The organism is Deltaproteobacteria bacterium (assembly GCA_013151235.1).
Classification (GTDB): domain Bacteria; phylum CG2-30-53-67; class CG2-30-53-67; order CG2-30-53-67; family CG2-30-53-67; genus JAADIO01.
Map to the genome: position 1 here is coordinate 1 of JAADIO010000048.1, position 90771 is coordinate 90771.

Here is a 90771-nt window from a genome sequence, read left to right on the forward strand (position 1 = left end):
TCGGCGTTGTTCCCTATCGTCGGGGAGAGTTGGAGGAGGGGTGGAAGGTTTTTCAGAAACGGATGGGAATATCCCATTATATCGGCAGTCGTTATCTCTTCATACTCGCACCCAATAAGCAATCCGTCTATCCCGAATATCTTCCCTCCGGCATAGGGGAAAGGGGCGGGATCACCCGGGGAGACCAGCTATCGAAGATGCTCCGGAGAAACGGCGCTGCTGCATCATTCCTTGATCTGCGTCCTCTCCTGCGACAGGCGAAAAAGAAATATAGCCGCCTTTATCTCAAAACCGATACGCACTGGAACCAGCGGGGGGCCTTTCTTGCCTACCGTGCGGTAGTGGAAAAGCTGCAAGGGAATCATTCGGAACCGGTTTTACTCGACGAGAGTGCTTTAAGAATCCGGCGGGGACCCTCAAAACGGGGCGACCTAGCAGAGATGATGGGGGTAAAACCCTTTCTTCGGGAAGAGACACTCTTTCTCTCTGTGAAGTCCCCATCCGCCCGGCGGGACGATGATCTGGCAAACTTCCTGAAAAGATATGACAAGCGCTATTCCGTAAAGTATAAACGACCCATTGCAAACATAAACCCCGATGGGCATTTAAACGTGGTCCTCTTCCGCGACTCCTTCTCCTCCGATATGATTCCCTATTACGCAGAGAGTTTTCACCGGATGGTGATCTACTACGAACCGTTCAACACCCGCCTCCTCTACGAACTGGTGACACAGGGGAAATTTCATCCGGATCTGATTATCGAGGAACTGATTGAACGGAGTTTGTAAGGAGGGCGAGGAAAGTGGGGTCGGACCATGGGAACTGTTTGAGATCACATAGTTTTTGTTGAAATTCCGATCGGTTCTTAGTTTTAGGACGGCCATTTTGCCTATGAAATTGATGGGCCAAGGAAAGGCAGGATCGGTGGCGATGGCAAACAGACATTGAAAGAAAGGGCATCGACGCTCTTTTGTAATAAAAGCAATAAATAGCATCTGGATTTCCTCCAATTTTTTCGTGGTGATTATGGATCAAAAAGTATCGACTGTGGGTTTGGGTGATCCGGTTGGTTTTGCCGGAGACTCGGTCCGGATATTGTTGACGTAAGGTCTTTTTTTGCACCATCGTCCCGAAATCTTTCCCCAGAACGGGGAGCCGAGGGTGGTCCTCCAGGCTCCTAAAAGTTTTGAGCGTATGAGGAATGCCATGGGTATTTCTAAGCTGATTGCACAGGGTGAGAAGGATGTGAGAAATGGAAACACGTCATTGCAAAAAGAATAAAAAGAATCGTGGATGGAGAATATGAGGCAGGTCAAAGGCAGAAGCCAAAAGGCGATTGACCACCTGTCTGCCGCTCAACAGCGCAAGCATGGTGTACAGGCCGGTGGGGATCTACGGGGAATAATGAGGCATGACCTAACATCCCGGTTTTTCCGGGGGGGCGGAAGTTACGAATCGTTGATTCTTTAGGAATAGGTAAAGACCATGACGGAAAGTTATTCGGACGAGCAAGTCCGGGAATACCTGAAAAAAGTTGAAGCGGATATTGCGGGAGGGCGGATCGACTCCGAGACCTTCCGCAACGATTTTTCACTGCACCAGGCCGAGGTGCGGAAGTTCGATTTTGATATTGATGCGGAGGAGGTGCGTGTTGATTTCCTCTGCCGGGATTGGCTGAAGGCGAACTCAGGAACGGTCAATCCTTTCCTGCCGCACCGGATCGTTTTCCGGGATGTGGTGCAGATCTATTACCGGAACCGGGTGGAGCGGGATCGATTGCGGATTTTCGACCTGGCTCCTTTGTCTGTTTCGGAACGGCTCTTGGAAGCGAAGGACCTCTACCAGTACCGGGTCGATTCCGGGAAGAAGCCGATCGCCCTGGAAGTCGATATGCCCCTCGAGGATACGGAACTGGCGATCCTCTGCTCCGAATTCGATGTTTATGTGGGGGATTCCGTTGTAACGGTTATTCCCGGTTTCCCGGCCTGATTTTCCTCCCTCTCCCCCCCATCGGAAAAGTATGCTATGATAATCCCTGAGGTGTTCCTTGAAGCTCAAGTGTGATTTTCATCTTCATACCGGTTCCGATCCCTGTGACCGGATCTTTTATTCCGACCGGGAGATCATCGATCTTGCCTGCGGGAAGGGCTACGATGTTCTCTCCATCACGAATCACGGGGTGGTGACTTTCAGCGATGAACTCCGGGACTATGCCGGGGAGCGGGGGATTCTCCTGATCCCGGGGATGGAACTTCCGGTAGAGGAGAAGCATGTCCTTTTGATCAATGCGAGACCGGAGCATCAGTCGATCCGGACTTTCGGGGAGCTCCGGGAGGCGAAGGAATCGAGCTTTCTTATCATTGCTCCCCATCCGTTTTTCCCGAAATCTTCCTGTCTCAACGGCCGGTTCATGCGGAATCGGGATCTCTTCGATGCAGTGGAATACTCGCACTTCTATCACCCGCTACTCAATTTCAACCGGAAGGCGGAGCGGATCTGCCGGGACTACGGGGTTCCGATGATCGGCTCCTCCGATACCCATCTGCTCCGCCAGTTCGACAGTACCTCGACGATCGTCGAGGCCGAGAAGACGGTCTTGTCGATCGTTCAGGCCATCCGTGCCGGACGGACGGAGGTCGTCACGAAGCCGCTGTCCTTCTGGAAGATGTTCCGTATCTGGTATCACTTTGAACGGTTGAAGTGATCCCGGAAAGAATGGACCGGTTCGTCTGCATCATGGATCTTTGCTCCCTCCTTGCAGTGCAGATCCTTCATATTTCGTTTGACTTGTAAAAAAAATAAGTGATATATTTAATTTTTAACCAATATCAAAGGGTTAGGCAGCGTTTCAGGGAGGATTCATGACCGTTCAGCGTCTGCCGGACTGGGTGACCAACCGGGCCGGTACGAGTGAAGCCACGCATCAAGTCAAGCGGATCTTGCGAGCCAAAGGGTTGCATACGGTCTGTGAATCGGCGCTCTGCCCCAACCAGGGGGAGTGTTTCGCAAGGGAGACAGCGACCTTTATGATTTTAGGGGATCACTGTACACGGGACTGCGCTTTTTGTGCCGTCGGGCATGAGCGGCCGGGGACCCTCGATGCGGAAGAGCCGATGAAGATTGCTGCGGCGGTTCGTGAACTACACCTGAAACACGTTGTGATTACCTCGGTGACCCGGGATGACCTTTCCGACGGCGGGAGTCTGCACTTTTCTGAAACGGTCCGTGTCGTGAAAAGTGAGGTGCCGGGCGTCACGGTGGAGATCCTGACCCCCGATTTCGGGGGAGACCGGGAGGCGATCCGGGTGGCGGCCGTGTCCGGTGCGGATATCTACAACCATAATGTGGAGACGGTCCCGCGTCTCTATCCCGAGGTCCGTAGTCGTGCCGATTACCGCAGATCCCTGGATCTTCTTTTTTATGTCAAATGGTGTGCTACGGAGCTGCCGACCAAGTCGGGTTTCATGCTGGGGTTCGGGGAACAACCGGATGAGGTTATCTCAGTGATGCGGGACCTGCGGGATGTGGGATGCGAGATCCTGACCATAGGACAGTATCTGCGGCCCCGGAAAAAGAATGTTCCTGTGGTGGAGTATGTTCCGCAGGAACGGTTCGCCGAATATGAGCGGATCGGTTATGAACTTGGTTTCCAAGTTGTGATGTCGGGACCCCTGGTGCGGAGTTCTTTCCATGCCGACGAAGCGATGACCGTCCTCGGCAAGACCCCGCAACTCTTCAACAAAGGGCAGCACACGGAATAGAGGAGAAATCCCTTGGAATTTGTCTTTCGAAGAATTGATCGAATGCCTCCCTACGTTTTCGCCATTGTCAATGACCTGAAGATGAAGGCCCGTCGACGCGGAGAAGATGTGATTGACCTGGGGATGGGAAACCCTGATCAGGCGACCCCCCCCCATATTGTCGAGAAGCTGACGGAAGCCGCCCGGCAGGCGAAGAATCACCGCTATTCCGCCTCCCGGGGGATCCCCAAACTTCGTTCAGCCATTACGGACTGGTACAAGGAGAAGTATGACGTCGATCTCGATCCCGAAACGGAGGCCATTGCCACCATCGGGTCGAAGGAAGGGATCTCCCACCTTGCCCTTGCCCTGGTCGGTCCGGGGGATGCCGTGCTGGTGCCGAACCCGACCTATCCGATTCATGCCTACAGCGTGATTATCGCCAACGGCGATGTCCGCCATGTGCCCATGACCCTGGACGGTGACTTCTTTCTTGAATTGAGCGAGGCCTACAAGCAGACCTGGCCGCGGCCCAAGGTGATGATGCTGAATTTTCCCCACAATCCGACGACGCGGGTGGTGGAGCTTTCTTTTTTCGAGAAGGTGGTGGAGTTTGCCAAGGAAAATAATGTAATCGTCATCCATGACCTGGCCTATTCCGAACTGGTCTATGACGGTTACAAGGCGCCGAGCTTTCTGCAGGTGCCGGGGGCGAAAGATGTGGGGGTTGAGTTTACCAGTCTTTCAAAATCGTACAACATGCCGGGCTGGCGCGTCGGATTTGCCACGGGCAACCGGGAGATCATTGCCGCCCTGACCCGGATGAAGAGTTATCTCGACTACGGGATGTTTCAGCCGATCCAGATTGCGGCGATCATTGCCCTTAAAGGGCCCCAGGACTGCGTGAAGGAGATCGTTGAGATGTACCGATCCCGTCGGGACACCCTCTGTGAAGGGTTGACCCGGATCGGATGGGAGGTGGAAAAACCGAAGGCGACGATGTTCGTCTGGGCGCAGATTCCGGAGAAATACCGTGCCATGGGATCTCTGGAGTTCTCCAAGATGCTCATGGAAAAGGCCAGGGTGGCGGTCTCTCCGGGGATCGGTTTCGGGGAGTATGGCGACGAATTCGTCCGTTTTGCCCTGGTGGAGAATGAACACCGGACCCGTCAGGCGGTGCGGGGGATTCGAGCGATCTTTTGACAGGGTGCAATCCGTTTTCAATGGGACAACGCAAATGAAAAAGATTGCAATCGGGCTTTTCGGATTCGGGACCATCGGTACGGGGGTGGCACAGGTCCTCGAAGAGAATCGTGAGGTGATTTCGCGCCGTCTCGGCGCCGAACTCTTCCTGAAGAAGATTGTCGATCTTGATATTGAGACCGACCGGGGCATGACCCTGGACCGGAAGATTCTCTCCACAAACAGCGAAGAGATCCTAAACGATCCGGAAATATCCATCGTGATCGAGCTGATCGGGGGAACCGGGGCGGCAAAGAAGGTTGTGGAAGCGGCCCTTTCCGCCGGGAAGCATGTGGTGACGGCCAACAAGGCGCTACTGGCCATTCACGGGGAAGAACTCTGCAAAAAGGCGCGACAACAGGGCGTGAAAATCTGCTACGAGGCGAGCGTGGGAGGAGGGATCCCGATTCTTCGTACGTTAAAAGAGGGACTCCCGGCGAACCGGATCGAGTCGATCTACGGAATTGTGAACGGTACGGCAAACTATATCCTGACGAAGATGACCGAAGAAGGGGAAGCCTTCGACAAGGTCCTGAAGGAGGCGATGGACCGCGGCTATGCCGAGGCGGATCCGACCTACGATGTGGAAGGGATCGACTCGGCCCACAAACTGGCGATTCTGGCGTCCCTTGCCTTCGGGACACCCGTCCCCTTCGATCAGGTTTACACGGAAGGGATTTCACGGATTACTCCCCTCGATATTGAATATGCCAGGGGATTTGGATACAAGATCAAGCTGTTGGGAATTACCAAGGCCTCCGATAATTCCATCGAGGTCCGGGTTCATCCGACAATGATTCCCGAGAGTACCCTGCTGGCCCAGGTGAATGGTGTCCTCAATGCGATCTATGTGAATGGGAATGCCGTGGGGCCGACCCTCTACTACGGCAAGGGGGCCGGGGCACTGCCGACGGCGAGCGCCGTGGTGGGCGACCTGATGGAGATTGCCCGGGACCTTCTGTATGGCGGTGTCGAACGTGTTCCCCTGGAATCCTTTCCGGAGGAATATCGGAAACCTGTGGTTGTGCGGGCCATGAACGAAGTGAGGACGAGATATTTTCTCCGCTTCTCCACGGCGGACCGCCCCGGAGTGCTTTCGAAGATTTCCGGGATCCTGGCTGATTTCGGGATCAGTATCTCTTCGGTGATTCAGACGGGTCGTAAATCCGACGGGCCGGTCCCGATCGTCATGGTGACCCACATGGCCCGGGAACGGAATGTAAAGGAGGCCCTGGCCCGGATCGATGCCCTGGCGATGACGGAGGGGGAGACGGTGCTGATCCGGATTGAGGATCAAAATGGGGGAGAGGAATAGAAAAAAGGGGCAGGCACAAAGCAAAGTCAAAAACGCAAAGCATTCACCATAGAGACGATTAAGAATGAAAAAGCTGACTGCTGAAAGCTAAAATCATAAGGAGTGTAACGGTTGAAACGTTGGCGAGGAGTGATTGAAGAGTACCGTGAATTTTTGTCCGTGACGGATACGACCCCGGTGGTGACCCTGCTGGAAGGGGATACGCCGCTTATTCATGCGAAGCGGCTGGCCGAGGCAATCCATCCGGATCTTTCGATCTATCTGAAATACGATGGGGCGAATCCGACGGGGTCTTTCAAGGACCGGGGGATGACCATGGCGATCTCCAAGGCGGTGGAGGCCGGGGCGAAGGCCGTGATCTGTGCTTCCACAGGAAACACTTCCGCCGCTGCCGCGGCCTATGCGGCATGCTGCGGGATTCGGGCCTTTGTCCTGATCCCCGAGGGGAAGATCGCCCTGGGAAAACTCTCCCAGGCGATGATGCACGGGGCGAAGGTCCTCCAGATCCGGGGCAATTTTGATGAGGCACTGAACATCGTCCGGGAGGTCTCGGCACACTATCCGATCACCCTGGTGAACTCCATTAACCCTTACCGGATTGAGGGACAGACCACCGCCGCCTACGAGGTCTGCGACCAGCTGGGCGGTCCTCCTGATTATCATGCGCTTCCCGTGGGGAATGCCGGGAACATCACGGCCTACTGGAAGGGGTATCGCAACTATCGGGAGGCGGGGAGAATCGACCGGTTGCCGAGGATGATCGGTTTTCAGGCGGCAGGGGCGGCACCGATCGTCCTGGGCCACCCCGTGGAGCACCCGGAGACGGTGGCCACGGCGATCCGGATCGGGAATCCCGCTTCGTGGAAATTCGCCGAAGCGGCGGCGGTGGAGTCCGAGGGGAAGATCGACTGCGTGACGGATGAGGAGATCCTGAGTGCCTACCGGATGATCGCCTCCCTGGAAGGGATCTTCTGCGAACCGGCCTCGGCCGCCTCGGTGGCGGGTGTGATCAAGCGGAACAGGGAGGTCGGTTTTGAGAAAGGGAGTACCATTGTCTGTACCCTGACCGGCCACGGGCTCAAGGACCCCGATACGGCGATCTCCGTTTCGGAGAAGCCGGTTACCGTCCGGGCCGCAATTGATGAAGTGATCGAGGTGCTGGGATACTGATCGGGTGCTCCTCAGGATTCCGCTTGAGGACCCCGGAGGAAATGATGAAATATATTGTATTGTTAGGCGACGGGATGGCGGATCGGCCCCTGAAAGAATTCGGGGGGAAAACGCCTCTGCAGGTTGCCGAAACACCGAATATGGACCGTCTTGCCGCAGGCGGGGAGATGGGACTGGTACGGACCGTTCCGGATTCGTTTACGCCCGGAAGCGATGTGGCCAACCTTTCCGTACTCGGATATGATCCGGTACGTTACTTCTCCGGACGGGCTCCCCTCGAGGCGGCGAGCATGGGGGTGGAACTGGGGCCGGCGGATGTTGCCTTCCGGTGCAACCTGGTGACCCTGCAGGATGACAAAATGGCCGATTTCAGTGCCGGTCACATCAGCACCGGGGAGGCGGAAGGGTTGATCCGGGCGGTGGATGCCGAGCTTTCCGATGCGGAGATTTCGTTCTATCCCGGTGTCAGCTATCGTCATCTCATGGTCTGGCGAGGGGGGAAGACCGGGGCGGTCTGCACCCCGCCCCATGATATCAGCGGACAGCCGGTGCGGGAATATCTTCCGCGAGGGACCGGTTCGGAACGGCTGAACGATCTGATGCTTTGCTCCCGGAGTGTGCTGGCGGATCATCCCGTCAATCAGAACCGGGTCCTGCATGGGGATGCTCCCGCCAATTCGATCTGGCTCTGGGGGCAGGGGAATCGTCCCTCTTTGCCCACGTTTCAGGAAAAATACGGGGTGACGGGGGGGGTGATCTCTGCGGTGGACCTGATGAAGGGGATCGCGATCTATGCGGGGCTGAAAGCGGTCCATGTTCCCGGGGCCACCGGCTATTTTGACACCAATTTCCGGGGGAAGGCCCTGGCCGCGCTGGATCTGCTGGCCGAGGATGATTTTGTCTATCTCCATGTGGAAGCGGCTGACGAAGCCGGGCACATCGGGGATGCCGGGGAAAAGGTCCGGGCGATCGAAAACTTTGATCAACGGGTCGTCGGGGAACTTTTGCAGGGGTTGCCGAAACTCGGCGATTTCCGGATTCTGCTTCTGCCCGATCATCCGACGCCGATCGGAATCCGGACGCACAGCAGCGATCCGGCCCCCTTCGTTCTCTATGACAGCCGCAATATCCGGGAATCGGGTCGGCGCTATGATGAGGAGACCGCTGCAAAAGCCGGTCGGCTTGTGGATCCGGGCTATCAAATTATGGACCTTTTGATCAGGGAAGTGTAACGTGGGGTTGATCGTTCAGAAATACGGGGGTACTTCGGTCCGGGATGTCGACCGGATCCGCCATGTGGCCGGGAGAGTCGCCGGTGTCAAGAAGGCCGGCCATGATGTGATTGTCGTTGTTTCCGCGATGGCGGGAGAGACGAACAAGCTCGTGGGATGGGCCAATGAACTGACCGATCTTCCCGATGAACGGGAGTTTGATCTCCTCCTCTCCTCGGGGGAACGGATCACGAGCGCCCTTCTGGCGATTGCACTGCAAACGATCGGGTGTGCAGCAGAATCCTTTACGGGTCGTCAGGCGGGGATTATCACCGACTTCGCCCATGGGCGGGCGAGGATTTCCCGGATTACGGGGGAACGGATTCGGGCGGCCCTGGACAAAGGTAAGATTGCCGTGGTGGCGGGATTCCAGGGGATTGATGAGAAGTCCGATGTCTCCACCCTCGGCCGGGGAGGCTCCGATACCTCCGCCGTGGCTCTGGCTGCCGCCCTCGGCGCGGACCTTTGTGAGATCTATACCGATGTGGACGGGGTCTATACCACGGATCCCAATATTGTTTCCGAGGCACGAAAGCTGGATCGAATCTCCTATGATGAGATGCTGGAACTGGCCAGCCTCGGTGCCAGGGTTCTCCAGACGCGCTCGGTGGAATTGGCGAAGAAGTTCAACGTACCGGTCATGGTCCGTTCCAGTTTTAATGAACATGCGGGGACTCTGGTCTCCAAAGAGGAGAAAGAAATGGAAGATGTGGTCGTCTCCGGGATTGCCTTCAACAAGAACGAAGCCAAGGTCTCCGCCATCGGAATTCCCGACCGGCCCGGTGTGGCGATGCGGATCTTCCGGACCCTGTCCGCTGCAGGAATCCTTGTCGATATGATCGTTCAGAACATCGGCAGGGACGGGATGGCCGATCTGACCTTCACCGTCTCCAAGGAAGATCTTCCGAAGGCGCAGAAGATCATGGGGGAGTTGGAGAATGAACTGGGCATGGAGGAGATTCATGTCGATGACGATATTGTTAAGGTGGCCATTGTCGGGGTGGGGATGCGTTCCCATACGGGGGTGGCGGCGAAGATGTTTGAATGTCTGGCCGATGCCGGTGTGAATATCGAGATGATCAGTACCTCGGAGATCAAGGTCTCCTGTATTATCAATGCAAAATATTTTGAGCTGGCCGTCCGGGAGCTCCATAAAGCCTTCGGATTAGAGAAGGGGGAAATCCACCACGAACGGAAGCACCCCATCCAGCCCTGACCTTTTTCAATGCCTTCAAGGAATGATGGTGTCGTAAAAAGTCACGAAGCCCTTCGACAAGCTCAGGGCGAACGGTGTAAGTGATTGATATTCCGTTCGTGGTGAGCTTGTCGAACCATGAACGGAATCCGGAAAACGACTTTTTACGAGAGCATCAAGGAATGAACGGATGAATGCTGTGACCCTCTACGATACCACCCTCCGGGACGGGACCCAGGCGGAAGATGTCTCTCTTTCCGTGCATGACAAACTACGGATCACGGAACAGCTTGACGCCTTCGGGATCCACTATATCGAAGGAGGGTGGCCGGGCTCAAACCCGAAGGATATCGACTATTTCCGGGAGGTGCAGGGGCTTGATCTGAAACGATCCCGGATCGTCGCCTTCGGCAGCACGCGGCGGGGCGGCATTACCCCGGGTCGGGATACCAATCTCCGGGCGATCATGAAGTCGGGCGTGCAGGTGGCGACCATTTTCGGAAAGTCCTGGGACCTCCATGTGAAACATGCCCTCCATGTATCGCAGAAGGAAAACCTTGCCATGATCCGGGAGTCGGTGGCCTATCTGAAGAAACGCCTCGACGAGGTCATCTACGATGCCGAACATTTTTTCGACGGTTACAAGGCCAATCCGGACTATGCGCTGCAGACGCTGGAAGCGGCGGAAGCCGGCGGGGCGGACCGGATCATCCTCTGCGATACCAACGGCGGGGCTCTTCCCTTCGAGATCGGGGGGGTCATGGACCGGGTGCGGCAGCGTATTTCCACGCCTCTCGGTATCCATGCGCACAACGATGCGGAGATGGCCGTGGCCAACTCCATTATGGCCGTCCGGCACGGAGCCGTCCAGGTCCATGGGACCATCAACGGATACGGGGAACGGTGCGGGAATGCGAATCTCTGTTCCCTCATTCCGAACCTGGTGTTGAAACTGAAAGTCTCCTGTGTAACGAAGCAGGACCTGGCGAAACTTCGGGATCTTTCGCGTTACGTGGCGGAGATTGCCAACCTGCCGCACAGTAAACGCTTCCCCTATGTGGGGGATTCCGCCTTTGCACACAAAGCGGGTATCCATGTCAGCGCCGTCCGGAAGTTGGCCGAGACTTACGAACATGTGCATCCTGAATGGGTCGGGAACCACCGGCGGGTCCTGGTCTCCGACCTGTCCGGGAGGAGCAACATTCTCTACAAGGCCCGGAAGTACGGCATTGACGTGGAGGGGCGTTCCAAAGAGGTGAAAAGGATCGTCCGGCAGTTGAAGCAGTTGGAAAACGAAGGGTTCCAGTTTGAAGGGGCGGAAGGCTCCTTCGAGGTCCTGATGCGGAAGGCCCTCGGCAAGGGGAAACGCTATTTCGATCTTCTCGGCTTCCGGGTTATCAACGAAAAGCGGGGGGAGGCCCCGACCGATTGCGAAGCGACGATTATGATGCGGGGACCCGACGGCCGGGTGGTACATGAGGCCGCCGTGGGAAACGGTCCGGTCAATGCCCTCGATCAGGCCCTGCGGAAGGCGCTTTATGCATTCTACCCGGAATTGAAAGAGGTGCGTCTCTCCGACTACAAGGTCCGGGTTCTGACGGAGAAGAGCGGGACCTCCGCCAACGTTCGGGTTCTTACCGAATCCTGCGACGGGGCCGACTGCTGGGGAACCGTGGGGGTTTCCGAGAATGTCATTGAGGCATCGTGGCAGGCGCTGGTGGACAGCCTGGTGTATAAGCTGATGAAAGACAAGCGATGATCGAAGAAATCGGTGTTGTTGTCTCTGTGGAGGGGACGAAGGCGACGGTCCGTACGGAACGGAGTCATGCCTGTGAAGGGTGTGCGTCCGCCGGATTCTGTAACCTCTCCGAAGGAGAGGGGGCCGTTACGGTGGTGGCGAAAAATCCTCTCGAAGCTTCCGTGGGACAGACCGTCCGCGTGGCGATCCCGACGGAAAGCTTTCTTTCGGGCACCTTTTTCCTCTACCTGTTCCCCCTGATCGGGCTCTTCGCCGGAATGGCCGCAGGAATTTACTTCTCCGGGATCTTTTCCTTGAAAGCACGGGACCCGGCGGCGGCCTCCGGGGCACTCATCGGGCTTGTTCTCTTCTTTCTTCTTCAGCGACTCTTCAATCAGCGGATTTCCGGGAGTCCCCGTTTTCAGCCTGCCATTGTTGAAATTTTTTAGCCCGTCATTTGTCGGTTTTTGTTTTCGGATTTCTGATGTCCGGTTCCGAATCTCCGATTTCTAAAAGAAGTGCCTTGCCAGGTAGATGAGGAGGAGTCCTGCGCCGAGGGTCAGAAAACCGAAGGTGCGAATCGCGCTGTCCGGGAATTGCGGGAGGCGTGAGGCAAGATCTTTGACCTGCCGGGGGAATGTAAAGTAGGAGAGCCCTTCGATAATCATGGCAAGTCCGAGGGCGGAAAGAAAGAGTTCCATCTTAATCGGCGTATACCGTGACGATGAGGGAACCATTTGTAATACGGACATCCTTGATCGTCCGGACTTCCTTCTTGAAAGGGTTTAAATCCAGTGCATTGAGAAAGTTCGGAATGAGGCCCGGAGGGATATGCAATTTCCCCAGGATGACGCGCTCCAGGTCAAAGTAAACCCGGTCGGAACGAAGAGTCGGACGGGTGTAGATGCGAAAGGTAATGGTGATCTTCTCGAAGTTCCGCAAAAGCGAAAAAGGAAATGATCGGGCAAATGATTTGCCGGCAAAGGGACGGAAGAGGCCGGAAAAAATGATCCTGTTTTTTTGCAGGGTTCCCCGAATGGTTGTAACTTGTTCGTTTCTGAGCTTTTCCTGAAGCCAGGAGTTGATCTCCAACTGTGAAAAGGTGATGTCCCGAGTCTTCTGATAGTTGAAGGCCAGGGTTTCATCGATCAGCATCTTGGTGAATTTGGCCTGGCAGCTTTTTGCGGCTTCCGGTGAGGTTGGAGTGACTCGAATGGGAACCGTGGAAAAGACCTTCAGGGTGAGAAAGAGAACTCCGGCGATCAGACAGAAAAGAATGATGCCGACGAGGATGCCCGTGGGGGTTTTGTTTTTGCGAGCGACCATATTGTCCCGGATGCAAAAGTGACGGATTTATACCTGTCCCGTGATGTTTCATGACGCAACACAAGCCGTTGGATCTGTTGCCTCATTTGTCGCATAAGCTACAATAAGTGACGGACGAAAGTCAATCTCTTTCCTGTGAGCAAAGGTAGGCAGGGGGGGGTGGGATGGACAAGCTTCAAACCTGCTGTTCGGTGCCGGCCTTCCGGGAAAAAGTGATTTTCAACGGAACCGTTTCGGGGTATAGTAAAATGGTTTTCTGCGCGTATCCCCGAGGAGAAGGTGATGATTGCAAAATTTATTGAGGATGAGATCTGCTATACCGGCCGGGAATTGACCTCCCACTGGGCTTATCGCCGATTCGGCCTTTTGGGCGACAGTATCGTCGCCTTCCGTGGTCCCTGTGATCTTCCTGTAGAACGGATGGCCGACCTGGAGGATATCCTCTCCGATGCGCCGATCCACAGCACCCGGATGCTTCATTTCATTGTGGAACATTTCGGGATCTCCCTGGAAATCTCGATCCTGCGGCAGCGTCTGCTGATCTGTCTCATTGCGGAAGAACTGAACCGGGATGGTGCGGTAAGGGTGATCCGCAGGGGAGACGACCTTTATTCCGGGGAAGGAAAACTCTCCGTTTCTATTGCCGTACAGAGCCCCGTTTCCACGATGATCCATGCCGGTCTGAACGTGGTGACGGAAGGGACTCCCGTCAGGACCGCCGGTCTTTCGGAACTCGGTGTCGCTCCGGAAGGGTTGGCGGAAGAGATCCTTGTCCGTTACGGTGAGGAGATTGACGGGATTGCCCGTGCCCGGTGTAAGGTCAGGGGGGTTCCCTGATGGAGAGGGAGACCGTGTCGGTTATGGAGATCTTTACCTCCCTCCAGGGGGAAGGTCCGGAGTTGGGAGCTCGTCATCTCTTTGTCCGGTTTTACGGGTGTAACCGTAGATGTGTTTATTGCGACACGGAGGCGGCGCTGAAGCTTTCCGGTCCATGCCGAATCGAACAGACTCCGGGCCGGGGGGATTTTCGGGAGCGGCCCAATCCCCTGAACCTGGAGGAGGTCGCCCACCTGATCCTCTCCGGTTCGGTTCAGGCAGGGGGGATTGATGCACTGACGCTCACCGGTGGAGAGCCGTTGCTTTATGCCCCTTTTCTCCGGGAACTTCTCCCCCTGCTGGATCATCGTTTCCCCTGCCTGCTCGAAACCAACGGTCTTCTCTCTGATGCCCTGCAGTCGGTCCTTCCCTGGATCGATGTTGTTTCCATGGATGTGAAAATCCCTTCCGCCACCGGAGAGGCGGCCGACTGGGAGGGGCATCGACGTTTCCTTCAGACCGGGGGGGCGAAGATCGGTTATGTCAAGACGGTCCTCTCTCCGGACGTGAAAGAGGACGAACTCCACCTTCTGGCGGAACTGATCCGCTCCGGAGGCTGTCCACCCCTTGTCCTGCAGCCGGTGAGCGGCTCGGAGCGGGACCGTTCCTGGATTGAAAGGCTCTTTGATATACAGGCGGGTTTGCGGGAAGCGGGGATCGATTCAGTCCGCATCATTCCCCAGGTCCATAAGCTTCTTGGGGTGTTGTAGGGATGTCAAAGAAAGAAAAAGTTCTCGTCGCCATGAGCGGCGGTGTTGACAGTTCCGTGGCGGCGGCGCTCCTGAAAGATGCGGGGTACGATGTTGTGGGTGCAACCATGAAGATCTGGGATGAAGGAAGGGAGGGAACCTTCGAGAATCCCCGGATCTGCTGCTCCCTCACCGCCGTGGAGGACGCACTGGCCGTCTGCGAATGCCTCGGAATTCCTTATCATATCCTTGAGTTCCAGGACTTTTTTCGTAAAGAGATCGTCGAGAACTTTTGTGCCGAATACCGGGCCGGACGAACGCCGAATCCCTGTGTTCTCTGCAACACGCTCCTCAAGTTTCATCACTTTCTGAAAGAGGCCGAAAGATTAGGCTGTGACCGGATCGCCACGGGCCACTATGCACGGATCGAGCATGACCCCGGATCCGGTTTTTACCGCCTGAGGAAGGGGCTCGACCCCGGCAAGGACCAGTCCTATTTTCTCTACGGCGTGACTCAGGAGATTCTTGCACGTCTTCTCTTTCCGGTTGGCGACTACCGAAAGACCGGGATCCGGGAACTGGCCGAAAAGTTTTCTCTTCCCGTGGCTGAGAAGGCGGAGAGTCAGGAGATCTGCTTTATTCCGGATAACGACTACACAGCCTTCCTCCATCGCCGGGATCCCGACGCCTTCCGGGAAGGGGAGATCCGGGATCGGCAGGGAAGACTCCTCGGCCGTCACGGCGGATATATGAATTTTACCGTGGGACAGCGGCGGGGACTGGGAGTCGCCCATCCCGTTCCGCTCTATGTTGTGGCGATCCGTCCCGAAGAAAATCTCGTTGTCGCGGGGGAGAAGAAGGACCTCTTGTCCCTGGAAGCGAAGGTCGTCTCCATCAACTGGGTTTCCGGTTTTCCCCCGGATTCAACGGCCCGGCTGACGGCGAAAATCCGCTACCGCCATCAGGGGGCAAAGGCCCGGATCGAGATCTCCGGAAATTCCGCGGCGACGTGCCGGGTGGTCTTTGACACACCCCAGGAGGCGATTACCCCGGGTCAGTCGATGGTTTTTTACGACGACGATATTGTCCTGGGCGGCGGGATCATTGATGAAGTAACCTGAATCCGGAGGTTTGATGCTCTGCTGACCTTATATAACGCATTACCGCATTCTTTTCAACGTGAAGTCGATGGACGGCGGGGGTTGCCGTAACCGGGCCGGGAAAAAACTTGTTTTCCAAATTTAATTAGGATAATATATTCCCAATTTTCAGATCTCTTCTCAGAAGAACTCACGAACGGCGGCAACGGCTCACTATGACAAGTGGGGAGCAGTACATTCAGGACGGTTTGCGAATGGTGCCGGAGGATCTCTATTCCGGCAGGAAGCAGGAACTTCAGACCCTTCTGAAGATGCTGACCGGTCTTCCCCGGGTGCCGGTGCAGAGTGCCGCGATCCTTGGTCCCGGTCGGGTGGGGACGAGCGAATTTCTCAAACGTCTCTACCTCGAACTCTTTCGCTCCGGTGGCGATGTCATTCCCTTCTATTATCGGTTTGAACGGATCTTTCATGATCCGCTCCATTTTGTCCGGGATTATCTGGCCTGCCTGATCCGGCAGTATTCAGCTTTTCAGTGCAATGATCCGTCACTTTTCGTTTCCGGTTCCCCTTGTTTCTCCTCCGTTCAGAAACTGGCCTATGGGCAGTCTGACAAAACCCTCGACCGGTTTTTCGAGGCTCTCGACGAGGCTTTCGAGGCGGACGACCGGGAAGCATGTCTTAAGGCCGCGCTTTATGCACCGGCCGTTCTCGCCGAGGGTGCCGGGAAATATGCCGTGATGATGGTTGATCATTTTCATCTCGCACTCCGGATGTCCTGGTCTGCCTGTCCGTCTCTGATGGAGCTTTATCCTGCGGTGATGGAGGTCCGCCGGGCACCGCATCTGATCACCGGTCTCTCCGGTCTTTTGCAACGGGATTTTTTAGGGATGGAATCAACGGCCGGTCTGATCCGCCGGATTCAAATGGATGTTCTGGATGAGGAAAGTGCCCTTGCGGCCTTCCTGCATCTGGCGGAGCGTTATCAGGTCAAGGCCGATCCCGAAGCGGTTCGGTGTGAATTGGCCCGCTTTCACGGGGTTCCCTACTACATGGTTTGCCTGATCCGGCGGGCACGGCAGCAGGGCCTTGCCCTCACTTCCGCAGAGGTGATCGGCGATCTTTATTTCCGGGAGATTGCCGGGGGGGAGATTGCCGCGTATTTTGAAGCCATTCTCAACCGTTCTTTCCGTGACCCCTTTGCCAAACGGGATGCCGTGCGGATCATGAATCTGCCCCCTCTCGCCGGGGGGAGCGTGCTGCGGATCGAGGAGGTGGCCAAACGGGTTTCGCTCGACCTCCAGCGGGTACGGGAATTGACGGAATCCCTGATCCAGGGAGGGCTGCTGGAAGGGGATTACGGGATGGTTCATCTCACGGCCGACCCGGTTCTGGCCGATTTTCTGAAAGCGGCGCAGCGATCCTGGCTGACCCGGACCGGTGAAGAATCGATTCGAAGGGAAATCCTGAAGGAATCGCCCGATGTGCCTATTCTGACGGAGTTGCAGGGGAACGAGGAGCCTGGGGGTTCCGGAGTCAAACGGGAGAAGATCTCCTTCGGCCTGGTCCTCCCGATGGTCTCCGAGACGGAGTTGGTGGCGGCCCGTGCATTGGAGCAGGTGGCGGAGCGGGTCGATTTTCCCGACGAGGAGATCGGCAAAATCCGGATGGCCCTTATCGAAGCCTGTATCAACTCTTTCGAGCACAGCGGAAGTTCCGATGGAAAAATCTATATCACCTTTACCCTGGACCGCGAGAAGTTGACCATCGTGGTGGAAGACAAGGGGCGTTCCTTTGATCCGAAGCGGGTCCCGGCGCCGGAACGGGTAACGACCCGGAAGGCCCCTTCCCGAAGGGGGTGGGGGATTGAACTGATCAAGAACCTCATGGATCGGGTGGAGTTTGATGACGTGGCGGTGGGGACGCGACTTCGGATGATCAAGTACCTGCCGAGGGATGCCGGTTTAAAGGCGGAGGCGGGATAGGAAAGATCAATATTGTTATTCCTCCCTTTCGCAAAGGGGGGGGTGAAAAATTGATGATAGGGAGACGGGCATGGGAGGTGTGGAGGTTGCAGTCAAGTTCCGGGAGGATTGCGCGATCTTTTATCCCCACGGTTATATCAACAACCTGGGGGGGGAGAAGATTGAGCAGCGGTGTGCGGATGTCCTGCAGGATGGATACCGGAAGTTTGTCGTCAATTTTGAGAACTCGCCGATCATCAACAGTATCGGGATTTCTTTTTTGATCGGGATGATCGACCGGATTAACAAGTCCGAGGGTTCCGTCTGTTTTTCCAATCTGACCGGGAACAACTCCGAGGTCTTCGAATTTATGGGATTGACCCGCTTTGCCCCCATTTTTTCCAGCGAAGAAGAAGCGCTTCATTATACGCAGGAGCATCAGGGAGGATGATGGAGGAAATGATTACACCTCAGTCCCGGACGGAGATTCGGAAGATGCTCTATGCTTTCAGCTCGCTCAATGACCTCGGACAGGTCATTACGTCCAACGGGTCCTTTGATGATGTGACTCGCTCCGGTCTCTATCTGATTTTGGGGACCCTCTCGGCGGTGCGGGGGGCTGTCTTTCGCTATTCAACGGAAGAGGGGGGGTTGCGGCTTCTGGCCGCCAAAGGGGTGGAGGAATCGGTTTTCCCTTTGCTTCCGCTCTCGAAGGAAGAGGAGCGGTCTTTCCTGACGGTGCCCCATGTGGTGATGCTGAATCCCCCACCGGTTGAGCTGAACGGGTTCTTTGTCCGCCATGGAGAGCGGTGCCTGGAACTTCAGGCGGCGTTACTGGTTCCACTTCGGGTCGGAGAGGAACTGGTCGGGATTCTGACCCTGGGTGAACGATTCGGCGGCGGAGAGTACACCGGGGAGGACCTGCAGGTCCTGGCGATGATGGCCCAGCAGCTTTCCGTGACACTCCACAATCAGCGGCTCTTTTCGCTGTTGCAGAAAAAAGCGGAAGAGAACCGGGTTCTCTATGAAAATCTCCGGAAGATCTATCACGATACGATCCGGGCCTTTGCCGCCGCCATTGATGCCAAGGACGAGTATACCCGGGGGCATTCGGCCCGGGTGGCGGCCTATGCCGTTGCCCTCGGGGAAGAGCTGGGATTGCCCCCGAAGGTGATCGAAGGGCTGCGTCTGGCCGGCCTGCTCCATGATATCGGCAAGATTACCGTCGATAGTTCAATCATCCGAAAAAAGACGTGTCTCAGTGCGGAAGAGATGGTGGAGATGCACCGGCATCCGGCAGTCGGCTATGAGATCCTTTCGAAGATCCAGTTCCCCTGGGGGGACCTTTCGTCTCTGGCGCGGCATCATCATGAGAAGATCGACGGAAAAGGGTATCCCGATGGTTTGCGCGGCAAAGACATCGATCTGGATGTCCGGATCATTACCCTGGCCGACGCCTTTGATGCGATGACGACGGACCGGCCTTACCGGAAGCAGATCGGCCTGGCCGAGGCGTTGTGCGAGGTCAAACGTTGTATGGGGTCGCAGTTCGACGCCGATGTCGCCCGGGTTCTCTTCCGGGTCCTGGAAAAGGAGTTGATCGGGAGTGCCGATCCTCCCCGGATCCTGCCGCACTTGACCATGCAGTACGATGCTGCTCAGGTCTGCCGTATGATCCGGACCTTCTATCAGTAGAGAGACAACATTACTCTTTGATTGCAGAGGATTTAGAAATGCAAGCCGGTTCCCCAGCAGATCCGGTTCGACGGGGGGGCGGGTTTTTCCCGATGGATCGGCGGGAGGTTCTCCTTTGGTGTCTCTTTGCCGGGACCTTTTTTCTGCTCTCTCTCGGATTGATTCGTCTTCTCCTCGGGCCGTGGGCACTGACCGCCTCGGGAATGCTTACCCTCGGTGCGGTAGCGCTGCTGTTTGCCCTGAAGGCCTCCTTTGTACAGAGGCCGAGACGGGAGGGGCCGGGGATGATGCGCCGGTCGGACCGTCTCTCTCTGCTCGGGACCCTGACGGCGGGGTTGGCCCATGAGATCCGGAACCCTCTTGTATCCATCAAGACGTATTTCCAGCTCCTGCCGGAACGGTACGACGATCAGGATTTTCGTGACCGATTTCAGAAGGTCGCGTCCAAGGAGGTGGACCGGATCTCCCGTCTTGTGGAGGAACTCCTGGAATTTGCCCGCCCCTCGGACCCGAAGTTTCGTTCCGTCAATGTCCATGCGCTGCTCGACGAGGTCCTCACCCTGGTCGATGCCGGTGCCCGGAAACGGAAGATTGAACTTGTGCGGGATTATGGTGCCGTCCTGCCGGAAGAGTTTGTCTGCGACCCGGAACAGATCAAACAGGTCCTCTTGAATATTGCACGGAATGCCTTCGATGCCGTCAACGGCGACGGTCGGGTCATCTTCCGGACCCGCTCTTCCCGACCCGCTGATGAAAAGGGGGTTTTCATCATCGAGATTGAAGACAACGGAGTGGGGATTACCGAGGAGCAGCAGCGCCGGCTCTTTACCCCGTTTTTTACTACCAAGTCATCCGGGACGGGACTCGGGCTGGCCATCTCCCGCCGGATTGTTGAGGATCACCTGGGGACGCTTACCCTGGAAAGCCGCCCCAAGGTAGGAACCAAGTGCCGTCTTCAACTCCCCCGCAACCCCCAACTCCATGAACGAAGAAGGGAGAGGGTAATGATGGTCACCCCCGATCAAAAGGACCGGATCCATTGAGCGAAAACGTTCTGGTCCTGAGGGATGTCGGGTTTTCTTATCGGTTTGACCGTAAATCTTTTTCTCCTCCTGTTCTGAAACAGATCAACCTGACCGTACAGCGGGGCGAGGTCGTTGTCCTGGTCGGTCCCTCCGGGGCGGGCAAATCGTCTTTGCTGCGTCTTCTGAATCGTCTTGAAGATCCGGGGGAGGGAGAAATCCTCTTCGACGGGATTCCCCTGTGCGAGCGGTCTCCGCAGGAACTGCGGCGGAAGATCGCCTTGCTGTTGCAGGAGATTTTCCTGATCGAGGGCAGTATTCGGGACAATCTTCTCCTTCCTTTCGATGGGGAAGGAGGCATTCGGGATCGGCGGCGGGCGATGGAGGCCGCCCTCGATGCCGTGGGACTTCCCGGCGGCTTTCTCCGTCGATCCACTGGGGAATTGTCCGTGGGGGAACGACAACGGGTCGGCATTGCCCGCATCCTGATGACCTCCCCCCGGGTTATGCTGCTCGATGAACCGACTTCGGCCCTTGATCGGGAGAACCGGCGGGTGTTGGCGCAGACGATTCGCCGGATCAATCGCGATCGGTCGATGACCTTTGTCGTGGTGACCCATTCCCGGAGTTTTGCCGAGGAGCTTGCAGGACGGATCGTGCGCATCCGGAAGGGAGAGATCCTGTCCCCATGATGGATGAAGCGATTCTGAATATCGGTATCGGGCAACTGGCGTTGACCGTTCTTCTGATCCTGCTGGTAGTGGGGCTCTCCTTTTATGAAAAGCTCCGCCTGACAAAGGATTATCTCGTCGGTGTGGTTCGGACCGTGGTCCAGCTTTTTCTGGTGGGGTATATTCTCGATGCGCTCTTTGCCTTGAACCGATGGCCTCTGGTCCTGTGCGCCCTGGCCGTCATGGTTTCTGCGGCCTGCCAGGCCGGTGTGGGGAGGTTGAAATGGCGGCAGAGCCGCAGCCGGCTTTTCGCAGGGATGGGTTTTGCGCTGATCCTGGGGACCGGTGTGACCCTCTTTGTCGTCACCCGGATCGTCCTTCGCATCAATCCTTGGTACCATCCCCGGTACCTGATCCCCTTGGCGGGAATGATCATCGGCAACGCCATGAACGGGGCGACCCTCGGTGCCGAGCGCTTCCGGAGTGAATTGATCCTCCGGAAAAACGAGGTGGAGACGCTCCTTTGCCTCGGATTTGATGTGCGTCGAGCCTCCGAGAGTGCGCGAAAGAGTGCGATGTCGGCGGCCCTTCTCCCGATGCTGAACAGTATGATGGTGGTGGGACTCGTTTCGCTGCCGGGCATGATGACCGGGCAGATCCTTTCCGGAACCTCTCCGCTGATCGCGGTCCGTTACCAGATTGTTGTAATGATCATGATTTCTTCGGCGGTGGCTCTCAGTTCCTTTGTCATGGTTCGATTCCTGACACGGAGTTTTTTCACCGGGGCGGCACAGATCCGTTACGAGGCCTTGCATTGATTTACCGATTTGGGGTGTTGACTCCTTTGCCTGTTCCATAATAAAATATAACCATTCATCCTGTCGAAAACCGGAACATAAATTATAGATCATATTGAGGGGTACATGTCTGCCGTCAAACATTCCGTAAATTCGCATACGTTACTGGTCGTGGACGATGAAGCGGGGGTCCGTGAATCGGTCCGGATGATCTTTGCAAACGATTACAACGTCCTTTCCGCCGGGAACGGTGAGGAGGCTCTCCGCATCGTCCAGAGCGAGTTGCCCGATGTGATCCTTCTGGATGTCAAGATGCCCGGGATGAACGGAATGGAGACCCTCCGCAAGATCAAGGAATCGAGCCATCCCTCCCGGATTGTCATGATTACGGCCACCAAAACCATCAAGAACGCCGTGGAGGCGATGAAATTAGGCGCCGAGGATTATGTCACCAAGCCCTTTGATGTGGATGAGATCCGGTTGATTGTGAAGCGCTCCCTGGAGAATATCGACCTGATCAATGAGGTAAAAACCCTTCGTTCCGAGGTGAAACGGTCTTACAACTTCGACAATATTATCGGTCGGACCGAAAGCATGCAGAAGGTTTTCAAGACTATTCAGCAGATTGCCGACAAAAAATCGACCGTTGCGATCTACGGAGAAAGCGGCACCGGCAAGGAGCTGATCGCCCGGGCGATTCATTTCAACAGTTGGCGGAGGGAAAAGCCTTTCGTGGCCGTCAATATTGCGGCCGTCCCGGAGACCCTGATCGAAAACGAACTCTTCGGCCACGAGAAGGGGGCCTTTACCGATGCCAGAGAGCGGACCCTGGGGAAATTCGAGATGGCCGACGGGGGGACCCTCTTCCTTGATGAGATCGGGGAACTTCCGATGAGTGCACAGGTCAAGCTTCTGCGGGTCCTGCAGGAAAAAGAGTTTACCCGTCTCGGTTCCTCGGTGAGCGAAAAACTTGATGTCCGTTTTGTCGTCGCCACCAACCGGGACCTGGAAGAGGCGATGCGGTTGAAAGAATTCCGGGAGGACCTTTACTATCGGATCAATGTCGTCCCGATCCGGATCCCCCCGTTGCGCGAACGGAAGAACGATATTCACCTCCTGGTCAACCATTTGCTCGAGAAGATCTGTGCGGAGGCGTGTGAACCCCCCTTTCCCCGGGACGGGAGCAACCGGCGTGGTGGAGGCGACCGGCGGAGTTCACCGGCGGAGGCCCATCCGGTCAAACGGATTTCCAAAGAGGCGCTGGAACTTCTGATGGAGTACCGCTGGCCCGGCAATGTGCGGGAACTGGAGAATGTCATTGAACGGTGTGTGGCTTTCAGTAATGGAGATGTGATCCTGCCGGAGGACCTGCCCGAAAAGATCCGTGCACTGCAGATGGATGCGACCAGCCTGGATCATGGATTTATCGAAAAAGGGCAATCTCTTTCCGATACGGTGGAAGCGTTTGAAAAAAAGATGATTCAGAGTGCCTTGCAGCGGACCAGCGGTAACAAGACCAAGGCGGCGGAATCGCTGCGGATTACCCGGAAGATGCTGCGTTATAAGGTGGAAAAGTACGGGATTCAACCCTGAGGGCTTCCGTCCGAGATGCTCGTGGTCTGTCTGTGTGAAGCGCCGCAGGCGGAAGTTTCCGAAGTGTCGGAATGTTGACGGACGGGGGCGGCCGAGTGCTCAGAAAAGGCCCATTTCGCCCGGCATCAGGACGAAATGGGCCTAAAATTTTGTTGTTTTCTGCTGATTGTCCGGAATTTTCTAAGGAGCCCTTTGAAAATCTCTTTTTCTGCTGAAAAGTAAGAAAAGATTATTTCCCTTCAGGGCAGAAATTTTCTTTTTGTTTCAAGGAAGATAGAGATTGTTTCCCGGCCCGTCCGGGTTCCTGCAGGAAATCTTTCTTGCAGCAGTCCTACTTTCGTTGCAGTGAATGACGCACTTGTTTTTTGGATGGCATGTGACTTGCAAAAAGTGAGTTCTGCCTGCCGAAAAACTGTAAAGAATATGAAACCGAGGAGCATGTGAATGAGTGATCGAGGAATGGTTTTGATCGTGGATGATGAAATCGGTCCTGTGGAATCGATGCGGATGATCTTAAAACCCCACCATCATGTCGATACCGCCGGCAGTGGAGCGGAGGCGTTACGGATGTTGTCTCAAAAGCAGTATGATGTGGTCACCCTCGATTTGAACATGCCCGATATGCACGGCATTGATGTACTTAAAAAGATCAGGGAGGATCATGAAGAGGTTGAAGTAATTGTCGTCACCGGTTACGGGACCCTGACAACGGCACAGCAGGCACTCCGGTATAATGTTTTTGACTACATTACCAAGCCCTTTGACGTCTCGGACCTGATTCGTGTGGCGGATGCCGCAGTTCAAAAGAAGCGTCTTCGGCAAGAGAGTCACCGGGAGATTTCCGAATTTCAGTGCATGAGCCATTCGAGGGATGAACGACAGGCTCGGGAAGTAGCCATTGAAGTTCCCCTGCAGAATGCATGTTCTTATTACCATGATCTCAGCCTCATGGATTTTATCAAAGTCCTCTCCCGGATTCTGGAAGAGAAAAGTCCCAGTATGCATTATCATTCCGTTCGGGTGGATCGGTTTTCCCGGGTGATCGCGGAAGAGATCGGACTACCCCGGCAAGAGAGAGATTATCTGACCATTGCCGCTTTTCTCCATGATATCGGCAAGGTAGGAATCAACAACAGTACACTGAACAAGGCGGGGGCACTGAGCGCCCATGAATGGGAGGAGATGCGGGAACACCCTTCCCGCGGGGTGGAACTGGTCCGACCGCTCTGTCTGCCCGAGGAGGTCCTTTCCATCATTCTCCATCATCACGAATCCTACGACGGTAGTGGCTATCCCCACGGGCTGAAGGGAAATGAGATTCCTCTTTGTGCACGGATTATCGGGATCATCGACAGTTACGATGCCATGATCTCCAATCGTCCTTACCGAAAGGCCCGTCCTATGGGATGGGTCATCCGGGAGTTGCGGGACTGTGCCGGGACACAGTTTGACCCGGAGATCATCGATGTCTTCATCAACTGTTTGCAGTACCAGCAGGAGTTGCAGCCGGTTCAGGCCTGCCAACTTTCCCTTTGACAGAGAAAAAACTTTATGGTATCCAGGCTTCCTGTGCGAAAACGTTCTGCTTTGGCAGGTCAACGTTGCCTCGTGAGTACCGATCCCGAACATTCACAGGAAGGAAGGCAAGATGCCGATCTACGAATTTTATTGCTCCGAATGTCACCGAATCTATAATTTTCTCTCCCGCTCCGTTCAAATAAAAAAACGTCCCGATTGTCCGCAGTGCGGCAAAAAGGAGCTTGCAAAGCAGGTTTCCCTCTTCGCGATTTCCAGGGGACGGGAGGAGGGGGAGTCCGGGGAGCTTCCTGACATCGACGAGGCGAAGATGGCGAAGGTCATGGAGTCAATGGCCGGTGAAGTGGAAGGGATGGATGAGGAGGATCCCCGCCAGGCCGCGCAGCTCATGCGGAAGCTCTATGATGCAACAGGCCTGAATCTGGGGCCCGGCATGGAAGAGGCCATCCACCGGATGGAGGCGGGTGAGGATCCCGACCGGATCGAGGAAGAATTAGGGGACCTCCTCGAAAACGAAGATCCCTTTTCCGCCGGGACGAAGCAGGGGACGCTTAAGAACTTTTCCAGAAAGATCCTTCCCCCTTCCACCGATGACACCCTCTACGAGATGTAGTTATGCTCAACGATGGGGGGGGCTCTTCCGGAAGGCTTCTTCGATGACCTCTTTCGTCTTCTCCGTGGCCGGTTCCCCCGTTTTTGCATCGATCCTGCGAAAGACGATTCCTTTGGGCACCGGGAAGTAGGAAGGGGCATGATTTTTCAGCGCCCCCTGCAGCAGGGCGACGAAGATCGGTCCTGCCGCACGGGCGCCTGTTTCGCCCGGTCCGATCGACTGCCGGTCATCGTAGCCGACCCAAATCCCGGCGGCAAGTTCCGGGGTATACCCGATAAACCAGGCGTCACTGTAATTGTCGGTGGTTCCCGTTTTTACGGCGACCGGGCGGTTCAGGCTTCGGGCGATCCGTCCCGTGCCGGACTGGGTAACTCCCTCGAGGAGGTAGGTGATGAGAAAGGCGGTCTGCTCATCTACAGCGACGCTTTGTTCCGGCCGGTGTTCCTTCAGGAGGTGTCCTTCGCTGTCATAGATCCGGGTCAGGAAATGGGGACGGGAATAGATCCCCTCTGCGGCGAAGGTTGCGTAAGCACTGGTCAGCTCCATCAGAGACACCTCGGAGGTCCCGAGGGCAAGAGAGAGATAAGGTTTCAGGGGGCTTTCAATCCCCAGTTTGTGAGCCAGGTTGATGACCGGTGTGAACCCGATCTCCCGCAGGAGACGGACCGTGGGTACATTGAGGGAACGTTCGAGGGCATATCGCAGTGTCACCGGTCCATGAAAGACGTGCTCGAAGTTCTGCGGTGTCCAGCTCTTTCCCGTGTCGGCATCCGTACAGGTGATGGGGAGGTCCATCAGAAGATCCGAAAGCTTGTGACCCGATCGGAGGGCGGCGGCAAAGATCAGCGGTTTAAAGGCGGATCCGGGCTGCCGTTTCGCCTGTACCGCCCGGTTGAACTGACTGACGGCATAGGAGCGCCCCCCGACCATTGCCTCGATGGCGCCGGTTCGCGGGTTCAGTACGATCACCGCTCCCTGAAGCGGCTCAATTGCAGGGGGTGTCCGGCGGGCCTCGATCTTGTTCAATCCTTCCTGTAGTGCCTTCTGTGCGATCTTCTGGATCCGTACATTCAAGGTAGTGTGAAGGGTCAGGCCTCCCTCGTAGAGTTCCTTCCGGCCGAATCGCTCTGCTACCTTCCGGACAACGGACTCAACGAAGTAGGGTGCCCGGTTGCCGTAATCCCCGTTTCGACGATCGGGTATCGGTTCGGCCCGGGCCTGCTCCGCCTCCTTGCGTGTGATGTATCCTTCAACAACCATCCTTTCCAACACCAGGTTCCGCCGTCTGCGTGCTGCTTCCGGATGGGTCAGCGGGGAGTATCGCTCCGGAGATTTCGGGAGCCCCGCGAGCAGGGCTGCCTCCGCCAGGGAAATTTTCGAGATCTTTTTGCCGAAGTACTTTTCCGATGCCGTCTGGACCCCGTAGCAGCCGGATCCGAGATAGATCTGGTTGAGATAAAAGTTCAGGATCTGGTCTTTTGTGTAGTGCTGCTCGATCTGCAGGGTCAGGATGGCTTCCTTGATTTTGCGGATCAGTGTCCGTTTCGAAGAAAAGAAGAGGACCTTGCTCAACTGCTGCGTGATGGTACTTCCCCCTTCAATAATCCTGCCCGCAGCGATGTCCCGGATCAATGCACGGGCGACCCCCCGGAAGTCGATTCCATGGTGGAAATAAAACCGGCTGTCCTCCACGGCGATCACGGCCTGTCGGAGAAATTCCGGGATCCGGGCAAAGGGGACGACCTCCCGTTTTTCGAGAAACAGTTCTTCGATGACCGTGCCGTCGTCCGCGAGGATACGGGAGGCCTGGCTGGGCTGGAAGTTTTCCAACTGCGTGACGTCGGGCAGCCGGACCAGCCGGGAAAAGAGTCCGCCCGTAAAGATGCCGAGGAGGAGAATGCCGCCGAGGAGGAGAAAGTAGGTACGTAGTTTCATTCCGGGTCCCCGGCCGTCGGGAGGGTGAGCCAGAGGCCCCGTACGCGATCCCTTTGGTATTCCAGACCGACCCTGCCGCCCTGGACGCGGATCAGCTCCCGGGCGATCCGGGCGCTGAGGCTGCATCCTCCGGAGGTGGGAGGGTTCGTGGTCTCTGCGGGGAAGAGTTTTCGGAAGAAGTTGTCCAGGAGTTGTTCTTCCATGCCTGTGTGCCGGACAATCATGGAAATACGGACGAAATTCTCCTTTCCATGACAAGGTTCCGGCAGGGAATTTCCTTTCCGGTTGCTGCATTGTGCGTGCAAAAGAATCTCTCCTTCCGACAGGACGTGGGAGATCTTCCCAAGCAGTCGTGTCAGGATTTGTTGCAGGCGTTCGGCATCAGCATACAGAGGAGGAAGGGAGTCCGGGACCTCGCAGGTGATGATGCACCCTTTTCCTTTGTTTTCTTCGCCAAGTTTTTCGACGGTTTCCCGGAGTGCTTCCGCCGGTGAGAGGGCGGTCCGGTTTAACAAGAGTGTGCCCGATGAAATCATCTCCATCTCCAGGAGGTCATTGACCTGATCCGTCAGAGAACGGGCACTGTTGAGGATAATTCCCAGATCTTTTCGCTGCGGTTCCGTCAGTTCTCCCTCCATGCCGGAGAGGAGGATCTCGGTAAAACCGATAATGTTGTTTAAGGGACTGCGGAGATCATGGACGACGGAGTGGATGATTTCGGTCTGTTCCTTTTTCCGATGTATCTCTTTTTGATGTAAATGCTTCAGTTCTGCAAGGAGCCCGGCCTCTTTTTCCTGTTTCAGGAGCAGGCTGCTTTTGAGTTTTTTCCCGCGGATGAGGAGAATGAGGAGGGCTGAAAGCATGAGGAGGGAAAAAACGCACAGGAAAATGGTCAATGTGTTATTCATTGTTTTTGCCCGGGGGAACAGGGTGCGATTTCGTTGATCACAAGACAATTTAACATTATACCACAGGGCTTCGGGAGTGCGAGAGAGTATTCCCCCCTGTTTGACATAGCATAAAACCTATTATAAAATAAAGGAAAAATCAATTTTCCCGAGGATTTTGTGAACCGGTTCCGTATTGTCTCGAATTTTGTCCCCTGCGGGGACCAACCGGAAGCGATCCAGAAACTTTCCACCTGGATTCGTGAGGGGCGTCCCCATTCGGTATTGCTCGGAGTGACCGGCTCGGGGAAGACCTATACCCTGGCGAAGGTGATCGAAGAGGTCGGCAAAACGACCCTGTTGATCGCTCCGAACAAGACTCTGGCCGCCCAGCTCTACAACGAACTGAAATCCTTTTTTCCCGAAAATGCCGTTGAGTATTTCGTCAGTTATTACGATTACTATCAGCCGGAGGCCTATCTTCCTTCAACGGATACCTATATCGAGAAGGATTCCTCCATCAACGATGAGATCGACAAACTGCGTCATTCCGCCACCCGGTCTCTCCTTGAGAGAAACGACGTGATTATTGTTGCCTCCGTTTCGTGTATCTACGGTCTCGGGTCGCCCGAGGCCTACCATGGTATGTTGGTCTACCTGGAGGAGGGGTGCGAGACGGACCGTGACGTTTTGCTGAAGAAGCTGGTGGAAATCCAGTACCGGCGTAACGAAATTGATTTCAAGCGGGGGACCTTTCGGGTGCGGGGCGACGTGGTGGAGATCCTGCCGGTTTATTCCGATACGGCCATCCGGGTGGAATTTTTCGGGGACGTGGTGGAGGCGATATCCGAGGTCGATTCCCTAACGGGGAAGCGGCTTCGTTCGATTCCCAAGATCGCCCTCTATCCCGGGAGCCATTACGTGACTCCGAAGGAGCGGCTGGAAAAGGCCCGTGAGGCCATCCTGAAGGAATTGCGGGACCGGGTGACCGAATTGGAGCGGGAGAACAAGCTCGTGGAGGCCCAGCGGTTGGAGCAGCGGACACTCTTTGACTTGGAGATGATCCGCGAGGTCGGTTATTGCCAGGGGATCGAAAACTATTCCCGGCACCTCACGGGACGACTGCCGGGCCGGCCGCCGCCGACACTGATCGACTATCTTCCGAAGGATTCCCTTGTGATGATCGATGAGAGTCATGTGACGGTTCCACAGTTGAACGGGATGTACCGCGGCGACCGGTCCCGGAAGGAGACCCTGGTGAATTTCGGATTCCGTCTTCCCTCGGCGTTTGATAATCGTCCGCTCCGTTTTGAAGAGTTTGCCGAACTGGTCCCGCAGACGGTCTATGTCTCAGCGACGCCGGGCCCGTTCGAACTGGAAAAGGCCGGGGAGCGGGTGGCGGAACAGATCATTCGGCCCACCGGACTGCTCGACCCGGAGATCATTGTCCGGCCTGTGGAGGGGCAGGTGGATGATCTGCTCCATGAAATTCGTGTACGGATCAAACGGTACGAGCGGGTCCTGGTGACCACGTTGACCAAACGGATGGCAGAGGATCTGACCGATTATTATTCCGATCTCGGGGTCAGGGTCCGGTATCTCCATTCCGATGTGGAGACGTTGGAACGGATGGAGATTCTCCGGAGTCTCCGTAAAGGAGAGTTTGATGTTCTCGTCGGGATTAACCTGCTGCGAGAGGGGCTCGATCTTCCGGAGGTATCGCTGGTGGCCATCCTCGATGCGGACAAGGAAGGGTTTCTCCGTTCGGCGCGTTCCCTGATTCAGACGTCGGGGCGGGCGGCCCGAAATGCCGGGGGGCAGGTTCTCTTTTACGCTGACCGGGTTACCGATTCGATGGCCCGGGCGATTGGAGAGACGGAACGGCGGCGGAAGATTCAGCAGGATTACAATGAGAGGATGGGGATTACGCCGAAGACCATTGAAAAAGAGATCCCCGCAAGTCTCGTTGAAATGTGTGAGGCCGATTACGCAGGTGTCCCCCGGGTGGAGGAGGAGGGGGAAGAGTATCTGTCGGAAAAGGAACTGGCGGCAAAATTGGATATACTGGAAGAGGAGATGCTGAAGGCGGCCCGGGAGCTGGAGTTCGAACGGGCGGCGGAGTTACGGGATCAGCTGATTGCACTGAAGGACCGTCAGGTAGGGGTGAAGACGGCGGGCATTGGGAAATAGAAATTGGAAAGTGGAAGATAGAAATTCGGGAATTCGCAAATTGAAAACAGCGGAAAAGAAGACGACAGCCATGAAAGAGTCCATCCGGGAGACGGTGAAGGGCCTGCCTGCTTCGCCCGGTGTGTATATGATGAAGGACCGGGAAGGGAAGATCCTCTATGTGGGGAAGGCCAAGAATCTTCGAAACCGGGTCCGTTCCTATTTTGTGCCGAAGGCGCATCATACGGCGAAGACGGAGGTGATGCTTTCCAGGGTTTTCCAGGTCGATTTCATGGTCACGGCATCGGAGGTGGAGGCCTTCATCCTGGAGAGCAACCTGATCAAGAAGAATCGCCCCCGTTACAATATTCTTCTGAAGGACGACAAACATTATCCCTATCTCCGGCTGACCGTGCAGGAGGAATTCCCCCGCCTTGAGGTGGTCCGGAAAGTCGGGAAGGACGGGGCGCTTTATTTCGGTCCCTATGTTCCGGGAAGCCGTCTTCGCTCCACCCTCGATCTGATCGAACGGACCTTTCCCCTCCGAAAGTCAAAGCGGAAGATCGAAGGGACAGGGAATCGGCCTTGCCTCAATTACCAGATCGGTCGTTGTCTTGCGCCCTGTGCCGGGAAGATTTCAAAGACGGAGTATGGACGGATCGTGCAGGAGGTGACGCTCTTTCTCAAGGGAAGGAACCGGATACTCCTCCGGAAGCTTCGGAGCGGGATGGAGACGGCCGCCCGCGACCTGAAATTTGAAAAGGCGGCACGGCTCCGGGACCAGATCCGGAGGATCGAACGGGTGACGGAACGGCAGAAGATCATCTCCACCGCCCTGGAGGACAAGGATGTCCTGGGCGTGGCCCATGCAGGCAATACGGCTTGTGTGGAGATCCTCTTTGTCCGGGGCGGAAGACTTCTTGGAAAGAAGGAGTTCTTTTTCGAGCTTCCCGAAGACGACCCTTCCGGGGTGCTTCTGCATTCCTTCCTGTCCCTGTATTACGGAGAGGAGAGCCTGATCCCGCCACGGATCTTTGTGCCCGGCAAGGTTCCGGACGGGGAGACATTGGAATGGGCCTTGACCGCTCTGCGGGGGCGGCGGACACGGATCGTGACCCCGCACCGGGGGTTGAATCATCAGTTGATTCGTATGGCGAATGAAAATGCCGAACTTGCGCTTCAGGGATACCTGCGGGAGAAAGACCGGGACCGGATCCTCCTGAAAGACCTGCAAAAACGGGCGGATCTGCAGCGTTTCCCGCAACGGATCGAGGCCTTCGACATTTCCAATATCCAGGGAGAATTCCCCGTGGCGTCAATGGTGGTCTTTGAAAACGGACGTCCCCGTAACTCCCATTACCGCCACTTCCGGGTCCGATCGGTTGCGGGGGCGAATGACTACGCCATGATGGAAGAGGTCCTCATGCGCCGCTATCGTCCGGAACCGGAGGCGCCCCTCCCGATGCCGGACCTCATCATGGTCGACGGCGGCAAGGGGCAGCTCCATGTGCTGTGCCGTGTGTCGGAAGAGATCGGTTTTGCCTCCCGGACGGACCTGATGGCCCTGGCCAAGGCCCGGCCGGGGAGGGGAGACGACTCCGTGGATCGCATTCTGCGTCCCGGATGGAAAACGGAGATCCGGTTGAAACCGGACGATCCCGTGATCCATCTTCTGCAGCGGGTCCGGGATGAGTCTCATCGTTTTGCGATCAACTATTACCGGAAACTCCATACGAAAGATCTTCTCTCGACGCAGCTTCTTGAAATTCCGGGGGTGGGCCGCAAAAGGAGCCTTTCGCTCCTGAAGCATTTCGGGAGCCTCCGCCAGGTACGGGAAGCGAGTTTGGAGGAACTATTGTCTGCGCCCGCAATCAACCGGGAGGTGGCCCTGCGGATCTATCATTCATTTCATTCCAGGGGGAATGCTGCGCCATGAGTCGTGCCGGATTTTCCCATGAACCCGTGCTGCAAGGGGGGCTGCTTTTCCTGACGCTGCGTTTTGCCGTTTTTCTGCTGATCGCACTTTCTGTTTCCCTGCCCTTCTTTGCGGAACGGCCTTTGGTTCAGTGGGGGGTCCTGAGCTATTTTGCCTTCTCCGAAATCCTGCTGCTCCTCCGGTCCAACCGGTGGACGCGGCGGAAGATCGCCATCGGGATCTATTTCCTCGACGTCTATGCCGTGACCTCCCTCATCCTGACGCAGGGACTTTCGGTCGTCTGGTATCTGACGATTCCCGTCTTCATGCTGGGGGTCAACCTCCTTTACAAGGGGAGACGCTCCTGGCTGTTGATCTCCCTGATTCCCGCGGTACTGATCCTTCTGCAACTCTTCCGGCAGGGCGGTCTTACCACCGGGGTGATCTGGGAGTATGGTGGTGTGGTTTTCCTCTTTTTCGTTTTTGAAGGGACCGTGCATGCCCTGGTCGGCCGTCTGGAATACCTGAATGCCCTCTGCCGGGGACAGCAGAAGGTTGTGCGGTGTATCATCGATGACGATTCCTCCGTCTCGCTGAAGGAGGGAATGCAAAAAATCCTCGAAAAGGAGGTCCCCTTCGGAGTGGATCTGCAGGTTTTCCTCTTTCGGGATCCCGCAGGGGACCTGCGCGGGCTGGAACGGCGTCGGGAGGGAGAGGTCAGCGAGGTTTGGATCCATCATGCCGGTTTGCCCTATTGGTTGGAGAAGGTGCCGGTCCGGGGGCGTTACCTGGAAAAGCTTCAACGAGACGATCCCGGTGACGACTTCCGGAGTGCCCGGGATGTGCAAAGCCTCCTGATTCTTCCGATGCAGGTGGAAGCGAGGGAGGGGTTTCTCCTCTTCGGGCGGCGATCCCCCTCGGCCTTTTCAACGCTGGAACGGGAGAACCTGCTCCTCTATGGCGAAATGATCCGCCGGCGGCTGGTCCGGTCCGATGTGCAGAACATTCCGTCTTGTATGGATGGAGAGGGGCGTGAACCCCGATTTTCCGCCGCTTCTCCTCCGGGTGAAAAAGACGAAAGGGAAGAAGAACTACGGGAACGGCTTGCACGTCTGAAACAGGAGAACGCCCGGCTGCAATCAGTCATCGACAATGAACTTCATTCGGAGACGCTGGAACTCAAGAAGGCGGCACTGGCCGTTCTCTCCCGGGAATCGGAGCAGGATCGAAAGGTTCTGGAGAAACTTGCCTCGGCGGAACTGAGCCAGGCCGTCTCCCATCTCTTTGACATGCACCTTGTGCTTGACCTGATCCTTGAAGTGATCTGCAAAAAACTCAAGGTTGAGAATGCCTCCATCATGCTGTTACGTGAGGAGAGCCGCGATCTGATTATCTCCGCCCATCGGGGTTTGAAAGACGAAGTCGTCCGGGAGACCCGGCTGATGGTGGGGGAGGCGATTGCCGGCTACGTCGCGCAGAAGGGCGAACCGCTCCTGATCGAAGATGTCCGGAAGGATCCCCGCTTCGTTCCCTTCAGCCGGGAACGATACCGTTCCGGCACGTTGCTCAGTGTCCCGATCCTCGGCAAGGAAAAGGTTCTCGGTGTGATTAACCTTTCCGATCCGGCCCAGGACGGTCCCTTCCGGGAGCAGGACCTCGAAATCCTTCAGGCGATGTCCCGCCAGGCGGCTATTGTGATCGAAAATGACCGGATGTACCAGGAGTTCAAGAACGGCCGGTGGATTCGTGAGATCTATGAGGAAGAACTGTCGCAGCGAGTCTCGAAAAAGGTTTTTCAGGAAGGACAGGTGCTTGAGAAGGTAGCGGGCGAATATCCGGTGACCATTCTTTCCGTTCATCTTCATGAAGCCGGGAGCTCCGCGGCCGTGGACAGTCTGGAAAGAATCCGCCTGATCGAACAGTGTTTTCAGGATTGTCGTCGAATTCTTGTCCGGCGCCGGGGGGATGTCGCCGGAGAGACGGGCGCCGGGATGATCGGACTTTTCGGTCTGCCTTTTCCGGACGCGAAGGATGCCTGGCAGTCGGTTCTTGCCGCGGTGGATCTGCTGAAATATTTTGCCGGGAAAAGTTCGAAAACCGGGACAGTGAGAGAAGAAGGTTTTGGGGTTTCCATCGGAATCTCCACGGGAAGGGTCCTTCTCCGGGAAAAGCAGGGAACGGTCCCCTATGCCGTTTTCGGAGAAACCTGGGAACGGGCCGTGACCCTGATGCATGCCGCCTCTCCGGGACAGATCCTGGTCGATGAGCCGACCCATGACCGGATTGAGGACGCCGTCAATGCCCTCCGCCTGGTTCTCCCCTACGGGATCAATAAACAGTTGACGGCCTTCGGGATCAAGGGGTTGAAAAAGGTGGTTGTTGCGGCGGAATCGGTTGAGATGTAGGAACAGTACCGGAGGCGGGAAGGATGTCATTATTCCCCGGTGGACGGAAAAAGAGACGATTTCCCCGGGTCAGTCCGGAGAAGGGCCGACCGATCCGGGTCGACATTAACGGAGTCGATTTTCTCGAGATCGTTTATGCCGACAATCTCAGTGAAGGGGGACTTTCCATTGTGGCTCCCCATGAGTTCAGGGGATGCAAAATCGACCAGCCCGTTTCGCTCATTATCTCCCTTCCGGAACCGGAAAAAGCAAACATCCTGGTTGCCGGGATCATTCGTTATATTTCCTACACCCGGAAGATCTTCGGCGTTGCCTTTGTGGACCTCAAAAAAGAAGACCGGAAGAAGATTCAGCGCTACGTTGAATATCGAATGAAGGGAGACTGACCTCTGTCCCGGAACCTTCATTCACTCTTATTTCCGGCGGTCTCAGGCGGGTGGTGGAACATTTATGACATTTTTTTGAGATTGTTTTTTGACAATACCCCTTGACAAGGATATATCGTTGTTTTAATATCCAATTTAACGTTCTTGGCGTGTTCTCGTTGGATCCCGGGGATATTCAAAGGCAGTACGTATAGAAACTGCGGTTCATATTATCAGAGTCTGAGATGCCTGAAACGATTATTCCTGCCGGCTATTTCCCCATTATCCTGTTCCTGATCCTTGCCTTGCTTTTCGGGGTAGTGACCCTCTTTTTCGGGTCATTGATTCGTCCGAACCGTCCTGGTATTGACAAACTCTCCCCCTATGAATGCGGCAACCCCCCCTTCATGGATTCCCGGTCCCGGATCTTCATCCGTTATTACCTGGTGGCCGTACTGTTTGTTCTCTTCGATCTGGAAGCGGTCTTTCTCTATCCCTGGGCCGTGGTCTATCACAAGATCGGCATGTACGGCCTTGTGGAGATGGTCCTCTTTATTGTGATTCTCCTTGTCGGCTATGCCTATGCCTGGCGGAAAGGGGCATTGGAATGGGATTGATTGAACATCGATTCAACGACAACTTTCTCACGACGACGGTGGACCAGGTGATCAACTGGGCCCGGAAGTCCTCCCTCTGGCCGGTGACCTTCGGGCTTGCCTGCTGTGCGATTGAAATGATGACGACCGGTTCCGCCCATTACGATCTCGACAGGATGGGAGTGATTTTCCGTGCTTCGCCGCGACAGTCCGATCTGATGATCGTTGCGGGGACCCTGACCTGGAAGATGGCCCATGTGCTGCGCAAGATCTATGACCAGATGCCGGAGCCGAAATATGTGATCTCCATGGGAAGCTGTGCCGCATCGGGCGGGGTCTTCAACACCTACAGTGTGGTCCAGGGGGTTGACCAGGTTGTTCCCGTGGACGTTTATGTCCCGGGTTGTCCGCCCCGCCCTGAAGCACTGATGTACGGGATCGTCAAACTGCAGGAGAAAATAGAAAAGGCGCGGTATATCCGGAAGGAACTATGAGCGAAATCCATCTGAGTCAGGACGAAGAAGCGATCATCGCCGCCTTGAAGGACCGGGTGGAGAAGTTGGAACCTGCCGTGGAGAAGATCTGCGGTCAGCTTTCCCTGGGGATCGAAGGAAAAGATCTCACGGCGGTCTGCAGGGTACTGAAAGAGCATCCGGCCATGCAGTTCGATTACCTGGCCGATCTCTGCGGCGTTGATTATCTCGGAAAACATGCCCGCCGTTTTCAGGTGGTCTATAATCTTTACTCTATTTCGCTGAATCACCGGGTCCGGATCAAGGTCGACCTGCAGGAAGGGGAGGCGATCGACTCGGTTACGAAGATCTGGAACACGGCGAACTGGCACGAGCGGGAGCTCTTCGACTTGTTCGGGATCGAGGTTTTAGGCCATCCCGATCTGAAAAGGATCCTCATGCCGGAAGGTTGGGAGGGGCATCCACTGCGGAAGGATTATCCCCTCCAGGGGAAGGGGCAGCGGGAGGATTTTTCCTTTATTCCGGAAAATGAACGGCCCCCGACGCGCAGGCCGAAGGTCCGGTCGGAGGAATGGTAGAAAAATTAAAAACAAAAAAATAAAATTATAAATCCAGGACCGTATTCCAGGTCGGAATCAATATTTCACAACTGAAAATCCAAAACGAAAAGCGGACGATTTGATTACCCAGGAACTGAAAATCAATATGGGACCGCAGCATCCCAGTACCCACGGGGTCTTGCGCCTGGTGCTCAATATCGATGGTGAAAAGGTCCGGAAAGCCGAGCCGCGGGTGGGGTATCTTCACCGGGGGATCGAGAAGCTTTCCGAGTACGGCTCCTACCAGCAGGTGATCACCCATATCGACCGCCTCGACTATATCTCGGCCATCACCAACGAGTTCGCCTATACCCGCACCGTGGAAAAACTTTTGGGGGTTCGTATCCCGGAACGGGCGGAATATGTCCGGACCATTGTGGCAGAGATGCAGCGCATTTCGTCGCACCTTCTCTGGCTGGCCACCCATGCCCTCGACATCGGTGCCATGACGGTCTTCCTCTATACCTTCCGGGAGCGGGAGACGATCCTCGACCTCTTTGAAGAATTGACCGGGGCGCGGCTGAACAACAACTATATGCGAATCGGCGGTGTGAGCCGGGATCTTTCTTCGTTCTTTATCGATACCCTGTACAAATTCTGCGACGAATTCCCCGCACATATCGAAGAGTACGATACCCTGATCCGGGAAAACCGGATCTGGCACAACCGGACCCGCGGGGTAGGGGTGATCTCCGCGGAAGAGGCGGTCAGCTACGGTCTCTCTGGTCCGACCCTTCGCGGTTCCGGCGTCAACTGGGATATCCGCAAGGCCGAACCCTACGGTGTCTATGACAAGGTGGAGTGGGAGGTTCCCCTCGGGGAGAACGGCGATGTCTATGACCGCTACTGGATCCGGGTGGAGGAACTCCATCAGAGTACGAAGATCATCCGTCAGTGTCTGGATCAGCTTCCCGAAGGGCCGATCCTGATCGACGACCCGAAGATCGTCTCCCCGACCAAAGAGAAGATGAACATGGAGATCGAATCCCTGATCCATCAATTCAAACTGATGACCGAAGGGTTCAGGGTCCCGGAAGGCGAGGTGTACTGCGCCACGGAAGTCCCGAAAGGGGAGCTGGGGTTCTATCTGGTCAGCGACGGGTCGTCCCGCCCCTATCGGCTGAAGATCCGGGCCCCCTCCTTCGTCCACCTGGGGGCCTTCGACCGGATGGTCCGGGGGGGATTTGTGGCGGATGTGATTGCCGTGATCGGGACGATTGATATTGTCCTGGGAGAGTGCGACCGGTAGATGGGTAAAGGCACAGGGGCGCGCACAGGGGCAGAGGCACAAAGTTTAAAGTTAAAACCAAAGGCGAAAGGCATTCACCGCAAAGACGCAAAGGTCGCAGAGAAAATCTAATATCGAAATCAAGGGAACAACAGATCATGCAAAGTACGGTCCCTGCAAAATTTTCCGAGGAGACACTGCTACGGATCAATGAGATCCTGGCGCGCTATGCGACGAAGCGGGCGGCGGCGCTGCCGGTCCTCTACCTGGCGCAGAAGGAGTTCGGCTGTATCAATGATGCGGCTCTGGATGCCGTCTCCCGTGTCCTTGAGATCTCCCGGGCCGATATCTACAGCCTGGCGACCTTCTATTCCATGTTTCATCAGGAACCGCTGGGGCGGAATGTGATTTTTCTCTGTGACAACCTGGCCTGTACCCTCCTCGGTGCCGAATCGTTGCGGGATTACCTGGAACGGAAACTGGATGTCCGAATGGGGGAGACCACGGACGATGGTCGATTTACCCTGAAGAATGCAGAATGCCTCGGGGCCTGCGGACAGGCGCCGGTGATGCTGGTCAATGACGATTTTTACGAAGGCCTGACCGAGGCCCGGATTGATGAGGTTCTGGAAAAATACAAATAAAATGGAAAAGATTTTATTAAATAGAGTTCATCTGAAGAACTCCCGATCCATCGAGGTTTACCTCGCCCACGAGGGGTATGAGGGGCTCAAAAAGGCCCTTGTCATGACTCCCAAGGAGGTCATCGAAGAGGTCAAGCGGGCGAACCTTCGCGGTCGGGGCGGGGCCGGGTTCCCGGCGGCCATGAAATGGGGGTTTGCCGCTGCAGATCCGAACCGGCCTAAATATCTTCTTTGCAACGCCGACGAGGGGGAACCGGGGACCTGCAAGGATCGGCAGATCATGGAGGGGGATCCCCATGAACTGATTGAAGGGATGGCGATCGCCGGCTACGCCTTTGGTGCCGAGTTCGGCTATATCTATCTCCGCGCGGAATATCCCCGGTTGGTGGGGGTGCTGGAGACGGCCATCGCCGAGGCCGGGGCGAAGGGGTTCCTGGGAAGTAAAATTCTCGGCTCCGATTTTAATTTTACGATCCGTGTCCATCGCGGCGCCGGAGCCTATATTTGCGGAGAAGAGACGGCCCTCATTGAGTCGATCGAAGGCAAACGGGGCCAGTCCCGGGTCAAGCCGCCCTTTCCCGTCAATGTGGGGCTCTTCGGGAAACCGACGGTGGTCAACAATGTTGAGACCTTGTCCAACGTTTCCCATATCCTCCGCAAAGGGGGGAAATGGTTCGCCTCGATCGGTTCGGAGAAGTGTCCCGGCACACGGATCGTTTCTCTTTCCGGTCATGTCAACCGCCCTGGTTATTACGAACTCCCCATGGGGGTGACCTTCCGGGAGGTGATCTATGAGCACGGCGGCGGCATCCGGGGCGGAAAGGAACTGAAGGCCTTCATCCCCGGCGGTGCTTCCGCCTCCTGCCTGACCCCGCAACACCTCGATGTGAAGATGGACTACGATTCCGTGGCGGCGGCAGGGAGCATGCTCGGTTCCTCGGCCCTGATGGTGATGGATGAGACGACCTGCATGGTTAAGGTCGCGGAACGGCTGATGCGTTTCTTTGTGCATGAATCGTGCGGAAAATGTACCCCCTGCCGGGAGGGGACGGACTGGCTCCTGAAACTCCTTCAGCGGATCGAGGCGGGGGAGGGGAAGGAGAAAGACATCGACCTCCTCCGGGAGATCTGTGACAACATCTCAGGGAAAACCTTCTGTCCCTTAGGCGAAGGGGCCTTAGGCCCGGTGCGGGGAACGTTGAAATATTTTGAGGAAGAGTACCGGGAGCATCTTCGGTTGAAGGGATGTCCCGTAAAGCGGAAATCAAGAATTGGGAATTAGGAATCGGGAAGAGCTTTGTCGACGATCAAGATTACATTCGATGATCAGGAATACGAAACCGAACCGGGTTTGACGGTGATCCAGGCGGCGGACCGGGTGGGGGTCTTCATCCCCCGTTTCTGCTACCTGGAGAAGCTCTCCCCTCTTGGGGGGTGCCGCATGTGCCTGGTGGCTCTCAAGGGGGTGCCGAAGCTCCAGACGGCCTGCACGACGCCGGCCAGGGACGGGATGGAGATTGTGACCCGTTCCGGGGAGATTCATCAGGCCCGCAAGGCGATGCTCGAGTTTCAGTTGGCGCAGCATCCCCTCGATTGTTTTTATTGCGACAAGGCGACGGAGTGTGATCTCCAGGATCTGACCTACCTCTTTGCCGATATTGAACACCGCTACGATTTCCCGCCGCACAAGCGGGGGACGGTCTATGACAACCCGCTGATTGAGCGCAACCTCGAGCGTTGTGTCCACTGTGAACGGTGTATCCGGGTCTGTAGTGAGATCCAGGGTGCCCATGCCGTGGTCGCAACCAAACGGGGACGGATGACGGAGATGCGTGAGGTCCCCGGCGGCGGGGAGTGTCAGTTCTGCGGCCATTGCATTGATGTCTGTCCCGTGGGGGCCAACCTCGATCGTCTCTTCACTTACGGTGGTCGTCCCTTCCAGATGGAGAAGGGGGATTCCATCTGCCCCTACTGTGGTTGCGGCTGTACGGTCAGTCTGAACATGCGGGAGGAAAAACTGGTTCGGGTCCGTCCCGGGGTCGATACGGGCGTCAACAATGGAAGCCTCTGCGCCCGGGGTCGTTTCGGCTGGGGGTTCGTCCATGACCCGGAACGGCTGACCCGTCCCCTGATTCGCAAGGAAGGAAAGTTCGTCGAGGCCGGGTGGGACGAGACCCTGCTCTACGTTGCCACGCGTTTTGAAAAGATTATCAAGGAGAAAGGTCCGGAAGTGATCGGGGGACTCGGTTCCGTTCGCTCCACCGATGAAGCGAACTATCTCTTCCAGCGTTTCCTCCGGACGGTCATTGGAAGTAACCATATCGATAGCAGCGCCCGGCTGAATTATGCAGCGGTTCTTGCGGGATGGCTCGGGACGAAGGAGCAAGCCCGGGAGGCGACCTTTGAGGAGGTCCGGAAGGCCCGCCGGGTCCTGGTGATCGGCGCCGATCCCCTCGAGACGAATCCGATCCTGGGACTGGCCGTCAAGGCGATGCAGAACCGGGGCGGCACACTCTGGATTGCCGATTCCAGGGTGACCCTCACGACCCGCCTTGCAAACCGTCATTTACCGATCCTGCCCGGAGCGGAAGTTCCCCTGATTCTGGCCCTGGCTCGATCCGGGTTGGAAGAACCGGCCCTGTCCGGATTTTCCGGGTCCGACGTTTCAGCACGGACCGGTCTGACATCAAAGGTACTGGATGAGATCGCGACCTTTCTCGGTGAGGATGCGGAAAAGACGGTCATCCTCGCGGGACGGGGAGTGAGCCAGGCTCCCTTCGGCGCGGCGGCGGTCTCGCTTCTGTTGCGGCTGGCCGCTGTAAGAGGCATCTCATATCTTTTTGCCCTGGACAAAAACAATGAGCGGGGAAGCTGTGAGATGGGGGTCCTGCCCGACCGCCTTCCCGGACTGGCCCCGCTGAGCGAGAAGGCGAGATTCGAAAAGGTCTGGGGGGACCGTATCCCCGATCGGCCGGGCTATTCAGCCTACGAGATGCTCCAGGCGGCCAGGGAGAGAAAGCTTTCCGCTCTCTATATTATGGGGGAGAATCCTCTGGTTGATTTCCCTGATACGAAGTTCGTGGAGGAGGCCCTGGGATCGCTCGATTTTCTGGTGGTCCAGGATCTCTTTCTCACCCGGACGGCTTCCATGGCGGATGTGGTCTTGCCGGCGGCCGCCTTTGCGGAAAAGTCCGGGAGCTTTACCAACCTCGAAGGGCGGGTACAATTCTTTCCCTCTCTGGTCCCGGTGGCAGAAGGGGTCCGTGCGGATGCGAGAATCCTGGTGGAACTTTCCCGCAAGATGGGGAAGGGCTTTGCCTTGAAGAATATTGCCGAGGTCCGGGAGGAGATCGACTCTCTTGTCCCGATGAACGGGACCAGGAGAATGCTGCAGACCGGCGGACCGGAGATCCCTCTGCCCGGGACGGAAATGCAGTGGGGAGCGGGGGAGGACCCGGACTATCCTTCTCTTTTGATGTTGACCTCATCCCTCTACCGCAACGGGACCCTGTCGAACCGGGCGGCGGGGCTGAAGAAGGCGCAGGAAAAGGCCCATTTGCTGATGAATGAACAGGATGCAAGTCTTCTGAAAATCGGCGAAGGGGACAAGGTGATGCTCAGCTCGAAACAGGGTGAAATCCAGGTGGGTGTCCGGCTTTCCCATGAGATTCCCGCCGGGACTCTGCAGATGCCCGAAGGATTCTCGGATGCCAACCCGAAGAGCCTCCTTTCTCATGCACTCGATCCGGTCTCCCGGACGCCGATGGCGCGCTTTGTACGCGTCAAGATAAGGAAGATCTGACGATGGCGGTACAGTTCGTAAATATGATAAAATTCCTCTGGGCACACAGTGTATTACAGATTGTGATTGTCTTTGCCTGTACCCTGCTGATGGTCCCGATCCTGACCTGGGTGGAACGGAAGGTGATCGGTCACATGCAGGTTCGTCTCGGCCCCATGCGGGTCGGTCCCCACGGAATCCTGCAGGGGATCGCCGACGGAGTCAAACTCCTCCTGAAGGAAAACATCGTTCCTTCCGGTGCGGACAAGCAGATCTTTATCCTGGCGCCGATCCTCTCGTTGGTTCCGGCGATGATCGCCTTTTCCGTGATTCCTTTTGACAAGTGGTTCTATATTACCGATATCAATATTGCGGTTCTCTATGTGCTGGCGATCTCTTCGGTGGGGACCTACGGGATTATTCTGGCCGGCTGGTCGTCGAACAGTAAGTATGCCCTCCTGGGGGCGTTGCGGTCGGCGGCGCAGGTCATCAGTTATGAACTTGCCATCGGTCTGGCCCTCGTCGGCCCCCTGATGATGGCGGGGACCCTGAGCATGGTGGGGATCACGAAGGCCCAGGCGCAGCACTGGTTCCTTCTTCCGCAGATCCTCGGATTCTTCATCTATTTCGTGGCCATGCTCGCCGAGACGAACCGGGCCCCCTTTGATCTGCCCGAGGCGGAGACGGAACTGGTGGCGGGGTTCCATGTGGAATACAGCGGCATGCGCTTTGCCTTCTTCTTCATCGCCGAGTATGCCAACATGGTCCTCGTCTCCTCCATGGCCACGGTCATGTTCCTGGGCGGATGGAACCCGCCCTTCCAGGCCTTCGAGGTGATGCACGTGCTGCAGCGTGTGCCGGGGATCTTCTGGTTTTTCGGCAAGATTTCATTTCTTCTTTTCTGCTTTTTCTGGGTGCGGGCGACCTTCCCCCGCTTTCGCTATGATCAACTGATGCGGCTGGGGTGGAAGGTACTCATTCCGCTGGCCTTTGCAAATATCCTGGGAACGGGGATCGTCCTTGCGCTTCTGAGGTAGATCGGGTATAAAAAGGAACATTTCAATTGTCCGGTTCATTTAAAAAATTTATCCGAACCGTCACGCTCGTTGATCTGATCAAGGGGCTCGCCCTGACCGGGGGTGTCTGGGTCAGGAGCATTGTGACGCCGAAACATGTACTGGTTACCCGGCAATATCCGGAAGAAAAACGGCCGTCCTTTCCCAATTTCAAGGGGCACCACGGGTTCCTGCTCAAGGAGGACGGCTCGCTCAAGTGCGTCGGGTGCGGGATCTGCGCCGGGGTTTGTCCCGCCAAGGCGATCCGTGTTTACACCGAGGAGGGAAAGGACCATGAGAAGGTCGTCACCGGCTATGAGGTCGACGCCTTCCGGTGTATCTACTGCGGATTCTGCGAGGAGGCATGCCCCAAGGATGCCATCATCCTGACCCGGCTCTACGAGTTGGCCGATTACGATAATCGGGAACAATACCGCTGGAAGATGGACCGGCTCATCGAGGTCGGGAAAAAACGTCCGCTCTTCCGGGATGAAGTCAAACTGTAAGGACACTCCATGTTCGGAACCATATTCTTCTATTATCTCTTTTTCATGATCCTGGCCTCGGCGGTGATGATGGTCACCCGGAAGCATGTGGTCCATTCCGTCCTCTATATGCTCCTCATGTTCTTCCATGTGGCCGGTCTCTATATCCTCCTCGATGCGGAATTTCTGGCGGCGATCCAGATGATCGTCTATGCCGGGGCGATTCTGGTTCTTTATCTCTTTGTCATCATGCTGGTGAGCATCAAGACGGAGCGTACCCTGCGGGAGCAGCTCTTCGGACATCTCCCCTTTGCCCTGGTCAGCGCCGGGCTCCTCTGTGCCGGTGTCGTGACGGTCCTGATCCGGGAGACCCTCTTGAAAAAACCGCCGGAGGCCGTGGTCCGGGCATCGACATTGAGCAACCCCGAGGCATTGGGCCAGGTCCTTTATACGCAGTATCTCTTTCCCTTCGAGGTCGCCTCCCTGATCCTGCTGGTGGCGCTCGTGGGAGCGGTGTTGATTGCCGGTCGAAAGAACGTAGATACGACGGAGAATAAATAATGACGATTACGCTGGAACATTACATCCTTCTGGGTTCGCTCCTTTTCTTCATCGGCATGGCGGGGTTTCTGATTCGCCGCAATGTCTTTCTCATGTTCATGTGCATTGAACTGATGATGAACGGTGTCAATATCTGTTTTGTATCGTTTGCTCGCTATTACCATAATCTTTCCGGTCAGGTCTTCGTTCTGTTTGTCATGACCGTTGCGGCGGCCGAGGCGGCCGTGGGACTGGCGATTATCCTGACGCTTTACCGGAATCGAGAGACGTTGAATGCGGATGAGTTTTGCCTGATGAAACATTGACGGCTTTGCAAAAAGTCCGTCTGCGGCGTTTATCAGGTTTTGAGTTCATTGCGGCGTACAACGAATGTACGCCGCATTCCTCAAAACCTTCGCGCCTTGCATACGGAGCTTTTTATCGTGCCGTCTTAAAAAAGGAAAAGGTCTGATGAGACCTGACCTTTTCCTTTTTTAATAAGGAGAACCTTCTTGGTACAGACACCGACTTGGATCCATATTCTGATCCCCGGCCTGCCTTTGCTGGCCTTTGTGATCAACGGCCTCTTCGGCAGGATTTTGAAGACCCGGGCCGCTTACGTCTCCATCGGGGCGGTGGTCCTCTCCTGCGTCCTCTCCCTGGTCACCCTCGGCCAGGTCCTTGCCGGGAGCCGTTTCTATGGGACCGTCTATGAATGGATCGGGGCGGGGAATTTCCGGGTCTCCATCGGTCTCAATATCGACCCGTTGTCCGCCGCCATGATTGCCATGGTGACCTTTGTCGCCTCCCTGATCCATATCTATTCCGTAGGCTACATGCACGGCGACCGCGGGGTCGCCCGCTTCTTCGCCTACCTCTCGCTCTTTACCTTCTCCATGCTCGTTCTGGTCCTGGCGAACAACTTCCTGCTGCTCTATTTAGGGTGGGAGGCGGTGGGACTCTGCTCCTATCTCCTGATCGGTTTCTGGTATGAAAAGAAGTCGGCCGCGGATGCCGGCAAGAAAGCCTTTGTCGTCAACCGGGTCGGGGACTTCGGTTTCGGTCTGGGGGTGATGCTCATCTTCGTCACCTTCGGGAGCCTCGACTACCATACCGTTTTTGCCGGGGTCCCCGGCATCCTCGGCCGGACCCTGGCGATCCCTCTTGGGGTGACGACGATTCAGGCAAGCCTTGTGACGGTGATCTGTCTCCTCCTCTTTGTCGGGGCCATGGGAAAATCGGCACAGTTCCCGCTCCATGTATGGCTTCCGGACGCGATGGAGGGACCGACGCCGGTCTCCGCCCTGATCCATGCAGCGACCATGGTCACGGCCGGGGTCTACATGGTGGCCCGTGCAAACCCGCTCTTCGCCGAGTCGAAGACGGCCCTCATGGTGGTCGGGATCGTCGGAGGTTTTACGGCCTTCTTCGCGGCGACGATCGCCCTGGCGCAGAACGATATCAAGCGGGTTCTTGCCTATTCGACGGTGAGCCAGCTCGGATACATGTTCCTGGCGCTGGGCATCGGGGCCTGGACGGCGGCGATCTTCCACCTGCTGACCCATGCCTTCTTCAAGGCCCTCCTCTTCCTCGGTTCCGGCGCGGTGATCCATGCCATGTCGGGCGAGCAGGATATGCGGAAGATGGGAGCGCTCCGAAAGAAAATCCCCTGGACCTACTGGACCTTTATCGTGGCGACCCTGGCCATCTCCGGCATTCCTCCCTTCGCCGGTTTTTTCAGCAAGGACGAGATCCTCTGGAAGGCCTTCTCTTACGGCACGACCTATGGAATGATTCTCTATGTCCTGGGTGCTTCGGCGGCGCTCCTGACCGCCTTCTATATGTTCCGGCTGATCTTTCTGACCTTCCACGGCGAGTCCCGGGTGGAACCGGAGCCAGCCCGGCATCTCCATGAATCTCCCTGGAACATGGTCGTCCCACTGGTCGTCCTGGCCCTCTTTTCAGCGATCGCCGGTTTTGCCGGGGTACCCGAGGTCTGGGGCGGAGCAAACCGGATCCATCATTTTCTGGGGCCCGTCTTTGGTCACGGTGCCGCCGGGGGGATCGTCCATGCCTCGGCGGCCGGTCTCGAACAGCTCATGGCCGGCGTGTCGGTCCTGATTGCCTCGGCCGGGATCCTTCTTGCCTGGTGGATGTATATCGCGAATCCCGCACTTCCGGGGAGGGTGGCTTCCGCCTTGGGCGGTCTCTACCGGGCGGTTCTGAATAAATGGTATTGCGACGAGATTTATGATGCCCTCCTTGTCAATCCCTGCAAACGTTTCGGCACCTTTCTCTGGGAGATCATCGATGCCGGGCTGATCGACGGGATCGTCAACGGCACGGCCGCCCTGGTTCATTTCTGCGGGGAACGGATCCGGCGGCTGCAGACGGGGCATGTCGAAAATTATGCCCTCTTCATGGTGTTGGGGATCGTGGTGATTCTCGGATTCTATCTTCTGATCTGACAGGCGGGAGCGATGACGGAACATATCTTAAGTTACATTACCTTTTTCCCCCTGGCCGGTGTGGTCCTGCTTCTGTTGACACCGAGGGGCAGGGATGAGGCGGTCCGCAAGGTCTCCTTCACCGCCTCCCTGATCACCTTTGCCCTCTCTCTCTATCCGCTTCTCCGTTTCGACCGGGGGTCCTTCCGGATGCAGTTCACGGAATCGGTCCCCTGGATCCCGGCCTGGGGCGTTCATTATTCCGTCGGTGTCGACGGTATCAGCCTTTTGATGGTCGCCCTGACCACTCTTCTGTCCATGATTGCGATTCTCTCGTCGTGGACGGCGGTTCGGGAACGGGTAAAAGAGTACATGATTGCCCTGCTGGTTCTGGAAACGGCCATGCTGGGGGTTTTTGTCTCGACCGATCTCTTCCTTTTTTATATCTTCTGGGAACTGGAACTGATTCCCATGTTCTTTCTCATCGGGATCTGGGGCGGCCCCCGCAGGCATTATGCTGCGATCAAGTTCTTTCTTTATACCCTGGCCGGATCGGTCCTGATGATGGTGGCGATCCTGGCCCTCTACGTCCATAGCGGGGCTCATCCGACCTTCGATCTTGCGACCCTGACGTCGGCGGCCGGAGGGTTCAGCCCGAAGTTTCAGTTCTGGGTCTTCTGGGCCTTTTTTATGGGGTTTGCTTTCAAGGTGCCCATGTTCCCCTTTCATACGTGGCTTCCCGATGCCCACGTGGAGGCGCCAACGGCCGGTTCCGTGATCCTGGCAGGGGTTTTGTTGAAAATGGGGATCTACGGGTTCCTCCGTCTTGCCATCCCCCTCTGCCCCCGGATCGTCCTGCGGCCGGAGACGGTGACGATCATGATGGCCCTCGCTGCGGTGGCCATTATTTACGGGGCGCTGGTGGCGATGATGCAGAAGGACATGAAGAAGCTCGTGGCCTACTCCTCGGTCTCCCACATGGGGTATGTCATGCTCGGCATCTTTGCTTATAATCTCCAGGGGGTCTCCGGCGGGATCCTCCAGATGTTCAATCACGGTGTTGTTACGGGCGCTCTTTTCCTGATCGTCGGGATGCTCTACGAACGGCGCCATACCCGGATGATTGCCGACTTCGGCGGGATCGCAAAGGTCATGCCGCTCTATGCAGCGCTCTTTCTGATCTTTACCCTGGCCTCCATCGGGATGCCCGGAACGAACGGTTTCATCGGGGAATTCCTGATTCTGATCGGCGCCTTTGCCTCCCATTACCGGATCGCCGCCGTGGTCGGCGCCTTCGGGATTATCCTCGGTGCGGGATACATGCTCTGGCTCTATCAACGGGTGATCTTCAACCCGATGGTACACAAGTCGAACCAGGGACTGGCCGATCTCAGCCTCCGGGAGGTGGTGACGCTGGCGCCGCTTCTGATCCTGGTCTTCTGGATCGGTTTCTATCCGGCGCCCTTTCTGAATCTCCTCAATGCTTCGGTAACGCACTTGATCGCACCGCTTTCGGCCTATTCTGTGGCGATGTTGCCATGATATCTTTGAACGGGAGAAGAGGATGACCTTGATATTGCCGCCGATTCCCAACCTGCATGCGATCACCCCGGAGATCATTGTGGTGGTGACCTCGCTTCTGGTGCTGGTGATCGATATTATTCAGCCGCGCGGGAAGAAGGGAAAGCTGGCTTTTCTGGGAGCGGTGGGGCTCGCCGCCGCCGGCCTGTCCAGTTACAACCTCCTGCAACATCCCCTTGCGGCGGATATTTCCGGCTTCTCCGTGGATGCCTATGCCCAGTTTTTCAAGATCATCTTCTGCCTGGCCGGTCTGATGGTGATCGGGATCTCTGTACGGTATCTCGACCTGGAAGGCTTCTCCCTCGGGGAATACTATTCCATCATCCTCCTCGCGATCCTCGGGCAGATGGTCATGGCCTCCGGAACGAACCTGCTGGTGATCTACGTGGGCCTGGAGCTGATGGCGATCTCCCTCTATATCCTTGCAGGCTTCTTCAAAGACCATCCCAAATCGAACGAGGCGTCGGTGAAGTATTTTCTCCTGGGCTCTTTTTCATCGGGGATTTTTCTCTACGGGATCATGATGACCTACGGACTGACAGGAAGTCTCGATCTTTCGGTGATTGCCGGGAAGATCGAAGGTTCGCAATTCACGGGGCTTTTGCTCCTGGCCGTGGTCATGATGGGAGCGGGGTTCGCCTTCAAGATTGCCGCCGCCCCCTTCCATTTTTGGACCCCCGATGTCTATGAAGGGTCTCCCACGTCGGTGACGGCCTTCATGTCGGTCGGGCCGAAGGCGGCGGCCTTTGCGGTCCTGATCCGGGTTTTTTCCACCGCCTTTGGGAGTCTGAGAATCGAATGGACGACCCTTTTTATCTGTCTCTCCATTGCCACGATGGTTACGGGAAATCTCATCGCGTTGCGGCAGACCAATATCAAGCGGATGCTCGCTTATTCCAGCATCGCCCATGCCGGGTACCTCATGATCGGTTTTGTTGCGGGCGGAGAGATGGGGATCTCGAGCATGATGTTTTATCTCATGATCTATGCCTTTATGAATATCGGGGCCTTCGGTGTGGTGATCCTCCTGAACCGGGTCGGGGGGATCGGGGATCAGATCGATGATTTTGCAGGTTTGTCGAAGGTCAGCCGGGCCTCGGCCTTTGTCATGATGGTCTTCATGTTCTCCCTCGCGGGGATCCCCCCGACGGCCGGATTCGCAGGAAAGTTCTACATCTTCATGGCGGCGGTGAAGAGCGGCTATGTCTGGCTGGCCGTCATCGGGGTCCTCAATTCCGCCGTCTCCGCCTACTATTATCTGCGGGTAATCATGCGGATGTATATGGCGGAACCGAATGGTGAACCGGTATTGAATGTTTCTACCGCTCTTTCGGCGATTCTCCTGATCGCCGTTGTCGGTATTCTTGCCATCGGTATTTTCCCCGGTTTCTGCCTTGATCTGGCCCGTGCCTCCGTAACCTCGATTTTATAGCACGGGGGACGAAGATTTTTTGAGTCTCTAACGAAATAATCTGTTGTATCGGTTCCCCACCGGGAGGGTGTATATGACCAGTCGGATTGTTTCCCTGAACCGTGACCGCGGGATTGAGATTCCGGAACATATCCTTGATGAAATGCAGTTGAAAATCGGTGATCGATTCCTTATTTACAGGGAAGCCGGCGTGGTCCATCTCCGCAAGGTTGACGAATCCGCGACCTGGAGGGCGAAAGGGGAGAGAGATCTTAAGGATCAGGAAGAATTCCTCGAAGCAGTGGAGAACTGGTTCCTGACGAACCTGAAGGGGTTTGAAAAGAAGATGACCTTTCAGGGGAACCTCGAGAGTATGCATCTTTCGGAGATTCTTCTTTTTCTCGCAATGTCCAAAAAGACCGGGGTCCTGATCCTGAAGGGAAAGAACGTTACAAAGAAGGTTTACTTCGAGAACGGAGAGATCGTCTTTGCCGCCTCCACACTGCCCGAAGAACGGTTGGGGGACATCCTGTTGCAGGAGGGAACGATCTCCGGGGAGCAATACCGGCAATCCGCTGCGCGAATCGAAGCGGGCAAACGGCAGGGGAGGGTACTCGTTGAGATGGGAGTGATCCCACCGGAGGCCCTCTGGAAGGCGGTCTGCCGGCAGGTAGAGGGGATCGTGCATAGTCTTTTTACCTGGGAGATGGGCTATTTTGAATTTTTGGAAGGGAGCCTCCCGACGGAAGAAAAGATCAAACTGGCGGTCGGTGTCCCGAACCTGATCCTGGAGGGAATGCGGAAGGTCGCCCGGCAGGGGATCAACCAAGTCCACCATCCCGATGACAGCCAGGTCGTCTACTGTCTCTCGGGAGAAGGGAATGAATTCGGGGGGATCGAACTCACCGACGAGGAAAAGACCCTCCTCTCCCGGATAGAATCCGGAATGACGGTCCGGAAGGTCTGTGAACAAAGTCCTTTGTCTGTGGAGGATACAAAGGAGATACTTTTTCGTCTCATAGCGGGGGGGGTGATTCGCTCCGCCAAAGTCCGAGGTCCCTACGTGGAGGCTGTGGAGATTGAAGACTCGGCAACATTGACGGCACGGATCGAGCAGTGTAATATGATTTTCCGGCTCATTACGGAATTTCTCCGGATGGCCGTAGGGGACCGGGTCCACGTTATCCTCGGGGCCTTCTTCCGGGGGGTTGATCACGGTCAGGAGATCCTTTTTGACACGGTTTCCCTGGAACCGGACGGATCGCTCGACGCCCGTCCCCTCCTGGCCAACATCGCGGAATATCTTCCGGAGGAACGGGAGTCCATCCTCATCCGAGGGTTGAACGAACTCCTCTATTTTCAGCTCTTTGCCGTCCGGAACAACCTGGGGCATCAACAGGAAAAGGAAATTCTGACGGCCTTGCGCGAAATGCAATTTTTGGAAGAGTAAAAAAGGGTTCCGGGGCCCGGGGGGGTGGTTTGCCCACTCGCGCCCTTGGCTCCTTTTTCTCAATGTTGATGAGAACCGAGGAAGTTGATGATGCGCAAGACGCGGCCTGAGAAGAAGTTGCCGGTGAGTGACCGCCTGATCGTCGCCCTGGATTACGAGACGGAAGAGGCAGCCCTGATGATGGTAGAGAGGCTTTCCGAGTTACTTACGACCTTCAAAGTCGGAAGCCAGCTCTTTACAAAATGCGGACCGGAGATTGTCCGGAAGATCCACGATGCGGGAGGACGGGTCTTCCTCGATCTTAAGTTTCACGACATCCCGACGACTGTCGCAAAGTCCGGAATCGAAGCGGCCCGCCTCGGGGTCTTCATGTTCAACGTCCACGTTTCCGGCGGTGGGACCATGATGAAGCGGTGTGTGGAAATGGTCGGAGAGGTTTGCGAAAGGGAAGGACTGTCACGCCCCTACATCATCGGCGTGACCCTTCTGACCAGCATCTGTAAAGAAACCCTGCGGGACGACCTGGGGGTCGCGAAGCCGGTTCCCGAACAGGTCACACACTTGGCCCGACTGGCCGAAGAATGCGGTCTGGACGGTGTCGTCTCTTCGGCCCGTGAAGTCAAATTGATCCGGAAGACCTGCGGTCCCGATTTTCGGATTGTCACCCCCGGCATACGCCCCGCCGGGGCCTCCATAGACGACCAGAGCCGTGTTGCAACGCCGGGCGATGCGCTTCGGAGTGGTGCAGATTATCTGGTGATCGGCAGGCCGATCACAGCCGCGCCCGATCCCGCCAGGACCGTGCAGGAAATCCTCAAGGAGATGGAAGCAAAAAAGTTTTGACTAATCTTTCGTTTCCATTTATTATTCATAGATTCCCAATTCCGGATTTCTGCAATTCCGTGGGGGTGTAGCTCAGTTGGGAGAGCGCAGCGTTCGCAACGCTGAGGTCGTCGGTTCGATCCCGATCACCTCCACCAATTAAATCAATCACTTACAAGATTCGGATTCTCTGGAAATTGTCTTGTGTGTTCATTTCGCGCCCTCTTTTTTTCCATAGGACCGCATAATCAGTCATACAAAAAAAACAATAAGACCCCTTAAAGTACATGATTATCAGAACTGAAGAAGCGTTCCTTCCTTTCTGGCCCGGTTGAGGGCACGCTGGAAGAGGAAAAGGCTTACGGGGATGCCGAACAGGGCGAAGCCCGCCAGCGCCCAGAGATCGATCCCGAGCCGGGATACAGGTGTTCCCAGAAGAATGGCATGACGCATGGCGCGGAGGGCATAGGTCAGGGGGAGCAGGTTCGAACATTTCTGTACCCATTCCGGAAGGATGGTGACCGGATAATAGACTCCTCCCAGGAGGGTTGACAGGGTTCCGAAGAGGAAGGAGATTGGATCTCCCCGCTTGAAGACAAGGACAAAGGCGGCCGAGAGAATGCCGAAGGCGGAGAAGGCACAAATGGTCAGGACGAGAACAACCAGCGTAGAGAGCAGATCGGCCGAGCCGACCTGGAGTCCGAAGCCGAAGATGCCGGTCAGCAGATAGAGTGCAACCTCATAGGTGACATAGAAATAATCCCAGAGACTGGAATAGACGAGGACGGCCAGATACCGGGTCGGGGTGATCAGCATTACTTCTACGGTTCCCGTTTCCTGTCCGTCCCGGACGGTATCGGCAAAGGTGCTCAGCGCCACGTTCAGGTACCGCGTAAAGGCGATCCCGATCAGGACAAAGGGGAAATACTTACCGCCGTAGGCGGCCAGATAAGGCGAAGCGGATGTGCCGAAGAGGCGGGAGATAAAATAGAACATGACTACGGAAAAGAGAACGCCGAAGACCTGCCACAGAAAGGAAAGACGGTAACTTGCTGCCTCCATGAAATCCCGACGGAGGAAGGAGAGCGGTTTATAGATCAGGGGAAGAGAGAGGGCGGTCATTCAGACGGCCTCCTTCCGGGTGATCCGTGTATAGATATTTCCCAGGCCCGATCCCGTGCGCTCGTGGGGTTCGATCTCCTCAATCCCTCCCCGGCGCAGGATGCCGATCCGGTCACAAACCGTTTCCACTTCGCCGATGCGGTGCGTGACCATCAAAATGGTGGCCCCGGAACGCTCCGTCAGGAAACGGAGAGATTGCAGAAGGGTTCGTGCGGCCTCCGGGTCGAGGCCCCGCGTCGGTTCGTCCAGCAGGAGGATTTTTGCCCCCCCGAGAAGTCCACGCGCCACGGCAAGACGTTGCCGCATGCCTGTTGAATATGCATCAAAACGATGATCCAGAAAATCCTCCATCTCCAACAGATTCGTCAGTTCTCCGATCCGACGTTCCAGGGCCTTGCCGGTCAGATTCCACAAACGCCCGAAGAAGCGGAGGTTTTCCCGGCCGCTGAGGCGCCAGCAGAAACTTCGTTCATCGGAGTGGACCCAGCCGATCTTTTCCCTGACTTTGTTTTCTTCAGTCACAACATCGTGTCCTGCAATTCGTACCGTTCCTTCATCGGGCCGGAGAAGGGTTGCCAGAACCTTGAGCAGGGTTGTCTTTCCGCCGCCGTTCGGTCCTAACAATACAAAAATCTCCCCCCGGCGAATGTCCAGATCCAGCCCTTCGAAGACCCGGATTTCATGTTGAATAGGAGAGGTGGAAAGCCAGTGGGCAATCCCCGTTGCAGGACGGAAAACCTTGGTGAGTTTTGAAACCTCGATAATGGAGGACATGATCAAGTCTTCGGTGTTTTGTGATGGCTGGCACCGGCTTTCATGTTCCACCCATTCTTCTCACCGAGGATATCCTCTTCGTAAACGGACCGGATGATATAGATCAGGGGAGTATCCTTCAAACGGACGACTTTGGGTACCTTGAGGCTGTGCCCCTCTGCATCATAGAGGATCTCCACCGTGGGTCGGAGAGGCCGGTCTTCACTGGTTTCGATTACCTTGCCGACTTCATTGGTATTCAGTTTCACAAACCCTTCCAGAGGGAAAACGGAAATCTTTTTGAGCAGGGTTTTGATCAGACGAGGAGCAAAAACCCCCTTTTCGCTCTCTACGATGATCTTGACGGCATCATAGGGGAGAAAACGGCGCCGTTGTGGACGAGTATGGGTCAGGGCCTCGTAGTAATCGACAAGACCGATGATCTGAGCGTACTCGTGAATCTCCTCACCGGTCAGCCCGCGGGGATAGCCTTTTCCGTTGATCCGTTCATGTTCCTGCCGGACGACCGCGGCGATCCAGGTATAGGTAGGTCCGAGCCGGGAGAGCATCTCGTAGCTGTATTCCGGATGACGTTTCATCTCCTCATATTCTTCCTTGCTCAGGACGTCTTCCTTGTTGATCAGTTCCAGATCGAGCTTGGCCATCCCGATGTCATGGAGTAACGCCACCGTGCCGAGACGGATGAGCTGGTTTTCGTTGTAGTCGAGTCCCATTCCGATTTTGAGGGAGAAAATGGCCACATTGACGGCATGAGAGACAAGGTCGGTCGAAGAGTGACGGGTATAGACGGCCTTCAGATAGAGACGGTCCGCCGCCATGAGGCTGTGAACCATCCGTACGGTACATTCGGCAATCCGTTCCGCCGAGAAGGATTCCCCTGCCTTGCCGCGATCCATGGCGATCTGCACCTGTTCCTTGGATTCATCGTAGATCTTTTCCACATCTCCGTAGATCCACTCCCCTTCGGAACGCTTGGTTTCCACACGTTCCCGGAGGATGGACGATCGTCGGCGAAGCGCCTCCTGGGGCATCACATTCCCGATCCCCTGCTCTTCACTCTCCTTGAGGAGTTCATCGACGGAGAGGATCTCGCTCAGTTTTAGATCCCTTTTCGGAGGTTCCGGCTGTTCCATTTTCGGAGTTGCAGCCGGATCGGTGGGAGAAGAGGAGGGAGCCGATTTTGTTGCATCGGACTCTTTCAGAATATCCGTGATTCGTACCATAACAAAACTCCCTTATAAAGAACCGTGGGCGGATTTTTCCACGATTGCACTATTGATGAAATTGACACTCTCTCCGCATCCGATCAGGAGGCTTAAGTCACAGATATTGTTGATCTTCCGGGGAATCCCGCAACTGAAATCATAGATCTTACGGAGGGCATCGTTCGTGAACATGTTCCGTCTTGCTCCTGCTTTCTTGAGACGGAAAAAGATGAATTTGACCATCTCCTTCACATCGAGAGCCTGGAGGTGATAACGAATGGCGATCCGTTGATTGAGTTGAGTAATATGTTCGATCTTCTCTTTCAGTTCCGGCTGGCCGATGAGAATCAGCGTCAGCAGAAAACGGTCATTGAGCTGAAAATTCAGCAGCAGCCGCAATTCTTCGAAGGTGTGTTCACTGTTGATCAACTGGGCTTCATCAACAATGATGACGGAGTTTTTTCCCTCGTTGAGGTTCTGATAGAGATGATCATTCAACCGATGAATCATCTCCCGCCTGGATTCGTTCGTTGTCTCCATCCCGAACTGGTAGAGAATTTCCCGGAGAAAATCTTCCGATTCCAGGCAGGGGTTTTCAATCAGAGCAATCTGATAGTTCCGTTTCACCAGCCGTTGGACAAGAAGCCGGCTGATGGTGGTCTTCCCGCAGCCGATCTCTCCCGTCAGCATTGCCGCACCTTTGCGGCTTTCAATCGCGTAGATCAGACGGGTCAGAGCCTCTTCGTGAAGCGGCGACTTGTAGAGGTACCCGGGATTGGGAAGGTTTTCGAAGGGGTATTCGATGAGGCCCCAGTAATCTTTGTACATGGACAGATTCTCCGGAAAGGGTAAAGGTCAAAGCAATCCCGGCCCAGGGCTCTGCTTGCCGGTACATCCTCTGATATCATGCAGAAAAGAAGAAAATCTATTACTAATAATATGTTAAATGGCATCCTTGAAATCTGTCAAGCTATTATTTCAGGGAGTTGGAGGGAGAAACTTGCGGAGTTTCCTGAGGATCTCGTTGGTATAGCGGAAAAATTCGTCGGCAACGATGGCGACCCAGAGTCCTTTTTCGCCCCGCTCTTCCAGAACTTTCATTCCGTAGACGGTCATCCCGGAGGAAGGCCCTGCGACAATCCCTTCCCGGCATATCATTTCCACCAGGGTGCGATAGGCATCGTCGGAGTCGACGAGGATTTTTTCATCGATGATCGATTCATCATAGATCTCCGGCTTCATCGTGTATTCCGTGTTGCGCAGACCGTAAAACTCGTGGCTCTGCTCACTCGGTTCCACGGAGATGATCCTGATCTCCGGGTTCTTTTCCTTCAGGTATCGGCCCACCCCGGTGATGGTGCCCCCGGTGCCGACGCCGCTGATGAAGTGGGTGATCTTTCCGGCCGTCTGCGCCCAGATCTCCGGTCCCGTCGTTTGAAAATGGATCTCCGGATTATGACGATTTCCATACTGATAGGGAACCATATGATCGGGCAGGTTCTTGTAACCGAAGGCGGCGGCAATGGCTCCTTCTCCGGGGAAACGGGGGCAGGCGTCATCGGGGCTTAAATCCATCGAGGAGGTCGTCAGGGTCAGCAGCGCCTTCTTGCCGGCGGGGATCTGCTCCCCCGAGGTGATCACCGGCTTCTTGTATCCTAAAAGGTTCAGAAAAACGCTGAGGGCCACCCCCGTGTTTCCCGATGTCGGTTCGACACAGGTGGTCTCCGGCTTCAAATCACCATCTTCAATGGCGCCGGTAATCATGCCGAAAGCGGTCCGGTCCTTGATCGATCCCACGGGGTTGAAAAATTCCAGTTTCGCGCAGGCGATCCGATCCTTCTTCGGTTCAATAACATGATTCAGGCGCACCAAAGGAGTGTCCCCGATCAGCTCGGTGATGTTGTTGTAGATCCCCCGATGTTTCAGCGGTGGTCTGGTATGCTCTGTCATCATCTCTCCTTTCCGGCACCCGGCGGGGAGGATTCTTCCGTTCTGTCATATAAGAAGCCGCCGGTTCATACAGATGAAGCGTCACTTTTTCTTTGCAATTATTTGCCAGTCCGTTTCGTTGACGGCGCTGACTTCCAGCACCTCGTGTCCCTCCCCCCTGAGACTGCGGGGCACGTTTTCCGTGGCGGGCTGATGGTCCACGATGATTCTCAGTATCTCGCCGGCCGAGAGGGTCTCCAACGCCAGTTTCGTCTTGACGAAGGTGTAGGGACAGACTTCTCCTTTGATGTCCAGTTCCCTGTCGATCTTGTATGGATCGTTCATGAAGTTTTCTCCTCATAATATCATTTCCCGTTCCCTGCCGGAATCCATGAGAGGTGATTGATCCCCCCCGCCGGAGCGTCACCAGCAGATTACGGCATCCGCCTCCAGAAGAAGGGAAACAATGGCATCATAGTCTACGAGTTCGCCTGTGATCGACTTTCCTCTCGCCTCGACGTCGTCCCGGCAGGCATAGACCTTCTCGATCCCTTCCACCGGAGTCAGCACGGCATCATGGAGGAGGAGTACGGAAACCTCGGCTCCGGCCGCCTGTTCCTCCAGGATTTCAACGGCATAAGGATCCTGCCGGCTTTTGAGAACATGGAGGATTTTTTTCGGCATACCCACTCCCTCAACAGCCGATTACAAGATCGCTCCCGGCAAGGATCTTGCCGAGGGTACGACGATTCTCCCGGGTTACGGGGAAGACGGTCTCGACGATGCTCCGCTCCGCCATTGACTCCTTCTCCGCCAGAAAGGGACACCCTAATTCCCGGAGAGTCCGCACATGGCGGTGAATTTCGGACAAACCGATCCTCTCCGGTGCCGGGGCCTGCAGGAGAAAGACCCCTTCTTCGGCCAGCACGATCTTGACCCTATTCCCGGAAAGCGTCATCCCCAGGGACATGCGGAGCATTTCCGAGATAAACATTCGTTCCAGGGGCGGTTTCCGTAGAAGTATGACGAGCTCTTTCATGAATATTTGCCTCAGTGAAAGGAGAGGAACGCATCGCCCTTCGCGACCATTTCCGACAGATCATACTGACTGCCGAAGAGGACCCCCTCCCGGCGGGGCACTTTTCTTTGGTCGGCATCGTAGGCACAGAGAATAATCTCCACCCCCCGGTCCGCAAGTTCCATGAAATCGTCCCGGAGAATATGGTAGACCCCGTCGTACATCAGAAAGATCCGGACCCGGTGCCCCTGCCGGAGGGCCGCTTCCGAGATCTTCATCACGGTCCGGCGATTTTCACTTTCCGGGCTGGAGGTCAGCAGAAGACCGATCGCAGCGGACTTGCCCATTATGCATAACTCCCTTCCCGGAATTGTTTCCGGGGGATGATCCTCAATCGCTCTTCCCGGAAGGATCTCTCCTGCGGCTCCAAAACCCAGGACCTTGACGATGGGTCTTTCCCCTCGATGACTGAAACAATCAGATAGGAATATTCGTTCCATGCACGGTGAAGATCCACGGAGGAGGGGAGGGAAGGCCCATCGGGATGAGAGTGATAAAAGCCGAGGATCTCCCGACCGGCCTTTCGGGCCTCCCGGTCTACCCGCAGGAAGTCTCTTCCGTCGATCGCATAACGGTCACATCCCCGAAGGTGTTCGCGGTTCTTTGTCGGAAAATTTTTTTCAACCCGTTTCTCTTTCCCCAACCGGCCGACGAGAATTCCGCAACATTCCTGAGGATATTCCCGGACGGCCTGCCGATGGATGCGTTGAAGAAGAGAGGGGGAAATCAGGAGTGCGGTCAAGAATGGATCACCTCGCAAGGGGACGGAAAGCCGTCAGAAGTTTACCCGGCAGAATTCTTCATAATCGATCAATTCCGTAATGGTCGGATGCTCCCCGCAGACGGGGCAGCCGGGATCTTTCCGCACCTTGATGGTCCGGAACTCCATTTCCAGCGCCTCGTAATTCAGCATCCGGCCCTGCAGAAGTTTTCCCGTCTTCAGGATCAGCTTCAGAACTTCCGTCGCCTGAAGCAGACCGATCACGCCGGGGAGAACCCCGAGAACCCCCGCTTCTTCACAGGAGGCCGTCATCCCCGGCGGGGGCGGCTCCCGGAAGAGACAGCGATAACAGGGACCCTCTCCGGGGAGAATGGTCATGACCTGACCGGTAAAACGGAAGACCGCTCCGTAGGAGAGGGGCTTGCCGGTCAGGACACAGGCGTCATTGACAAGATAGCGGGTCGGAAAATTGTCGCTCCCGTCGACAACAATGTCATAGCCCTGAAGGATCTCCAGAATATTCTTTGAGGTCACCCGCTCCTGATAGGTCGTTACCTCCACGGCCGGATTCAGCGCTTCCAGGGTTTCTTTGGCGGAGAGTGCCTTGTTCTTCCCCAGGTCCGTCATGCTGTGTACCACCTGCCGTTGCAGGTTGCTCAACTCCACGTGGTCGCCGTCGACAATCCCGATCTTTCCCACGCCTGCGGCGGCGAGATAGTAACCTACCGGCGCCCCGAGACCTCCGCCTCCGATCATCAACACACGGGCATCACGGATCTTTTTCTGGCCTGCTCCCCCGACCTCCGGGAGAAGAATATGCCGGCTGTAGCGCTTGATTTCGTCTTCCGAAAAGTCAAACATTTTCAGTTGCGTTCCTCCACGTTCACGTGCATCGTTCGTAAAAACGAGACTGCGCGCTCGATCTCCTTTTCCTCACCCTCCAGTTCCAGGAGGACCCATCCTTCCTGTTCCGTTACCGCCGCCTGAAAGATGCTGGTCACCACCTTGAATTCGTGACCGATCCGATAGATGACCGGTTCCTGAATCAACTCGTCGGAAAAGGTCAGACTGATCATTTTCTTCGCCATATCATTGCTCCCCGTCCTCCACCGCTATTCGATCACATCCATTACGACCGGTTCGACCCGCACGTCCTGTGACTTCAGGTATTCCATGGCCCGGCCGATCTCTTCCGGTTCCCCTTCCAATTCCAGCCCGACAACCCCGATCTCGTCGGTCACACTGGCACAACGAATGTTGGTCACCACATTGAACTTGTGACCCACATGATAGATCAGCGGCTCCCGGATCAGTTTGGGGGGAAAGGTCAGATAAACTTTACGTTTCATCCTCAACCTCCTGCAATGGCGGGAACGATGGAAAGAGCGTCCCCGTCCTTGATCTTTGTTTCCAGATCGTTCAGAAACCGGATATCCTCGTCATTGAGATAGACGTTCACGAATCTTCGCAATTTCTCATTCTCATCGCAGATTCGTTCCTGAATGCCGGAATATTGCTTCTCCATGTTCGAAATGATTTCCCGAACCGTTTCCCCTTCAGCGGTCACCTCCGATGCGCCATCGGTCAGTGATCGAAGCGGCGTTGGAATTCTGATTGTTACGGACATTATTGACCTCCCATGTTTCAGTTTTTTAGATGTTTTATCATAACCGGGACTGATTTTCCAGCAAAAGGGCTTCAAAGGAGTCGAGCCTGGAATCGATCACCGGGTGGGGATGCAACCGGCCGACGAGGGCTTCCTGAGTTTTCAGGCCATTTCCTGTAATGGAAACCACGATCGATTCGTCGCGGGGGATCTTTCCCTGTTCAATGAGTTTTTTCGCCGCCCCCAGGGTGACCCCGCCGGCGGTTTCCGTGAAGATCCCTTCCGTCTCCGCCAGCAGTTTGATCGCTTCGATGATCTCATCGTCGGTGACCTCTTCTCCCCACCCTCCCGAATCGGTCATGGTCCGGATGGCGTAGAACCCGTCCGCAGGATTTCCGATGGCCAGCGATTTGGCGATGGTGTCCGGTTTGACCGGTTTGAAAAGCTCCGTCCCTTTCTTCACGGCCGTTACAATCGGGGAGCAGCCGGTCGCCTGGGCTCCGAACATCTTCGTGGGGCTCTCCTCCACCAGACCGATCTTCGCCATCTCCTGAAAGGATTTCTTCAGCTTGGTGATCAGCGAACCTCCGGCCATCGGCACCACCACATTCTGCGGAAGCCGCCACCCTAATTGCTCTGCGATTTCGTATCCGAAGGTTTTGGATCCTTCCGCATAGAAGGGACGAAGATTGATGTTGACGAATGCCCACCGGTGTTGGTCGGCCACTTCGGTACAGAGCCGGTTTACATCGTCATAGTTCCCTTCGACCCCCACGAGGTTCGTCCCGAAGACCTGCGTTCCCATAATCTTTCCCTGCTCCAGGTCGGCCGGGATGAAGACGTAGCTCTTCAGACCGGCGGACGAAGCACAGGCCGCCACGGCATTGGCCAGATTCCCCGTCGATGCGCAGGCAATCGTGTCGAAGCCGAACTCCTTTGCTTTCGAGACCGCCACGGCGACCACCCGGTCCTTGAAGGAGAGCGTTGGGAAACTGACAGCGTCATTCTTGATATAGAGTTCCGAGACGCCGAGTTTGTGCGCCAGGTTTTCCGCCCGGACGAGAGGCGTATAACCGACGTTCTCTCCTACGGTCGGTGCTTCATCCAGGGGGAGCAGTTCCAGATAACGCCACATGTCCGGCGGCCGGGCCATGATCTTTTCACGTGACAAGACGTCGGCAATCTCATCATATTGATAGACCACTTCCAGCGGCCCGAAACAGAACTCACAGATATTGATCGGATCCTTGGGGTATTCTCTTCCGCATTCCCTGCATTTCAAACCCTGTACATAACCCATTTCCCTGTCCCTTTCATTTAGATCTGATACATATCCCGGGAAAGACTCTCCCGCTTTTTTTCTCGCTCCGCAACATCTTCCAGAGTGATTGATTTCAGATGATTCACGATCTTCTCATTGACTTCGCCCCAGATATCACGGGTCACACACCGGTCCGACCGTTGGCAGAAAGAGCGGTCTGCCACACACTCCGTCAAGCTGAAGGCGCCTTCCAGCACGGTGATAATCGTGTAGAGATCAATTTCAGCGGGTGACCTTGCCAGGTGATAACCGCCGTGCGGCCCCCGGGTACTCTTGACCAGACCGCCGACCCGCAAGGGAGTGACCAACTGCTCCAGATACTTCACGGAGATTTCCTGCCGTTTCGAAACCTCTCGAAGGAGGATCGGGCCTTCTCCGAAATGAAGTGCAAGATCGAGCATGAATCGTGTGCCGTATCGTCCCCGTGTTGAAAGTTTCAATGGTCCAGGCCCTCTTAGTAGCTTATTATCCCTATCTGTTTAGTCAAGTTAAGATACTCGAAATAAAAAAGGGTGTCAAGCAATTTTTTTAAGAAAATTTAAAGAATAATCTGATCGAGGGGACGTTTCGGCACATGGTGTACGTCCGTCTCATCCCGCCAGTAGCGGATATTCCCATCAGCCCCGACCTCCTCGATGACCACTTTTTCCTTCGGCCTGCCGATGGCCAGGACCAGAAGAATTTTGTAGCGATCCGGAATTTCCAGGGATGCCCGCAGTTTCTCCCGCCGGATCGAGCCGATCATGCAGCCGCCCAACCCCTTTTCCACGGCTCCGAGGAGAATCGTCTGGGCTGCAATCCCGTGATCACATCCGAAGTCCTTGACGATATTCGTATCCCCCAGGATGACGATATAGGCCGCCGGTCGTTCCCCCGGCGCCGGTCCTTTCCACTCTTTGAGATAACCGGCCCAGGCAAGATGGGGGAAGATCCGGGCGTTTTGTTCCGGCTCGCAGGAAAGAAGATATTTCAGGGGTTGCAGATTGGCCGCCGCAGCGCTGTGACGCGCCAGGTCGACCAGTTTTCGCAAGGCCTGCATGGAAACGGTCTCCCCTTCATAAAAACGGCGATAACTTCGGTTCCGGTATACCAGATCCTTGAACATCCTTATTCCTCCCTTCTTGGTCAAACTGATAACAGCTCATGATTATAAAGCAGGTGTTCCGAATTGTCACCCCAACAATTTTGATGAAGTCGTAAAAAGTCGTTTTCAGGATTCCGTTCATGGTTCGACAAGCTTCCGAGCATGGTGAGCTTGCCGAACCACACGAACGGAATATCAATTACTTACACCGTTCGCCCTGAGCACGCCTGTCCTGAGCCGGTCGAAGGGTCGAAGGGCTTCGTGACTTTTTACGACACCATCAATTTTCAGGGCAGGCGCAGAAGTGCAAACAGCTTATAACGGCGAATGGCTCATTTTGCGGGATCCTCTGTCGGAGCGGTTCGTATGATTTTATCTGTGGCCGGTTCGGCGCTGACTTCCGGGCGGCTGCAATTTCTTTTCTTCCCGGGATGGATCTGGTAAGATAAAACAATTTTTTTTGACGAAAGTTGTGGGGAAAGGGCGGAAATCCAGGATGAAACCTTCAGAGACAATTCAGGTTCCGGTTATTTGCGACAAAGAGTATCTCCACCAGCTCGAAGAAGATCGTCTGGCGGTCTATGCCATGAAGAGCCGTCGGGCCACCCGGAGGCATCGGATTCCCGCGGAAGGTCGCAGTCACGACTACCGGACCGAGTTCCAGCGTGATCGGGACAGGATTCTCCACTCCCGGGCCTTCCGGCGCCTGAAACACAAGACGCAGGTTTTTCTCGCCACCGAAGGGGATCATCAGCGGACCCGGTTGACCCATACCCTGGAGGTTGCCCAGGTGGCCCGGACCCTTTGCCGGGCACTGTCGTTGAACGAGGACCTGGCGGAGGCCATCGCCCTGGGGCATGATCTCGGCCACACCCCCTTCGGACATATTGGTGAGGCGGTGCTCCACAAGATCATGTCCGGGCAGGATTCCCTGGAAGGGCTGCTGGACATCAAGGTCTCAGCGAACACCGGAGGGTTCCGGCACAATTTTCAGAGTCTTCGTGTTGTTGATTTGCTGGAGAAACGGTACAAAGGGGAGGGGCTTAATCTGACCGATGAGACCCGATTGGGAATTGTCAGGCATACGTCGCTTCCTTCCGATGTGACTTACCAGCCTTTTCAAGCGCAACTCTTCACCCTGGACAGCCCCCCGTTTCTCGAAGCCCAGATTGTAGCCCTGTCCGACGAAATCGCCCAGCAGACACACGACATGGAAGATGGTCTCCGGACGGGGCTGGTCAACCTGGAGCGGTTGGAGAAGCTGGAACTGATCGAAGAAGTAATTCGGCGGATTGCGGTGGACTATTCCGATTCTCATCGTTCCTTCCATAAACAGAACATGCTCGTTCGGGGAACGATCCATTTCCTGGTTACGGACATCCTCCTTCAGACGGGCAGGAGGATTCGGGCCTGGATCAAAAAAGAAGGGATCCGTTCCTCTCAGGATTTTTACAAGAAGATCGGGGACCTTCCGCCCGATCTGGTTGCCTTCTCTCCCAGGGGGAAGAAACTCTACGGAGGGCTGAAAAACTTTGTCTACCGGGAGATCATCAACAGTTATCGGGTCAACCGAATGGATGGCCGGGCGATCCATTTTCTGCGGAGTCTCTTTATGGCCTATTACGTTAATCCTCGGCAGCTTCAGGACTGGGCATTGTTGCGTTATGCACAAGACCGAAATGAATCCTACCTGCGGGACATTCCCTTAACGCAGGTAGAGAAGAAGATACGGGCATTGCAGAAAGAACCTTCCTTTCTGCGTCTTCTTTGTGATCATGTCGCCGGCATGAGTGACCGCTTTGCCATGGAAGAGTACCGGAAACTTTATCTGCCGAACATGCAGGGATAGGAATGATTCGGTCTGATGAGCGTACAAGTACAACGCGGAGAGCAGGCGGCAAACCGTGTCTGAAGAAGAGAACCTGAATATGAACATCCCCTTTTCCACATGTATGGATCCCGGCAATGCGTTGATGGGACCGTGTGGGCACTTATTCAGCGGCGGGGGTCTGTTTCCCGTCTTTGCCGTCCGGGGTTTTGACGACCACCCGTTCCGTGGTAAAGGGTCCCCAGGTCCGGTCGAGGATATCCTTCCAGGTGCCTTTCATCTTGTTGCCCTGAACCTCGGCATCAAAGGCATAGCTGCGGCCGGTGCGAAAATTGCTTCCGTTGGCGGTCGCCGTAAAGGTCAGCCGGCTACCGATCAGTTTGGCGTCGGAGATGATTGCATGCTCGAAAGTCCCGTCTTTGGAGGTAATCGTTCCCCAGACCAACCCATTTTTCTGCTGGTTCAATTGGAGAGAAAAAACAGCATTGGGCGTTCCGGTTTGCTGTGCAGCTCCCTTCCAGATTCCCTGGATGTTGTCGGTGCCGGTTCCATCCGCTTTTTTATGTTTGGCCGGTTTGCTGCATCCGATTGCAGCAGTCAGCAACACACAAAAGACAAGAATCACGAGTTTCTTCAGCCGGTTTGATGAGATATCCATGTTCTTTTTTAAACCTCCTTGACCATCTTCGAAATTAAGTTATAGAATGTAAGTTACTGAACGATACTGGTTCATTTCCTGAAAATCAAGAAGAAAATTATCCGGCACTGAATGGGGAAATGGAATGACTCTGGAAAGCGAAAAAATAGAAGAGATGAATGATTATTTTGTCAAGATTGCCTACTTCAGTATGGAAGTAGGGTTGGAGGAGGATGTGCCTACCTACAGCGGGGGGCTGGGGATTCTGGCGGGGGATACGTTGAAATCCTGTGCGGATCTGCATCTTCCGGTCGTGGGAATGACCCTTCTGCAGGGAAAAGGTTATTTCATCCAGAAGCTGGACGCAAAGGGTAACCAGAGTGAGGAACCGGTGAACTGGGACCCCTCTTTTTCGATGAAACAGTTGCCTTACAGAGTCAAGGTCCGGATCGGCGGCCGGGAGGTCGCAATCCAGGCCTGGCGCTACATGATCCGGGGGGAAACGGATGCCGCCGTTCCGGTCTATTTTTTAGACACCAATGTGGAAGACAATCATCCCGAGGATCGTGAGATTACCTCCTACCTTTATGGGGGGGACCATGCCTACCGGTTCAAACAGGAAATCGTTCTGGGGATCGGCGGAGTACGGATGTTGCGGGCCATGGGATATGACCGCCTGACCACCTATCACATGAACGAAGGCCATGCGAGTCTTTTGACCCTTGAGCTGTTGCGTGAGAACGAAAAGTCCCCGGAAGCGGTCTGGTTTGAACAGGCGCGGTGGGACCCGGAGTCCGTCAAAGATCTCTGTGTTTTTACGACCCACACTCCGGTGCCGGCGGGGCATGACCGTTTTGAGAATGACCTGGTCAAGAAACTGCTCGGGGAGAAGAAGGAAAACCTGCAGGGGGAGGAGGACCCCTATCTCATTCACAAGATCCCCTTTGAGGTCGTCGATAATCTGAGCGGCAAGGGGAAATTCAATATGACACTTCTGGCGCTGAACCTGAGCCGCTATGCCAACGGGGTGGCCAAGAAGCATGGACAGGTGTCGAAAGAAATGTTTCCGGAATATGAGATCGATTCCATCACGAACGGTGTCCATGTACGGACCTGGATGTCAAAGGAGTTCCAGGCACTCATGGATAAGTATGTCCGGGGATGGAAGACCGACTCTTTCATGCTGCGCCAGGCCATGGGGATCCCTCCGGAGGAGGTCTGGACGGCCCATCAGCAGTGCAAGAAAAAACTCTTCGATTATATTCACCGGACGACCGGTGTCGATCTGGATCCGGAGGTGCTGACCATTGGTTTCGCTCGCCGGGCGGCCGCCTACAAACGGGGGGACTTGCTCTTCCGGGATATTAAACGGCTGAAAGAAATCCTGGAGAAGGCGGGGAAATTTCAGTTGGTTTATGCCGGGAAGGCCCATCCCAGGGATGAACCGGGCAAGGCCCTGATTCGGAAAATCATTCAGCATAGTCATGAACTGGCCGACACGATTCCTATCGTCTATCTGGAGAACTACGACTTTGCACTGGGAAGATTGTTGACCTCCGGCGTGGATGTCTGGCTTAACAACCCGAAACGCCCTCAGGAGGCCTCCGGGACCAGCGGGATGAAGGCGACCCTGAACGGAGTCATCAATTTCAGCGTACTCGACGGCTGGTGGATCGAAGGACATCGTGAAGGGATTACCGGCTGGTCGATCGGCCCGAGGCCGTCCAGCGTTCCACCGGGGGCCGATACGGATGCCCTGGATGTACAGGACCTTTATGAAAAACTGGAAGAGGTGATTTTGCCCACCTATTACCACAAACGGGAAGACTGGATCGGGATCATGCTCAACGGGATCAGTCTGAACGGATCTTTCTTTAACACCAACCGGATGATGTTGCAGTATGTTTCCAGCGCCTACCTGAGAAGACTGGGCTGACCGGAGGAGGACCGTATGAATTTTTCAGGCCGTTGTCTGGGGACCGGCATCGGCAGTCTCCCTTTTACCGATGTACAAAAGGCGTGTGCGATCGTCCGGGAGCATCTTCCCGAGATCCCTTTCTGGCCGCAGCTTCCGAAACTCGGTTTTCGGGAGCAGATGGTCCCGCAGTATTCCGAGGCCTTCCCCGGCATCGTCATCGACCTGGAGAGAGAAAAGATTTCCGTGGATTCCAATCGGGCGTTGGCGGAGCTGGAACGCTTCTATGAAAAGGAAATGGCGGGGGAGGCGGATCACTTCCGGCTCTCCCCGGACTATGCCGCAGGTTTGACCCCCTTTATCGAGGGGCTGCGGGAGGAACGACCGTCGGAGCTGATCTGTACCAAGGGGCATGTCACCGGTCCGGTAACCTTCGGATTCTCCGTAAAGGACGAAGAGGGGAGGGCGATCTTTTACGATCCCAACCTGCAGGATGCCGTCGTCCGCCTGATCGCCATGAAGGCGCTCTACCAGATTGAACGGCTCAGGGAATTCCATGTACCCACGATCATCTTTATGGATGAGCCCTATATGGCGGCCTTCGGGACCACGGGGATGAACGTCGGCCGGGAGGAGGTCGTGCAGTCTCTCAACGGAGTGGTGAAACGGATTGGTGATGCGGGCGGGATTGCCGGGGTTCACTGCTGCGGAAATACCGACTGGTCCCTCCTTTTTGAAACGGATGTTGATATCGTAAATTTCGATGCCTATGATTTCATGGACCGGATGGCCCTCTACCCCGAAGCGGTCAAGGCCTTCTTGAACAGGGGGGGCAATCTTGCCTGGGGGATCGTGCCCACCTCTGCGGCCGTTCGGGAAGAGACGGCTGAATCCCTTGCAGGTCGGTTCCGGAATGGGTATGACAAACTGGTTTCTCTCGGTGTCGATGCCCGACGATTACGGACCCAATGTCTGGTGACGCCGGCCTGCGGATTGGGGAGCCTCTCCGAAGCGGATGCCCTCCGGGCCCTCGGCCTCGTCCGGGATCTTTCCCTGCATCTCCGGTCGGAGTTCGGATCGGCGGGGTAGGGGGGGGTATAAAGTCAAGGTCAAGAGCAATTCACCACGGAGCACACAGAGTTCGAGCGAGAGGTTGGCCTCCCCGCCGACGATTGAGAGCCCTTAACCATAGCGTGCACACGGATTGCCTACGTGCTTAAAAATAGGGACAGCGACCATTATTATTGACAGCTTTTGGGAAATATGATACATCTTTTTCATGCCAAGAATAGCAAGAGCCGCAGCCCAGGGATATCCACATCATGTTACACAGCGAGGCAACGACCGTCAGACGGTATTTGAGGATGATGAAGATTTCCTTGTGGCAGCGATGCATTTATTCGGAAGATAGGAAAGACGGTTGGCCGAGACTTAATGGCGAGGGGGAGGGGTAGACCACGAAAAGGCAAATAATGGTCGCTGTCCCTATTTTATGCCCCTGTACGTTGGGAGACTGAGGTATTAGCAAACTGTGCTGCCCCAGGCGTTACAGCGGGGTAACGGAAAGTGCCTTCTTGAAAATCTATAACCGGAGAGATTATGAAAAATAATTTGAAGTCATTGAGCCATCAGTTGACCGATCAAATCAATGCACAACGAGGGGGCGGCGGAAAATGGCCGTCGCATTTCGATTATACGGTTGACCTTGAGAACCGCCGGATCACCCTGGATGCTCGCAAAAAAATCAATAAGTCGGGTTACCGCTGCTTAGACTCCTGGGGTATGGCTCTTTTTCACTATGTATGCAATGACCAGCATCAAGAGATCAGGGAAATCCGGTTTTGTATCAACAAGAATGGATCAGCACGGGAACCGAATACCGAGGCCTTCAAACGAAGGGTTTCGTTTCTTTCCATCAATAACGAGGAGATTGATTTCAGGGTCATTCATAATCACCGTCAGATCGGTCTCTACTCCAGGAAAGAGCTTTTTGAGAGGCCGGCGAATGAAAAGATACACACTGTCTTGAACAAGAGAGGAGATGATGACAGGGGAGAGCGGATTGAAAAAGATTTCCAGACTTTCTTGTTCGGGAAAGGTCTCAAAACCAGAACGAATGACCGGCTTGCAATATTGGGGGAGCATTTCTTCCTGTTAAAGAAGAAAAAGTATGGGGTTCTGAGGGAGTTCCCGACGGGCGTATTCCTGGACAGCGTTTCCAAGCTCAACATGATCATGCCCACTGAATTTGTCGATATCGTGACGCTCAACCGCAGAGGATATTTGTCTGTGATCGAATTGAAATTGGACGATGTGAAATTGGAAGTCATGTCGCAACTGTTGGACTATGCGCTCTATTTCGCTTGTTACAGAAAGGAAATTCTGAAGCTCCTGGGAAAATATTCAGAGATCAGACCGAAGAGAAAGATGATCATGTGCTATGTGGTAAACAATCGGTTCCATCCACGGTTCGATGACGTCTTTCGCTATTACAGCACCAAAAACAAATCCTACAGCTTCAGAATCTTTAAGGTCGTATTGGGAGACACATGTGAGTGATGCAAAGATCAAAAACGACTATGCCGAATACATAGCCCGGTTGACTCGGCAATTGTGGGCCTATCAGCAAAGCCATTTCCCCCGGTGGGAAGAGTATCTTGAAAAGCCCGAAGATGGTACAGGCAGGCCGCCTGTGTTTCTCAAGGAGAAAGCCGAGGGGAACGGAACCTCTTGGGGTCAGACTTTGTTGTTTTTATATTGACACCGGCATACGAATCTGTTATCGATTTACAATGGCCAGGAAACCTCGGGTACAATATCAGGGAGCTTTCTATCATGTTATTGCCAGGGGCAATCAGCGTCAAAAGGTCTTCCTTGATGACGAAGATTACCAGCAGTACCGGAACCGCCTGATCACCTACCAGAAACGCTATTGCTGTACGTTCTATGCTTACGTCCTTATGTCAAACCATGTTCATCTGTTGATTGAACAGGGGGAAACAGACCTATCCAAAATCATGCAAGGGCTTCAGCAAAGTTACACCATGTACTTCAACAAAAAGTACGGCAAGACAGGTCATCTCTTTCAAGGAAGATACAAAGCCATCATCTGTGACAGGGATGCCTATCTGTTAGAACTGATCCGGTATATACATCTGAATCCTGTTCGAGCGGGAATTACAAAGTTGCCGGACGACTATATCTGGAGTAGCCACCATGCATATCTCTCAGGGAGGTCCTCGTTTTGGCTTGAAGTAGAAATGCCGCTGGCCTGTTTGGCGAAGAGCAGAAAGAAAGCGGTTTCTTTATATAAGGATTTTATCAATGTTGCAGTAAACGATGGGTATAGAGAAGACCTCTATGAAGTCAAAGAACAGCGTTATCTTGGAGAAGACAAATTTGTAGAAAAGTTAGAGAAGCGGTTTGTCAGGGGAAAACCAATACGTTTTCCTGTTGCTCTGGACATGGATGCACTTGTTGTGAAGATCGGAAGGTCTTTCAAGGTGCCCGTTGGGAGGATAATGGACCACACTCGAAGCAGAGATGCTGCATTGTGCAGAGCTGTGACGGCCTATGTTGCGAAGGAAGTGGGAAGCATTACTTTGGGGGAGGTGGCACGCTACTTTGCTCGGGACCCGGTGTCCATAAGTATCGGGGTGAGAAAGCTCAGAGAGAGGTTAGAAGATGATGCTGAACTTGCTGCACAAATGAATAGGATAGAGAAGTCTTTAAGAAAAGGGCGGCGAGTAAAATATAAAATTAGCAAAGTCTGACCCCAGGACTTGGGGATCTTTCCCTGCATCTCCGTGCGGAGTTCAGCCCGGCGGATTGATGCCGCACCCTGAATCTTCATCTTCATTTTTTTTCCAGAACGAAATATTCTTGACATCCGTTTTGGAACATGGTCTAATGCCGTGCAAGTAGAGGGTTGTGCAGACTTATCATCGTGAATTGGTAACATGAAAGCCGCCCGATTATACGGGTGGTTTTTTTCCCACTGAACGGTTGAGGTTGCACATGGATTTACGGTTTGGATCCTGAGAGGAAAAGGAGAAGAGATGTCAGAAGGAACAGTAAAGTGGTTTAACGACGGCAAGGGGTATGGTTTCATTGAACAGGAAGATGGTCCTGATGTGTTTGTCCATTTTTCCGCCATCCAGGAAGAGGGGTTCAAAACTCTGGAAGAAGGTCAGCGGGTGAGTTTTGACGTGAGCGAAGGACAGAAAGGGCCCCAGGCCTCGAATGTCGTCCGCCTGTAAATTATTCCATCATTGTCAATCCAAAAGCTCCATGAGTGATCATGGAGCTTTTTTTGTTTTTTGATGAGGAATGGTGTACTATAATTTTTCCGGTTTTTCGGGAGAGCGTGCAGGATGTCGTACAAGCGCAGGTTGCAGAAGATGATCTTGTCCAGGGTGGTTTTGTTCGGGTGTCTCGGCATGCTGGTCGTCCTGTTTGCTTGTCATCCGGCAAACGAAAACGAAGCGAATTTACAGCAGATCCGGGTGGTGGCCAGCATCTACCCTCTTGCGGATTTTGTCCGGAATGTGGGTGGAGACCGGGTTGTGGTCATGACACTGCTGCCGCCGGGGGCAAGTCCCCATGTTTTCTCTCCCGCGCCGAGGGATCTTGCAAAAATATCCGGCGCCCGGCTTTTCGTGAAGATCGGTTTGGGGTTCGAGTTCTGGGCGGAAGGTTTTCTGCCGTCTGAAACGGTCGGTTCCCTTGAAGTTGTGGACACCTCCCGGGGCATCAGGACCCTGGACGGTGCGGTCGGGCAACCGAACGGCGGGCGGATTGCCAATCCCCATCTCTGGCTGGACCCGTTACGTGCCATGGAGCAGGTGGGGCGGATTCGGGATGCGCTCATCCGGATCGATCCCGCACACAGGATGGAGTATGAAAAGAATACGCGTGCCTACCTGGCGCAATTGCAACAGCTTGATCGGGAGATCCGGGCGACGGTCGCAACCTTTCCGAAACGTCTCTTTGTTGCGATCCATCCCTCCTGGCGTTATTTTGCCCGCCGCTATGGACTGCCGGAAGGGGGGGTGATTGAGAAAACGCCGGGGAAAGAACCGACGCCGACGGAGTTGATCCGGATGGTTCAACGAATTCGGAAGGCGGGGGGGGCGGTGATCGTCGCAGAACCGCAGTTAAATGACAAAGCCGCCCGTGTTCTGGCGGCGGAGACAGGCGCTGTGATCGTCCGGATGGACCCCCTCGGCACACCCGGGGATGCAGAGCGATCAACCTATCTGAAACTGATGCGCTACAATCTGAGTCATCTGAAACGAGGTTACCTGACCGTTGTGGATTTCGGGGGAGGTGCCGGGTGACAAAGGAACGGAAGGTCGTTGTCGAAACCCGTCACCTCCATGTTGCCATCAACGGTTGTGCCGTACTGAAGGATGTGAATCTGCGTCTCCTTGAAAACTCCTTTACCGGTCTCATCGGTCCCAACGGGGGAGGGAAGACTACCCTCCTTCGAACCTTGCTCGGTTTAATTCGTCCGGAGAGCGGGGAAGTCCTTGTTGAAGGACAACGACTCGGGACGGGCAGGAAAGGTGCCTGGGTGATGGGGTACGTTCCGCAACAGATCCGGATCGACAGGCGGTTTCCCCTTTCCGTACTCGATGCAGTTGTCATGGGGCGTTACGGGACGATCGGACTGGGGCGCCGTGCCGGTCGCAGGGATCGGGAAATCGCTCTCGACTGTCTTGATCGTGTCGGTCTGGTACACTTGGCCCGCGTCCGGATCGGCGATCTTTCCGGAGGGGAACAGCAGCGTGTTTTTATTGCCCGCGCCCTTTCCGCCTCTCCGAAGGTCTTGATTCTTGATGAACCGATGGCGGCCGTCGATGTGGCGGCACAGGACGGTTTTTACCGTCTGATCAAAAAGTTACAGCAGAGCTATTCCCTGACCGTGGTCATGGCAACCCATGACATCGGGGTTGTACCGATTTACTGTGACGCCATTGCCTGCCTCAACCGGACGCTCCATCTTCACGGTCGTCCGGAGGAGATCCTGAAGAATGAGGTTTTCAAAAAGCTCTACGGGTCGGAAGTGGAAGTGGTGATGCACGGAAAGCTTCCCCACCGGATGATCGGAGGCCATCCGCATGGCTGAAATCTTTTCCTACGGATTTATGCAGAAAGCGTTGATGGCCGGCGCCATGGTCAGTGTGATCTGCTCCCTGATCTCTTTTTTTGTCCTCGTGAACCGTCTCTCCTTTATCGGCGTCGGGATTTCCCATGCATCTTTCGGCGGTGTGGCCATCGGTGTCGCCTTGGGTGTGGATCCCACACTGTCGGCAATTCTCTTTGCGGTCCTGACCGCCTGGCTGATCGGTCTCGTCAGCCGAAAGGGGATGCTCCATGAGGATACGACGATCGGGATCTTCTACGCCGCCGCCATGGCCCTGGGGGTCGTGATTATCGGACTTTCAAAAGGATACAACGTCGATCTTTTCGGTTATCTCTTCGGAAATATTCTGGCCGTTACCCGGCAGGATTTGTGGCTGATCCTGTTTCTGGGGCTTTCCGTGATCGGGCTTTTGGCCTTCTTTTTCAAAGAGCTTCTCTACATCAGTTTTGATGAAGAGTCCGCCCAGGTGAGTGGTGTCCCGGTGACCTTTCTCTATTATCTTCTCCTGACCCTCATGGCGGTGACCATCGTCATTTCCATGAAGGTCGTAGGGATCATTCTCGTTTCGGCGCTTCTGGTGATTCCCGCTGCCGCCGCCTATGAAGTCAGCGGTGATTTCCGAACCGTTCTCATTGTTTCCGTCTGCATCGGTCTCCTCTCCGCCCTGGGCGGTCTTTTCCTTTCCGTCCGGTTGAATACCGCCTCCGGTGCTACGATTGTCCTCCTTGCGGCTGCGATATTTCTGGTCTTTTTCATGTTCCGGTTTCTCCGGGACCGTTTTTTCAGTTTTTCTTCCGGGACCCGGTGTGCGGTGGAGAAGAATGGGGACTGAAAAGATCTTCTGCGGTTTTGATCACCAGCGTTACATCAAACAACCGACAACCTGCCCTTCGTGGGTCCCCCCGTCATCGGCCCGCATACGGGTGAAGCGATTCGGCCCGTTGAAGATTCTTATCCCATTTTCGTAGGCTGCCTTTTCTTCATGGGTGAGCCAGATCACCCCGGGGTTGTTGCATCGACCGCAGATCAGCGCCGTATCGGGGTAGCCGACCGGTTTTACATAAGCCACATATTCCTGTTTCCTTCCCCGGGGCCAGCAGTGGACCTCGATACACCTGCAAATTGACATTCTTGCCTCCTTGACAGAAATATCCTGCACTGATATTTTGGTGCAAAGATACAAATAACGATACAGGCTTTCATATTGTATATCATGAAAGGAGAGGGGATGTATACCGAACCGGATCGATCGATCAACTACGTCCTGGTTGCGATTATCATCATTCTGCTGGGATGCGCAATCTTTTTCTATGTCGAACGGGACCGGGTGGGGCAATGGCTCTCAAAGGATCGGATTGAACAGGAGAAGTCGGCTCTTGAAGAGAGGATTGCCACCCTGGAGGATGAGGTCTCAAGCCTGAAAAAAGAGGCAGCCCTGCAAGCCCCGCCGCAGGCGGTTCCGGAGGCCCGGAAAGAAGAGGTCTTCGGGAAGAAGCAGGAACCCGTATCGAGGGGAGAAGAAGAAAACTCTCCTGCAACATCTTCCACGGAAGATGAATGCCGTGACCTGAATAACCGACTGGACCATTTCTGCAACTACCTGAATGGCCGGGAATATGTTTCCGCTTACGGATTGAAAGAGGGGGTTTGCCGACATTTTCAGGATTTGCTCCCCCGCCTGATGAAGAGGCCTCCCGTGGTGGTTCGGGAAACGGATGATCTGTTGCGGGTCCTTCACAATAACGCCCATTTCTTCCGGGTCCTGGGAAAGAAGAACACCCTTCTGCTGCGGGACATTCTCCGCTATGACGGGGATATGATGGAGTCTGTTTTTGCACTTCTCTACCGGACGCTCACAGAAGGTGTCTCCTGCAGGAAAGCGGGAGCGGGCCTGTCGGTTTCACTTCCCCTGCGGGGAAGCTATGATTATGCCGTCTATTTTCTGAATACCCTGGGGGGGCGCTCCTATCTCATGCGCAGGGATTCCCGGGTGCGGATGCTGACACAGTATTACTCCATTCTCATCCTCGACCGGGCCAATGACGCCCACCTCAACCGGTGGGGAATGGATATTCGTTATCCCTTGAATGCCCTGATCTCGGATATCCGGGGGGCGGCCAATCTCGAAAAACGGACGGAATATTTACATACCCTGAATGTCTTGCAGAAAAAATATCGTAAACGTTACGGGGCCGCGGGATGATTCGCCGTTTTCTCTTTCCTGCCGGCCGTCCCGCCGGAGGCCGGCGCTTTTGCGGAGACGACCAGTTTCGCCGGATCTTTCATGATCCGTTCGGCCTTCCATTCCGAGAGGTAAAAGGGATAAGGACTTTCCGAAGAGGTCGCCCGGTAACGGTTTCCCACCTTTTTGAAGATCCTTACCGTGTATGTTTTCGTCCCTTTCAGTTTGACCGAATAGATCGGCGTCTCCGTTTCCTTCAGGCCTTTTGAATCCTCAATGAAACCGTCGCATCGCAGATGAGTGAGAGCAGCGACCACTTCGTCTATTGCCCCTTCCTCTGCCTTTTTTCCGTCGGGGGTCTGCCAACGCTCTGGTGGGGGGACGGACTCGGCGCTCTTCTCTTTTTGAGGCTCTTCCGATTTTGCAGTAACCGTAGGTGACTTGACGAAGGTAGCCGTCTGTTTCCCTTGGGAGAGGATGACCTGTCGAATTTTTCCATTCAGGGGCAGGACTTCTTTGTCCCGCAGTTCCGGCACCTTTTTGTTGAAGAGGATCGAGAGGTTTTCTTCTGCGAGGTAGACCCCTTTTTCTTTGGGAAGCTTGACAAAGGTCTGTTGGCGGGAGGAGGTGACTTTTCCGATCCCGACCTCCCGAAGGAGTTTGTCCCCCTGGTAGAGTTGCACGTCGATCCGCTTGTCCTCCTCCAGGTCATAAAGGTTGTAGTTTCCTGATTCCGAGGTGAGGGCCGTCAGATTCAGTTGGACAATTCCGTCAACCATCTCTTTTACCATGGAGGGATCGGCGGGGTATTTCCGGGGAAGAATCACCCACCGGTCGTCGACCTTTTTCAGTGTCAGATCCTGTTTCCCGTTGTGGATATGCAGCCGGGTAACATCTTTGGCTGTAACCGGAGGGAGTTTGGGGAGGATGTAGTTGGTCTTTCCTTTCTTGTGCAACACCAGGTAGGTCGAAAGCGCTGCGATGATCAGGACGAGGATCAGGATTTCTTTTTTCCCTTTCATTGTATCTTCTCCCGCTGTTGAGGGTTGTGTCCATCCAGATTGATGGACTCGCAAGAAGTCCTATAGGATGGCACAGCAAAAAGATCCGAATGCAAGGAGCGAAAGTTTTGAGGAGTGAGGCGTACTTTTTTGTACGTCGAAGCGAACTCAAAACCTGATAAACGTAGCAAGCGGACTTTTTGCAAAGCCATCAGGCTTGTGTAAAGATTTGCTGAATATGCCGCTTCCGTGCCGAGCGGCGGTACCAGATGATCAGGCCGGCAAAGATGATCAGGATGGGAAGACCTGCAATATTTGCCGCCTTAATCATCGTCTTTGCCATAGGTGATACCTCTTTCAGGGGGTTAAATCGCTGAGACTTGCTCCGCATGACGGCGGTATCCACCCGGTGATTTAAGGCATCGAAGATGTTCATCACAAACTGGGCATTCGGACTGGTCCCGTTGTCTCCCAAAACATTGTCCTTCAGAATCGCCGAGGTTCCGATGAGAAAGATCCTGCCGCCTCTGGAGGTCTTCAGCGTAATTCCTTGCGCCTGGATATGCGACATGTCGATTCCCCCCGTTTTTTCGTTCCCGGCGGTTTGCTTCTTTTCTTTCTGCTGCGTGTTTACGTTTCGTTCCGGGATTGGTTTGTCGGCAAAGTAGCTGGGAATCGGGCCGGTGAGGGTATAGGCCAGCGCGAATTGCTGCAGGTCCGATGTCCGGCGGGGAGGCTGCAGGAACATCGGGTTCAGGTTCACCCGCCCCTCCATTTTCCATGCCTCCCGGCTGGAGGAGAAGAGCCGTGTTGCCGTCAGAGCGTGCTTTTTGATGCTCGCTTCATCGAGGTTCAGCGGGGCGGCTTTCAGCAGGACCAGTCCCTTGATGTTTGTGAGATAGGGGACGGACTTGTTGATGAAGGTATTCTTGATGATCGGGGCAAAGTAGATCTGCCGTTCACCACCGCCGAAGGCCTGGGGAATCTCCTGCCGGAAACAGTTTTTGTCCAGCACATAAGCAGCCTTCAGATGGATTCCGTAGGCGGAAAGGAGTTTCTCCAGTCCCGTGTGGATGGGCAGATACATCGGACCCTGCCCCCCCACCATCATTCCCTGTTGAGGAAGCGAGGTCTCCTTGAAGGGATCGAGGAAGAGGGCCAGGTTGCCCCCCCGCATCAGGTACTGATCGACCCGGTAGAGTTCTTCCTCGGAAAACGGTTTTGTGGGCCCGGCAATGATCAGGGTCGGCAACCCCTCCGGGATTCCCCCATCCTTCAGGCGAACCTCCCGGACGTTGTATTCTTCCGAAAGGAGTTTGTGAAACTGAGAAAGAGAATCACTTTGAGCTTCGCCCGGCATCGCGGGATAGGACTCAAGAGGGAGAGTCCCGTGGTCGGCAAGATAACCGATCTTCTCGTTTGTGTTGATCAGGTTTTCTACGGCGTTTTCGATTCCTTCTTCGATCTCCTTCATTTTCGCCAACTGGTATTGTGTTCCGAAGATCGGAAGGCGGAAGATGTGAAGCAAGGGGATCGTTTCCTTGTGATTCCCATGTTGTATCATGATCCCGGCATAGCCGTGGCCGGCCGGGATGGTTTTGCCCCGCCGATCGGTGAAGGCATCCCACTGGAGAGGAAGGATTTGCCGGCCGCGGATCTCTTTTTCCCGGCTTGGGTCCCGTGTCGGGTCGATGGCGGAGAAGGCCAGCCGTCCGTAGTTCTTTTCATTCAGCTTCTTTACGACCGCTTTGATCCGGGAGGGGAGTTCCGCCAGTCCCGTCAGATTCATATAGGGGCCTACGATCTGCAGGGAAGAAGAGAGGATCAGGTTGACCTTCACCTTGTCTTTCAGAGCCAGCAGGGCGCTGATCTTGTTGTTCATCGTCCGGATCGTGGAGGTGATCTTGTATTCCAGTCCTTCCGTCGAGGTGATGGTTGGGATCGTTTTAATCAGGTCGCCGTGGATGAGAACCATCCCCATGAAGGCGTTCTGGAACTTTACCTGGTCCTGTTCAATGTTGCGGATCTGAACCGGATTGATCCCGTAGTTTTGCGCCATCTCCTGATTTTTCCGGGCCGATTCATTCTCTTCGCCGGAGACGTCGTAGAACTGATAATTAAAATAGCGGTTGCCGGCAATACTGTATTCCTGGAGGAGGTCGTGGAGATAACGTTCCAGTGTGTTATAGGGGGCGGGGAGGTTCTTGGTAAAGAAAACCTTGATGGTCAATGGTTCCGAGAGAGTAGAGACCACCTTTCGGCTGGCTCTGGAGAGGGAATAGATGTGGTTGGCCGTCAAGTCGACCCGGAAGAAGAGGCTCGTTGCGGCTATGTTCAGAAGAACAATCACGACGAGGTAGAGAAGAAATTTCGGTCGGAATATTTTATGGAGTACGGCGTTCATCAGGTTTTCTCCTTAATTCATTTCATCGACGGCCAGGTGGGTTCCGTAGAGCATAACGAAGGCAAGACTCAGAAAATAGAGAACATCCCGGGAATCAATGATTCCCCGGGCGATGTTCTGGAAATGGGAATCCGCACTTAAAAACTGGAAGACGCTCAGAAGGGACTTGGGCAGAAAAATGAGCATCTTGTCGAGAAGGGTGAGGGAGAAGCAGACCGCCATCCCGGAAATAAAAGCGATAATCTGATTGTGGGTCAGAGCGGAAGCGAAAAGTCCGATGGCGGAAAAGGCTGCACCTAAGAGAATCGCTCCCACGTATCCCCCGATCAAGGGTCCTACATCAAGATCTCCCAAAAAGGAGATGCATGCACCGTAGGAGAGGGTGGGAAGCAGCATGACTGCCACGAAGGCGACGGCGGCCAGGAATTTTCCGAGGACGATGTCGGTTGAGGAGACCGGCATGGTCAGGAGCAGTTCATAGGAGCCGCTGTTGAACTCCTCGGAAAAGAGACGCATCGTCACCGCGGGGATGACGAAGGAGAAGGTCAGGGGGAGCAGGGAGAAAAAGTTTCGGAGATCGGCCTGGTTGTAGAGGAAAAAGGTGGAAAAGAAAAACCAGCCGGTCAGAACAAGAAAAATCGAAATGACGATATAGGCGATCGGGGAGATGAAATACCCCCCGAATTCTTTTTTAAAAATCTGGGTGACGTTTCGCATTTCATCCCTCCTTTGTGAGTTGCCGGAAGATCGACTCCAGGGTCCGGGTCTTTCGATGGAATTCCAGCAGGCGCCATTCCTGTTTTCGTATGATCTCATAGAGCACCGGACGGAGATCTTTTGCCGTCCGGCAGGTCAGAGAGAAATCGAGGGTTCCGTTCCGGCTGCCGATCCGTTTTGGCGCGTCCACATCGGGGATCCCGGCAAAGGCCTTTTGAACCTGCTCGAAATTTTCTTCCTGCAGGGAGATCTCAACGGTGTACTCGCCGCCGGCGCGTTCCTTCAGGGTTTCCGTCGGCCCGTCGGCGACGATTTTCCCTTTGTTGATGATGACCATCCGGTCGCAGGTCGCTTCGGCCTCGCTCAGGATATGGGTGGAGAGAATCACCGTTTTCTCCCGGCCGATCTCCCGGATGATCGCCCGGATCTCTACGATCTGGTTTGGATCGAGGCCGGAGGTCGGTTCGTCAAGAACGAGGATCTCCGGATCACTCATCATGGCGTGGGCCAGTCCGACCCGCTGCTTGTATCCTTTGGAAAGTTCATGAATCGGTTTGTGCATCACGTCATTCAGGCCGCATAACCGTGCCAGTTCTTTGATGCGGCTCATCCGGTTTGCCTCCCGGAGTTTGCGGAGACCGGCCACAAAGAGGAGGTAATCGTAGACGAGCATATCCGGATAAATCGGCGCCGACTCCGGCAAATAGCCGATCATCTCCTTGATCTTGATGGCATGGTCATGAATGTTTAAGTCCCGGACGGTGATGTTGCCGGAAGAGGGGGGGAGATAACAGGTCAGGATCCGCAGGGTCGTTGATTTGCCGGCCCCGTTGGGACCGAGCAGGCCCAGGATCTCTCCCTTCCGTATTTGAAAACTGATTCCGTTGACGGCATGAACATCGCCGTAATGCTTTGTGAGGTTTTCCACCCGTATCATCGGCAATTTCCTCCCTGGATGAACTGCGAAAGGATGCAGTTCACAGATGAACCCTGCTTCGTATAGGCAGGAAAGCGGCCGGAAGGCATGCGATAAGGATGTCTTCAAACGATACGATCGCCCTGAAACCTTTCCTGCGAAACACGGAATTACGGACAGGGTATTTTGAAAACGTCGGGAAATATATGCCTCTCGTATTTGTTTGTCAAGACCTGACTTTTTAATCTCTCTTTGGGGTTAGCCTATGCTCCGCAGTTATTCCCTATGAGTGGTTTTTCTCGGAGTTTTGTATGGAGCATCTTTAAGCGGGGAGAGAGAAGGTTCCCTGGACGATCTGTCTCATCGGAGAAGATTAATGACGACCGTTTCTACTGTCTTCACGCATGTTGTGTCTTTGCGAACCGGTTTTTAAGTTTTCGGATTCGAAATTATCACGGGTGCTGTAATTATTGTGTAATCGATTACATAGTTGTGTAGTCCGTTACATAAGCATTCCCCGATTCCGAGCTTTTCTGTATTTCAACATTTCTGAATAATCTTTATCTAACGGTAAGATACGGACCGGCACCTCTGAATGGTAAAATGGCATGCTCCTTGCTACCGTATGGAGGTGTGTGGAGAAAAAGGAGGTCCATTATGAAGAGGTCTGAGCAAGAGGGATACACTCTAATTGAACTTGTTATCACCTTGTCAATTGTTGCGCTGACGCTGCTTTTTTCGGCACCTTCCATTGCCGATTGGGCACCTTATTACCGAATGAAGGGAGATGCTACAACGATTGCAGGGATGCTGACCAATGCCCGTTTTGAGGCGGTGAAGCGAGGACAGAATGTAACCGTTACCTTCGATCCCTCGGCAGAAACGGTAACGGTCTCTGCGGGAGGAACGACTCTGAATACCTACACACTCAGCCAATCCGTTGATTTCGGAATTAATCAGGTAATAGAAAAAGACGACTTAAATGCCAGTGGTCATCCGCCTACGAAAAAGATTACCTTCGCTGGTAGTAGTGTTGTCTTTGCTTCCAACGGTGCTGCAACGCCGGCGGGCGAACTCTATTTGATGTTTGACCCGGCGGCCACTGTAAACAAACAGTATTTTTTCGGGGTTGCCGTAGAAGCGAGTGGACAAGTGACATATTCTCGCTGGAATGAATCAGGCGCCGCCTGGGATTAGGAGGAAAGAAATGTATCGCAAAAGTATGAAGTCAAACGCCGGATTTACGTTGATTGAGGTCATGGTAGCCATGGTTGTAATGGCCTACGGCATTCTGGCTGTCATGTCGATGTCGGTGGCGGCGATCCGGGGAAACTCCACGGCGGATCATGTGACCCAGGTCACGATTCTATCTGATGAAGTGATCGAAATGATCCGGGCGAATGTCGATAACATCTCTGCCTACAACGGGATTGATACCAGTAATGTCAATACCCGCCCCTCCATTGATGCTACAGCCGGTGCCGACTATGACACGATTGTAAGCCGGATCTCGGATTTGGGGCTTCCTTCCGGTAAATGCTCAATTGAGATACAAAATAATACCCCTACTGCCGGGATTAGTACAGCACAGGTGACTATTGCCTGGAGCCGGACCGGAAACCACTCCATGACTTTCACGAGGGAGTTTGAAGGGTTACACTAATTGGAGGAATCAGGCATGTACAGCAACCAAAAGGGTTTTACCCTGATCGAAATCATGGTCTCTCTTGTGGTGACATTGGTCATCGTGGCGGGGGCCTATGCCGTCTTTGCCATACAGAACAAGTCTGCCAATGTCCAGAATGAGGTGGCGACGATGCAGCAGAACGGCCGGATTGCCATGGATGTACTTGTGGAGGAAATTCGGAGGGGGGCTTACAACAATCCGGCAAACCCCGCCGGTGCAACTATTACTGTCGATGCTTCCGGCAGTATGATTACCATTCAGAAGGATGTCAATGATGACGGAGTGATTAATGATACGTTAGCCAGTTCTGCGGATGATGAGGAGTGGATTGTCCTGCAGGTGAACGGCAATAACCAATTGACGAAGCAGATCCTGCGTAAATCCGATGGATCGGATGTACAGACCCTGATTTTGGCGGATAATATATATTCCTTGTCTTTTTCTCCGGCCGGGGTCACCGATCCGTCCTCTGTCGACATTTCCCTGACGGTTCGGACGAAGCATGAGGATCCGAATTGGACTGACACAAACAAGGGTGTCAATCTTTCGGGGTCTGTATCGGATGGTTTGGCACGGATTCGAAATTATCAGAAAACCGTCTGGGTCCGGAATCTGAATCTCTAAACGGCAAAGGAGAACAATCATGTATCTGAATCGGGCGGGAAATCAGAAAGGGATGGCCCTGATTGTTGCATTGTTGCTTTTGGTGGCACTTTCGGCTGTTGCATTAAGTTTGATGTTTTCATCCACTTTTGAGAATACCATTGCCGCAAATGATAAAAAAAACACGATCGCTTTCCAGAATGCTGAAACGGGGATCGAGATGGCCAGAAACGTCCTGTTGAATTTTCGGGATCGGGATGAAGGATTCACGAAGCTTTTGTCCATTATTCCAAGCAGTGCTGATCCCGTAGTGCTTGATTTAGAAAATGTAGGAATCAATTCCGGCGATCCCGTTTATAGCGTTGGTGCGAATGTTTATAATCTTGATACCACTCGTTACACTGTGACTATCTGGGATGACAGCAACGATCCCCTGGAAACCGATAATAACGACCGTGTGGACAGCAATTTTTCTGTTATGGTCCGTTCCGTTGGGAAGGATCCCACGGGGAATGCGGCGAAGACGATTACCACGAAACTTCGCTATGGGGATGCACGGGAATTTGCACAGGGGAAACAGGACGCAAACTCTGGAAGCAGCAAGGACCAGAAAGTAGAAACCGAAGCAGGCAATGGAAGGAGTACCAGTACTTTTGATCCCTCGACCACGTAAAACGATTTCCCGGCTTACCCGGGCCTGTGGTGGTATGGTGACGCCCGGTTGAAGCGGGAGCCTGATCTCCCGATCCAAGGGGAAGAACTAAGGAGGTTCATTATGAAAAAGATTGAGATCTTAATTGCTGTGATATCAGCGCTATTTGTTTTTGCCGGCAGTGCCACAGCGGATCAGCGGACCTTTCCAGCCGGTTCCCTGATTATTCCGATGAACAGCAGCTACCAGGGAGCGACGGACCACGGAATCTTCGAAGCTTACGGTCTGATGTATGCTCTCCTGGACCACAAGGATACCGCCGGAGATCCCGACCCGATTCCGGTTTTCTGGTGCATAAATCCGGATAAGACTTCTATTACGGACACGGATTTTTCTATTAGTACCGATACGGGGGTTGATCCGGCATCGGAATATGACCACGCCGGAAGTACGAATCCAATCAACACGGGGATTTACACCAACACCGACGGAGCGCTCCAGATCGACTATTTCGGCGGGCCCTTTGTGATCGATGCTGCCTATGCCGATGCGGCCAAGACTATAATCGATAATTGGAAAAACGTGAATATCCATGTCGCGAATGCTCCCTTCACAGCCGATATCGGACGGGTCTTAGACGGCGTTCCGCCAAAGATTGCTCTCTTGAACGACACAGAGTCCCATACCAACGGCAATGCTGTGACTATTCTTGCCGGTTATCTTGAAATTGCCGGAATCGGTAGCGGTGTGTATGACGTGGTAACGCCAGATGAAGTTGGTGGCATCGCTACGACTGTGGATGGTGTTTCCGTGCCGGCGGGTAACGGGATTCTGGAAGAAAAGGATGCTGACGGGAAATATGTCTACGATCTCCTGTGGGCGCCCCACTGGACGGCCTACAAAGATTACGGTGCAAATGCAAAAAAAATCATCAGCAAGATTGGCGACTTTCTCGATCGGGGTGGCGCACTTTTTGCCGAATGTGCCTCCATTATGAATTTCGAATACCACCCGAACGATGCAGGAAGCTACAATGTCGGTCCCTGGCTGACCACGAACGATATCTCTCACAACGGCGGTACAAACAACGCCGCCGACATCATTGTTGCCGACCCGACGATCCCCTTCACCCAGACGGGGGATTTTGCTTTCGGACCCGAAGGGGGGCACCTTCACAATTGGGAGCCGTACAATACGTCCAATAGCGGTTATTTTGACGCCTCGGACTTCTCCTACGGTGTGCCTGTTGCGCCGCCGGATAGTGATTACAACGCAACAGTGCAGCGTTTAATTTATGATACGACCGGTTGGGACTACTATGTTGCCGGCTACAAGGATGGTGATGACAGCAAGGGGTTCATCAGTTACCTGGGAGGGCATACATACGTTGATTGCACAGGAGGTGGCCCTGGAGGTCCTAAAGGCGGTCCCGGCGGAGGTGCGGTTCAAAATGCTCATGAGTTTAAATTCGAATTCAAGGACAAGGTGGATGATCCCCATGCATCCTTTACGATCCATGTCGACTATAACGACGGAGGAACTTCTGAATCGACGGAGATCACATTTTCGAAGGGAGATGATTTTGCAACCGGTGATCCCCTGGAAATCGATTTGTCGAGCATGAAAATCAAGGACAAAACGATTGAAAAAGTTTTTTTCAACAACAAAGGAACGAACACCATTACACTCACTCATTTTAAGATTACCTTCACAAAGGGAGGCAAATTAAAGAAAGTCGAGGACAAAGTAGGGAAAGATACAACAAACCTCCTGGATTCGCATGACGGGATTCCGTCTGTAACATCTTTTGACACCAACGACGTTCTTGCTGCATCCAGTGGGGCCGGCACAGGCGGAGGTACACCGCTCAGTTCCTGTACTTATAAGAATGTTGCCGGGATTCGCTACGTTCTGAATACCGTATTGGACCTTCAGGCCTACGTGAATTACAAGGAATTTATGAAGTCCTCTCCGGTTATGGATCTTGCCGACTTGGATGGTAACGGTGAATATAATGATTTGATAGCCTATTATGGGTCTTTTGATTATCCTGGTTATACCGGCCACCTGAGAGCATTGAAGGTTAAAGACGATGGCAGTTTTACCGAGCTATGGGATGCTGCAAACAAGATTCCGTCTAACCGGACTCTTTATACGGCGATTGACGACAGCGATGGGGACAGCCGGGTCGACGATCGGATTAACCTGGAGGCATCGGCCACCTTTCTTGCCCTAAACGATTCTGCGACCGGACAGACCATCAACGAGATTTTGAACGTGACACCTTCTGACGGCACCGATACGGATGAAATCTCCTTGCTCAATAATGTGATCTCCAAAGATTTGGGCGGAATTATCCATTCCTCACCGGCTGTCGTCGGTCCGAGTCCCTTTGTGGACCCTGATCGTCCTATCGTAATCTATGCTGGGTCCGCCGACGGGATGCTCCATGCCTTTACGGGCTCAACCGGTGCGGAGCGGTGGGCTTTCCTTCCGCATAATTTATTGGGCAAGCTCTATGGCGCTTCGCTTCTCCAGGATACGGATATGCCGACGGCCGTGGTTGATGCCTCGCCGACGGTAGCTGATATGATGGTGGACCGTATCGGGAGTACATTTGACGGAAACAAGCAGCGCCGAACAATTCTCCTTTCTGCGGAAGGGAGCGGAAATCACTATGTTTTTGCCATGGATATCAGCGATCCTGATGATCCACAGCCCTGGTGGGAGGCCACCGCCACGAACATGGGGTATGCCTACCGGACCTCCATGGGGCATATCAAGGTCTGTGATGTAAATGACAATTGCGAAGTCAAGGCGGCAGCCTTTGTTTCCACCAATTATCAGGCGGGAACGGGAATCCAGGTCTACGCCTTTGATCTGGAGACAGGGGATGAATTCTGGTCTTTCGGGCAGAGCTATGGATCGACAAGCAACGAGATCCCTGATGCCCCGGTCCTCGTTGACAAAGACGGGGACGGGGTCATCGATTCTGTTCTGGCCGCGGACATGGAAGGTCGGCTTTGGCAGTTGGATGCTGCTACGGGCAAGTCACTCTATGGAACAACGGAATCACCGCAGCCGGTCTATCAGGTAAATGTCGGTGGGACCACGACCGGTTATCCCATTGGTTCCTCTCCGGCGGTTTATGTCTGTGACGGTGGTCATGTCCTCGTATTCTTCGGAACCGGTGGTGCTGATTTTGCTTCTGACAGCAATTCCGGGCATATCATCGGGATCGATATCACCAATGGTGCCGTTACGTCCGGTGGTACCGGTGAATTGTTCAACTATACCCTGGATGTTGGTGAAAAGCTTTATGCCTCTCCGATCGTGACTAAAAACGCTGTCATTTTCGGTACGGCTTTTGGTGACCGGGAGACGACGGACCCAAACTCAGATATTTCGGATAGTCAGTCCGGGAAAATCCACATTGTGAAGCCTGTAAGCGGAGACATCTGTTACGCCAGTGGATGTGGAGGTAACGGTCAATCAGACTATAATGACTCCAGTCATGAGGTTGTTTCCGATGTGAGCGCCAAGGTGACTGGAAGCTATGCGGAAGGAAACCAAGTGATCCTCGGGACTATGGATGGCAAAATCATCCGGTTTGGCAAGGATAAAGAGGATGGGAACAATCTGGCTCCGAGCGAGCGGGTGAATATCGAATTTTGGCGTGATTTCTGATCCATTACGGTCAGATAGTGAAAAGACCGCCGGTTTTCCCGGCGGTCTTTTTGGTTTGCCCGGCATGGCAGGCAAATCCAGTCCCGGTAATCGGAATGTCACCCCAATCAGCAGGAGAATCCGAAGGGTAAAATCGGGATGACCCGTCGGCCTGGTTCGGCGGGGACCGTTACCTGTCACAGCCTGCAAGGAGTGAAGTTCCTTGGCGTGAGCACCCACTCCACCTTCATCCGGATGCAGGCGGGGAAGATCCGGTCTTCCAAGGCCTGAATTCAGCAACTCACCCTTTTTGCTTGACTCAAAATTAATTTAATGATATTTAGATATTCAGATAAGGCTCTACATAATTTGTCAGAGTGAAAATTATAAACAGGATGAAAAAGAGGGAGGTCGATTGTGGGGTCTGATAAAATTATTACATTAAATGATCAGAACTTCGAAAATGAGGTGAAGGAATCCAAAATTCCCATCCTGGTTGACTTCTGGGCGGAATGGTGTGCGCCATGCAGGATGGTTGCTCCCGTTCTGGACGAACTTGCCGAGGAGTTTGACGGCAAGGTCAAGATTGGAAAAGTAAATGTTGACCAAAACCGAACGGTTGCCGCTCAGTATGGGGTGATGTCCATTCCGACGCTGATTCTCTTCAAGAATGGCGAGTTGGTTGAACAGATGGTCGGTGCACAGCCGAAAGAAAACCTTCAGAAAGTCTTGCAATCAGCATTATAGTCCTGTTGAACCCAACCAGGGAAAATTATGGATTTTGAGAATGCGGCTGAACTCTTGAAGATCATGGGGCATCCCACGCGGTTGCGTATCCTGATGTATCTGAAGAGCGAAAATAAATGCGTGAAGAATATCTGGGAGAGTCTTGCTCTCCCGCAGGCAAATGTTTCGCAGCATTTGATCCTGATGAAGAACAAGGGGATTCTTGATTCGGAACGCAAAGGTTCACAGATCTGCTATTTTCTGAACAATGAACATGTTCTAAGCATACTGAATTTTCTTGAAGCCTCAAAGGATGTCGTAAATCCCATTGCCAAGAAGAATGGTCTTCATCGTCTCTGAGCCCGCCTCTTCCTTCCGGAGGTTTTCATTTTACAGCCTCCATTGATTCCATACTTACATCGGTGTTCAATTGTTCGGCTTTGGGAAAAGCCTGTTTTGGGTACATAATCCTGAAAACTGCTTGACAAAATGTGTACCCCCCGATAGATATAATAATGATTCTTTCACGCTTTGCAATATACCTTAAAGTAAGGAGGATGGAATGAAAAAATTCATGACACAACTATTGGGAGGAGTTGCGGCCGTCTTATTTCTGAGTTCTCCGGCTTGGGGGGCGGGGTTCCTGATCTTCGAACAGGGGGCCAAGGCGATGGGCATGGCCGGGGCTTTTACCGCAACGGCCGACGATCCGACGACGGTCTTCAACAACCCGGCAGGGATCACGCAATTAGAAGGAACGCAGATTTCTTTTGGGAACACCTTCATCCGGAACGACCAGAGTTATGATGTGGACAGTGCCCTGATTGTCGGCAAGACTTATCATGAAGAGATGGGCTCCAAGACCTTTTTTCTTCCTCACCTCTATGTCACCCAGAAATACAATGATCGACTGAGTGTCGGATTCGGTGTTTTCTCCCCCTTTGGGATCGGGACCGACTGGGCGGACAACTCCGTGGGAAATTCCGTTGCAAACGAAACGACCATCAAGACCTACAACCTGAACCCCAACGTGGCGTATAAGATCACCCCGAAACTCTCTCTGGCCTTGGGGGTGAACTACATCCGCACCAATATCCAGATTCAGCGGAGGATTGGTGCCGAATCGTTTGTTCCGGGTGTTACACCTGTTATGAGCTATGAAGTCCTTGGCCAAGAACAATTGGGTCGCCTTCAGGTGGACGGTCGCGGTGGCGGCTGGGCCTACAATGTGGGGCTCCTCTACAAGATCAACGAATCCTGGCAGGCGGGCTTCTCCTACCGGAGCGATTACAAGATCGAGATTTCCCGGAGTCAGAGTTCCGTGACCTGGTCTAAAAGTTCCAAGCTCCTTTCCGATCTATCCGTGCTGAATCCCGCACTGGCGGCGGCTCCTTTTAATCCTCTTGTGAACTCTTCTACAGAAGGATTCACCCGTCTTAATCTTCCCGGGATCTTCCTGGCGGGGGTTTCCACGACCATGTTCGACCAATGGAATATCGAATTTGATGTGCAGTATACGACGTGGAACCATTTTGACGATATTGTTATTGAAGTTGAGCCCCCGTTGAACTTGAATCCGTTCTTGCCTGGAATTAAACCGGGTGTGGATATTACTCAGGATACCCTTCCTGCTTTGCAAGAAGACTGGGAGAATGGGTGGGGCTTTCATCTCGGTACGGAATACCACTATACCGAAAACTTCGCCGTCCGAACCGGCTACTTCTACGACAAGAACCCCATTCCCGACCGAACCCTGGGACCGATCCTGCCCGACTCGGACCGGCAAAGCTTTTCTCTCGGCTGTGGTTACACGAAGGGAAACTGGACAATGGATGCCGCCTACATGTATTCTCATTTTAAGAACCGGAGCACCGACAAAAACTACCAGAATTTTAATGCCTCCTACAAGTCGGACTTTCAGCTATTGGGATTGACGTTGACACGGAAATTGTAATATCGCGAGACATAATTGAACGGATATGCCCGCCAACCCGGCGGGCATATCCGTTTTGCGATATTTTTTCGCCCATGAGTTTCTTGACTCATGAAACCATTCATGGTAAAACCTGCCCGGCCTTCCACAAAAGCGCCCCCGTAGCTCAGGCGGATAGAGCACCGGTTTCCTAAACCGGGTGTCGGGTGTTCGAGTCACCCCGGGGGCGCCATAAATCCGACCATTATTTATATCCTGTTGTTTATAAAAGGTTTTTACGTGTTCTGAAAACCGCTGCCCGAAAACATGGCTCCATATTTTTTGCAAATAATGCTGCAAATATTGTGGAAATGGTATACGAACATTTTCGATGACACTGCTGTCCGGATGTTTGGTTGCCAAAATCTTGTAACTATATGTTATAAAAGAGAAAAGCCTTGTTTTTGTCTGTCAGCTAACGGCAAACTGCACGATGTCAATATCCTCGACGAATTGGTTCCGCAACCGGGGCCTTCTGCATCATGGATCGCGGCTATCTCGATTTCGGAAGGCTTTATCGACTGACGTATCCTGCTTTT

The 90771-nt window shown here is 54.6% G+C and carries 88 protein-coding genes, 2 tRNA genes and 1 pseudogene; 64 read left to right on the forward strand and 27 right to left on the reverse strand.

The genetic code is table 11. The features are described from left to right. The 12 genes and pseudogenes from GXP58_09020 to GXP58_09075 all read left to right on the forward strand — a co-directional run. A partial coding sequence (locus tag GXP58_09020; GenBank protein ID NOY53746.1) for a hypothetical protein occupies positions 1-788 on the forward strand: 788 nt, incomplete at its 5' end. Positions 789-1125: 337 nt separating this feature from the next. Then, positions 1126-1281 (forward strand): annotated as a pseudogene (locus GXP58_09025) (type II toxin-antitoxin system Phd/YefM family antitoxin). 204 nt (positions 1282-1485) lie between these two features. Then, positions 1486-1989: a hypothetical protein gene (locus GXP58_09030; GenBank protein NOY53747.1), complete on the forward strand. Its 504-nt coding sequence runs from the start codon at positions 1486-1488 to the stop codon at positions 1987-1989. Positions 1990-2047: 58 nt separating this feature from the next. Beyond that, positions 2048-2704, forward strand: coding sequence for a PHP domain-containing protein (locus tag GXP58_09035; protein NOY53748.1), 657 nt, complete (start codon positions 2048-2050; stop codon positions 2702-2704). A 157-nt stretch (positions 2705-2861) separates the two neighbouring features. Next, complete coding sequence (gene lipA, locus GXP58_09040; GenBank protein ID NOY53749.1) at positions 2862-3761, forward strand: lipoyl synthase; 900 nt, start codon at positions 2862-2864, stop codon at positions 3759-3761. A 12-nt stretch (positions 3762-3773) separates the two neighbouring features. Continuing rightward, entirely contained in the window at positions 3774-4943 is a 1170-nt protein-coding gene (gene alaC, locus GXP58_09045) for an alanine transaminase (GenBank protein ID NOY53750.1), read from the forward strand. A 34-nt stretch (positions 4944-4977) separates the two neighbouring features. Then, positions 4978-6297: a homoserine dehydrogenase gene (locus GXP58_09050; protein NOY53751.1), complete on the forward strand. Its 1320-nt coding sequence runs from the start codon at positions 4978-4980 to the stop codon at positions 6295-6297. Positions 6298-6408: 111 nt separating this feature from the next. Further along, a complete protein-coding gene (locus GXP58_09055; GenBank protein ID NOY53752.1) occupies positions 6409-7467 on the forward strand; it encodes a threonine synthase in 1059 nt (352 codons plus the stop codon). A 44-nt stretch (positions 7468-7511) separates the two neighbouring features. Beyond that, complete coding sequence (locus GXP58_09060) at positions 7512-8699, forward strand: cofactor-independent phosphoglycerate mutase (GenBank protein ID NOY53753.1); 1188 nt, start codon at positions 7512-7514, stop codon at positions 8697-8699. A 1-nt stretch (position 8700) separates the two neighbouring features. Beyond that, positions 8701-9954: an aspartate kinase gene (locus GXP58_09065; protein ID NOY53754.1), complete on the forward strand. Its 1254-nt coding sequence runs from the start codon at positions 8701-8703 to the stop codon at positions 9952-9954. A gap of 169 nt (positions 9955-10123) precedes the next feature. Further along, positions 10124-11692 carry a citramalate synthase gene (locus GXP58_09070; protein NOY53755.1) on the forward strand — a complete coding sequence of 523 codons (1569 nt, stop codon included), beginning with the start codon at positions 10124-10126 and terminating at the stop codon, positions 11690-11692. Beyond that, positions 11689-12120, forward strand: a complete 432-nt coding sequence (locus GXP58_09075) for a SoxR reducing system RseC family protein (GenBank protein ID NOY53756.1) — start codon at positions 11689-11691, stop codon at positions 12118-12120. Before GXP58_09070 ends, GXP58_09075 begins: the two co-directional genes overlap by 4 nt. A 60-nt stretch (positions 12121-12180) precedes the next feature. Here GXP58_09075 and GXP58_09080 read toward each other — a convergent pair whose 3' ends face one another. Beyond that, positions 12181-12372: a DUF2065 domain-containing protein gene (locus tag GXP58_09080; protein ID NOY53757.1), complete on the reverse strand. Its 192-nt coding sequence runs from the start codon at positions 12370-12372 to the stop codon at positions 12181-12183. Position 12373: 1 nt separating this feature from the next. After that, positions 12374-12997 carry a hypothetical protein gene (locus GXP58_09085; GenBank protein NOY53758.1) on the reverse strand — a complete coding sequence of 208 codons (624 nt, stop codon included), beginning with the start codon at positions 12995-12997 and terminating at the stop codon, positions 12374-12376. 282 nt (positions 12998-13279) lie between these two features. Here GXP58_09085 and GXP58_09090 point away from each other — a divergent pair, with 282 nt between their 5' ends. The 12 genes from GXP58_09090 (at position 13280) to GXP58_09145 (ending at position 25550) form a co-directional block, all read left to right on the forward strand. Next, complete coding sequence (locus tag GXP58_09090) at positions 13280-13834, forward strand: DUF366 family protein (protein NOY53759.1); 555 nt, start codon at positions 13280-13282, stop codon at positions 13832-13834. Next, the gene (locus tag GXP58_09095; protein ID NOY53760.1) at positions 13834-14583 is read left to right on the forward strand and encodes a 7-carboxy-7-deazaguanine synthase QueE; all 750 of its coding nucleotides are present in this window, start codon (positions 13834-13836) and stop codon (positions 14581-14583) included. Before GXP58_09090 ends, GXP58_09095 begins: the two co-directional genes overlap by 1 nt. A gap of 2 nt (positions 14584-14585) precedes the next feature. Then, positions 14586-15683, forward strand: coding sequence for a tRNA 2-thiouridine(34) synthase MnmA (gene mnmA, locus GXP58_09100; protein ID NOY53761.1), 1098 nt, complete (start codon positions 14586-14588; stop codon positions 15681-15683). A 233-nt stretch (positions 15684-15916) separates the two neighbouring features. After that, positions 15917-17644, forward strand: coding sequence for an ATP-binding protein (locus GXP58_09105; protein NOY53762.1), 1728 nt, complete (start codon positions 15917-15919; stop codon positions 17642-17644). 70 nt (positions 17645-17714) lie between these two features. Continuing rightward, positions 17715-18074 (forward strand): STAS domain-containing protein, encoded by a 360-nt coding sequence (locus GXP58_09110; protein NOY53763.1) that lies wholly within the window; start codon positions 17715-17717, stop codon positions 18072-18074. Then, on the forward strand, positions 18071-19318 hold the full coding sequence (locus GXP58_09115) for an HD domain-containing protein (protein NOY53764.1): 1248 nt from the start codon (positions 18071-18073) through the stop codon (positions 19316-19318). The genes GXP58_09110 and GXP58_09115 overlap by 4 nt, the downstream gene beginning before the upstream one ends. A 38-nt stretch (positions 19319-19356) precedes the next feature. After that, a complete protein-coding gene (locus GXP58_09120) occupies positions 19357-20361 on the forward strand; it encodes a hypothetical protein (protein NOY53765.1) in 1005 nt (334 codons plus the stop codon). Further along, entirely contained in the window at positions 20358-21032 is a 675-nt protein-coding gene (locus GXP58_09125) for an ATP-binding cassette domain-containing protein (protein NOY53766.1), read from the forward strand. The genes GXP58_09120 and GXP58_09125 overlap by 4 nt, the downstream gene beginning before the upstream one ends. Then, positions 21029-21829, forward strand: a complete 801-nt coding sequence (gene fetB, locus GXP58_09130; GenBank protein ID NOY53767.1) for an iron export ABC transporter permease subunit FetB — start codon at positions 21029-21031, stop codon at positions 21827-21829. Before GXP58_09125 ends, fetB begins: the two co-directional genes overlap by 4 nt. A gap of 105 nt (positions 21830-21934) precedes the next feature. Continuing rightward, positions 21935-23401 (forward strand): sigma-54-dependent Fis family transcriptional regulator, encoded by a 1467-nt coding sequence (locus GXP58_09135; protein ID NOY53768.1) that lies wholly within the window; start codon positions 21935-21937, stop codon positions 23399-23401. A 444-nt stretch (positions 23402-23845) separates the two neighbouring features. Continuing rightward, complete coding sequence (locus tag GXP58_09140; protein ID NOY53769.1) at positions 23846-24937, forward strand: response regulator; 1092 nt, start codon at positions 23846-23848, stop codon at positions 24935-24937. A 112-nt stretch (positions 24938-25049) separates the two neighbouring features. Further along, on the forward strand, positions 25050-25550 hold the full coding sequence (locus tag GXP58_09145) for a zinc ribbon domain-containing protein (protein NOY53770.1): 501 nt from the start codon (positions 25050-25052) through the stop codon (positions 25548-25550). 6 nt (positions 25551-25556) lie between these two features. On the opposite strand, the gene GXP58_09150 is transcribed toward GXP58_09145, so the two are convergent. Beyond that, positions 25557-27485: a PBP1A family penicillin-binding protein gene (locus GXP58_09150; GenBank protein ID NOY53771.1), complete on the reverse strand. Its 1929-nt coding sequence runs from the start codon at positions 27483-27485 to the stop codon at positions 25557-25559. Beyond that, on the reverse strand, positions 27482-28393 hold the full coding sequence (locus tag GXP58_09155) for a HAMP domain-containing histidine kinase (protein ID NOY53772.1): 912 nt from the start codon (positions 28391-28393) through the stop codon (positions 27482-27484). The genes GXP58_09150 and GXP58_09155 overlap by 4 nt, the downstream gene beginning before the upstream one ends. Positions 28394-28552: 159 nt before the next feature. Between GXP58_09155 and uvrB the strand changes: the two genes are divergently transcribed. The 21 genes from uvrB (at position 28553) to GXP58_09260 (ending at position 52496) form a co-directional block, all read left to right on the forward strand. Beyond that, a complete protein-coding gene (gene uvrB, locus GXP58_09160) occupies positions 28553-30562 on the forward strand; it encodes an excinuclease ABC subunit UvrB (protein ID NOY53773.1) in 2010 nt (669 codons plus the stop codon). 70 nt (positions 30563-30632) lie between these two features. Then, on the forward strand, positions 30633-32477 hold the full coding sequence (gene uvrC / locus GXP58_09165; GenBank protein ID NOY53774.1) for an excinuclease ABC subunit UvrC: 1845 nt from the start codon (positions 30633-30635) through the stop codon (positions 32475-32477). Continuing rightward, a complete protein-coding gene (locus GXP58_09170) occupies positions 32474-34861 on the forward strand; it encodes a GAF domain-containing protein (protein ID NOY53775.1) in 2388 nt (795 codons plus the stop codon). Before uvrC ends, GXP58_09170 begins: the two co-directional genes overlap by 4 nt. Positions 34862-34884: 23 nt before the next feature. Then, on the forward strand, positions 34885-35247 hold the full coding sequence (locus GXP58_09175) for a PilZ domain-containing protein (protein NOY53776.1): 363 nt from the start codon (positions 34885-34887) through the stop codon (positions 35245-35247). Positions 35248-35486: 239 nt separating this feature from the next. After that, positions 35487-35843: an NADH-quinone oxidoreductase subunit A gene (locus GXP58_09180; protein ID NOY53777.1), complete on the forward strand. Its 357-nt coding sequence runs from the start codon at positions 35487-35489 to the stop codon at positions 35841-35843. Next, positions 35834-36316: an NADH-quinone oxidoreductase subunit B gene (locus GXP58_09185; protein NOY53778.1), complete on the forward strand. Its 483-nt coding sequence runs from the start codon at positions 35834-35836 to the stop codon at positions 36314-36316. Before GXP58_09180 ends, GXP58_09185 begins: the two co-directional genes overlap by 10 nt. After that, complete coding sequence (locus tag GXP58_09190) at positions 36313-36873, forward strand: NADH-quinone oxidoreductase subunit C (protein NOY53779.1); 561 nt, start codon at positions 36313-36315, stop codon at positions 36871-36873. The genes GXP58_09185 and GXP58_09190 overlap by 4 nt, the downstream gene beginning before the upstream one ends. Before the next feature lie 100 nt (positions 36874-36973). Next, positions 36974-38143 (forward strand): NADH dehydrogenase (quinone) subunit D, encoded by a 1170-nt coding sequence (gene nuoD / locus GXP58_09195; GenBank protein ID NOY53780.1) that lies wholly within the window; start codon positions 36974-36976, stop codon positions 38141-38143. A gap of 137 nt (positions 38144-38280) precedes the next feature. Then, positions 38281-38766 (forward strand): NADH-quinone oxidoreductase subunit NuoE, encoded by a 486-nt coding sequence (nuoE, locus tag GXP58_09200; protein NOY53781.1) that lies wholly within the window; start codon positions 38281-38283, stop codon positions 38764-38766. A 1-nt stretch (position 38767) separates the two neighbouring features. After that, positions 38768-40048 (forward strand): NADH-quinone oxidoreductase subunit NuoF, encoded by a 1281-nt coding sequence (nuoF, locus tag GXP58_09205; GenBank protein NOY53782.1) that lies wholly within the window; start codon positions 38768-38770, stop codon positions 40046-40048. Between the two features lie 15 nt (positions 40049-40063). Then, positions 40064-42568, forward strand: coding sequence for a molybdopterin-dependent oxidoreductase (locus GXP58_09210; protein NOY53783.1), 2505 nt, complete (start codon positions 40064-40066; stop codon positions 42566-42568). 23 nt (positions 42569-42591) lie between these two features. Beyond that, the gene (nuoH, locus tag GXP58_09215) at positions 42592-43584 is read left to right on the forward strand and encodes an NADH-quinone oxidoreductase subunit NuoH (GenBank protein NOY53784.1); all 993 of its coding nucleotides are present in this window, start codon (positions 42592-42594) and stop codon (positions 43582-43584) included. A 26-nt stretch (positions 43585-43610) separates the two neighbouring features. After that, positions 43611-44108, forward strand: a complete 498-nt coding sequence (locus GXP58_09220) for an NADH-quinone oxidoreductase subunit I (GenBank protein ID NOY53785.1) — start codon at positions 43611-43613, stop codon at positions 44106-44108. Between the two features lie 9 nt (positions 44109-44117). Further along, entirely contained in the window at positions 44118-44648 is a 531-nt protein-coding gene (locus GXP58_09225; protein ID NOY53786.1) for an NADH-quinone oxidoreductase subunit J, read from the forward strand. Then, entirely contained in the window at positions 44648-44953 is a 306-nt protein-coding gene (gene nuoK / locus GXP58_09230; protein NOY53787.1) for an NADH-quinone oxidoreductase subunit NuoK, read from the forward strand. Before GXP58_09225 ends, nuoK begins: the two co-directional genes overlap by 1 nt. Positions 44954-45160: 207 nt before the next feature. Then, positions 45161-47095 (forward strand): NADH-quinone oxidoreductase subunit L, encoded by a 1935-nt coding sequence (gene nuoL, locus GXP58_09235; protein ID NOY53788.1) that lies wholly within the window; start codon positions 45161-45163, stop codon positions 47093-47095. 12 nt (positions 47096-47107) lie between these two features. Then, on the forward strand, positions 47108-48616 hold the full coding sequence (locus GXP58_09240) for an NADH-quinone oxidoreductase subunit M (protein ID NOY53789.1): 1509 nt from the start codon (positions 47108-47110) through the stop codon (positions 48614-48616). Positions 48617-48638: 22 nt separating this feature from the next. After that, on the forward strand, positions 48639-50087 hold the full coding sequence (locus GXP58_09245; GenBank protein ID NOY53790.1) for an NADH-quinone oxidoreductase subunit N: 1449 nt from the start codon (positions 48639-48641) through the stop codon (positions 50085-50087). Between the two features lie 73 nt (positions 50088-50160). Beyond that, a complete protein-coding gene (locus tag GXP58_09250) occupies positions 50161-51516 on the forward strand; it encodes a DUF4388 domain-containing protein (GenBank protein ID NOY53791.1) in 1356 nt (451 codons plus the stop codon). A 90-nt stretch (positions 51517-51606) separates the two neighbouring features. Further along, positions 51607-52359, forward strand: coding sequence for an orotidine-5'-phosphate decarboxylase (gene pyrF, locus GXP58_09255; GenBank protein ID NOY53792.1), 753 nt, complete (start codon positions 51607-51609; stop codon positions 52357-52359). A 61-nt stretch (positions 52360-52420) separates the two neighbouring features. Beyond that, positions 52421-52496, forward strand: a tRNA-Ala gene (locus tag GXP58_09260). Between the two features lie 136 nt (positions 52497-52632). Here the strand turns inward: GXP58_09260 and GXP58_09265 are convergent. The 17 genes from GXP58_09265 to GXP58_09345 form a co-directional block, all read right to left on the reverse strand. Next, entirely contained in the window at positions 52633-53460 is an 828-nt protein-coding gene (locus tag GXP58_09265; protein NOY53793.1) for an ABC transporter permease, read from the reverse strand. Continuing rightward, positions 53461-54234, reverse strand: coding sequence for an ABC transporter ATP-binding protein (locus tag GXP58_09270; protein ID NOY53794.1), 774 nt, complete (start codon positions 54232-54234; stop codon positions 53461-53463). A gap of 2 nt (positions 54235-54236) precedes the next feature. Then, a complete protein-coding gene (locus tag GXP58_09275) occupies positions 54237-55457 on the reverse strand; it encodes an HD domain-containing protein (protein NOY53795.1) in 1221 nt (406 codons plus the stop codon). A 12-nt stretch (positions 55458-55469) separates the two neighbouring features. Further along, positions 55470-56267 carry an AAA family ATPase gene (locus GXP58_09280; protein ID NOY53796.1) on the reverse strand — a complete coding sequence of 266 codons (798 nt, stop codon included), beginning with the start codon at positions 56265-56267 and terminating at the stop codon, positions 55470-55472. Between the two features lie 150 nt (positions 56268-56417). Next, complete coding sequence (locus tag GXP58_09285) at positions 56418-57392, reverse strand: PLP-dependent cysteine synthase family protein (GenBank protein NOY53797.1); 975 nt, start codon at positions 57390-57392, stop codon at positions 56418-56420. A 78-nt stretch (positions 57393-57470) separates the two neighbouring features. Continuing rightward, positions 57471-57713: a sulfurtransferase TusA family protein gene (locus tag GXP58_09290; GenBank protein ID NOY53798.1), complete on the reverse strand. Its 243-nt coding sequence runs from the start codon at positions 57711-57713 to the stop codon at positions 57471-57473. Between the two features lie 78 nt (positions 57714-57791). Continuing rightward, a complete protein-coding gene (locus tag GXP58_09295) occupies positions 57792-58052 on the reverse strand; it encodes a hypothetical protein (GenBank protein ID NOY53799.1) in 261 nt (86 codons plus the stop codon). Positions 58053-58062: 10 nt separating this feature from the next. Beyond that, the gene (locus GXP58_09300; protein ID NOY53800.1) at positions 58063-58407 is read right to left on the reverse strand and encodes a DsrE family protein; all 345 of its coding nucleotides are present in this window, start codon (positions 58405-58407) and stop codon (positions 58063-58065) included. A gap of 11 nt (positions 58408-58418) precedes the next feature. Continuing rightward, complete coding sequence (locus GXP58_09305) at positions 58419-58733, reverse strand: DsrE family protein (protein ID NOY53801.1); 315 nt, start codon at positions 58731-58733, stop codon at positions 58419-58421. Further along, positions 58733-59188, reverse strand: a complete 456-nt coding sequence (locus tag GXP58_09310; protein NOY53802.1) for a M67 family metallopeptidase — start codon at positions 59186-59188, stop codon at positions 58733-58735. Before GXP58_09310 ends, GXP58_09305 begins: the two co-directional genes overlap by 1 nt. A gap of 33 nt (positions 59189-59221) precedes the next feature. Beyond that, the gene (gene moeB, locus GXP58_09315; protein NOY53803.1) at positions 59222-60028 is read right to left on the reverse strand and encodes a molybdopterin-synthase adenylyltransferase MoeB; all 807 of its coding nucleotides are present in this window, start codon (positions 60026-60028) and stop codon (positions 59222-59224) included. Between the two features lie 2 nt (positions 60029-60030). After that, positions 60031-60255, reverse strand: a complete 225-nt coding sequence (locus tag GXP58_09320) for a FeS-binding protein (protein NOY53804.1) — start codon at positions 60253-60255, stop codon at positions 60031-60033. A gap of 24 nt (positions 60256-60279) precedes the next feature. Further along, positions 60280-60516, reverse strand: coding sequence for a FeS-binding protein (locus GXP58_09325; protein NOY53805.1), 237 nt, complete (start codon positions 60514-60516; stop codon positions 60280-60282). Between the two features lie 2 nt (positions 60517-60518). Beyond that, complete coding sequence (locus GXP58_09330) at positions 60519-60794, reverse strand: MoaD/ThiS family protein (GenBank protein ID NOY53806.1); 276 nt, start codon at positions 60792-60794, stop codon at positions 60519-60521. 37 nt (positions 60795-60831) lie between these two features. Then, on the reverse strand, positions 60832-62073 hold the full coding sequence (locus tag GXP58_09335) for a threonine synthase (protein ID NOY53807.1): 1242 nt from the start codon (positions 62071-62073) through the stop codon (positions 60832-60834). A gap of 17 nt (positions 62074-62090) precedes the next feature. Then, entirely contained in the window at positions 62091-62534 is a 444-nt protein-coding gene (locus GXP58_09340) for an Rrf2 family transcriptional regulator (protein ID NOY53808.1), read from the reverse strand. Positions 62535-62632: 98 nt separating this feature from the next. Next, positions 62633-63199, reverse strand: coding sequence for a nitroreductase family protein (locus GXP58_09345; protein NOY53809.1), 567 nt, complete (start codon positions 63197-63199; stop codon positions 62633-62635). Between the two features lie 475 nt (positions 63200-63674). Between GXP58_09345 and dgt the strand changes: the two genes are divergently transcribed. Beyond that, a complete protein-coding gene (dgt, locus tag GXP58_09350) occupies positions 63675-65027 on the forward strand; it encodes a dNTP triphosphohydrolase (protein ID NOY53810.1) in 1353 nt (450 codons plus the stop codon). A 142-nt stretch (positions 65028-65169) separates the two neighbouring features. Here dgt and GXP58_09355 read toward each other — a convergent pair whose 3' ends face one another. Next, on the reverse strand, positions 65170-65664 hold the full coding sequence (locus GXP58_09355) for a hypothetical protein (protein ID NOY53811.1): 495 nt from the start codon (positions 65662-65664) through the stop codon (positions 65170-65172). A 154-nt stretch (positions 65665-65818) separates the two neighbouring features. Between GXP58_09355 and glgP the strand changes: the two genes are divergently transcribed. From glgP to GXP58_09395, 8 genes are all read left to right on the forward strand, one after another. Continuing rightward, the gene (glgP, locus tag GXP58_09360) at positions 65819-67579 is read left to right on the forward strand and encodes an alpha-glucan family phosphorylase (GenBank protein ID NOY53812.1); all 1761 of its coding nucleotides are present in this window, start codon (positions 65819-65821) and stop codon (positions 67577-67579) included. 15 nt (positions 67580-67594) lie between these two features. Further along, positions 67595-68647, forward strand: a complete 1053-nt coding sequence (locus tag GXP58_09365; GenBank protein NOY53813.1) for a methionine synthase — start codon at positions 67595-67597, stop codon at positions 68645-68647. Between the two features lie 510 nt (positions 68648-69157). Beyond that, a complete protein-coding gene (locus GXP58_09370) occupies positions 69158-70117 on the forward strand; it encodes a hypothetical protein (GenBank protein NOY53814.1) in 960 nt (319 codons plus the stop codon). 98 nt (positions 70118-70215) lie between these two features. Beyond that, the gene (locus GXP58_09375) at positions 70216-71331 is read left to right on the forward strand and encodes a transposase (protein ID NOY53815.1); all 1116 of its coding nucleotides are present in this window, start codon (positions 70216-70218) and stop codon (positions 71329-71331) included. A 285-nt stretch (positions 71332-71616) separates the two neighbouring features. Beyond that, on the forward strand, positions 71617-71817 hold the full coding sequence (locus GXP58_09380) for a cold-shock protein (protein ID NOY53816.1): 201 nt from the start codon (positions 71617-71619) through the stop codon (positions 71815-71817). A gap of 114 nt (positions 71818-71931) precedes the next feature. Then, on the forward strand, positions 71932-72897 hold the full coding sequence (locus GXP58_09385; protein ID NOY53817.1) for a zinc ABC transporter substrate-binding protein: 966 nt from the start codon (positions 71932-71934) through the stop codon (positions 72895-72897). Next, positions 72894-73688 (forward strand): metal ABC transporter ATP-binding protein, encoded by a 795-nt coding sequence (locus tag GXP58_09390; protein ID NOY53818.1) that lies wholly within the window; start codon positions 72894-72896, stop codon positions 73686-73688. The genes GXP58_09385 and GXP58_09390 overlap by 4 nt, the downstream gene beginning before the upstream one ends. Continuing rightward, on the forward strand, positions 73681-74538 hold the full coding sequence (locus GXP58_09395; protein ID NOY53819.1) for a metal ABC transporter permease: 858 nt from the start codon (positions 73681-73683) through the stop codon (positions 74536-74538). The genes GXP58_09390 and GXP58_09395 overlap by 8 nt, the downstream gene beginning before the upstream one ends. Positions 74539-74568: 30 nt before the next feature. Here the strand turns inward: GXP58_09395 and GXP58_09400 are convergent, their stop codons facing one another. After that, entirely contained in the window at positions 74569-74835 is a 267-nt protein-coding gene (locus GXP58_09400; protein ID NOY53820.1) for a hypothetical protein, read from the reverse strand. 99 nt (positions 74836-74934) lie between these two features. On the opposite strand from GXP58_09400, the gene GXP58_09405 reads away from it, so the two are divergent. After that, complete coding sequence (locus tag GXP58_09405) at positions 74935-75909, forward strand: hypothetical protein (protein NOY53821.1); 975 nt, start codon at positions 74935-74937, stop codon at positions 75907-75909. Here GXP58_09405 and GXP58_09410 read toward each other — a convergent pair. The 4 genes from GXP58_09410 to GXP58_09425 form a co-directional block, all read right to left on the reverse strand. Then, on the reverse strand, positions 75891-76910 hold the full coding sequence (locus tag GXP58_09410) for a DUF4340 domain-containing protein (GenBank protein NOY53822.1): 1020 nt from the start codon (positions 76908-76910) through the stop codon (positions 75891-75893). The two genes, GXP58_09405 and GXP58_09410, sit on opposite strands and share 19 nt — an antisense overlap. Before the next feature lie 190 nt (positions 76911-77100). After that, a complete protein-coding gene (locus tag GXP58_09415; GenBank protein NOY53823.1) occupies positions 77101-79293 on the reverse strand; it encodes a hypothetical protein in 2193 nt (730 codons plus the stop codon). Positions 79294-79305: 12 nt separating this feature from the next. After that, positions 79306-80010, reverse strand: coding sequence for an ABC transporter permease (locus GXP58_09420; GenBank protein ID NOY53824.1), 705 nt, complete (start codon positions 80008-80010; stop codon positions 79306-79308). Position 80011: 1 nt separating this feature from the next. Further along, complete coding sequence (locus GXP58_09425; GenBank protein NOY53825.1) at positions 80012-80947, reverse strand: ATP-binding cassette domain-containing protein; 936 nt, start codon at positions 80945-80947, stop codon at positions 80012-80014. A 636-nt stretch (positions 80948-81583) separates the two neighbouring features. Here GXP58_09425 and GXP58_09430 point away from each other — a divergent pair. The 9 genes from GXP58_09430 to GXP58_09470 all read left to right on the forward strand — a co-directional run bounded on the left by GXP58_09430 (position 81584) and on the right by GXP58_09470 (position 90425). Beyond that, entirely contained in the window at positions 81584-82123 is a 540-nt protein-coding gene (locus tag GXP58_09430; protein NOY53826.1) for a prepilin-type N-terminal cleavage/methylation domain-containing protein, read from the forward strand. Between the two features lie 10 nt (positions 82124-82133). Further along, positions 82134-82589 (forward strand): prepilin-type N-terminal cleavage/methylation domain-containing protein, encoded by a 456-nt coding sequence (locus GXP58_09435; protein NOY53827.1) that lies wholly within the window; start codon positions 82134-82136, stop codon positions 82587-82589. A gap of 15 nt (positions 82590-82604) precedes the next feature. After that, positions 82605-83237, forward strand: a complete 633-nt coding sequence (locus GXP58_09440; GenBank protein ID NOY53828.1) for a prepilin-type N-terminal cleavage/methylation domain-containing protein — start codon at positions 82605-82607, stop codon at positions 83235-83237. A 19-nt stretch (positions 83238-83256) separates the two neighbouring features. Next, positions 83257-83889, forward strand: coding sequence for a hypothetical protein (locus tag GXP58_09445; protein ID NOY53829.1), 633 nt, complete (start codon positions 83257-83259; stop codon positions 83887-83889). Positions 83890-83991: 102 nt separating this feature from the next. Further along, positions 83992-87555 carry a PQQ-binding-like beta-propeller repeat protein gene (locus GXP58_09450; protein NOY53830.1) on the forward strand — a complete coding sequence of 1188 codons (3564 nt, stop codon included), beginning with the start codon at positions 83992-83994 and terminating at the stop codon, positions 87553-87555. A gap of 396 nt (positions 87556-87951) precedes the next feature. After that, positions 87952-88281: a thioredoxin gene (gene trxA, locus GXP58_09455; protein NOY53831.1), complete on the forward strand. Its 330-nt coding sequence runs from the start codon at positions 87952-87954 to the stop codon at positions 88279-88281. Between the two features lie 27 nt (positions 88282-88308). Continuing rightward, the gene (locus tag GXP58_09460; protein ID NOY53832.1) at positions 88309-88620 is read left to right on the forward strand and encodes a winged helix-turn-helix transcriptional regulator; all 312 of its coding nucleotides are present in this window, start codon (positions 88309-88311) and stop codon (positions 88618-88620) included. Between the two features lie 202 nt (positions 88621-88822). Continuing rightward, the gene (locus GXP58_09465) at positions 88823-90214 is read left to right on the forward strand and encodes a transporter (GenBank protein NOY53833.1); all 1392 of its coding nucleotides are present in this window, start codon (positions 88823-88825) and stop codon (positions 90212-90214) included. A 134-nt stretch (positions 90215-90348) separates the two neighbouring features. Continuing rightward, a tRNA-Arg gene (locus GXP58_09470) sits at positions 90349-90425 on the forward strand. Positions 90426-90771: the final 346 nt, after the last annotated feature.

Excerpts from the sequence above, each read along its gene's own strand:
- GXP58_09120 (NOY53765.1), top strand. The coding sequence starts at position 19,357 with ATGCAAGCCGGTTCCCCAGCAGATCCGGTTCGACGGGGGGGCGGGTTT.
- GXP58_09405 (NOY53821.1), top strand. The coding sequence starts at position 74,935 with ATGTATACCGAACCGGATCGATCGATCAACTACGTCCTGGTTGCGATT.
- GXP58_09380 (NOY53816.1), top strand. The coding sequence starts at position 71,617 with ATGTCAGAAGGAACAGTAAAGTGGTTTAACGACGGCAAGGGGTATGGT.
- GXP58_09415 (NOY53823.1), bottom strand. The coding sequence starts at position 79,293 with ATGAACGCCGTACTCCATAAAATATTCCGACCGAAATTTCTTCTCTAC.
- GXP58_09175 (NOY53776.1), top strand. The coding sequence starts at position 34,885 with ATGTCATTATTCCCCGGTGGACGGAAAAAGAGACGATTTCCCCGGGTC.
- GXP58_09365 (NOY53813.1), top strand. The coding sequence starts at position 67,595 with ATGAATTTTTCAGGCCGTTGTCTGGGGACCGGCATCGGCAGTCTCCCT.
- GXP58_09355 (NOY53811.1), bottom strand. The coding sequence starts at position 65,664 with ATGGATATCTCATCAAACCGGCTGAAGAAACTCGTGATTCTTGTCTTT.
- GXP58_09290 (NOY53798.1), bottom strand. The coding sequence starts at position 57,713 with ATGAACGATCCATACAAGATCGACAGGGAACTGGACATCAAAGGAGAA.
- GXP58_09170 (NOY53775.1), top strand. The coding sequence starts at position 32,474 with ATGAGTCGTGCCGGATTTTCCCATGAACCCGTGCTGCAAGGGGGGCTG.
- GXP58_09145 (NOY53770.1), top strand. The coding sequence starts at position 25,050 with ATGCCGATCTACGAATTTTATTGCTCCGAATGTCACCGAATCTATAAT.
- dgt (NOY53810.1), top strand. The coding sequence starts at position 63,675 with ATGAAACCTTCAGAGACAATTCAGGTTCCGGTTATTTGCGACAAAGAG.
- GXP58_09090 (NOY53759.1), top strand. The coding sequence starts at position 13,280 with ATGATTGCAAAATTTATTGAGGATGAGATCTGCTATACCGGCCGGGAA.
- GXP58_09240 (NOY53789.1), top strand. The coding sequence starts at position 47,108 with ATGACGGAACATATCTTAAGTTACATTACCTTTTTCCCCCTGGCCGGT.
- GXP58_09270 (NOY53794.1), bottom strand. The coding sequence starts at position 54,234 with ATGTCCTCCATTATCGAGGTTTCAAAACTCACCAAGGTTTTCCGTCCT.
- GXP58_09325 (NOY53805.1), bottom strand. The coding sequence starts at position 60,516 with ATGAAACGTAAAGTTTATCTGACCTTTCCCCCCAAACTGATCCGGGAG.
- GXP58_09430 (NOY53826.1), top strand. The coding sequence starts at position 81,584 with ATGAAGAGGTCTGAGCAAGAGGGATACACTCTAATTGAACTTGTTATC.
- GXP58_09465 (NOY53833.1), top strand. The coding sequence starts at position 88,823 with ATGAAAAAATTCATGACACAACTATTGGGAGGAGTTGCGGCCGTCTTA.
- GXP58_09400 (NOY53820.1), bottom strand. The coding sequence starts at position 74,835 with ATGTCAATTTGCAGGTGTATCGAGGTCCACTGCTGGCCCCGGGGAAGG.
- nuoH (NOY53784.1), top strand. The coding sequence starts at position 42,592 with ATGATAAAATTCCTCTGGGCACACAGTGTATTACAGATTGTGATTGTC.
- GXP58_09115 (NOY53764.1), top strand. The coding sequence starts at position 18,071 with ATGATGGAGGAAATGATTACACCTCAGTCCCGGACGGAGATTCGGAAG.
- GXP58_09085 (NOY53758.1), bottom strand. The coding sequence starts at position 12,997 with ATGGTCGCTCGCAAAAACAAAACCCCCACGGGCATCCTCGTCGGCATC.
- GXP58_09295 (NOY53799.1), bottom strand. The coding sequence starts at position 58,052 with ATGCCGAAAAAAATCCTCCATGTTCTCAAAAGCCGGCAGGATCCTTAT.
- GXP58_09305 (NOY53801.1), bottom strand. The coding sequence starts at position 58,733 with ATGGGCAAGTCCGCTGCGATCGGTCTTCTGCTGACCTCCAGCCCGGAA.
- GXP58_09445 (NOY53829.1), top strand. The coding sequence starts at position 83,257 with ATGTATCTGAATCGGGCGGGAAATCAGAAAGGGATGGCCCTGATTGTT.
- GXP58_09460 (NOY53832.1), top strand. The coding sequence starts at position 88,309 with ATGGATTTTGAGAATGCGGCTGAACTCTTGAAGATCATGGGGCATCCC.
- fetB (NOY53767.1), top strand. The coding sequence starts at position 21,029 with ATGATGGATGAAGCGATTCTGAATATCGGTATCGGGCAACTGGCGTTG.
- GXP58_09320 (NOY53804.1), bottom strand. The coding sequence starts at position 60,255 with ATGGCGAAGAAAATGATCAGTCTGACCTTTTCCGACGAGTTGATTCAG.
- GXP58_09185 (NOY53778.1), top strand. The coding sequence starts at position 35,834 with ATGGGATTGATTGAACATCGATTCAACGACAACTTTCTCACGACGACG.
- GXP58_09105 (NOY53762.1), top strand. The coding sequence starts at position 15,917 with ATGGTGCCGGAGGATCTCTATTCCGGCAGGAAGCAGGAACTTCAGACC.
- uvrC (NOY53774.1), top strand. The coding sequence starts at position 30,633 with ATGAAAGAGTCCATCCGGGAGACGGTGAAGGGCCTGCCTGCTTCGCCC.
- GXP58_09265 (NOY53793.1), bottom strand. The coding sequence starts at position 53,460 with ATGACCGCCCTCTCTCTTCCCCTGATCTATAAACCGCTCTCCTTCCTC.
- GXP58_09345 (NOY53809.1), bottom strand. The coding sequence starts at position 63,199 with ATGTTCAAGGATCTGGTATACCGGAACCGAAGTTATCGCCGTTTTTAT.
- GXP58_09450 (NOY53830.1), top strand. The coding sequence starts at position 83,992 with ATGAAAAAGATTGAGATCTTAATTGCTGTGATATCAGCGCTATTTGTT.
- moeB (NOY53803.1), bottom strand. The coding sequence starts at position 60,028 with ATGTTTGACTTTTCGGAAGACGAAATCAAGCGCTACAGCCGGCATATT.
- GXP58_09250 (NOY53791.1), top strand. The coding sequence starts at position 50,161 with ATGACCAGTCGGATTGTTTCCCTGAACCGTGACCGCGGGATTGAGATT.
- pyrF (NOY53792.1), top strand. The coding sequence starts at position 51,607 with ATGCGCAAGACGCGGCCTGAGAAGAAGTTGCCGGTGAGTGACCGCCTG.
- GXP58_09330 (NOY53806.1), bottom strand. The coding sequence starts at position 60,794 with ATGTCCGTAACAATCAGAATTCCAACGCCGCTTCGATCACTGACCGAT.
- GXP58_09075 (NOY53756.1), top strand. The coding sequence starts at position 11,689 with ATGATCGAAGAAATCGGTGTTGTTGTCTCTGTGGAGGGGACGAAGGCG.
- GXP58_09280 (NOY53796.1), bottom strand. The coding sequence starts at position 56,267 with ATGTACAAAGATTACTGGGGCCTCATCGAATACCCCTTCGAAAACCTT.
- GXP58_09140 (NOY53769.1), top strand. The coding sequence starts at position 23,846 with ATGAGTGATCGAGGAATGGTTTTGATCGTGGATGATGAAATCGGTCCT.
- glgP (NOY53812.1), top strand. The coding sequence starts at position 65,819 with ATGAATGATTATTTTGTCAAGATTGCCTACTTCAGTATGGAAGTAGGG.
- nuoK (NOY53787.1), top strand. The coding sequence starts at position 44,648 with ATGACGATTACGCTGGAACATTACATCCTTCTGGGTTCGCTCCTTTTC.
- GXP58_09300 (NOY53800.1), bottom strand. The coding sequence starts at position 58,407 with ATGAAAGAGCTCGTCATACTTCTACGGAAACCGCCCCTGGAACGAATG.
- GXP58_09110 (NOY53763.1), top strand. The coding sequence starts at position 17,715 with ATGGGAGGTGTGGAGGTTGCAGTCAAGTTCCGGGAGGATTGCGCGATC.
- GXP58_09135 (NOY53768.1), top strand. The coding sequence starts at position 21,935 with ATGTCTGCCGTCAAACATTCCGTAAATTCGCATACGTTACTGGTCGTG.
- GXP58_09275 (NOY53795.1), bottom strand. The coding sequence starts at position 55,457 with ATGGTACGAATCACGGATATTCTGAAAGAGTCCGATGCAACAAAATCG.
- GXP58_09370 (NOY53814.1), top strand. The coding sequence starts at position 69,158 with ATGAAAAATAATTTGAAGTCATTGAGCCATCAGTTGACCGATCAAATC.
- nuoF (NOY53782.1), top strand. The coding sequence starts at position 38,768 with ATGGAAAAGATTTTATTAAATAGAGTTCATCTGAAGAACTCCCGATCC.
- GXP58_09440 (NOY53828.1), top strand. The coding sequence starts at position 82,605 with ATGTACAGCAACCAAAAGGGTTTTACCCTGATCGAAATCATGGTCTCT.
- GXP58_09335 (NOY53807.1), bottom strand. The coding sequence starts at position 62,073 with ATGGGTTATGTACAGGGTTTGAAATGCAGGGAATGCGGAAGAGAATAC.
- GXP58_09060 (NOY53753.1), top strand. The coding sequence starts at position 7,512 with ATGAAATATATTGTATTGTTAGGCGACGGGATGGCGGATCGGCCCCTG.
- GXP58_09070 (NOY53755.1), top strand. The coding sequence starts at position 10,124 with ATGAATGCTGTGACCCTCTACGATACCACCCTCCGGGACGGGACCCAG.
- GXP58_09155 (NOY53772.1), bottom strand. The coding sequence starts at position 28,393 with ATGAATAACACATTGACCATTTTCCTGTGCGTTTTTTCCCTCCTCATG.
- GXP58_09425 (NOY53825.1), bottom strand. The coding sequence starts at position 80,947 with ATGATACGGGTGGAAAACCTCACAAAGCATTACGGCGATGTTCATGCC.
- GXP58_09385 (NOY53817.1), top strand. The coding sequence starts at position 71,932 with ATGTCGTACAAGCGCAGGTTGCAGAAGATGATCTTGTCCAGGGTGGTT.
- GXP58_09245 (NOY53790.1), top strand. The coding sequence starts at position 48,639 with ATGACCTTGATATTGCCGCCGATTCCCAACCTGCATGCGATCACCCCG.
- GXP58_09050 (NOY53751.1), top strand. The coding sequence starts at position 4,978 with ATGAAAAAGATTGCAATCGGGCTTTTCGGATTCGGGACCATCGGTACG.
- GXP58_09395 (NOY53819.1), top strand. The coding sequence starts at position 73,681 with ATGGCTGAAATCTTTTCCTACGGATTTATGCAGAAAGCGTTGATGGCC.
- mnmA (NOY53761.1), top strand. The coding sequence starts at position 14,586 with ATGTCAAAGAAAGAAAAAGTTCTCGTCGCCATGAGCGGCGGTGTTGAC.
- nuoE (NOY53781.1), top strand. The coding sequence starts at position 38,281 with ATGCAAAGTACGGTCCCTGCAAAATTTTCCGAGGAGACACTGCTACGG.
- GXP58_09030 (NOY53747.1), top strand. The coding sequence starts at position 1,486 with ATGACGGAAAGTTATTCGGACGAGCAAGTCCGGGAATACCTGAAAAAA.
- GXP58_09080 (NOY53757.1), bottom strand. The coding sequence starts at position 12,372 with ATGGAACTCTTTCTTTCCGCCCTCGGACTTGCCATGATTATCGAAGGG.
- GXP58_09225 (NOY53786.1), top strand. The coding sequence starts at position 44,118 with ATGTTCGGAACCATATTCTTCTATTATCTCTTTTTCATGATCCTGGCC.
- GXP58_09150 (NOY53771.1), bottom strand. The coding sequence starts at position 27,485 with ATGAAACTACGTACCTACTTTCTCCTCCTCGGCGGCATTCTCCTCCTC.
- GXP58_09410 (NOY53822.1), bottom strand. The coding sequence starts at position 76,910 with ATGAAAGGGAAAAAAGAAATCCTGATCCTCGTCCTGATCATCGCAGCG.
- lipA (NOY53749.1), top strand. The coding sequence starts at position 2,862 with ATGACCGTTCAGCGTCTGCCGGACTGGGTGACCAACCGGGCCGGTACG.
- GXP58_09095 (NOY53760.1), top strand. The coding sequence starts at position 13,834 with ATGGAGAGGGAGACCGTGTCGGTTATGGAGATCTTTACCTCCCTCCAG.
- GXP58_09190 (NOY53779.1), top strand. The coding sequence starts at position 36,313 with ATGAGCGAAATCCATCTGAGTCAGGACGAAGAAGCGATCATCGCCGCC.
- GXP58_09285 (NOY53797.1), bottom strand. The coding sequence starts at position 57,392 with ATGATGACAGAGCATACCAGACCACCGCTGAAACATCGGGGGATCTAC.
- GXP58_09420 (NOY53824.1), bottom strand. The coding sequence starts at position 80,010 with ATGCGAAACGTCACCCAGATTTTTAAAAAAGAATTCGGGGGGTATTTC.
- GXP58_09435 (NOY53827.1), top strand. The coding sequence starts at position 82,134 with ATGTATCGCAAAAGTATGAAGTCAAACGCCGGATTTACGTTGATTGAG.